Here is a 113722-nt window from a genome sequence, read left to right on the forward strand (position 1 = left end):
CCCGGCTGAAATGACCATGACGGCAAAAGCCGGCACGCCGATGGCCGAGATCGAGGCCGCGCTCTCCGAAAACCGCCAGATGCTGGCTTTCGAGCCGATAGACCACCGGGGGATCATGGGGACGCCAGGCGAGCCCACCATTGGTGGCGTGTTCGCCACCAATGCGTCTGGCCCGCGCCGGATCACGGCCGGAGCGGCGCGCGACCATCTGCTCGGCATCCGCTTCGTCAATGGTGCGGGCGAGATCATCAGATCGGGCGGCAAGGTGATGAAGAACGTCACCGGGCTCGATCTCGTCAAGCTGCTCTGCGGCGCGCATGGTACGCTGGGGCTGTTGACCGAGGTTACCTTCAAGGTTTTGCCCCTGCCGCCGGCTGCGGCGACGCTCGCTCTTTCCGGATTGGACGACGCGGAAGCGTCCAAGGTGATGGCCAGCGCCATGGCGCTGCCGGTGGAAGTTTGCGGCGCTGCGCATCTTCCGGAAAGTGTCCGGTCCCGCTTCCTCGACGGCGCTTTGCCGGATGGCCCGGCAACGGTCCTGCGCATCGAGGGCCTTGCCGCCTCGGTCGATGTCCGCAGCGAAAAACTCCGTGCCGCCTTTGCCGCGAACGGTCGCATCACGACGCTCGATCATGATGCGACGACGCGGCTCTGGCGCGAGATCCGCGACATCAGGCCCTATGCCGACGCAACGGAGAAGCCGCTCTGGCGCGTCTCGGTCGCGCCGTCTGCCGGACACCGGCTTGTCGCTGCGCTGCGCCTGGAGGCGGGCGTCGATGCCTTCTACGATTGGCAGGGCGGTCTTGTCTGGCTGCGCATGGAGGCGGACCCGGAGGCCGATCTCATTCGTCGCTATATCAAGCATCTTGGTGGAGGCCACGCAACACTGATGCGGGCGCCCGAAACTCTGCGCCCCCTCACGCCGGCCTTTGAACCGCAGGCTCCGGCCATCGCCGCCCTTTCGGAGCGGGTGCGGCAAAAATTCGATGCGAAGCGGATTTTCAATCCGGGGAAGATGGGATGAGCATGCCGGACGTTACCCCCCTCTGTTACGTCGTGACATTTCCCCCTCAAGGGGAGAGATCGGCCGCAAGCTTTGTGCCGAGGGGGAAAAGAATGATCTCCCCCCTTGAGGGGGAGATGTCCCAAAGGGACAGAGGGGGGGAACGCGCCGCAATCTCCCAAGGTCCCTTCTGATGCAAACCAATTTCACCCCCGCCCAGCTTGCCGATCCGCATGTCGCCCAATCCGAGGCGATCTTGCGCAAATGCGTGCATTGCGGCTTCTGCACCGCGACCTGTCCCACCTATGTGACGCTCGGTAACGAACTCGACAGTCCGCGCGGCCGAATTTATCTCATCAAGGACATGCTGGAAAACGGCCGGGCGGCGGACAAGGAGGTCGTCACCCATATCGATCGCTGTCTCTCCTGCCTTGCCTGCACGACAACCTGTCCCTCCGGCGTCGATTATATGCATCTGATCGATCATGCCCGGGTCCATATCGAAAACACCTATACGCGGCCGCTGAAGGACCGGCTGGTGCGCGCCGTCTTGGCAGCCGTCCTGCCGTATCCCGGCCGGTTCCGTCTGGCGCTTAAGGCAGCGCAGCTCGGCCGTCCGCTCGCCGGGCTGATGAAGCGGGTGCCTTTCCTGAAGACATTCGGCGTGATGCTGGATCTGGCGCCGCGCCGTCTGCCGGTCCCGTCCGCCGCGTCAGCGGCAGGCACGCGCGAGGCTCAGGCAGAGAAGCGCGGCCGCGTTGCCCTTCTCACCGGCTGCGCCCAGCCCGTGCTGAACCCCGGGATCAACGAGGCGACGATCCGGCTTCTGACGCGGCTCGGCGTCGAGGTCGTCATGCCGCAAGGCGAGGGCTGCTGCGGCGCGCTGGTTCACCATATGGGGCGGGAAGAACACGCCCTTGCCGCCGCCCGCCGCAATGTCGATGTCTGGATCGAGGCGGCCGACGAGGGCGGGCTGGATGCGATCGTCATCACCGCGTCGGGCTGCGGCACGACGATCAAGGACTATGGCCACATGCTGCGGCTCGATCCCGAATATGCGGACAAGGCGGCGCGCGTCTCGGCACTGGCAAAGGACATCACCGAGTATTTGTCCGGCCTGGACCTGCCCCGGCAGGAAGCCAAGGGCCTTACGGTTGCCTACCACTCGGCCTGCTCGATGCAGCACGGCCAGAAGATCACGCTTGCGCCGAAGCTGCTTTTAAAAGGGGCCGGTTTCACTGTTCGCGATCCGGCTGAAGGACATTTGTGCTGCGGCTCGGCCGGCACCTACAACATCCTGCAGCCGGAGATTTCGGCGACGCTGAAAGCCCGCAAGGTGAAGAACATCGAGGCGACGAAAGCCGACATCATCGCCACCGGCAATATCGGCTGCATCACCCAGATCGCGACCGGGACTGCAATCCCAATCCTGCACACCGTCGAACTGCTGGACTGGGCCTATGGCGGAGACCGTCCGGCTGCATTATCCTCGTTGCGGAGCGCGTCTATCAACGGGGGGTGACGACATGAAACGGTTCCTGCTTGCCGCCGGGCTTTGTGTTGTCTGGAGTTCCAGCGCTTTCGCAACCGGCGGATTTTCCTGCTCGATCGACGATGAAGTCCTGAAGCTTGATGTCGAAAGCAGCTTCAGCCACGGCCTCGGCGAGGCGCTACTCAACCCGTCAGGCACGGTGGAAATCCGTGACCCCTTCGCGAGTGAGAGGTTGCGTCGCATTGCCATCGATAAAAGCCGTTTGCCGCATCACTGGCTCTACGGCAAGGAACTGAAACTCAGGATTTACGCGGAAACCGAGGAGGGCCCCTTTTCGTCCCTCGATCTGGCGATCGAAACGGTGAGCGAGGGGGACGAGGAAACGGGCTACAGCGGGACCTATCGCATGGTCCTTTACCGTGCCGAACCGTTGCCGGGATCGACGGAGCAGCAGATCGAAAAAACCGGACGCGCCAGTTGCTCCGCCGGGTAAATCACACATCGGCCCGCGCATGTCCGTCACGGGGGCCGATGCCGTTGAATAGAACTCAGCCGCCAAAAATCGTGCGGAAGATATCGACGCCGCGGTCGTCGTAAGAGATGTCGCCCTGCTTGTTGCCGGGGCCGATGACGACGACCTTGGTGCCGATCGAGGCGCGCTCGTAGAGATGCTCGACATCCTTGTTCATCATGCGGATACAGCCGGACGACATGTTCTGGCCGATCGTCCAGGGCTGGTTGGTGCCGTGTATGCGGAAGATCGTGTCGCGGCCGCCCTTGAAGAGATACATGGCGCGCGCCCCGAGCGGATTGTCGATGCCGCCTTCCTGCACGGCCGGCAGAATATGGCCCTTCTTGGCTTCACGGACGCGCATTTCAGCCGGCGGCGTCCAGCTTGGCCATTCCGCCTTGCGGCCGACCTTTACCACGCCCGACCAGCCGAAGCCTTCACGGCCGACGCCGATGCCGTAGCGGGTCGCCCGGTTCGGGCCATCGATATAATAGAGAAACCGGTTGTTGGTATCGACGATGATCGTGCCCGGCGCTTCGTTCGTCTTGAACCGGACCTTGGTGCGCCAGTATTTTTGCGGCGGCTTTTTCTGCTGCGTCGAAGCCAGCGTTACATCGGAACGCGATACCGAATTTTCGGTTTTCCCCGGCATGAACGCCGATGCGCCGGTGGCGCCAAACAGAACAGCGGCCACCAATCCGGCCGCGGCCAAGCTCTTGAACGCATATTTGATCATGGAATCCCTCTCCAGTCTTCAGCTGCGAAACGCTATTCGATATCGCGCGCCGCGCAAGTGTCTGACAGACCGGATAGGGCAAATGTGATGCGATCGGCTGTTCCGGAGGGAACCCATGTTGCCGAAAGGCCACGAATACGACCTCCCGGCAGGTAAGTACTGACTTAGATCACGACGACCTTCGTGCCAATCTTCACGCGTTCGTACAGATCCGTCACGTCCTGGTTGCGCATGCGGATGCAGCCGGAGGAAACCGCGTAGCCAATGCTCCAGGGCGCGTTCGTGCCGTGGATGCGGTAGAGCGTCGAGCCGAGATACATCGCGCGTGCACCGAGCGGATTGCCCTCGCCGCCCTCCATGCTGACGGGCAGGTAATGACCCTTGGCGGCTTCCCGCGCCCGCATTTCCGAAGGCGGGGTCCAGGTCGGCCATTCGGCCTTGCGGGTGACCTTGTGAACGCCGGCCCATTCGAAGCCCGGCTTGCCGACGCCGACGCCATAGCGGCGGGCCTCGCCGTTGCCTGTCACCAGATAGAGGAAGCGGTTGTTGGTGTCGATGACGATCGTTCCCGCCTTCTCCTTGGTGTCGTAGGCGACCGTCTGCGGCAGGAACTGTGGCGCGATCTGCCGCTCCACCGGCTTTTGCGCCCGTGTCATGGCGACGGGTTGGGCCACGGCAACGCCGGAACGTCTGGCCTGGCCGAACAGATATTGTTTTCGGGTGGCGCGCTGCGTCTGGACTTTGACAGGACGCTGCTGCCGGTAGACGACCCGGTCCGGACGACCGCCGAGCTGGGTTACCCAGGGGGCGGTGAGATCGGGGCTGATCACAACCGGTGGCCGGTTCTGATAACGGTCCTGCGCCTGCGAAAGGCTGGTGAAGGCAAGCAACAGGGATGTGGCAAGGATAAGGGTTTTTTTCATCATCGGACGGACTCGCATACCTTTCGCCGGAACGGTGTCATAGCTCTGCCATCCACCCGGGCGAGCGGGTGGTCGTGGCGGTTTTCGAAGCCAAAAAGCTTGGCGGGATGAAAACGATGGTGGCACCGGGGGGAAAGAGAATGGTAAATGGCGCTTCATCAAACGGCATTCGAGCCGGTAAAGCTTTGGGTAGGGTTATCGTCGGCTTTAGGACTATGGTTGGCAAATGGTAAAATGGAAAACAGCGGGGACACCGGCGTGACGGCAAAGGGCATCATTACGGGCGCGGACGGGCTTGGCCGTTGCGCCTGGCATGGCAATCTTGAGGACTACCAGCGCTATCACGACGAGGAATGGGGCCTTCCGATGGCGGATGACATCCGGCTTTTCGAGAAGATTTGCCTTGAAGGCTTTCAGTCCGGCCTGTCCTGGCTGACGATCCTGAGAAAGCGCGAAGCCTTTCGCGCCGCCTTTGCGGGCTTCGATTTCGACGTGGTGGCAACCTTCGGCGACGACGATATTGCTCGCTGTCTTGCCGATGCCGGTATCGTCAGGCACCGCGGCAAGATCGTTTCCACCATCAACAATGCGAAACGGGCGCAGGAGATGAAAGCGGAATTCGGCTCGCTCGCCCGCTATTTCTGGAGCCACGAGCCCGGCGGCAATGAGCGGCCGCAGGTGGTGACTTACGAGACGATTGCCGCCAATCCGACGACTCCGACCTCCGTCATGATCTCCAAGGACCTGAAAAAACGCGGCTGGACCTTCGTCGGCCCGACCACGGTCTACGCCTTCATGCAGGCCATGGGCCTGGTCAACGACCATATGGAGGGCTGCGTCTGCCGGGAAAAGATCGAGGCAATGCGCGCCGCCTTCATCCGGCCTTGAAGCCTGCTAGTGAACCGGCGGGATCGGGGTTGGCCGGTTGTTGAAATAGAGAAGCGCGCCGCCGAAGATCACCAGCAGGGCGCCGATGACAAGCCATTCCCGGTTGTCGGACATCGCCATGCCCGAAATGATGTTGGCGCCTTGCAGCATCCACAGCCCGCCGAGCAGGATGACGACGATGCCGGCTATATTCTTGAAGATCTTCATGACGTCCTCCACGCACGAGCCGAAATTATGATCCGGTCGCGGCCTGTGGTCAACAAGGCTTGTCAGGCAGTCTTCATGAAGCGTCCGATGCAGACGCCGGAGGCAAGCCCCGGCGTCGCGTAAGGCTGAAAGATCAGCCGCCGTTTTCGGCAAGCCAAGCCTTCATGGTTTTAATTTCCGCCTCCTGAGCGGAAATGACCTCTTCGGCGAGCTTGCGAAGTTGGGCGTCCTTGCCGAACTCCAGCTCGATCTTCGCCATGTCGATAGCCCCCTGATGATGGGCGATCATGCCGCGCACGAAATCCATATCGGCATTGCCGGTATAGGCGATGTCCATGGCCCCGTGCATTTTGGCGTTGGCCGCGGCAAAGGCCTTGCTGGAGGGACCTCTATCGCCTTTCGGTTCGGCCGACATCGCGCCCTGGTTCATCGTGCCATGATCCATCGCGTCATGGTTCATTTCCTGGGCCGATGCGGGCAGGGTGAAGCTGGCGGCCAGAATTGCGGCGGCCGTGATCGTTCTCAGAGACATGATGTTCTCTCTTTCGTTTCAGATTGAATTGGTATGCAGACATTGTCCGCGTTCATCACGAAAGAACGGGTTTGGGCGGCGGAAACAGCGGCTTCAGCAGGGTTGCCTGCAGCGGCTTCTGCAGGCGCGGTAGGACGGCGAGGCGCAGTGGGCTGCCGGGGACCGGTGCTTCCATCGAGGTCTCGATGGCGAAACAGGCGGCACAGAGAGAGGGGTGCACGGCATGCGTCCTGCATTCCTTCGCGCGGCAGCCATCATCGTCGCTGGTTGCGCCCCGCGCATGGTCATGGCTCGCCGCGTGCATCGCGAGGCCCAGATCCTGCACCCGGGCAAGGGAAACCGTCCAGCCGCTGAGGATGGCGCAGAAGAGAGCAAGGGCGAAAACGGCGATGCGCATGGAATGAAGATAAGCAGCCACACGGCCGATGAAAAGACCGCCGTGCTGTTTCTCTCGCAAAGGCTGGCTGGCCACCGGCCGCCACCGCGCAAAGGCTTGCCGCCATGGCCCTGATCGGCTAGGGAAAGCCCCAATTCCCTGACATATCGACGCTGAAAGTGCGCATCCTCATGAACGATAAAAAGAAGAAGCCCCAGAAGCTCAAGGCCCGCCTGCCGCGCGGTTTCGTCGATCGTTCCGCAGCCGACATCCGCGCCGTCGATGAGATGACCGCCAAGATCCGCGAAGTCTACGAACGCTACGGCTTCGATCCCGTCGAGACGCCGCTGTTCGAATATACCGACGCGCTCGGCAAATTCCTGCCCGACAGCGACCGCCCCAACGAAGGCGTCTTTTCGCTGCAGGACGACGACGAGCAGTGGATGAGCGCCCGCTACGACCTGACAGCCCCACTTGCCCGCCATGTCGCCGAAAACTTCAACGATATCCAGCTGCCCTACCGCACCTATCGCGCCGGCTACGTCTTCCGCAACGAAAAACCCGGCCCCGGCCGCTTCCGCCAATTCATGCAGTTCGACGCCGACACGGTCGGCGCCGCCGGCGTCCAGGCCGACGCCGAAATGTGCATGATGATGGCGGATACGATGGAAGCGCTTGGTATCAAGCGCGGGGATTATGTGATCCGGGTGAACAACCGGAAGGTTCTGGATGGGGTGCTGGAGGCGATCGGGCTTGGCGGGGAGGAGAATGCTGGACGACGGCTGAGTGTTTTGAGAGCTATCGACAAGTTGGATAAGTTTGGTTTCGAAGGTGTTAGGAAGCTCCTAGGCAGAGGTAGAGAAGATGATTCTGGGGCTTTCACGAAGGGTGCAGAGCTAAGTGAGGATAAGATAGACCTGATCGCGAACTTTGTTCGTTCGGGTGATCGTTTCGAGCGACAGAAGAGAATTGCAGAGCTAGTTGCGGCAATGGAAAGCGGTACTGAAGAGCTAAAGTCCTTGATCAGTCAGTGGGCCGACGCGCCGGCTGAAATCGTTCGCGAGAAGTCCGGTCTAAGTGATGATCAAATTCGTGAACTCTTCGCGTACCTCGGAACAGGGCCAGGAATTGTCCAACCCGGCGTCGTTGATAGGCCGCGTTGGTCCGATGATCTGACCTTGCGCGCGACATTTCCGGATAAACAATATGATTTGAGAATCGACAATCTGAAAACCATTGAATTGATGCGAATTAGACTGCCTAAGAACTCAACGATTGAGGCCGGTCTTGATGAGCTTGCAAATATAGCAAGGCTTACCGAATCAGGCGGCTATGGCTCGGGAAGAATACTCATCGACCCCTCTGTTGTCCGAGGACTCGAATATTACACCGGCCCTGTATATGAGGCTGAACTTCAGTTCCCCGTCACCAACGAAAAAGGCGAGAAGGTCGTCTTCGGCTCGGTCGGCGGCGGCGGGCGTTATGATGGTCTGGTCTCCCGCTTCATGGGCCAGCCGGTTCCCGCCACGGGCTTTTCCATCGGCGTCTCCCGCCTGATGACGGCGTTGAAGAATCTCGGCAAGCTCGGCATGGACGAGGTCATCGCCCCGGTCGTCGTCTGCGTCATGGACCGCGATATCGACAGCCTCGGCAAGTACCAGCAGTTCACGCAGACCCTGCGGCACGCCGGCATTCGCGCCGAAATGTACCAGGGCAACAAGAAGAATTTCGGCGATCAGTTGAAATATGCCGATCGTCGCGGCGCGCCGCTGGCCATCATCCAGGGCGGCGACGAGCGCGGGCAGGGCGTCGTCCAGATCAAGGACCTGATCGAGGGCAAGCGCCTGTCGGGCGAGATCGAGGACAACGCGGCATGGCGCGAAGCGCGGGTCGCCCAGGTCTCCGTGCCGGAAGCCGACCTGGTGGCCAAGGTCCGCGAGATGCTGGACGCGCAGGACGAGGATCGGAAGCGGGCGAGGCGGGGCGTTTGAATTTGAGGCGCGCTTCCCCCCCTCTGTCAGCGGTGCTGACATCTCCCCCTCAAGGGGGGAGATCGTTCTTTTCCCTTGCCTGCTTGTTGGTGCGGCAGGCTATGATGACACGGCTGATCTCCCCCCTTGAGGGGGAGATGTCCCGGAGGGACAGAGGGGGGGAAGTCTCCGCATATTCCGAAGTGTGCCGTCCATGCCTCTGATCAACCTCCCACCCTTCGCCGCCGAACTTCTCGCCCACTTCGAGCGCCTGGGAACGCTGCGCGTCGATACCCCGGTCATCCAGCCGGCCGAGCCCTTTCTCGACATGGCCGGCGAGGATCTGCGCCGGCGGATCTTCATGACTGAGAGCGAGACGGGCAAGAGCCTTTGCCTGCGGCCGGAATTCACCATTCCCGTCTGCTTGCGCCATATCGAGACGGCGACCGGCACACCGCAGCGCTACTCCTATCTCGGTGAAGTATTCCGCCAGCGCCGCGAGGGGGCGAACGAATTCTATCAGGCCGGGATCGAGGATCTGGGCGAGACCGACGTGGCGAGCGCCGATGCGCGGGTCATTGGCGACGCCATCGCGATACTGACGGCACGGCTGCCGGGCCGGAGCCTCAAGGTGACGCTCGGCGACCAGTCGGTCTTCGAGGCGGTCGTCGCCGCCTGCGGCCTGCCCGCCGGCTGGCAGAAGCGCCTGATCCACGCCTTCGGCAATCCCCAACAGATCGATGCCCTGCTGACGCGGCTCTCTAACCCGCAGCCGGTGACGGGACTCGACCCCGAGATCGAAGCGCTGCTGACCTCCGGCAACGAGACGGCGCTGGTTGCCCATCTCGACGAGACGATGCAGGCGACGGGCTATTCCACGAATGCAAGCCGCAGCCCGAGGGAAATCGCAGCACGCCTGAAGGAAAAGCGGGCGCTGGAAAAGACCGCGCTGGATGGCAGGACCCTCGATATCCTCAAGCAATTCCTGTCGCTGAACGTGCCCCTGGCGCATGCCCCGGCCGCACTGTTCGCCTTTGCCGAAAAGTCCGGCCTCTCGCTTGACGGCGCCCTGTCGCGGTTCGACGCGCGGGTGGCGGCGCTTGCCAATGCTGGCGTCGAACCTTCGCTGCTCAGCTACCGCGCCGCCTTCGGCCGGCCGCTCGATTATTACACCGGCCTCGTTTTTGAAATCGTCATAGACGGCTCAGCCGCCGTTCTGGCCGGTGGCGGCCGCTTCGATCGGCTGATGACGCTGCTGGGCGCCCGGGAACGCATTCCCGCCGTCGGCTTTGCCCTCTGGCTCGACCGCATCGAACAGGCGCTGGCCTCTCAGGAAGGGCAGATTTCTCGATGACCATCACCATCGCACTGCCCTCCAAGGGCCGGATGAAGGAAGACGCGTCTGCGATCTTAAAAAAGGCAGGACTGAAGATCGTCGCCGTCGGCAATGAGCGCTCCTATCGGGGACGGGTCGAGGGCATGGACGATGTCGAGATCGCCTTCCTCTCGGCCTCGGAAATCTCCCGCGAAATTGGCAACGGCTCGATCGATTTCGGCGTCACCGGCGAGGACCTGATCCGCGAAGGTCTGGCCGAGGCCGATCAGCGCGTCGAATTCTGCGCCCGGCTCGGCTTCGGTCATGCCGACGTCGTCGTCGCGGTTCCGGAAATCTGGCTCGATGTCGAGACCATGGCCGATCTTGGCGACGTCGCCGCCGATTTTCGCGCCCGCCATGGGCGCCGGTTGGCAATCGCCACGAAATACTGGCGGCTGACCCAGCAGTTCTTCTCCTCCCAGCACGGCATCCAACTTTATCGCATCGTCGAAAGCCTTGGCGCAACGGAAGGGGCGCCGGCCTCCGGTTCTGCCGATATCATCGTCGACATTACCTCTACCGGCTCGACGTTGAAGGCCAACCACCTGAAGATCCTGTCGGACGGGATCATTCTGCGGTCGCAGGCCTGTCTCGTCCGTGCCCGCAAGGTGGAGCATGAGAACGATCCGGCAGTGACGCGCATTGTCGAGGCTATCAGCCGCGTCTGCTGATATCGGTGCCAAATGCGTGACGCCGCGTCAATGAAGCAACCGGTACGTCCGGCCGGCGCCAAGCCGGTAGGCGCCGCGCGACAGGAATGCCGTCAGGGCACACAACAGCCAGGCGAGGCCGAAGCCGATTGCAGCCCAGGTCATGCCGGGAAGGCTCACCGGAACCGCGGGAATGAAATCCCGCCAGGTGTTCTCCAGGATCGCCGGGTCCGCATCCTTTATCAGGATGAAGGGTTTGTAGATCGGAGAGGCGGCTTCCAGGGCCTGTTGCTGACCCTCCAGGTTTTGAAAGCGCGTCAGCGTCTGCCGCATCGAAACACCCTGATCCTTCAGGAACGGCTCGGCCGACGCCGCGTAAAGACCAAGGGCCGTCTCCCGGTCGATGGCGTTCCGGTTCGCCTCGCGATCGAAATTCTCCACGATGACGCGCAGTTCGTCCATCGCCCCGCCAATCCGCTGGCGGTATTGCTGGGTCAGTTCCGGCGCCTGCGACATGACGATCGCACCGAAAATGCCGCTGCCCAGAGTGATCAACCTGCTGATTGGCCCCATTGCCGTCCCCGCAAAAAACGTCCAGTGCAGGCTCTAACGGCCGGCAGGGGCGAAAAGTTCGATTTGTACAATCAACAGGCGTTGTGACCCGGTGTTAGCGAAAACGAAAAGTTCATTTGACCCTTCGCGCGGTCTGATATTTTTGTCCGGCGTTTCATATATAGGGCGTCCCACCCTCAGGAGTTCCCATGGCCGACCTCAGTGCATTCCCGATTACCACCCGCTGGCCCGCTCAAAATCCGGATATTATTCAGCTCTATTCGCTGCCGACGCCGAATGGCGTGAAGATTTCCATAGCCTTGGAAGAACTCGGCCTTGCCTATGAGCCGCATTTGGTTTCCTTCGGCACCAACGACCAGAAATCGCCGGAATTCGTGTCGCTGAACCCGAATGGCCGCATTCCGGCGATCATCGATCCCAACGGCCCGGATGGCAAGCCGATCGGCCTGTTCGAATCCGGCGCGATCCTCGTCTATCTCGCCGAAAAGACCGGCAAGCTCCTTCCGGCCGATGCCGCCGGGCGCTACGAGACACTGGCCTGGGTGATGTTCCAGATGGGCGGCGTGGGTCCGATGTTCGGCCAGTTCGGTCATTTCTTCAAATTCGCGGCCGACAAGGTTGCCAATAATTCCTATCCGATGGAACGCTACCGGGACGAGTCCAAGCGCCTGCTCGGCGTTCTGGAAGAACGACTGAACGGGCGCCAGTGGCTGATGGGCGACGACTATACAATTGCCGACATCGCCACCTATCCGTGGATAGAAGGCGCCCGCAAATTCTATGGTGGCGCCGAGGTGCTGGACTATTCGAGCTTCCCCAATGTCATGGCCTGGGTGGACAGGGCCCTTGCCCGCCCGGCGGTGCAGAAGGGCATGGACATTCCCAAGCGCGATTGATCCCCTCATGATCGCAGCCCGCCCGAGTTGACGACACTCTGGCGGGCGGCTACCTCTCGGCAAAACAGGTGTCGGGGGACAGTGAAATGGCAGGTAGACTTGTTGTCGCGGGCGGTGGTCAGGCCGCCTTTGCTGTGGTTTCGAAGCTGCGCGCCTTGAAGGACGACCGGCCGGTGACGATCGTGGCAGCCGAAGCAAGCCTGCCGTACCAGCGCCCGCCGCTGTCCAAGAAATACCTGCTGCGCGAGATGGATCTGGACCGGCTGCTGTATCGTCCGGCGAGCTGGTACACGGATAACGCGGTCGATGTGCGCCTGTCCACGCGCGTGACCGGCATCGACCGCGATGCCAGGTGCGTCGCGCTCAGCGATGGTTCAAGGCTTCCTTATGACGTGCTGGCGCTTGCCACCGGCTCGACCCCTCGGCGTCTGCCGGCCAGCATCGGTGGCGATCTCGGCGGCGTCTTCGTCGTCCGCGATTTTGCCGATGCCGATCTTCTGGCGGAAGAACTGCAGCCTGGCCGTCATGCTCTTATCATCGGCGGGGGTTATATCGGGCTTGAGGCCGCCGCGGTGGCGCGATCAAGCGGCCTCGATGTCACGGTTATCGAAATGGCGGACCGTATCCTGCAGCGGGTCGCATCCGCCGCAACGTCCGATATCGTGCGGTCGATTCACCAGGATCGCGGCGTCGATATCCGGGAAGGCACCGGCTTGATCCGGCTTCTTGGCACTGAAGGCCGTGTCACGGCGGCGGAATTGACGAACGGATCGACCATTCCCGTCGATCTGGTCATTGTCGGCATCGGTGTCACGTCGAACGACGCGATCGCCGCGCAAGCCGGCCTCGAAGTCGGCAATGGCATCGTGGTCGATGATTTTGGCCGCACCTCCGATCCCGACATCTACGCCATGGGCGATTGCGCGCTGCTGCCCTGGAAGGACATGCGCATCAGGCTCGAATCCGTGCAGAATGCCGTCGATCAGGCCGAGGCCGTTGCAGCGCTGCTGGCGGGAGGCACGGAGCCCTACAGGCCGAAACCCTGGTTCTGGTCGGACCAGTACGACGTCAAGCTGCAAATTGCCGGCTTCGGCCTCGGTCACGACGAGACCATTGTGCGCACAGGCCAGCGCGCAGGCAGCGTCTCCGTCTGGTATTTCGCAAGCGGCCGCTTCATCGCCGTCGATGCAATCAACGATGCCAAGGCCTATGTGACCGGAAAGAAACTGCTGGACCTCGGCCTGACGCCGGATCGCGCCGTTCTCGAAAATCAGGATGCGGACCTCAAGACGCTGTTGCCGTAAAGGCGACCGGTACAGGACGGAAGATCGCTTTTCTCCGGTTGTTCCCGTTAGCAAACAAAAAGGGCGGACCTCGCGGCCCGCCTCTTTCGTCCGGTTACCCGGAATGCTGTATAGTCGTCCTTCAGTAATAAGGCGGAAGCCTTATTACATCATGCCGCCCATTCCGCCCATTCCGCCCATGTCCGGCATGCCGCCGCCGCCGGCGGAGTCCTTCTTTGGGGCTTCGGCAATCATGGCTTCGGTCGTGATGAGCAGCGAAGCAACCGAAGCTGCGTTCTGCAGGGCCGTGCGAACGACCTTGACCGGATCGACGATACCCATGGCGATCATGTCGCCATATTCGCCGGTCTGGGCGTTGTAGCCGAAGTTGTCGGTGCCGCTTTCGAGGATCTTGCCGACGATGATCGAACCTTCATCGCCTGCGTTTTCAGCGATCTGGCGAACCAGCGACTGAAGCGACTTGCGGATGATGTTGATACCGGCGTTCTGATCGTCGTTGGCGCCCTTGATGTCGAGGACGACGGAAGCGCGCAGCAGGGCAGTACCACCGCCTGGAACAATACCTTCCTGAACGGCAGCGCGCGTTGCGTTGAGCGCGTCGTCGATGCGGTCCTTCTTTTCCTTGACTTCGATTTCAGTTGCACCGCCGACGCGGATGACGGCAACGCCGCCAGCGAGCTTGGCAAGACGTTCCTGCAGCTTCTCGCGATCGTAGTCGGACGTGGTTTCTTCGATCTGGCCCTTGATCTGGGCAACGCGGCCTTCGATCTCGTTCTTGGCGCCGGCGCCATCAACGATGGTGGTGTTTTCCTTGGAAATCGAAACCTTCTTCGCACGGCCGAGCATTTCGAGCGTGACGTTTTCCAGCTTGATGCCGATATCTTCGGAAATGACCTGGCCACCGGTGAGGACAGCGATGTCTTCGAGCATGGCCTTGCGGCGATCGCCGAAGCCCGGAGCCTTGACGGCAGCGATTTTCAGGCCGCCACGCAGCTTGTTGACGACGAGCGTTGCAAGAGCTTCGCCTTCGACGTCTTCCGAGATGATCAGGAGCGGCTTGCCGGTCTGAACGACGGCTTCCAGAACCGGAAGCATCGCCTGCAGGTTGGAAAGCTTCTTCTCATGGAGAAGGATGTAAGCATCTTCCAGTTCGGCAACCATCTTTTCAGGGTTGGTCACGAAGTAAGGGCTGAGGTAGCCGCGGTCGAACTGCATGCCTTCGACGACTTCGAGTTCGGTTTCGGCGGTCTTGGCTTCTTCAACCGTGATGACGCCTTCATTGCCGACCTTCTGCATCGCTTCAGCGATGTACTGGCCGATTTCCTTTTCGCCATTGGCGGAGATCGTGCCGACCTGGGCCACTTCTTCCGAAGTGTTGATCTTCTTTGCCTTGGCAACGAGGTCCTTGACGACGGCCGAAACAGCGAGGTCGATGCCGCGCTTCAGGTCCATCGGGTTCATGCCGGCTGCAACGGCCTTGCCGCCTTCGCGAACGATGGCCTGGGCGAGAACGGTAGCAGTGGTCGTGCCGTCACCGGCGATGTCGTTGGTCTTCGAAGCAACTTCGCGGACCATCTGTGCGCCCATGTTTTCGAACTTGTCTTCGAGTTCGATTTCCTTGGCGACGGAAACGCCGTCCTTGGTGATGCGCGGTGCGCCGAAGGACTTGTCGATGATGACGTTGCGACCCTTCGGGCCGAGCGTGACCTTGACTGCGTCTGCGAGGATGTCGACGCCGCGCAGCATCTTTTCGCGCGCGGTGCGGCCGAACTTAATTTCTTTGGCTGCCATGTTAAAAACTCCCGGGCTGATGCCCAATTGGTTTTCTGGAATTGAGGATGAAAGTCAGCGGCTCAAATCAGCCGATAACGCCCATGATGTCGGCTTCCTTCATGATCAGAAGGTCTTCGCCGTTGAGCTTGACTTCGGTGCCCGACCACTTGCCGAACAGGATGCGGTCGCCAGCCTTGACGTCGAGCGCAATGAGGGCGCCCTTGTCGTCACGTGTGCCGGTACCGACAGCGACGATTTCGCCTTCCTGCGGCTTTTCCTTTGCGGTGTCAGGAATGATGATGCCGCCCTTGGTCTTGGCTTCAGCCTCGATACGGCGAACGACGACGCGGTCGTGCAGGGGGCGGAAATTGGTGCTTGTCATTGTCTAATCCCTCGATCAAATGACTTACGGATCGTCAGATGCGACCCGATGGATGGATGTTAGCACTCATTGATCACGAGTGCTAGCGGCTTGGAGATAAGGGTGGAGCAAGCCCGAGTCAAGAACCGTGCCGTCAAAAATCTTTTGCGTAACGCGGGTACTGGAGAGGCATGCACATCGCGCGAGAACAAGACCTCAATAAGGCGCCGCCACACCCATCCCTTTCCGAGGCCACCCGCGTCTGGGCGCGGGTCGGGTGTCTGAGCTTCGGCGGACCGGCCGGGCAAATCGCGCTGATGCACCGCGAACTGGTGGATGAGAGGCGCTGGATTTCCGAGAGCCGTTTCCTGCATGCACTGAATTTCTGCATGCTGCTGCCGGGACCGGAGGCCCAGCAACTTGCCACCTATATCGGCTGGTTGCTGCACGGTGCCCGCGGCGGCATTGTCGCTGGCCTGTTGTTCATTCTGCCGGGATTCGTCGTTATTCTCGGCCTCTCCTGCACCTACGCGCTGTTCCAGCAGGCCGATTGGCTGGCGAGCCTGTTCTTCGGGTTGAAGGCAGCGGTGCTGGCAATTGTTATCGAGGCGGTCATCCGCGTCGGCCGTCGGGCGTTGAAGACAAGCTTTGCATGCCTCATTGCCGCTCTTGCGTTTGCCGCGCTGTTCTTCTTCGATCTGCCATTTCCGCTTGTCGTGCTTTCGGCCGGCATCGCCGGATACACGGCTGCACGTCTTGAGCCGCAAACCGGCGAAAAAGCCATGGCCGCCGCCGCGCGACAGGCGCTTTCCGACAGGCCGTCCGTCATCGACGGCAGCCTTCCGGATATTGCCTCGAGCTGGAACCGGACGTTCCGGGTTCTCGCCCTATGGCTGAGCCTGTGGATCGCCCCCTTTATCCTCATCGGCGGGGTGCTGGGCTTCGACAATGTTTATACCGCCATTGGCCTGTTCTTTTCCAAGATGGCGGTGGTGACTTTCGGCGGAGCCTATGCAGTGCTGGCCTATGTCGCCCAGCAGGCGGTCGATACCTACCACTGGCTGAAACCCGGCGAAATGCTCGATGGCCTTGCCCTTGCCGAAACGACACCCGGACCGCTTGTGCTCGTTCTCTCCTTTGTCGGATTCATGGCGGCCTTCCGTGCCCCTTCCGGCCTTGATCCGCTCCTGTCCGGCATGCTCGGTGCGACGCTGGCCACCTGGGTTACCTTTGTGCCCTGCTTCCTGTGGATTCTCCTCGGTGCGCCCTATGTCGAGACACTGCGCAACAACAGGGCGCTGTCGGGCGCGCTGGCGGCGATCTCGGCTGCGGTCACCGGGGTCATTCTCAATCTGGCCCTCTGGTTCGGGCTGCACGTTCTTTTTACGCAGGTGGATCGATATGCTGGCGGGCCGCTGTCGATGCCGCTTCCCGTCTGGCAGACCTTCCAGTGGACAGCTCTTTTCCTGTCAGTTCTGGCGTCCCTGTTGCTGCTTCTGTTCAAGCGCGGCGTCGTCACGACGCTTGCCGTCTGTGCCGGAGCCGGCTGGATGACGATGCACTTGTAGGCGCTTCGGCATTGTTCCGCCTCGAATCCTTGGGATTCGAGCCCATTTCCCCGATAAAGCCTTGTCTTTTCCGTGCTTGCCTGCGATGTCACCCCGATCATTTTCTCTGCGGGAAAGCCAGCATGGCCGTTCGGATCAACAGTTTTCGCGACATCGCCAGCCGCTACGATGTTGTCCTGTGCGATGTCTGGGGCGTGCTGCACAACGGTGTCGCGGCCTTCAAGGGTGCCTGCGAGGCTTTGACCGAGGCCCGCGCCAAGGGGCTCACCGTTGTTCTCATCACCAATTCCCCGCGACCGCATCCCGGCGTCATCACCCAGATCCGCGGTCTTGGCGTGCCGGATACGGCCTATGACCGCATCATCACTTCCGGCGACGTGACGCGGGCCCTGATCTCCGCCGGCCCCAGGAAGGTCTATTTCATCGGTGCAGACCGCGATCTGCCCCTGCTCGAAGGCCTCGGCGTCGGGATGGTATCGTCCGAGGATGCGGAGATTATCGTCTGCGCCGGGTTCTTCGACGACGAAACGGAGACTGCGGAAGATTACCGTGCGACCCTGTCCGGCCTGGCAAAGCGCAAGATCCCGTTCATCTGCGCCAACCCGGACCTGGTCGTTGAGCGCGGCCACCGGCTCATCCCCTGCGCTGGAGCCATCGCCAAGGTCTACGAGGAGCTGGGCGGCGAAACCCGCATTTCCGGAAAGCCGCATGTGCCGATGTATCGCGCCTCGTTGACGGAGGCGAAAGCCATTCGTGGCAAGCTCGACCTTAGCCGGGTGATCGCGATCGGCGACGGCATGCCGACGGACGTCAAGGGCGCGCAGGATTTCGGGCTGGATGTCCTTTATATCAGTGCCGGTATCCATGCCCTGGAATATATGACCGGCGAAAAGACCGATGAAACGAAGCTGGCGGCATTCCTGAAAAGCGAAGGCGCGACGCCGAAATGGTGGATGCCGCGCCTCGCATGACTGGATTGCACCATGAGCGCCGGGACAGAGTGACGGGTTTGACGACATGACGGTTTTTCATCGCAACGAGACCCGCCAGCCTCTGCCGGATGCCTTGCGGGGCGGCGTCATCGCCATCGGCAATTTCGACGGCGTGCATCGCGGCCACCAGTCGGTGCTGAGCCGGGCACTCGACGAGGCGCAGGCGCGTGGCGTTCCGGCCCTTGTCCTGACCTTCGAGCCCCATCCGCGCTCGGTGTTCCGTCCGGATCAACCTGTTTTTCGCCTCACGCCCGCGCCGCTCAAGGCGCGCCTTCTCGAAGGCATGGGCTTTTCCGCGGTCATCGAATATCCGTTCGACCGAACCTTTTCGGAGATTACCGCCAGCGACTTCATCCGCACGGTTCTGATGGAATGGCTGCATGCCAGCCATGTCGTCACCGGGTTCGATTTCCATTTCGGCAAGGGCAGGGAGGGTGGCCCGGCCTTTCTGATGGCGGCCGGCGGCGAAAACGGCTTCGGCGTGACGCTGGTCGACGCCTTCCGCGACGAGAATGCCTCGGTGATTTCCTCCAGCCATATCCGAGCGATGCTGGCTTCGGGGGATGTCGTCGGCGCAGCCGGCCTGCTTGGCTACCGCTATACGGTGGCGGCGGAGGTGATCGGCGGCAAGAAGCTGGGACGCACGCTGGGCTATCCCACGGCCAATATGCGGCTCCCGCCGGAGGTGGAACTGCGAAACGGAATTTACGCCGTGCGTTTCCGCAGGCCGGATGGCAGTCTTTACGATGCGGTCGCGAGTTTCGGTAAACGGCCGACGGTCACCAGCAATGGCGAGGCATTGCTCGAAACCTTCCTTTTCGATTTTTCCGGCGATCTCTATGGTGAGGTCTCTTCCGTTTCCTTCTTCGGCCACCTGCGCGATGAGTTGAAATTCGATGGGCTGGAATCGCTGGTGGTGCAGATGAAGCAGGATGACGCAGAGGCGCGCGCCCTGCTGGCCGGCGTGCGGCCGCTGGGTGAGATCGACCGGCAGATTGCGTTCTAGCAGCGTTCGGTTTACGCCGGTGCCAAGGCTGGCATCTGGTGTCGGCATATTCAAAAGAGATCAGGACAGAAAACCATGGCCAACCCACCGCGTCGCCCCATCAGTCCCATGGATGCGGCCGAAGCCCTGTTCAAACCGGTCAAGAAGCAGGCTGCCCCGGCACTCGAAAGACGCGCTCTGCCGGAGACAAAGGAACTCGTCTCCCTCAAGATCGACAGCGCCGTGATCGAATATTTCCAGAAAGACGGCCCCGGCTGGCAGGACCGCATCAACGACGCTTTGCGCGCGGCGATGATGGCTGACGGAGAGAGGTAGCGGACGCTGTCCCAGTCAGGCAGCCTCTTCCTTTTCACCGGAAAACGTCCTACACACGGGCCGCCATGACCCGATATCGTCGATTGATGATAGATCCGCGAATTATTGGCCCGGCCTTCTGAGCGCACCGATGCCGCCGGAAGGTCCGGGTTTTCGGCGTTGCCTGAAGCGCCATGCTATTCCTTCATAGAATTCCCGTTCGCATGCGCGGCCAGACGCGCCAGAGACGATTGCAGAAGCCATGACCGATACTGTTGAAAAGCTCGATTATTCCAAGACGCTCTACCTTCCCGAAACCGAATTTCCGATGCGCGCCGGACTGCCGCAGAAGGAGCCGGAAATGGCCAGGAAGTGGAAGGACATGGAGCTTTACAGACAACTCCGCGCCTCCGCATCTGGCCGTGAAAAGTTCGTGCTGCATGACGGCCCGCCCTATGCCAACGGCAACATCCATATCGGCCATGCGCTGAACAAGGTGCTGAAGGACGTCATCACGCGCTCGTTCCAGATGCGCGGATACGACGCCAATTACGTGCCCGGCTGGGATTGCCACGGCCTGCCGATCGAATGGAAGATCGAGGAAGCCTACCGCGCCAAGGGCAAGGACAAGAACGAGGTCCCGATCAACGAATTCCGCAGGGAATGCCGTGACTTTGCGCAAGGATGGATCGACATCCAGTCGGAAGAATTCCGCCGTCTCGGCATCGAGGGCGATTTCGAGCGTCCCTACACGACGATGAACTTCCACTCTGAGGCGCGCATTGCCGGTGAACTTTTGAAGATCGCCATGAGCGGCCAGCTCTATCGCGGCTCCAAGCCGATCATGTGGAGCGTGGTGGAGCGCACGGCGCTGGCGGAAGCCGAGGTGGAATATGCCGAGGTCGAGAGCGACACGATCTGGGTGAAGTTTCCGGTGAAAGCCGTAGAGGGGGCGGCAAAAGCAGAATGGCTTTCCGATACGGGTAAAGTTCCCGTCGTAAATTCGCTAAATGAACTTCAAGCAGCGGCCGTTGTCATTTGGACGACCACTCCTTGGACGATTCCTGGCAATCGTGCGATCTCCTTCTCTTCCCGCATTGAATATGGCCTCTACGAAGTTACCGAAGCGGTGAACGAATTTGGCCCCCAGCCGGGTGAAAGGTTGATCTTCGCGAAGCGTCTAGCGGAGGACTGCGCGACGAAGGCGAAGGTAAAGCTCAGCCTGATCAGTGATGTTTCAGGTAAAGAGCTTGCCGCCATCACCTGCGCCCACCCACTCGCCGCCCTCGGTTACGACTTTACCGTCCCCCTCCTCGACGGCGATCACGTCACCGACGATGCCGGCACCGGCTTTGTGCACACCGCCCCCTCCCACGGCCGGGACGACTTCGAGATCTGGATGGCGAACGCTCGTGCCCTAGAAGCCCGCGGAATCTCCTCCAAGATTCCGTTCCCCGTCGATGACGCCGGCTTCTACACCGAGGACGCGCCTGGCTTTGGCCCGTCGGCGGAGGGCGGCGCCGCGCGCGTGCTCGACGACAACGGTAAGAAGGGCGACGCCAACAAGCGCGTGATGGATGCGCTGATCGCCGCCGGCAACCTGTTTGCCCGTGGTCGCATCAAGCACGAGTACCCGCATTCCTGGCGCTCCAAGAAGCCGGTCATCTTCCGCAATACGCCGCAATGGTTCGTCTATATGGACAAGGAACTGGGCGACGGCACGACGCTGCGCTCTCGCGCCCTATCGGCCATCGACGACACGCGTTTCGTGCCCGCTGCCGGGCAGAACCGCCTGCGGGCGATGATCGAGCAGCGTCCGGACTGGGTGCTGTCGCGCCAGCGTGCCTGGGGGGTGCCGATCTGCGTCTTCGCCGATGCCGAGGGAAATGTTTTGAAGGATGATGAGGTCAACGCCCGCATCCTCGAAGCCTTCGAGAAGGAAGGGGCGGACGCCTGGTTCGCCGCTGGTGCCAAAGAGCGGTTCCTCGGCAATGCGCATGACGCCGAAAAATGGCAGATGGTCACCGACATTCTCGACGTCTGGTTCGATTCAGGCTCCACCCATGTGTTCACGCTGGAGGATCGTCCCGACCTGAAATGGCCGGCCGACGTCTATCTGGAAGGCTCGGACCAGCATCGCGGCTGGTTCCATTCCTCGCTTCTGGAAAGCTGCGCCACCCGCGGCCGCGCGCCCTACAACGCCGTCGTCACCCATGGTTTCATCATGGATGAGAAGGGCGAGAAGATGTCGAAGTCGAAGGGCAACGTCACCGCCCCGCAGACAATCATGAACGACGCCGGCGCCGATATCCTGCGCCTGTGGGTGATGTCGTCGGACTATGCGGAAGACCTGCGCGTCGGCAAGACGATCATCCAGACCAATATCGACGCCTACAGAAAGATCCGCAACACGATCCGCTGGATGCTCGGCACGCTCGCCCACGACAAGGGTGACGACATCGCCTATGCCGACCTGCCGGAACTCGAAAAGCTGATGCTGCACAGGCTGTTCGAACTCGACCAGCTGCTGCGCAAGGCCTATGACGACTTCGACTTCAAGCGGATCACCCGCGCCTTGACGGATTTCGCCAATGTCGAGTTGTCGGCCTTCTATTTCGATATCCGCAAGGACACGCTGTATTGCGACGCGCCGTCGAGCCTGAAGCGCCGTTCGGCCTTGTTCGTCATCCGCAAGCTGTTCGACAGCCTCGTGCTCTGGTTCGCGCCGATGATGCCGTTCACCACGGAAGAGGCCTGGCTGTCGCGCGATCCGTCCGCGACATCCGTGCATCTGGAGCAGTTCCCGGAGATCCCGGCGGAATGGTCGAACGGGGCGCTGGCCGACAAATGGAAGAAGGTCCGCACCGTCCGCCGCGCCGTCACAGGCGCGCTTGAACTCGAACGCAAGGACAAGCGCATCGGCTCGTCGCTGGAGGCTGCCCCCGTCGTGCATATCGCTGACGCCGATCTGCTGGCCTCCCTGGAGGGTCTGGACCTTGCCGAAATCTCCATCACGTCGGATATCACGGTGGTGGCGGGAGAGGGGCCGGCGGATGCTTTCCGCCTGGAGGACGGCACGAAGGTGGCCGTCGAACAGAAGCTGGCAGAGGGCGTCAAATGCGCCCGCTCTTGGCGGATCACGACCGATGTCGGCTCCGATCCGGCGTTTCCGGATGTCTCGGCCCGCGATGCGGCAGCGCTTCGCGAACTCGGCTTTGCTTCTTAAGGGATTGTTTACCGGGTGAATTGCTCTTTTGCCGCTCATCCGGTAAAACCTGCCTGAAAATCGGCGGATTTATCCGCCAAGGCGCAGCAATGCCGCCTAGACATATCCATTATGCCGGCGCCGCTGGAAGGGTTTTCATGGGAATGACGCGCGAGTTTCGAGTATATGCCAGTGTGTTTGGCGTCGTGGCGGCAAGCCTTGCCCTGTCCGGCTGCATCGGCGGCCCGACTTATGGGACGGACAAGACTGCTGGCGAACATCTGATGGACGATCTCGGCAGCACGGTCGCCATTGGAGAGGGAAAACCCAAGAGCACCGTGAAATATCAGCCGCGTCCCGGACTGGTCCTGCCGCCATCGACGGAAAGCGCGCAACTGGTCCAGCCGCAGCAGAACCTGGCGACCAAGGAGAACCCGCAATGGGTCGAAAGCCCTGAGGAAACCCGCCAGCGCCTGCGTGACGAAGCCGATGCCAATGCCGACCGCCCGGGCTATGTGTCGCCGCTCGCCAAGGCAAGTGCGAACGGCCGACGCCTGACAGCCAAGGAGCAGACGGAAGCCTATCGCGAGGCCCGCAGACTGCAGATGGGCGCCTATTCGGACAAGCGCCGCACGCTCAGCGATCCGCCTCTCGAATACCGCAAGATGCCGGAAGAGGCGGTTGCCGATCTTGGCGAGCCGGAGCAGCAGAAGGCCCGCCGCCGCAAGAAGGAAGCGGCCGTCGCCGGTTCCGGCAAGAAGTGGTGGGATATTTTCTGATCCGCAATGTTCAGCATCCGTCCAGCCACCTCTGAAGACGCGTCCACGATCCTGCGTTTCATCACCGAACTGGCCGTCTATGAAAAGGCGGGCCACGAGGTCGAGGCCACGGTTGAGGCTGTCACTCAATCCCTGTTCGGCGCAGACACCGTGTCGCAGGCGGTCATCTGCGAGCGCGACGGCATGCCCGTCGGTTTTGCCGTCTGGTTTTTCAGCTATTCCACCTGGCTTGCCCGCAACGGGCTCTATCTCGAAGATCTCTACGTCACGCCCGAACAGCGCGGCACTGGCGCCGGCCGCCTGATGCTGCGGCATCTGGCAAGGATTGCCGTGGACAAGGGATGCCAGCGTTTCGAATGGAGCGTGCTCGACTGGAACGAGCCCGCCATCAAAGCGTATGAGGCGATCGGCGCCGAGCCGATGAACGAGTGGACACGCTACCGTCTGTCGGGTGCGGCCTTGACGCGCTTCGCGGCGGGCTGACCTTTATCCGGGCGCTTTTGCGCAAAGAACGCCCTCAAAATCTCTGTCGCCGGCCGGGCGGACATGCCGGAATAGACCTCCGGGGCGTGATGGCATGTCGGCTGGCTGTAAAAGCGCACGCCATTGTCGACGCCTCCGCCCTTTTCATCTTCGGCGCCGTAGTAGAGCCGCCGCAGCCGGGCAAAGGAAATTGCCGCCGCACAGAGCGTGCAGGGTTCCAGCGTCACGTAGAGATCAGCGCCTGTCAGCCGCTCGCTGCCAATCGCAACCGCCGCCTCGCGAATAACCAGAATCTCGGCATGGGCCGTGACGTCGGATAGTTCCCGCGTCCGGTTTCCGGCAGCCGAAATCACCTCGCCATCGAGCACCAGCACAGCGCCGACGGGCACTTCGCCCCGCTCCGCCGCCAGCCGCGCCTGGGAAAGCGCCAAATCCATGAAACTGCCCGTCGGCGCCATCGTCGAAACCCGCGATATTTTCTCTTAACCCGAGGGCTTCGACCTGATAGGACAGCCCAAAAGGCAGGCAACACAAATGACATTCAAAGACAAGCCCCAGCGCCCCGGTGGAAAGCCGGAAGGCCGCGACAAGAAGCCCTATACCGGCGCCCGCAAGACGGCAGCCGCATCGGGGCCTGAAAAGACGGAAGCGGAAAAGCCGCGCCGGCCGAAAACGGATGATGCGGTCAACGTCGAAGCGGACGTGCCGCAGCGCATTTCGAAGATTTTGGCGCGCGCCGGCATCGCTTCGCGGCGCGACATCGAGCGCATGATCATGGAAGGCCGCGTCAGCCTCAATGGCAAGGTGCTGGAAACCCCCGTCGTTAACGCGACCTTGTCCGACAAGATCGAAGTGGACGGCGAGCCGATCCGCGGCATAGAGCGCACGCGGCTCTGGCTCTACCACAAGCCCTCCGGGCTGGTGACGACCAATTCCGACCCGGAAGGCCGCCCCACCGTTTTCGACAACCTGCCGGAGGAGTTGCCACGCGTCCTGTCGATCGGCCGTCTCGACATCAATACCGAAGGCCTGCTGCTGCTGACAAACGACGGCGGGCTTGCCCGTGTGCTTGAGTTGCCGTCCACCGGCTGGCTGCGCCGCTACCGCGTGCGCGCCCATGGCACGATCGATCAGGCAGCACTCGACAAGCTGAAGGACGGCATCGCCGTCGATGGCGTGCTTTACGGTTCCATTGAGGCGACTCTGGACAAGGTTCAGGGCTCCAATGTCTGGATTACCATGGGGCTTCGCGAAGGCAAGAACCGCGAGATCAAGAACGTCATGGGCGCTCTCGGCCTCGACGTGAACCGGCTGATCCGCATTTCCTATGGTCCGTTCCAGCTCGGCGAACTGCCGGAGGGCCAGGCCCAGGAAATCCGCGTACGAACCCTGCGCGACCAGCTCGGCCCCCGGCTGATCGAAGATGCAAAGGCCAATTTCGATGCGCCGATCTTCGATGCCGCCCCGGCCGAGGAAGAAAAGCCGCAGAAGACCGAGTGGGCCGCCGGCAAGCCGGAAGCCCGGGAACGTGGTGCCTTCAAAGAGAAGGCCGGCGACAAGCGCGAGCGGGCGCTGTCGCGCCTCGACACCCGGCGCGACGACAAGAGCAGCTCTCGTCCGGATCGCAAGGAGCGCGGCGGACGCGATGCGCCGGTTCAGAGATTCGACGACCAGCCGAAGCGCGAGCCGGGTTTCCGCGCCCGCCGGACCAATGTCTGGATGGCGCCCGGCGCCCGGCCTCTGGCCGAAAAGAAGCCCAGGGATGCACAAGCCGCCGATGCGACGGATAAGCCCGTGCGCCGCGAGCGTCCGGAAGGCGCGCCGACGACCAAGCGCTACGGCAAGACCAAGGATGGTCTGCCGATGAAATCAAACCGGAAATTCGATCCAGATCGCAAGAAGGCGTCTGTTTATGATCGCCCCGATCGCGGCCCGCGTGTGATCGTCACCCGTGATGATGACGACAAGGACTGGATCCGCGCAACGGAGGAGCCGAGCCGTGATGAAGGCCGTGGTGGCGACCGCAAGCGCGGCGACGATCGTGGCGCACGCAGTTTCGGTGACCGCGCTCCCCGCGGCGACCGTCCCCAAGGTGCTCGTCCTCAGGGTGCCGGTCCTCAGGGTGATCGACCGCCACGCCGCGAGGGCGGCGCCAAGCCGTTCGGCGATCGCAAACCGCGTGCCGAAGGTGCACGGTCGTTTTCGGACAGGCCGAAAACAGACCGTCCCAGAACCGACCGCCCGCAGGGGGACCGTCCGCCGGGCGACCGGCCACGCAAACCCTTCGGCGAGGCGTCTTTCGCGCGCGCGGACGGCGATCGCAAACCGCGTGATTTCGGCGATCGACCGCCGCGGAGCGACCGCCCGCAGAGCGACCGTCCTGCCGGCGATAAACCGCGGGGCAAATCCTTTGGCGGCAAGCCGGGCGGGGCAAAGCCATTCGGCACCAAAACGGGCGGTCCTCCTCGTGGCGGAAAGCCAGGCGGTGGCAAGCCTGCAGGCGGGCGCCCGACAGGCGGCGGCAAACCGCGCGGACGCGGGAACTAGGGCTCGATGCGGATCGTCGGTGGCGAGTTTCGCGGGCGTGGGCTTGCGGCGCCCAGATCGAACGACATCCGGCCGACAACCGACCGGACGCGCGAAAGCCTGTTCAACATTCTGGGTCATGCCTATGCGGAGGCTCTTGAGGGCACCCGCGTACTCGATCTCTTTGCAGGCACCGGCGCCGTTGGGCTGGAGGCTTTGTCGCGCGGGTGCCGCCAGGCGCTGTTCGTCGAGATGGGAACCGAGGGCAGGGGCCTCCTGCGAACCAATATCGAGACTCTCGGCCTGACCGGCCGGGCGCGCGTCTTCCGTCGCGACGCCACGGATCTGGGGCCCGCCGGCACGGTGGAACCTTTCCATCTTTTGTTTGCCGATCCGCCCTATGGCAACGGACTGGGCGAAAAGGCCCTGAGTTCGGCCGCGGCCGGCGGTTGGTTGATGCCGGGTGCTCTGGCCATCCTCGAAGAACGGGCGGATGTCCACCCTGTCGTGCAAACCGGTTTCGAGCCGATCGACGACCGCCTCTTCGGCGACACCCGCATGCACTTCTACCGATACGGCGCCGCATGACCGCGGAAAGGCGCAAGGCATGACGCAAGCTCCTGAAATCTTGAAAGGATCTGCTGATCCGACGGTTGCCATTGCTTTTGGCGGCGGCGGCGCGCGGGGCCTTGCGCATATCCATGTCATCGAAGCTTTGGACGAACTCGGAATCCGCCCTGTCGCCATAGCCGGCTCCTCGATCGGCGCGATCATGGGCGCTGCCATGGCGTCCGGGCTGAGCGGCGCCGACATCCGCGAGCACACGCTATCGACGGTCGGGCGGCGCAAGGAAATTTTCAACCGCCTCTGGCGCCTGCGTCCGGCCAGTTTTCGGCAGGCCGTGGCAAGCGGTTTTCGCGTCGGCCAGTTCAATCTCGAACGTATCCTGCCGGCCTTCCTTCCCGAAGCCATCGCCACGGATTTCAGTGCGCTCCAGATCCCCTTGAAAGTTCTGGTCACCGACTATTATGGTCAAGCCGAGCATGTCTGCGAAAGCGGCGACCTGCATGCGGCGCTTGCGGCATCCGCCGCCATCCCGGCGATGTTCATGCCCGTCCGGATCGATGGCCGGGTGATGATTGACGGCGGCATTTATAATCCACTGCCCTTCGATCATCTGGCCGGGCTTGCCGATATCGTGGTCGCCGTCGATGTCGTCGGCGGCCCCGATGGCGATGGCGAGACCATGCCGAGCCGGATCGACAGCCTGTTTGGCGCCAGCCAGCTGATGATGCAGTCTATCATCGCCATGAAGATGAAAGCGCACCCCCCGGATATCCTCCTGCGTCCCGAGGTCAACCGCTACCGTGTCATGGATTTTCTGAAGGCCCAGGACGTGCTGGCCGCGACCTCCGCCGTCAAGGATCAGTTCAAGATGGCGCTCGAACAGGCCATTGCTGCCAAGCGCAACAGCTAGAAAGCCTTAGTCCACTGTTGCGAGAAGGCCGCTGTCCGGTTGCGGTCTCTTCGGTCCGGTCGCGACCGACAGCATTTCCTCGTCCGGTCCCAGCGTTGCCGACAAGTCCCGCTTCGGCTTGATCAACGGTTCCGGCTTGACCGGATGCGAATGCAGCATGTCGCGTCCCGCGCTTAGTCCTTCGGCAGCCTGAACCGCAAGCCGTGCCTCGTCGCGGCGGCGGATATCCTCGGTAATCGCATGGGCCTGATTATCGGCTACCCCCAGCCCCTCCAGCGTCCTCCGGCCGAAAACAAGACCGGATTCGAAGGTCTCGCGCAGTTCGTAGTCTACCCCGCGGGCACGAAGGGACAGGGTGTGAATGCGGTCATAGGCACGGGCGTAGATCCGGGCATTGGGATATTCCGCCTGAACCAGATCGATGATGCGATCGGTGATCTCGGCCTTGTGCGTGCAGATCGCAACGATCTTCGCCTTTTCTATGCCTGCCGCCCGCAACACATCGAGCCGCGTGCCGTCGCCGAAATAGATCCGGAATCCGAAGGCCGCAGCCTGCCGGACACGCTCGGCGGAATGGTCGATGATGGTCACGTCGCGGCCACCCGCCAAAAGGATCTGTGAGGCGATCTGGCCGAAACGGGAAAAGCCGATCATCAGCACATCCGAGCCGGCGCCCTCGAAATCCTCCTCCAGCTCTTCCCTTGCCTCTTCCTGTTCCCGCATCAGAAACCGCGCCATGGCCGCCGCTGCCGGCGTCAGCGCCATGGACAGCGTGACGATCACGATCAGCAGCGACGCCCAGGCTTGCGAAAAGACCCCGGCGGTCGCGGCTGCGCTGAACAGCACGAAACCGAACTCTCCGCCCTGCGGCAGAAGCAGGCCGATGCGCACCGCGTCGTTGTGCGGTGAGCCGCTGATGCGGCAGATCGCAAAGAGAACCACCGCCTTGACGATCATCAGCAACGGAACGGCAATCAGGATGAGGAGATAGTTTTCAACGATGACGCCGATATCAAGCGACAGCCCGACGGCCATGAAGAACAGCGCGAGCAGCAGGCCGCGAAACGGTTCGATATCGGCCTCCAGTTCGTGGCGGTAGCTGGACTCAGCCAGCAACACCCCAGCCAGGAATGAGCCCATCGCCATCGACAACCCGGCAAGCTGCATCATGGTTGCCGCGCCCAGCACCACCAGAAGTGCGGCGGCGATCATCACTTCGCGTGCCCCGGTTCGCGCCAGAATCTGGAACAGCGGATTGAGCAGGTAGCGTCCCGCGACCACCATGATCAGGATCGCCCCGACTGCGATGGCAAAATCCTGGAGCGGCGGGCTGGTGTCTTCAGGAGCCTGCAGGGCAAGAAGCGGTATCAGGGCAAGCAGCGGCACGATCGCCAGATCCTGCAGGAGCAGGATCGAAAAGGCGCGCTGTCCGTGCCGGCTGTTGGTGTCGCCCTTTTCGTCGAGGATCTGCAGCGCGAAGGCTGTGGATGACAGCGCCAGTCCGAAGCCCGTGATGATGCTGCCGGCCCAGTCGAGCAGTCCCGCCTCATAGACGATGAAGGAAATCGAAAAGCCGGTCAGAAGAACCTGCGCCGTGCCGAGGCCGAAAATATCGCGCCGCATCTGCCAGAGGCGCGATGGCTTCAGTTCCAGCCCGATCACGAACAGCAGAAAGACCACGCCAAGTTCGGCAAAGCCGAGGATCTGCTCGCCCTCGCTGATCTGGTGAAGCAGGGGGCCGATGATGATGCCGGCGGCGAGATAACCGAGAACGGTGCCGAGCCCGAGCTTTTTGAAGATGGGCGCGGCCACGACCGCCCCGCCCAGCAAGAGCAGCGCCTGTGAGGTAAAGGCTTGCGTCGTCGACATGGTGTTTCTTTCCAAACGCGGGACCAGAGGCGCAAAGACGCCGTTTGGCGAAGAGATTTCCAAAGGATCGGCTTTTCGCCGGGGCCGGGGGCACAGAATCACGTTATGCCCTTGATGCCTGTCTCACTGCACAATAAATGGGACAGGAATGAAAGGCTAAATCATGTCCGATATTATCGATTCCGGCGTCCTTCAGACGCGCGCGGCTGAACTTGTGGATATGGCGCGCAAAGCTGGTGCGGACGAGGCGGATGCGGTGATTGTCCGGGGCAGGTCGCGCTCGGTCTCCGTCCGGCTCGGCAAGGTCGAGGCGACGGAAGCATCCGAAAGCGATGATTTCTCGCTGCGCGTCTTCGTTGGCCGCCGCGTGGCAAGCGTTTCCGCCAATCCCGGTTTCGATCTGAAGGTTCTGGCGGAACGTGCGGTCGCGATGGCAAAGGCGTCCCCCGAAGATCCTTTTGCAAGTCTCGCAGATCCGGACCGCCTGGCCCGATCCTATCCCGATCTCGATCTGTTCGATCCGGCGGAGGTTTCGACGGAGGATCTGGCCGCCGCCGCGCTTGAGGCCGAGGAGGCGGCGCTGGCGGTCGCCGGCGTCACCAATTCCAGCGGCGCGGGTGCATCTGCGGGCATGGGCGGTCTTGTTCTCGTCACCTCGCATGGCTTTTCCGGCGCCTATATGGGAACGCGCTTCGGACGTTCGGTCAGCGCCATTGCCGGCGACGGCACCAAGATGGAGCGCGACTACGACTACGACAGCCGTCTGTTCCTCTCCCATCTGAAATCGGCGGCCGAAATCGGTCGCACTGCCGGCGAAAGAGCGATCGCCCGCCTTGGCCCACGCCAGGTACCGACGCAGAAAAACGTTACGGTGGTCTTTGATCCACGCATGGCGCGCGGGTTTGCCGGCCATATCGCAGGAGCGATCAACGGAGCCTCGGTTGCCCGCAAGACGAGCTTCCTGCGCGATATGATGGGCCAGCAGGTGATGAAGAGCGGTATTCTGGTGACCGACGACCCGCTCATCGTGGGCGGTTCGTCCTCCCGCCCCTTCGATGGCGAAGGCGTAAGCGGCGAGAAACTGTCGGTGATCGAGGACGGTGTTTTGCAGCACTGGTTCCTGTCGACGTCTACGGGGCGGGAGCTTGGCCTCGACACCAACGGACGCGGCGTGCGCGGCGGCCCTTCCGTCACGCCATCCTCGACCAATTTCGCGATCGAGCCCGGAGATATCGCGCCCGAGGATCTCATTCGCAGCGTCGGGACCGGCTTCTACGTCACGGAGCTGATCGGCCAGGGTGTCAATATGCTGACCGGCGAATACAGCCGCGGGGCCTCGGGATTCTGGATCGAGAACGGCGAACTGAGCTTCCCTGTCTCCGAGGTTACTATCGCCTCCAACCTGAAGCAGATGTTCATGGCCTTGACGCTCGCCAACGACATCGACCGGAAATTTGGCGTCGCGGCGCCGACGCTTGCCATCGAAGGCATGACGCTTGCCGGCACGTAGGCCGGATAATTGCCAGTACGCGGCATAGGCCGCGGGAAACGGAAAGACTGAGATGAACGTCCTTCGCTCATCGCCGGACCCGTGGGCCGGCGACCTCGACCTTATAACCGAAGCCGCAAAGGCCGCCGGGGAAAAGGCTTTGAGCTATTTTCGGAAGGATCCCGACGTCCGGTGGAAGAACGGCGGCCACTCGCCGGTCAGCGAGGCCGATTACGCTGCCAACGATATCCTGAAAGAGAGACTTCTGACCGCCCGGCCGGGTTATGGCTGGCTGTCGGAAGAAACCGACGACGACGAGGCGCGGCTTGGCTGCGACACGCTTTTCGTCGTCGATCCGATCGACGGCACCCGTGCGTTCATCGGCGGCAAGGATATCTGGTGCGTCAGTGTCGCGGTGGTGCATCTCGGCCGACCGGTTGCCGGCGTCTTGTTCGCTCCGGCCCTCGACGAGCTTTTTCAGGCGACGTTGAACGGCAGGGCGTTGAAGAACGGCGCTCCTATCGGTGTGAAGGCGCAAGAACATGCCGTTCTGCGGATCGCCCTGGCGGAAGACACCGTCAAGCTGCTTGAGACGGGCTATCGCGCCACCGTGTCGCGGATCGCGCATGTGCCCTCCCTGGCCTACCGGATCGCCATGATCGCCGATGGCCGCATCGACGGCACCATCGTCAAGAAAAACTCGCACGACTGGGATCTGGCCGCTGCCGATCTTATCCTGGAACGGGCTGGTGGCATATTGTCCGGACTGGACGGCAAGCCGCTTTCCTATAATCGCCCCAATGTTCGCCATACAGTCCTTTGCGCCGCGGCAATGCCGGCTTTGCCCGCCCTCATCGCCGCGTCCAAGGGGCTGGATAACCATTGACCTTTCAGGTCGGATGCCGCAAACCACAGGAAAACACGGCAAGACAATGGGAAAGACGAATGGCGCAGACACAGGAAACCAAACAGCGGCTCCATCTGGTGTTCGGGGGCGAATTGACGACCTTGACCGGCGTGCAGTTCCGCGACCTGGCCAAACTGGACATCGTGGGCATTTTTCCCGACTACGAGACTGCCCTGATCGCCTGGAAATCGAAGGCCCAGCTGACCGTGGACAATGCGCATATGCGGTATTTCATCGTTCACATGCATCGGCTGCTCGAACCCGAACAGGCCTGATGTTGCGGATCGCGGCGCTGTCGGTCAAACCGGCAAGATCAGGAAAAGCCTGCGATATGCCGCCTGAAAGCGATCGCGGAGATTGCGTTCCATGAACCGAATGCTTGCGCGGGTGGCTTTGTCCGGCTATCGCTGGATCGGCACCGCCATCTATCCCCTGGTCTGGTCCTACCTTGCGGCACGCGCCGCCAAGGGCAAGGAAGATTCGGGCCGCCGGCAGGAGCGTTACGGCCATGCCAGCAAACCAAGGCCGCAGGGGCCGCTGGTCTGGTTTCATGCAGCAAGCGTGGGCGAGACCATTGCGGTCGTTCCCCTCATCAAGGAAGTGGCGCGGCGCGGCATTGCGGTCGTCCTGACCACGGGCACGACCACCTCTGCGCGATTGGCCGCCGACAGGTTGGGGTCTGGCATCATCCACCAGTATGTTCCGCTCGATTTCAAGCCGGCCGTTGCCCGTTTCCTCGACTACTGGGAACCTGATCTCGCGATCATCGCCGAATCCGAGATCTGGCCGATGACAATTGTCGAACTCGGCGAGCGCCACATTCCGCAGGTTCTCGTCAACGGGCGGCTTTCCGACCGCACGTTCAGCCGCTGGAAGAAGCGTCCCTGGCTCGCCGATGCGCTGTTCGAGAATCTGGCTCTGGTTATCGCCCAGTCGGACCTCGATGCGGAGCGCTTTCGCACGCTCGGTGCGCTTCCGGTGATGGTATCGGGCAATCTCAAGGTCGATACCGACGCGCCGCCACACGACGGACAGGTTCTCAAGCAGTACCGCCAGCAGATTCAGGGTCGCAAGACATGGGCGGCAATCTCGACCTTCGAAGGCGAAGAAAACGCGGCGGGGGTCGTTCATCGTGCCCTGAAGGAGCGGACGGGCCTGCTGACGATCATCGTGCCCCGCCATCCCGAGCGATGCGATGCCATCGAGGCCATGTTGAACGCCAAGGGGCTGACTGTGGCGCGCCGCACCCGCAACGACCCGATCACGCCGGAAACCGATATATTCCTGGGTGACACGATCGGAGAGATGGGTCTCTACCTGCGCCTGACGGAGGTTGCTTTCGTCGGCCGTTCGCTGTTTGCCGATGGTGGGCAGAATCCACTGGAGCCGGCCATGCTCGGCTGCGCCATTCTGTCCGGCGGCAATGTTCAGAATTTTCGCGAGACCTACCAGACGCTTGCCAAGAACGGCAGCGCCAAGATCATCCGCGATGTCGAAATGCTGGCCAAGGGTGTCAATTATCTGCTCGTCAACGACGAGATGCGTCGCAAGATGATCGATGCCGGTCTTGAAACCGTGCATGAAATGCGTGGTGCGCTATCGGCGACGATCCGGGGCCTTGAGCCCTATATCAATCCGCTGACGGTCAAGGCCCGGCTGCAGCCGCGCCGGGAAAACTGAACCTTGCCGCGGAACGCCCCATGACGCAGAAAACCATATCCGGCATCCTGTTCGACAAGGATGGGACGCTGCTGGACTATGTAAAAAGCTGGGTGCCGGTAAACTACGAACTCGCCCGGATTGCGGCGGATGGCGATGCCGGTCTTGCCCGTCGCCTGCTTCTCGCGGGTGGCATGGACCCCGACACCGGCCATGTGCTGCCCGACAGCCTGCTTGCGGCCGGAAATACGGTTGAGATTGCGACCGGCATGGTGGAAGCGGGCGCCTGCTACACGGTTGCGGACCTGACTGCCAGGTTCGACGGCCTGTTTGCCACCTCCGCCGAATATGCCGTGCCGGTCACCGACCTTGCCGCGTTCTTCGCCCGGCTGCACGCCAAGGGCTACCGGCTGGGTGTCGCCTCGAGCGACAATGAGCGCTCGATCCGCGAGACCGCCAAACGCTTCGGCTTCGATATTTATCTGGATTATGTCGCCGGTTACGACAGCGGCTTCGGCACCAAGCCGCATCCGGGCATGGTCATGGGTTTTTGCGCAGCGACCGGCCTTCAGCCCCATCAGATCGCCGTCGTCGGCGACAACAATCACGATCTTCACATGGGACGTAACGCCGGGGCCGGATTGACGGTTGCGGTGCTGACAGGCACCGGGTCGCCTCAATCGCTGGCCGCCGCCTCCGATCACTGCCTCAACGACATTACCGAATTGGAAACCGTGCTCGCCTGAGCCTGGTTTCCATTTGGCATCACCGGAACAGCTGCATCAGCAGCGACGGTGAATTGTTGGCGATGTTGAGCGCCTGCACCGCCAATTGAACTTGAGACTGTATGGCTTTCAGCCGGGTGGAGGCCTCGCTCATGTCGGCGTCCACCAACCGGCCGACGCCTCTGGTTATCGTCGCCGACAGCGTCTTGTTGAAATCCGTCTGTATGTCGATGCGCATCGCGAGCGAGCCGAGGGTTGCGCCCCTGTCAGTCAGTGTCGTGTGCATCTGCTCGTAGCGCGCCAGCAACAAATCCGTCGCATAACCGACCAGATCGTCCGGAACCTCGCCCATATGCGACGCGCTGAACATGTCGTCGAAATGGCCTCCATGGTTGAAATTCACCTGGGTGCGGCCGTTGAAGGCAGGCAGCCACGCATCAACCTTGCCCGGGTCCTGATGGGCCACGCCGTTTGTCATCCCGTCGGCCTGCGGATTGTCCACCAGACCATTCTGGGCGGAAATACTTCCATCGGCATTCTTGTAGTTCGCCGGGCCAAACAGATTGAGATTGCTGTCGCCATGGATATTGATGATCCCGACATGGCCTTTGGAATAGCTTGCCACGATGCCGCCGAAGACGAGGCCGGCGTCCGGCGGATCCATCTCGATATAACTTAGAGTGCGGCCGTTGCCGTCCGTATAGCTTTTTTCGGTATAGTTCAGCGTTCCCGGCGCAAGCAGGTTGCGTCCGTTGAACGAGGCCGATTGCGCTGTGCTGAGAAATTGTTTCTCAAGCTCGTAGACCTCCTGGCTGACCTTGTACCGGTCGATCCCGGGATCCTTCATCAGAACGATCTTGGCCTTGATCTCGGAGGTGATGTCGATCAGATCCTCCATGGCGCGATAGGAAACATCGATCAGTGCTGCACCCAGCTCAAGCGCGTCGATGACGGTGCTGGTCGCCTTGTTGGTGTTGCGCATGTCTGTCGCGATCGACCAATAGGCTGCGTTGTCGGCGGCCTCCGAGATCCGCATGCCGGTGGTGACGATGTTCTGGTATTTGGCATGGGTGGTGTCGTTATGGCGCAGAACCGCCAGGGCCGCCGTAGCTGCCGAGTTAAAGCTCATGTTTGTCATTTCAAATCCGCTACAAAAAACAAAAAACGGAGAGACCGGTTGGTTAACCCAGAGTGGCGGAGAACGGTTAATTCGAGGTGTATTTCGTGGGCAATCATTCATCACCATAGGTGCTTCGTCTTTTCCAAAGGCAGGGTGATGGCTTGCAATTCCCGGAAATCTGCCGCTTTGTGTCGCCTGCCGTGAGAGCCAAGAAGGACTCTGCACGGCTGCCCCCTTGACGGCGGGGCTTTGTTTGTGCGGAGAATTGGAAGAACTGAATGGTTTCTGAAGCACCGCCGTTCTGGTGGACCAATACCGATTGGCGCGCCTATGGCCTCTGGCCGTTGTCGTGGATCTATGGCCGCATTTCGGGTCCGCGCATGGATCGCGCGCGGCGGGCATCGGTGGATCTGCCTGTTATCTGCGTCGGGAATTTTACCGTTGGCGGCGCTGGAAAAACGCCGACGGCGATCGCTCTTGCGCGTGCCGCCCGCAGACGCGGCCTGAAGCCGGGCTTTCTGAGCCGCGGCTATGGCGGATCACTCGATGTCACGACGGTGGTCGAGCCGGAACATCATCGTGCGCGGGATGTCGGCGACGAACCGCTGCTGCTCGCCCGCGAGGGGATGACCGTCATCTGCCGGAAGCGGGTGGAGGGCGCCCGCAGACTGGCATCCGAAGGCGTCGATCTGATCATCATGGATGACGGTTTCCAGAGCGCGAGATTGACCTTCGATTTCTCCCTCCTGGTCATCGACAGCCGTCGCGGCATCGGAAACGGCTTTGTCATCCCGGCAGGTCCGGTGAGGGCGCCGCTCGCGCACCAGTTGCGTCATGCCTCGGCGCTTCTGAAGCTTGGCAACGAAGATCGCGCCGATGAGTTGGTCCGGCGCGCGGCGCGTGCCGGAAAGCCGATCTATGAAGCCGATGTGGTACGCCTCGACAGCGGCGATCTGAAAGACGTTCCGGTCATCGCCTGGGCCGGCATTGCCGATCCGGAAAAATTCTTCCGCACCGTGCGCCAGATGGGGGCGAACCTTGCTGAAATGCGCAGCTTTCCCGATCACCATCATTTTTCCGAGGAGGAGATTGCCGATCTCCTCGATCGCGCCGCCGCAAACGGCTACCGGCTGGTGACGACGGCCAAGGACATCGTCCGCCTCGAGCCCGGCCACGGCAGGGCGGCTGAACTGATCGAAAAAAGCCGCGTGATCGAGATCGAAATCCGCTTCGACGACCCGTCATCACCTGACAAGATCATCGACGCGGCATTGAAATCCGCCCGCACGCGCAATCTGGCAAAGCGAAATCCGGAAAAGTCCAGGAAATAGACGGCTACGTCTTCTGACCGGGAAGAATTCCCGCGTGCTTGTCGGCCTGAAGGGAAGCCTCCGCATCGCTGTAAGGCTCCTGCCGCGCAACGCTCCAATAGCGCAACTCGTCGATCGGGATGTTCTTGCCGGTGACGGCGCACACGACATAGGCGCCCGGCAGAAGAATCTGGAAGTCGCCGTCGAGATAGCGGATCTTGGCTTCCCTGCTGCCGCTGCCTTCAAACCGGTTCATCATCGGTCGTCGTCCTCGCATCAATCTTCCGTCCGCTGCAGGTCTCAAGGCCTGCCCCCTTATGCTCTAACGCGGGCCAGTCCGGATTTCCAGCGGAATTGCCACCTGCACGTCAACTGCGCCCGAACAGTCGTTCGATGTCGGCGAGCTTGATCTCGATATAGGTCGGACGGCCATGATTGCACTGGCCGGAACCGGGGGTCGCCTCCATCCGCCGCAGCAACGCGTTCATCTCTTCCGACCGCAGCCGCCGGCCGGAGCGCACCGAACCGTGGCAGGCCATGGTCGCGGCCAGATAATCCAGTCTTGCGGCCAGGCCGCCTGCCGTATCCCATTCCGCCAGTTCGTCCGCAAGCTGGCGCACGAGACCTGCCGCGTCGATCTCGCCGAGCATTGCCGGCGTCTCGCGGATGGCGATGGCGCCGGGACCGAACCGTTCGATACCGAGGCCCAGGCGCGAGAAGTCGGCGGCATGAGAAATGAGCCGATCGCAGTCATCTTCGGGCATATCGACGATGTCCGGGATCAGCAGCGCCTGCGCCGGAATCGGCTGCGCATTCAGCCCTTTGCGCAACGCCTCGAAGACCAGCCGCTCATGGGCCGCGTGCTGGTCGACGATGACCAGCCCGTCCTGCGTCTGGGCGACGATATAATTCTCGTGAAGCTGCGCCCGCGCGGCACCCAGCGGATGCACCACTTCGGCGGCAACCTCGTTTTGTCCCTCCGATGCGAATGCCGATGCACGGGCGGAAGGCGCCGCCGTCGCTGCGAACGATGCCTGCTGCGTTTCCCCGAAGCCGCTGTGCGTGTTCTCCATCGGACGATAAGGGGAGGTGGCTGCCGTCCATGGAGCCTGGGGAGCCGGCCGGGGACGGAACGCATGCATCATGCCGCTCGCCCCCGTCGTCGATGCGCGGTCGCCGCCGGCCGCCAAGGCCTGCCGTATGGCGCCGATGATGAGCCCGCGGATCAGGCCGGGATCGCGAAAACGAACATCTGATTTGGCCGGATGCACATTGACGTCGACCACATCAGGATCGACCGTCAACGACAGCACCGCCACCGGATACCGCCCCTGGGGAATCGTTTCGGCATAGGCGGCACGCAGGGCCGACCAGATAAGCTTGTCCTGCACCGGCCGGCCGTTGACGAAGGCATATTGCTGCAGCGAGTTGCCGCGGTTGAAGGTCGGGACGCCGGCAAAGCCCGTGAGCTGCGCCCCCTCGCGCTCGGCGTCGATCTCGATCGCATTGTCGCGGAAGTCGCGGCCGAGCACCTGGGCGATGCGGGCGAGCCGGTCGTCGCCGGTCGACGGAAATTCGAGCGTCGTCCTGTCGGAGCCCGACAGCAGGAAACGCACGCCCGGGAAGGCGATCGCCATGCGCCGCACCACATCGGAAATGGCCGAGGCTTCGGCTCTCTCCGTCTTCATGAAATTGAGACGGGCCGGTGTGGCAAAGAAAAGATCGCGCACCTCGACCACTGTCCCCTGATTGACGGCAGCAGGCTTCACCGGCTGCAGCGTGCCGCCGAAAACACCGATTTCGGCGCCGTGGCTTGCCCCGGCAGCGCGGCTGGAAATTGTCAGGCGCGCAACCGATCCGATGGAGGGAAGAGCTTCGCCGCGAAATCCAAGCGTCCTTATATCGAGGAGATCCTTGTCGAGCTTGGAGGTGCAGTGCCGGCGGACGGCCAGTTCGAGATCGTCCGGCCCCATGCCGCAGCCATTGTCGATCACCCTCAGCAGCGTCTTGCCGCCGCCGGCCGTGGCAATGTCTATCCTTGTGGCACCTGCGTCGAGAGCATTTTCGATCAATTCCTTGGCGGCACTGGCCGGCCGCTCGATGACCTCGCCCGCGGCGATCTGGTTGATCAGGGTTTCTGAAAGCTGTTTGATGGACATCACCCATTGTCGGGGATTCCAAGGCTCATGAAAAGGCCTGGCGCGCTCTATCCCCGGCTGTGTTGCCCGGTCCGGCCGGGAACAAAGTCGATCCGGCCTTAATCAGCCTTTAATCTAAAGCTGCGACGTTCTCAAAGAGCCCGAATGAACACGGGCTCGTCATTTTGGACCCCCGACGCGAAGCTGGCCGCGCGGGGTGTGAAGCCGGATGCCGCCCCTTTGCGGGTGCAATCGCCCAGCATGTTTCCCGTCCACGAAGCCACCGATATGAGGGCTGTGCAATGAACGATGTAGCGTCTCTCGACGCGAACATCCAGAAATCGGTGATCGAGGCGGCGACGGACGCTCTCGGATTGGCTCTTCTTGTCTGTGACAAGAACGACGAGATCATTTATGCGAGCCGGCCGATCCTGCAGTTCTATCCAATTCCCGCACAGTTCATCCGACCCGGCACACGGCTGAGGGACTTTCTTGGCGCCATTTTCGATTCGGGTGTACGCAGCGGCACAGCGCCGGAGACCAGTCGCCGCCATGCCAACCGGGACGACTGGATCTCGGAACATATCTCCCATCATTGGCGCGAGCGTTTCGACATCGTGGAGCGCATCGGCCGCCAGCGCTTCATCAGCGTGCGCAAGCGGCGTCTGACCAATGGTCTCGGCATCGTTTCCATTACCGATATTTCGGAGCAGAAAAAGCGGGACGAGCAGATCCAGCAGGATCTCGAACGCGTCGAACTGACCGAAGGCATCCTTGACGGTCTTCCCAACGCAATCTGCGTCAAGGACCGCAACCTCAACTATGTCGCCGTGAACAAGGCATTTTGCGCGATCCACGGCATGTCGGCAGAGACGATTCTCGGGCGTTCCGTATGGGATCTTGTCGAATCGGACCTGGCGGAGCGGCTGGAACGGTCAGACAGGGCGACGCTCGAAACGGGGGAAATTCATACGCTGCCGGAGCAGATCGTCAAGGCTGACGGCGAGGACCTTTGGGTCGTGACCTGCAAGTTCCGCATTGGCGACCCCGGCAAATATCTGCTCGTCACCTGCATGAACGACGTGACCGATCTGGTCGCCGGGTTCGAAGACACGGAAGAACTGGCGCCGGCTTTGTCTGCCATGGCGATCAAGGATTACGATGTCTTCCAGCCGGCGCAAAATTGTTATGACCCCTTCCGGGCCATCGACATGCAGCACCTCGTCGAGCCCGGCGCGATCGTCGAACCGCAGTCTTCGATAAAATACCGGGTGCTTGTCATGACGGCAGCGCCGATTTTCGAGCAGAAGCTGGTGTCCCAACTGCGCCGATGGGGGCTCGACGCATGCGCGGTCCATGACAGGGTGGAACTCGCCGCATTTCTCAGAGCCTGTGCCGAACATGGAATCAGGATCGCGACTTTCCTCATCGATGGCAGCATGCCCGGAGCGCAGGATGTTCTGGCCTGCTGGACGGCATCGCCGTCGATGGCAGTTCCGAAAGACTGGAAGGCGGCCGAGTGGCGTCCTGTCGTCCTGTCGCTTTGTCAGCAGCCCGGACATGAAATCGATGACGGTCCAGCGGCCTGGGACATTATCGTGCCCGACGTGGAGACCGATGACATCCCCGTACCCGCTGTCGAGGTCATTGTCGCCGAAGACAACGAGATCAACCAGTTTGTCTTCGCCCAGATCCTCGAAGGCCTCGGGATCAGTTACCGGATCGCGGTGAATGGCGAGGAGGCCGTCCGGCTTTGGCGCGAGCATCGGCCGAACCTTGTGCTGATGGATGTCTCCATGCCTGTTATGAACGGGTTCGATGCAGCACGGGCCATAAGGGCGGCGGAAAAGTCGTTGCCGCGCCAGACCCCTATTATAGCGGTTACCGCACAGGCGCTGGATATCGACATCGAACAGAGCAGGGCTGCGGGCATGAACGAGCATATAACCAAGCCGATCAGTCCGGACATGATCGAAGCGGTTTACCGGAAGTTCGTTCCCTTGAAGGCGCAGCGAAAGACCGGTTGACGGCCTCGGGTTGTATTTCTGTCAATCCCCTAGATTTGGGGAGGTCCATGATTGGATGTGGCCCCGAATTGCTTTCGAAATCTTAACCCTCTCCATTCATCTTCAATCCTGACAATGCCTTCGGGCCCATGCCGGGAATGCGATATGAATTCTGCTGAACAATCGTCTCAACGCGTGAGTGAGATCGATCTTCATGCAATGGCCTATACCGACCCCTTGACCGGGCTCGGCAATTCATACCGGCTGCGCGATAAAGTGCGGGAGATCGCCGATGCCCGCGCCAGTGACCCGGCACCTTTTACCATCGGCCTTGCCAATCTCGACGGGTTCAAGCCGATCAACGATCTTTTCGGCCCCGATGCCGGCGACAAGATCCTGTGCCAGGTCGCCAACCGGCTGCTTGCCTGCGTTCCCGATGGTGCGACCGTCATCCGCGCCGGCGGCGACGAATTCGGCTTCGTGCTGCCGTTGGTGTTCGAGCGCAAGGCCGCCGAAAAAGTCGGTGCGATGCTGAGGGAGGTGCTTTCGGCGCCTTTCGATCTCGGTGGCCGCAACGTCCGCCTCTCGGCTTCCTTCGGTTTTGCCATCTATCCCTTTGCCGGCGATGAGTTCGAGGATCTTCTAAAGAGCGCAGACACCGCCCTTTATCGCTCCAAGCGCCGCGGCCGGGGCCAGATCACCGTCTATTCACGGGAAATCGCCCAGGAAATGAAGCGCGCGACGCAACTGGAGCAGGCGCTGCGCAATGCCATCATCGGCGACGAGGTGGACGTTCATTTTCAGCCCATCGTCAGCCTGAGAAACGACACGGTCGTCGGCTTCGAGGCGCTGGCGCGCTGGTGCGATCCCGATCTGGGCTACGTCTCTCCCTCAATTTTCGTACCGCTCGCGGAGGAGCGCGGCTTTATCGACGCGCTCTCCGAAACGCTCCTGCGCAAGGCCGCGAAAACCGCGCTGACCTGGCCGAAGGAACTCTTCCTGTCATTCAACCTGTCCTCGGCACAGCTGATGGATCCTTCGACCAGTTCCAACATTTTGTCGATCATCGATCGCGCCGGCCTCGATCCGCGCCGGCTTGAGCTGGAAATCACCGAGACGGCCGTCATGGCGGATGCTGACGTCGCCCAGAAGATCATCGGCGAGTTGCGTTCGCATGGCGTGCGGATTTCCCTTGATGACTTCGGTACCGGCCAGTCCAGCCTTGGGCGGCTTCGCGATTTTACCTTCGACAAGGTCAAGATCGACCGCGCCTTCGTCTCCCGTATTTCATCCGACCGGTCGTCGGAGCATATCGTCAAGGCGATCATCGCCATGTGCGACGGTCTCGATCTCGAAGTGGTTGCCGAGGGCATCGAGGAATTCTCCGAATCCCTCAAGCTCAAGGAACTGGGCTGCGGCATGGGGCAGGGCTATTTTTACGGCAAGCCGGCTGATGCCGTTGCAACCCTGCGCTATCTTGCAGACAAATACCGCGAGCCGCCGCCCGCCCTATCGGTCGCCATCTAGCGCGCTACCCTGGGCGAGAAGCCAGTCCCGGACCCGCCGGGCCTGCTGATTGAGTTCCCGGGAACGCGGCCAGACCACATAGAAGGCGAGATCGGTTTTCAGGACATGGTTGCCGACCGGCACCAGCGCGCCCGAGCGGACCTGCTGCTCGATCAGATGGTTCCATCCAAGCGCGATGCCTTCGCCGGCAAGCACCGCCTGGATGACCAGCACATAATCGTTCAAGGTCAGTCGTCGCGATCGGGCAGGGTAGGCAAGGCCGGCGCTGGCGAACCATTCCTGCCAGCTATAGGCGCGCCTGACCGGCTCCTCCAGATGGATCAGCGGATGCCGCAGCAGATCGCCCGGCGTCTGCGGCAGGCCATTGGCCTCGACATAGGCGGCGGATGCGACGGCGCTGATCACCTCCGGCGCCAGAAGTGCCGTATGGTAGCGCGGCCAGTGGGCGGGGTCGCCGCCGCCGCGCACGCCGAGCGGGATGGGTTCGTCTTCCAGGTCGAGATCGCGGACGCTGGTCTGGATCCTGAGGTCGATCTCCGGCAGGTCCTCCCGCAGTCTGGTCAAACGCGGCAGCATCCACATGGAGGCAAAGGCCGTGGAAGCAGCCAGCGTCACATTGCCCTCCCTCCGCTTTGCCCGGATGTCTTCCGCCGACCTGCGGATTCGTGACAGGCCCAGCGACACATCGGCATGGAATTTCTCGCCCGCTTCCGTGAGTTCCACAGCGCGGTGAACGCGGTTGAACAGAAGCACGCCGAGCTGTTCCTCAAGGGCGCGGATCGCATAGGAGACCGCAGCCTGGGTCATCCCTAGTTCGCCCGCCGCGCGGGTGAAATTCTGATGCCGCCCCGCCGCCTCGAAGACGATCAGACTGGAGGCGGAAGGGAGGAGGCGGCGCAGGGTATCCATAAATTCAGCTTATCGCATGTCTCGATTTTTTCCAGCGTTACACCGGGCTTTTTCAACTCTAGCCTTTGATGCTCACGAGGAGCGCAGCAAATGGAAACGGTAGCTGTTGAAGGCAAGGAACCGGCAAGGCGCAGCCGCCCGGGACGCCCGGCCCGGCGCGACGCTTCGGCAAAGATCAAGGGCGTGCCCTATATAGCCCGCAACATTCCGACCTATGATATTCTCGGCGAGGAAAGTCTCCAGAAAATCGAGCGCGTCGCGGATCGGATCTTGAGCGAAATCGGCATCGAGTTTCGCGACGATCCGGCATCGCTCGATCTCTGGAAGAGCGCCGGCGCCACGGTGGAGGGCGTGCGCGTGCGCTTCGCGCCCGGTATGCTCAACGAACTGGTCGCGACGGCGCCAGCGCAATTCACGCAACATGCCCGCAATCCCGACCGGAACGTCGAAATCGGCGGCAGAAACGTCGTCTTCGCTCCGGCCTATGGTTCGCCCTTCGTCATGGATCTCGACAAAGGCCGGCGCTACGGCACGCTTGAGGATTTCCGCAATTTCATCAAGCTGGCGCAATCAAGCCCTTGGCTGCATCACTCGGGCGGAACGATCTGCGAGCCGGTCGATGTGCCGGTCAACAAACGCCATCTCGACATGGTTTACAGCCACATCAAATATTCCGATCGCCCCTTCATGGGCTCGATCACGGCAGAGGATCGGGCGGAAGATTCCATCGATATGGCCCGCATCCTGTTCGGCCGCGAATTCGTCGACAGCCACTGCGTCATTCTCGGCAATGTCAACGTCAACTCGCCGCTGGTCTGGGACGGCACGATGACGAAGGCTTTGCGCGCCTATTCGCGAGCCAATCAGGCGGCCGTTATCGTGCCCTTTATTCTGGGCGGCGCCATGGGGCCGGTGACCAACGCCGGCGCGATCGCCCAGTCCTACGCCGAGACCCTGGCTGGCTGTGCTTTGACGCAGCTTGAGCGCAAGGGTGCGCCGGTGATTTTCGGCAATTTCCTGTCTTCCATGTCGCTGCGATCGGGCTCGCCGACCTTTGGCACGCCGGAGCCAGCCATCGGCTCCATGGTCATCGGTCAACTGGCCCGCCGGCTGAAACTGCCCTTGCGTTGCGCCGGGAATTTCTCCAACGCCAAGCTGCCGGATGCGCAGGCCATGCAGGAGGGGGTCATGTCGATGCTGTCGGCGGTCCATTGCGGTGCCAACTTCATCCTGCATTCGGCAGGCTTTCTGGATGGGCTGCTCGCCATGTCCTACGAGAAATTCGTCATGGATGCGGATTTCTGCGGCGCGCTGCATTCCTATCTCGCCGGTGTCGTGGTCGATGACAACACGCTCGCCATGGATGCTTTCCTGCAGGTCGGACCCGGCAGCCATTTTCTCGGCTGCGATCATACGATGCGCAATTACCAATCGGCCTTCTGGGATTCCAGCCTCTCCGACAACGAGCCCTTCGAAAAATGGAGCGAGGAGGGCGGCTCGACCGATATGGCCGCGCGCGCCAACAGACAGTGGAAAAAGACGCTGGCCGACTACGAAGCGCCGCCTCTGGACGTGGCAATCGACGACGCTCTGACGGACTATGTCGATAGGCGCAAGACCGAAATGGCGGATGCTTGGTATTGAACCGCCGCAACCCATCCGGAACACCGCATGACCCCTTCCAAAGACCCCCTGCTGCAGCCCTACCAGCTGAAGCATCTGACGCTGAAAAACCGGATCATGTCCACGGCCCATGAACCGGCCTATTCGGAAGACGGCATGCCGAAGGACCGGTATCGGTTGTACCATGTCGAGAAGGCCAAGGGCGGCATTGCCCTGACCATGACGGCGGGCTCGGCCATCGTTTCGCAGGATTCGCCACCCGCTTTCGGCAATCTCTACGCCTATTCCGACGAGATCGTTCCATGGCTGAAGAAGATCGCCGACGACTGTCACGAGCACGGCGCCGCCGTGATGATCCAGCTCACCCATCTCGGGCGCCGCACCGGCTGGAACAAGGGCGACTGGCTGCCCGTTCTGTCGGCATCCCCTGTGCGGGAAGCGGCCCATCGCGCTTTCCCCAAGGAGATCGAGGACTGGGATATCGAGCGGATCGTCGGAGACTATGCCGCAGCTGCGCAGCGCATGCAGGCGGCAGGGCTCGATGGCATCGAGATCGAGGCCTATGGGCACCTCATCGACGGTTTCTGGTCTCCGGCGACCAACCATCGCGACGACGAATATGGCGGCTCCCTTGAAAACCGGCTGCGGTTTTTCAATCTGGTGGTGGATACCGTGCGCAAGGCCGTCGGGCCGGATTTCATCGTCGGCACCCGCATGGTCGCCGACGAACAATGGGATATCGGACTATCCAGGAACGATGGTGTGGAGATCGCCCGCCGCATCGCCGCCTCCGGCAAGATCGACTTTCTCAACATCATCCGCGGCCATATCGATCACGATGCGCATCTGAACGATGTCATCCCCATTCAGGGGATGGCTGCGTCGCCGCATCTGGATTTTGCCGGGGAGATCCGCAGCATCACCAAGTTCCCGGTTTTCCATGCGGCCCGCATCGCCGATGTGGCAACGGCGCGCCATGCCGTCGCGGAAGGCAAGCTGGACATGGTCGGCATGACGCGTGCCCATATTGCCGATCCACATATCGTCCGCAAAATCATGGAGGGTCGTGAAAGCCAGATTCGCCCCTGTGTGGGCGCAACCTATTGTCTCGACCGGATTTATGAGGGCGGCGGTGCGCTGTGCATCCACAATGCCGCGACGGGCCGGGAAGCGGTCATCCCCCATGTGATTTCAAGATCCACCGGGCGGCGGCGTAAGGCCGTGGTCGTCGGCGCCGGTCCGGCCGGGCTGGAGGCGGCCCGCGTGCTTGCCGAGCGCGGTCATGCGGTGGAGGTGCTCGAGGCGACGGGCGAGGCGGGCGGTCAGGTGGTGCTGGCCGCGCGCAATCCGCGCCGCCGCGAAATGATCGGCATTATCGACTGGCGCCTTACGGAACTGGAACGCCTGCAAGTTCCGATCAACTACAATGTCTTTGCAGAACCAGGCGACATCCTTGAACGGCAGCCGGATCTCGTGGTCGTCGCAACCGGGGGCATCGCTCAAAATCCCGCGCTGGAATCGGGCGACGATCTGGTGGTGTCGAGCTGGGACATCATTGCCGGCGCGATCAGGCCCGAAGGCCCTGTTCTACTCTACGATGACAATGGTGCGCATACCGGCATGAGTGCTGCCGAGATGATAGCCGCGCAGGGCGTCGAGCTGGAAATCGTTTCTCCCGAGCGCATGTTCGCGCCGGAGATCGGCGGCATGAATCACGTTCCCTATGCCAAGGCCTTTGCCGAGCACAATGTGCGTGTCACGATCAACACGCGGCTGAAATCCGTCCGGCGCGAGGGCAATGGGCTGGTCGCGGTTCTGGGTTCGGATTATTCGGCATCGTCACACAGTGAGCGTCGCGTCGCCCAGGTGGTGGTAGAGCATGGCACGATGGCCATGGCGGACTTGTATTTCGATCTCAAACCCCTGTCGCGAAACCTGGGCGCGGTCGATTACAAGGCCCTGATCCGCCAGGAGCACCCGATCGGTCTAAAGAATCCTGACGGCGCATTCGATCTGGTTCGCATCGGCGATGCGGTCGCAAGCCGCAATATTCATGCCGGGATCTATGACGGCTTACGTTACGGGCTGTTGTTCTAACGATAAATGGCAGCGCCTGCGCGCTGCCATTTCGTAAAGGCATGAAGTGCCTAATTACTGCTGTGTAGCAGGCTGTTCGGCGGGCTTCATATCGGTTGCCGGCGTCGTGGATGACGTGGTCGAGCCATCGACCGGCGTGTTGGCATTGGTTTCCGCGACCTGCTGAGCCTTTGTCTTGAACTCAGGGGCGGCCTTCAGCGTATCAGCGGTCTCCTGCGTCGTGAGCTTCAGGTCGTCCGAGTCCGGCACTTCGCTGACCGTAATCGTGTCGAGCGGAACCGCGACGTTCTTCTCGCCGATTCCCAGGAAGCCACCGACGCCGACAACAGCAGCCTCGACGGAGCCGTCCTTGGTGAAAAGCACGTCATTAATTTCCCCGATGCTTTCATCGGCGGCGTTATAGACCGGCTGGCCAATATAGGTGTTTGCCGAAAGCTGATCGGCAGCCTGTTCGGTCAGATAGCCGGAGCCGGCTGCAGGGGTTGCCTGTGCGGCCTGATCGACCGGCTTACTGGCATCTGCCGGGGTTTCTGCCGCCATTGGCGTTTCGATCGCCTGCGGCTGTGCAGCCGGCTGTGTGGTTTCCTGCGCGAAGCTCATGGGGGCGAAGACCGTTACACCGGCAAAGAGTGCGCTGGCGGCGACGGATGCTACGAGTTTCTTGGTCATGTTAAACCTTCCTTTCGTTCAGTCGATCAAAGCGCGGGGCGTCTCACCGCCGCACTGGTGATGCTGAAAGAACGCCAAAAGGCAAAAGTGGTTCCGTTAAAAATTTATGCGCTTCAACGGAACTTATCGTCGAGTTTTATAACCTTGCGGTCGAACACAATGTCGAACGACAGCCCGGTATTGCCCGACTTCAGCTGAGAGTTGAACTGGATCAAAGGAGATAAGCGGCGTCGAAGCGCCCTTTCACGGCAATGCCCAGTTCGAAGGTCTGCCCGGCATTCGGGTCCGCCTTTCTAGCCGCCCCATCCATTCCCTGAAACGCTGTGGTGACGAGCAGCCTGTCAGCTGCTGGGCCGATGAAGGCGGGGCAGCTCGATTGTGTCGCCGGAACCGCAAAACGATGAATTTTGACACCGTCCGGCTGGTAGACATCGATGGCGCCTTCACCCCAGCGGGCATTCCAGATCAGGCCCTCCGCGTCGCAGACCGAGCCGTCCACGCCGCCGGGTGAGCCGCTTTCGTCCGCAAACAGCACGGCTTCACCGTTGGGCAAGCCCGTCGCCGCATCGAGCGGCACCCGCATGATGTGGTTGAGATCGGTATCGACGAAATAGCCGGTTGCCCCATCGGGCGAGAAGCAGATGCTGTTGGGAATGGTCATATCGGCGAAAATCCGGGTCACCGTTCCCCGTGCCACATGATAGATCGCGCCGGACTTCGCTTCCGCCGAGCGCCCCATGGTGCCGATCCACAGGCTGCCGGAGGGATGCGTCCGTCCGTCGTTCGAACGGTTCCCGGGTTTGTCCTCGATGCTGGCATAGGCGCTCAGCGTCCCGGTCGCGGTCTCGCGGATGAACAGACCCTGATCGGAGGCAATGAGTTGCCGGCCGCCATCGATCACGGCAAGAACGCTGCCCATAAAGGGAAGCGGATGAACGGTCTTGCGGCCGCTCTCCAGATGCAGTTCGTGAAGCTCGCGCCCGATAATGTTGAACCACCAGGCCGTGCCTGTCGCTGCATCGAAGGTCGGGCCTTCGCCAAGTTCAAGAGGGGTTGCACAGAGCGTCCTGCCATTGAAGGCTATCGTGTCGGTCATCCTCAGGCTCCGTAGACGGCGTCATAGGCGGAAATCGTGATCCGCGCGCGCTTGCCCACCTCGGCGGCATCCATGCCCGCCTTGTACAGGCTGGAACCCAGGCCGAAGCTTCTGATGCCGATCTTGGCATAATCGCCGAAATTCGTGTCGGACACGCCGCCGACGGCTGCGATCTCCAGGTCCGGCGGAAGAATGGCGCGGATCGCCGAAATGCCGGAAGGGCCAAGCACGCTGGCGGGAAAGAACTTCAGCCCGGTCGCTCCTGCTTTGGCTGCCAGAAGCGCCTCGGTCGGCGTCAGCACGCCCGGCATCGTCACCATTCCCTTGGCGGCCGCAAGCGAAATCACCTCCGGATCGACGTTCGGGCTAACCATCAGCTTGCCGCCGACGCTGTCGAGTTGTTCGACCTGGGCGGTGGTCAGCACGGTGCCGGCGCCAATCAGGCATCCGTCCGGCGCCATCTTTACCGCGGTCTCGATCGAGCGGAACGGATCGGGAGAGTTCAGCGGGATTTCGATGGCCGTGAAGCCGGCCTCGATCAGGGTGCCGACGACGGCTTGCGTCTCTTCGGGCTTCAGCCCGCGCAGGATGGCAATCAGCGGGTATTTCATTGTCGGGAAGGGGATGCGCATGATGTTTCTTTCTTCAGGCGGGCCAGATGGCATTTGCGGCGGCGGCAAGTCCGTGGCGAACCGCATCGTCGGCATCGATGATGGCGGGGTTGAGGTCGAGAGCGGACAATGCGTCCCGATAGAGTTCGGTAAGCCCACCGGACACGATCACGCTCACGCTGTCTCCGGTGGGTCTGGCGGCTGCCAGCGCGCCGGCGATCTCAAGGCCGAGCATGGTGCCGGAAAGTTTGGCTTTGGCGGCCTTGGCCGACAAGCCGTGCAGCAATTGGCCGCTGCGCACGGTAAACAAAAGATTTGTGGCCAGCGCCGGATGTTTTGCCGCCTGCGCAACAGCCTCCAGAAATGCGGCATCGGTGCTGTCGAAGTGTCCGCCTTCGGCGACCGCGTGACTGAGGATGGAGTGCTTGGCGATGACGTCGAAAAGCTCTCCCGTCATGAAGGTCGAGAAGCCTTCGACGGTGCCATCGGTGATACGCACCCATTTGCTGTGCGTGCCCGGCATGCAAACCAGATGGCTGCCGCCGCCGAGCTCTGCCATGGCGCCCAGCAATTGGGTTTCCTCGCCGCGCATGACGTCGGGCGCGGCCTCGTTCCGTTGGGCAAGGCCGGGGAGTATGCGGATATCGCGGTGGTCGTCCTTGACCGGGATGGCAGCCTTGACGATGCCGGCGAGCGGTGCCGGCGTGTCGAGATATCCGGCCTCCGCCCATCCCTGTTTCGCACCGGCCATGCCGCAGATGATGACAGGCAGGTGCGATGGCGCGGAAATGGCCGCCAGATGCGCCTCCAGCACCGTCGAAAAACCGGTTTTGCCAGCTGCAATCATTCCCTCGGCGCTACGACGCTCGGCCAGAACCTTGCCGCTCTCGCCGATGATCCAGAGCCGAAAGCTCGATGTTCCCCAGTCCACCGCCGCATAGGATGCTGCCGTCATTAAAATACGCCTCCGTCGATAATCATGGTCTGGGCCGTCATGCGTGCCGAGCAACCGGAGGCGAGATAGAGACACGGCCCCACCAGATCCTCCGCCACGAGCACCTGTTTCAGGCATTGTTTTTCAATCATGGCCGCGATGGTGGCATCGTCGATCCAGAGCTTCTTCTGTCGTTCGGTCACCACCATGCCCGGCAGCACCGCGTTGACGCGGATATTGTCGGGCCCAAGCCGGCCGGCGAGCGATTTGGTCAGACCGATGATGCCCGCTTTCGCCGTCGCGTAGGCCGGGATGTCGCCCATATTCATCATAAAGGCGATCGAAGAAAAATTGATGATGGATCCACCGCCCGAACGTCGCATATGCGGGACGGCCGCCTGGGCGACGAAAAACATATGCCGCAGATTGACGGCCTGGTTTTCGTCCCAGCTTTCCCCGGTGACCTCTTCGAGCGGCTGCCGATCGTCGCGGGCTGCATTGTTGATCAGCACCGAAAGCGACCCCAGCGCCTCGGCGGCGCGATCGACCGTCAAGGCCGTATCGGACACATTCCGGAGATCGGCTTTGAGAAAATACGGAACATGTGCAACCTCCGGCGTTAGCCGGTCCACCAGCGCCCGGCTTTCCACCTCGGCAATGTCGATGAAGGCAACCTTGGCACCCTGGCGTGCAAAACCCTCCACCAGCGCGGCGCCGATCCCGGAGCCGCCGCCGGTTATAAGCACGCCACAGCCTTCAAGGTCGTAGAACTGGGCGGCTGCCATGGCCATGAACTGCACTCCCAATACGCACACCTGGCCGGGGCGTCAGCTCTTTTGTTCCATTATTTGGAACCATGTATTATTATGTGGAATTATTGCGCGGCCCTTGGTAGCTTGTCAAGGCACAGAGATAGCCGGTGAGACGGGATGCCATATGAATCAGGAGATTACGACCGCCGCTCAAAGGAACGGTCAGTCCGTCACCGGGACGCTCGGTAAGGCACTTTCCGTTCTGGAACTGGTTGTGACGTCGCCGGTCCCCGTGCGCTTCAGCGATATTCTCCCGCTTTCGGGCCAGCCGCGCGGCACGCTGCACCGCCAGTTGTCCCATCTGGTCGAAGAAGGGCTTCTGATCCAGGGAAACGATCTATGTTACGAACCCGGTCTGAGGCTTCTGAAATTCGCCTGCCGCGCCTGGTCCGGCAACCAGTTCCGGGCCGTGGCAGCCTCCCATCTGCGGCGGCTGCATGAACAAACCGGGGAAACGGTCCATCTTGGCGTTCTCTGCGGCGTCGAAATCATTTATGTCGACAAGGTGGAAAGCCGCCAGACCGTGGGGATGCAGTCCCAGATTGGCAATGCGTCTCCCTTATATTGTACCGGGCTTGGCAAGGCCGCCTTATCTGTATTGCCGCAAGGCAAACTTGCCGAAACGCTTGGTCAGATCTCGTTCCACCGTTTCACGCCCAATACGCATCTGTCCGCTGTCGCATTGCAACAGGACCTGGACGAGGTGCGCAAGCGTGGCTATGCCTTTGACCGGGAGGAGCATGAGGCGGAAATCCGTTGCGTCGCAGCGCCGGTTTACGATGCCGACCTCGGTCTCATCGGCGGTATATCGGTGTCCGGCCCTGCCTATCGATTGACAATGGAGCAACTTGAGGCCTGGGCGGAGCCGGTGCGCCGCGCGGCGCGCACGATCTGTGAAGAGATAACGGTCCGTCTGGGGCCGGGGCGCTCGTTACGATGACTTTATGGTTAATTAGGGAAACCGACTGGACGCGGGCAGCAAGCGGGGTTAGCTTGAGAAGATCGGATTCTGTCCTTGCCGATGCGGGCACGCCTAGTCAGGATGATGTCGACGGTTTACTCATACGGTGTCATGCCGATGAAAGAAAAGGCTTTTTCGTGGCCGGCTGATTGGACGCTTGAGTGGATAATATGAACATGGGCGATTTAAGCGGGCCTGGCCTGTCATATTCTCTTTCTTCCGACCTTTGGGTCGCGGGAAGCATGACGCGTGACTCCGATGTGCGAAAGGCGTTCGAGGATATCGCAAAGTCCTATGGTTTCCATGGCTTTCTCGTGATGCTCGTACCCTCAAGAGCCGCGCGGCGCCTTTCGGAGTGCGTGGTTATGACCAATTGGCCGAAGGGTTTCCTGGAAAGCTATGATGCCGCAAGCCTTATGTCGGGAAGTCCCGTGATCGAACGGCTGCGCCGCAGCACGATTCCCTTTACCTATGATACGGCGTTCGATGCGCGCAGACGCTCCGACGGCAAGGCGAGCGCGGTTCTCAGTCTTTTCGAGAGCGTCCGTCTGGCGCGTGGCGTTTACATCCCGGTCCACGATGTCCACGGAACCTGTGGTGCAGTTTCGTTCGGCGGCGAGCGAGAGGTTGCCAGCAGTGTGGAAATCAAGGAACTGACCTTTTTGGCTTCCGTCCTTTTCAGTCGCCTCGGTGAAATTCGCGGCGGGAATCGCGCGCCGCCGGGTGGTCTGTCGCGACGGGAAATCGAATGCCTGCATTGGGCTGCTGCCGGAAAGACGACGACGGAAATGGCGCAGATTCTTAAGCTTTCGGAATATACCGTCAATCACTACCTGAGCCGTGCCACCCGCAAGCTTGATTCTGTCAATCGCGTGCAGACCGTCGCCAAGGCGATCAGGGCCGGACTGATAAATTGACCGGACTTATGAAGTGAAAAGGCAGATGCATACGCTTAGGGGAGCGGCCGGGATGAATGGGTCTCCAAGCCGATCCGGCGGACCAGATATGCTTTTTATTTACGGCGCTCGGCTGCCCGGCGGGAATTGTGAATGCGTGACGCTCTGATGCTGAATTCCCTGGAAAGAGAGCCGTCGCGCGGCGGCGATTTTGCGACCGATATTGCAGCGCTGGAAACGCAATTCGATGCCATCCGGTATATGAAGCGAACGACGCGGATCTTTGGTTTCGAATTGTTTCTGATTTGCACCATTCCGGCCTTCGGTGCCGAAAAACTTGCCGCCTCGTCGATCCTGTCCAACATGCCGGCCGATCTGATGAGCAGATATGACGCGGCGTCCATCCTGAAATACTCGACGGGAATTCGAAAGCTGAGGGACACGACGACGCCGTTCCAGATGACGGTGGACGAATGGGAAAAGGAGCCCGCCCGCTCGCCGCAGACGGATGACTACATTGCCCTGTTGCGGCAACACGGGATTTTCCAGGCCAATTACTTCCCCGTCCACGACGCCGACGGAAGCCGCGCCACGGTTATATGGATGGGAGGCCGCAGCGAAATTCCCATGAGCGCGATGATGGAACTGCAGATGATTGCAATCCATATCTACAACCGGCTCACCGAAATCGGTTCGGTCTGGAAGCAGCCGGGCGTCGCTCTTTCCGAGCGGGAAATACAATGCTTGAGCTGGACCGCTGCCGGAAAGACAAGTTCCGAAATTGCAGGCATTCTCGGTTTGTCGGAGCACACCGTAAACCATTACCTCAACCATGTCAGCAAGAAGCTCGATGCGGTCAACCGGACCCAGGCCGTGGTGAAAGCCATGAAGATGGGCTACATTGCGTAGAGGCCGCACGGCTGGTGGTTCGTCAGTCACGACAAAGCCAGTGTCGGAAAAACCGCCATTCGGCCAAAAGAATTCACGCATGTGCACAATAAATCATCTTCGCTGACGCGATGCTGCAAAAGCCAACGACGAAACTGGCTTTTCCGCGGGTTTTTCAAACTGGCACGCTTCCTGCATTGATAAACGCAGGTCCAGAGGGGACTGTAAGAATAAACTGCGCCCTTGAAGGTCGCGATGGACAAGGCCGTCTTCTGCCAGAGTGATCCCGGATGTACGGACACTTTGGCAGAAGGCGGCCTTTGCCTTTCCAGTCATTTTCTCAGCTGTCCTCATTGGCGAAACCTTCACGCTCTATTATCTAGACAACCAAGCGTATGTTCGTGACCTTTGGCTCCGGCTGCGCAGCCGGATTTATAGCCTCAATGGGCGTCGGGCGGATAACAGCAGCGAACGGCGGTGCCGGCGAGGAGTGAGCGATCGTGGCAGATATCACCAAGGAGCATGTGCTCGACAGATTGCGGAGTGTCCGCGGTCCTGACATGGACGGAAATATCGTCGACATGGGCCTTGTCTCCGACGTGTTCATCTCCGACTCCAAAGTTTATTTTTCGATCACGGTGCCGGCCGAGCGGGCTCGCGAACTCGATCCGCTTCGTGCCGCCGCCGAGCGTGTCGTCAAGGAAATACCCGGCGTCAAGGGTGCGATGGTCGCCCTGACGGCGGACAAGAAAGCGGCCTCCGCATCTGCGCCTGTCAGGCGGCCTGCCGTTTCGTCTTCGGCCTCCGCCGGACATTCGCATGCCGGACATTCACACGTCGGGCATGCGCATGCAGCGCCCGCCCAGCGTCCTGCGGCTCCTGCAAAGGCCGGCATTCCCGGCGTCGGCGCGATTATCGCCGTCGCTTCGGGCAAGGGCGGGGTCGGGAAATCGACCACATCGGTCAATCTGGCGCTCGCCCTCAAGGCCAATGGCCTGCGGGTTGGCATCCTCGATGCGGATATTTACGGTCCTTCCATGCCGCGTCTCCTGAAGATTTCCGGGCGGCCGCAGCAGATCGAGGGGCGCATAATCCGGCCGATGGAAAATTATGGTCTGAAAGTCATGTCCATGGGCTTTCTGGTGGACGAGGAAGTCGCGATGATCTGGCGCGGCCCGATGATCCAGTCGGCGCTCTTGCAAATGCTCCGCGAGGTCGCCTGGGGCGATCTGGATGTGCTGGTCGTGGATATGCCGCCCGGTACCGGTGATGCACAGTTGACCATGGCGCAGCAGGTGCCGCTGGCCGGGGCGGTTATCGTCTCGACCCCGCAGGATCTGGCGCTGATCGATGCCCGCAAGGGCCTTGCCATGTTCCGAAAGGTCGAGGTGCCGGTGCTCGGCATCGTTGAAAACATGAGTTATTTCATCGCTCCCGATACAGGCGCCCGTTATGACATTTTCGGCCATGGCGGCGCGCGCAAGGAGGCCGAGCGCATTGGCGTTCCCTTCCTCGGCGAGGTGCCGCTGACCATGGGCATCCGCGAAACCTCCGATGCCGGTACCCCTGTTGTCGCGTGCGAGCCGGACAGCGAAATCACCCGCGTCTACCGCGATATCGCCCGAAAGGTCTGGGATCAGGTTTCCGCACAGAAAGCCGACACGTCGCGCGCGATGCCCGCTATCGTCTTCGAATGAGCGGTGCTGGAGCCACACGGCTACTCACGTCTTTGGCAGTATTGTGACGCGTTTTCACTTTATCGATTGATTTTGACCGGACCATGTTCCATATGCCTGCCGCATCCGCGGGGTCGCTGGCGGTGCGGCCATCCGGGACGCCCGGAAATGTGGCCCGGTCGAGTTCTGTCGTAGACGACGAAAGTGCCCCCCATGGATCTGCCCCGCGCAGCTTTGATATCAATCGGCATGTTCGGGCCGGTCGGCCTTCGCGCGCCATGGACTTCCGGCAACCGCCTGGCGGCAACAGGCAGATCGCTGTCGGTCACCTCGGGACGGGTGGAATGATCACTGCATATCGCGATACAGGAGAAGCCGTCACGTTGCGTGTGGGCGAGCCTCTCTCGTCCTTGCCTCCTGGTATTGTCTGGATCGACATGCTGCGGCCCGACAAGGCAGAAGACCTTATGGTCGAGCAACTGCTCGGCATCGAGGTCCCGACGCGGGAAGACCTCAAGGACATCGAGCCCTCCAGTCGTTTGTATACGTCAAAAAATGCTGTCTTCATGACCGCATCGCTTGTCTGCAAGGCCGAGACCAGCCTGCCCAATCTGACGGATGTGGCGTTCGTGCTCACGCAGGGGTTGCTGATCACCGTCCGCTACGAAGAGCCAAGGGCATTCGAACTCTTCAGGGCGGCGATGCATCGCATTCCGGGGGGGTGCGGAAGCGGGACAATCTTGGCGGTGCGTCTCTTCGAAACCATTATCGATCGCACTGCGGAAATTCTTGAGATCGCCGTTGCACGGATCGACGCATTGTCTATTCAGGTTTTCGGCGACCGCACTGTCGGCAAGCGCCGGCCGCCGCACTATCTCGAAGAAAAGCTGATGGATGTCGCATCCCACCATCGTCTGGTGGCAAAAACACGGGACAGTCTTGCCTCGCTGTCTCGCGTGCTGACATTTATCTACACGGTCCCCTCCGTTCAGCAGAACAAGGAGACTGTCGAGCTTTGCCGGGCCATTTCGCGCGACATCCAGTCGCTGTCGGAGCATGCCTCGTTCATTTCCGGCAACATCACCTTCCTCCTGGATGCCTCGCTCGGCCTGATCAATGTCGAGCAGAACGCCATCATCAAGATTTTCTCGATCGCGTCGGTGGTCTTTCTGCCGCCGACACTGGTAGCATCGTTGTACGGCATGAATTTCGAGTTCATGCCGGAACTGCACTGGACATACGGCTATCCGATGGCGATCGTCGCCATGGCGCTCTCTGCCGTTATCCCGTTCTATTTCTTTCGCTGGAAAGGCTGGCTGTAACAGCCCGGAGATCCCTATGTCCCATTCGGCAGGCACGCCTGGAAGCGGCGACACCGGCGTTCGCAAACTGGCGGTTCTAGCGCTCGGCTCGATCGGCGTCGTCTACGGCGATATCGGCACAAGCCCGCTTTACGCCTTTCGCGAAGCGCTGCGTCCCGTCGCTGCGGACGGTGTCAGCCGACTCGAAATCATCGGTCTGATCTCGCTGATGATCTGGAGCCTGACGATCATCGTCACCTTCAAATATGTGCTGTTTCTCCTGCGCGCCGACAACAACGGCGAGGGGGGCACACTGTCGCTTCTCGCATTGTTGATGAAGTTTGCCGGCAGCCGCGCCAGCCGCCTGTTTTTTCTGGGCATCATCGGTGCGGCCCTGTTCATAGGCGATGCTATTATCGCTCCGGCCTTGTCGGTGCTGTCGGCGGTCGAGGGCCTGAAACTGGTGACGCCGGAACTCTCGCCCTATGTCGTGCCGATTTCCGTCGTCATTCTGCTTGCGCTCTTCGCCGTCCAGTCGCGCGGCACCGAGGCCGTGTCGAAGTTCTTCGGGCCGGTCATGGCCACATGGTTCATCGTGCTCGCCGTCGCCGGCGCCAGCCATATTCGCGATGATTTCGGCATTCTTGCAGCCTTCAACCCCTATTACGCGGTCTACTTCCTGTTCCATGCCGGTTACGTCGGCATCGTCGTGCTGGGTGCCGTCTTTTTGACGGTGACAGGTGCTGAGGCACTGTACGCCGATCTCGGCCATTTCGGCCGCAGGCCCATCCAGTGGGCGTGGATCTGTCTGGTTTTTCCGGCCCTGGCACTGAATTATCTGGGGCAGGGCGCTCTCGTCTTGAAACATCCGGAAGCCATGTCCGATCCTTTTTTCCTGATGTTTCCCGAGTGGCTGCTGCTGCCGATCGTCATTCTCGCAACCTGCGCGACGATCATTGCCGCCCAGGCGGTGATCACCGGCGCCTTCTCGCTGACCCGTCAGGCGATTCATCTGGGCTTCCTGCCGCGCATGGCGATCTTCCATACGTCCGAAACCCAGACCGGCCAGATTTACCTGCCCAATGTCAATATGCTCCTGATGTTCGGCGTCATGCTGCTGGTCTTCGTATTCGGATCCTCGGAATCGCTGGCCACAGCCTATGGCATCTCCGTCTCCGGCGCTCTTCTTGTCGATACGATGCTGGCCTATGAGTTTGTTCGTGCGCGCTGGAAATGGAAGCTGTGGACGGCACTCGTCGTGCTCCTGCCTCTCTTTCTCCTGGAGACCGTCTTCTTCGGCGCCAATATGCTGAAAATCCATGATGGCGGTTATGTGCCCGTGACGATCGCAGTGGGCATCGTCATCATCATGTGGACCTGGAAACGCGGTACCAAAATCCTGCACGACAAGACGCGCCACACTGATATTCCGCTTGCCTCCTTCATCAAGTCGATTGAACGCAAGAGCGAGCATGCGCCGGTTTCCGTTCCTGGAACGGCAATCTTTCTCACCAGCGATCCGCAATCGACCCCGGCGGCCTTGCTCCACAACATCAAGCACAACCATGTTCTGCACGCGCAGAACTTCATTCTGACGATCCGGACGGCCGGTATTCCGATCGTTCCGAAAGATCGTCGCGTCAGCGCCAGCAGTATTTCCGAACGCTTCAGCCTGCTTGAAATGCATTTCGGCTACATGGAAACCCAGAATGTCTCGCAGGCTCTCGGTCTGTTCCGCAAGACCGGGCTGAAGTTCGACATCATGTCGACCTCCTTCTACCTCGGCCGGCGCAAACTGGTTCCGGACGCCCAGTCTGGCATGCCCTATTGGCAGGACAGGCTGTTTATCGCACTTGCCAATGCCGCGATCGATCCTTCCGACTATTTCCGCCTGCCCACCAACCGCGTCGTCGAACTCGGTTCGCACGTTATTATTTGAGAAATCGGGTCTGGCGAGCCGTGCCAACGGCAGCATCGTCTCTGCGTGCAGCAAGCGTTTCCGTGGCAAGACCCCGTCCGAAGCAACGGCGTTAACCAAGCATCAAGGTTAATGCTTCATTGTCGGGATATGTTGAAGCGGTTAACGCGCCAGGTGCCGGGGCGCCGCTTTCCTGATTCACTTCCGCGGGGATTGCTGTCCGGATTATTTTTCCGGGTGAGAACCTGCGTCTGCCAGTGCGTGGAGTACGGTTGATGCGTATGCGTAGAATACCCAGTCTGAAGCCCAGCCTTATCGCCTCGCAGTGGGCGGCGCCCTTGATGCTGAGTATCGGTCTCTCAACCGGTTTTCCGACCGTCTCGGCCCATGCGGATCTCGCGACCTTCATTTCGGGCCTCAATCGCGGCGGCGAGAACTGGCGCATGCATATGACACCGTCGCCAGCCGGATCCCTGCACGCGGTCGATATGGTCTTCAAAGATCAGGCCGTAGCGGGTGCGCTTGCCGGCGGGGCGGGGCTGACGATGCCGGATGGTGGCAAGGTTTCCCTGACGTCGGCCGACAGGCAGGCCGATCCCCTGACGGATGAGGAGCGCGTCAACCGCAGGGGCAAGAAGGGGCGTGTCATGGCGGTCGCGCCGGTCACGCCGCCCAGGGACTTTACCGCTGGCTCCATTCTGCAGCGCACGAGTTCGCTGACAGATCCGCTGTTCGACAATGAAGAGCGCATGGCCTTCACGAAATCGAAGATCAAGGGCAAGGAAATTGAAATCGCCATGGCTTTCTACGCCAAGAAGGCGCCGAGGCAGGATCCGTCCATCTCGCCCATGGTCGCCAGCCTCGTGACCAACAGCACCGCCGACATACTGGCAACCGCCTATGCGCCTGTGGAACCCGACTATGCCCGCCAGTCTCCCTTCGACTCGATCCTGAAGAAGGACGTCGCCGGCGGCCGCTTCATTCCGAGCATTGCCCCCGACGATCACGCCTGGGCGGCAAACCCGCTGCCGGCCGACGTCTTCTCCGAAGCGGAGCAGAAGTGCCTGACGGCCGGCATCTATTTCGAATCGCGCGGCGAATCGGCAAAGGGGCAGGCAGCCGTTGCCCAGGTTATCCTCAACCGCGTCCGCAATCCGTCCTATCCGGACACGGTCTGCAAAGTCGTTTATCAGAATAAGGGCTGGTACAACCGTTGCCAGTTCTCGTTTGCCTGCGACCGCATTCCCGACATCGTCTGGTCGCGTTCGGCCTGGCAGACGGCCAAGGAAATCGGTCTCGCCGTCACCGCCGGCAAGATCTGGCTGCCGGAAGTGGGGTCGTCCACCCATTATCACGCAACCTACGTGAAGGCCCATTGGGGTCCGACGATGAAGCGGGTCGCACAGATCGGCAAGCACATCTTCTACCGCACCTATGGCGGCGGCTGGAGCTGAGGCCAGCGGATTACACCGTTTCCGGCAGGGCGTCGCATCGTCCTGACGCAGCGTGTCTCACCGATTCCCTCCGATTTCGCGGCAGGTCATTCCGAATTCCAATAAGCATCTGTATTTATTGAGCAATATTGTCGTTCGACAAGGCTATTCAGTGCCTTGACTATTAGCCCCCTGAAAACTATGTTGCGGCCGACTTCAGAACGGGCGGAACGGTGGCTTTAAATCCGGCCTTTGTGTGACCAGACTTGTGGTCTATGACCATGACAGGAAGCAAGAAGGAGGGCGCCCCGTGACGGACAACCGGAATGATGGTCTGGAAGACCGGCTGAAACGCCTGGGTTCGGAACTGTCCGATATGCGCAAGGAAGACCCGCGATACGCGGCGGACGAGGCGCGGGCGGCGGAGAACCGGAAGGGCTATCGGGTTGCCGTGAAGCTCTCGAGCGAGTTCGTGGCAGCGATCATCGTCGGTGCACTTCTGGGCTATCTTTTGGACCATTTTGCAGGTACAGGCCCGTGGGGAATGATCGTGCTTCTCCTGCTCGGCTTCTGTGCCGGTGTGCTGAACGTCCTGCGTTCGGCGGGCATGGTGGCGGCGCCCCATCCGGCGGATCGCGTTGGCCGGACCGGCAACGACAAGAATGATGCTGCCTGAGGGCGCGTCGCAGACATAAATATCCGCCTCTCCAGGCGGCTTGAAACGAGAGAGAGCAGCTGTGGCAGGCGACAAGGTAGATCCGGTACACCAGTTTGTGGTCAACAAGATCGTCTCGATCGAAATTGGCGGAATTGATTTCTCCTTTACCAACGCTTCGCTGTTCATGATGGCGACAATGGCCGTCGCCGCCGGCTTCCTCTACTTCACGACGTCGACGCGCAGCCTGGTTCCAGGCCGCATGCAGTCCGTATCTGAAATCTCCTATGAATTCATCGCCTCGATGTTGCGCGAAGGCGCCGGCTCCCACGGCATGAAATTCTTCCCGATGGTATTCTCGCTGTTCATGTTCATCCTGACGGCGAACATGCTCGGCATGGTTCCCTACTTCTTTACAGTGACCAGTCAGCTCGTTGTCACCTTCGCTCTCGCGTTGTTCGTGATCGGCACGGTCCTCGTTTACGGTTTTTACAAGCACGGCCTTGGCTTCCTCAATGTGTTCGTGCCCTCTGGCGTACCCGGCATCCTTCTGCCGCTCGTTGTTGCTATCGAAGTGATCTCCTTCCTGTCCCGCCCGATCAGTCTTTCGGTTCGTCTCTTTGCGAACATGCTGGCCGGCCACATCACGCTGAAAGTGTTCGCAGGCTTCGTTGCCTCGCTTGGAACCATGGGCGCGCTGGGGATCGGGGGAGCCATCCTTCCGCTGATCATGACCGTTGCCCTGACGGGCCTCGAATTCCTCGTCGCCTTCCTCCAGGCCTATGTCTTTGCGGTGCTCACATGCATGTACCTCAACGACGCAGTGCATCCCGGTGGTCACTGAGGAATAAAGTCGTGGGCCTTCCCGGTCTTGGCCGGTAAAGGCGCAAATACAGCCGCAACAACCATTTCAAGGAGATTATCATGGAAGCGGAAGCAGCAAAGTACATCGGCGCAGGTCTCGCTTGCCTCGGCATGGCCGGCACGGCTCTCGGTCTCGGCAACATCTTCGGCAGCTACCTGTCGGGCGCGCTGCGCAATCCTTCGGCAGCCGACAGCCAGTTCGGTCGCCTCGTATTCGGCTTCGCCGTTACGGAAGCTCTGGGCATCTTCTCGCTGCTCGTAGCTCTTCTGCTCCTTTTCGCCGTCTAAGACCGGCTTGAAGGCAGGGCCGCGACATCAAGCCGCGGCCCTAATCTTTCCTGAGTGCACCTGGAGGTGAGCATGTTCGTGACTTCGGCATACGCCCAGTCAACCACCACCGAAGGCGCAGAGACCCACGACGCCGCTGCCGGCGAGGTCCACACCGAAACCGGTGTAGCCAACGAAGGCGGACATGGCTCGGGAGTGTTCCCGCCCTTCGATACTTCGACATTCGCATCGCAGCTTTTGTGGCTGGCGATCAGCTTCGGCCTTTTCTATTACTTGATGTCGAAGATCGTGATGCCGCGTATCGACAGCATTCTTGAGACACGCCGTGGAACGATTTCCCGCGATCTCGACGCTGCAGCCAAGTCCAAGGCAGAGGCGGATGCTGCCATTGCAGCCTATGAACAGGAACTGGCCGCCGCCCGGGCAAAGGGCAACGCGATCGCCTCCGAGGCGCGCGAAGCCGCCAGGGCCAAGGCTGCAATCGAGCGCACCGCGGTCGAAACCAGCCTGAACGAAAAGATTTCCGCCGCCGAGGCGCGCATTGCCGAGGTCAAGAAGACGGCAATGGCCGATGTCGGCTCCATTGCCGAAGAGACGGCCAGCCTCCTCGTCGAAAAGCTGATCGGCGGCACGGCAACGCAATCCGAGATCGCAGCCGCGGTCCAGGCATCAGTGAAGTAAGGAGCGCATCATGGATCTCACTTCACTGGCTACATTCTGGGCGTTCGTCGGTCTGGTGCTTTTTCTGGCACTGATCGTCTACCTCAAGGTTCCCGGCATGCTCGCCAAATCGCTCGACGAGCGGGCAGCGCGCATCACCAATGAACTGGCCGAAGCCAAACGCCTGCGTGCCGAAGCGCAAGCCCTGCTTGTCGAATATCAGGGCAAGCGCAAGGAAGCAGAAGCCGAGGCCGCCAATATCGTTGCAGCAGCCGAGCGCGAAGCGCAGGCCCTGACCGAGGAAGCCAGGCAGAAGACCGACGAATTCGTCGCTCGCCGCACGGCGCTTTCGGAACAGAAGATTAAGCAGGCCGAGACAGACGCTATTAATTCGGTCCGCGCGACCGCTGTCGATATCGCGGTTGCCGCCGCCGAGCGCGTCATCGCCGACAAATCGGATGCCTCCACCCAAGCGGCCCTGTTTGCCAAGGCAATCACCGAAGTCAAAACCCGTCTGAACTGACTGGCTGTTTTGCTTCGCTCAAAACAAGGAAAGGCTGGCTCGCGCCAGCCTTTTTCGTATGGACTGACAGCACGCTGCCTTTCGATGAAACCAGCATGGTTCATCGCGTCATGAATGGACATTCGGAGTCGGAGTTCCGCTGGGCTACGCCAACCCACGCTCTGCTGGACAGTCTGGAATTCAAACCGCAGCCTCTCAGGAATCTGATCTGCATCCAGAATGCCGGGATCGTGTACCTCGTGCACCGCGAGGCATCATAGGCAGCTTCAGTTGTTGTTTGCTGCCGAAGGCGCGATTGTCAGGCATGCCTGTTCGAATTCCCGCATCGTTTCCGGCGTGTTGTCTTCGGGCAGCACGGCATCGGCTGCCATGTCTGTCGCATCATCTCCGTGCTGCCCGTCATAGACATAGGACTGGATATAATAGGCAAGCTCGCCCTTCCAGACCTTGCGGCCATCAATATCCTTGCAGGTATAGGCCGTCTGAAGGTCGAGCTGTATCGCATCCGCCATCGGTTCGGACGCGGATGCGTCCGATATAATTGTGGCAGCCATGAAAATCAGACCAAGGAGCATGTACCGATCCTTTCAGGAGAATCGTGGGCGTATCGAGTGTCAGCATCTATAACGCTTCCATTGTACGGATTGTTACCGCAGGCACGCCCGCTCGAAGAAAAATACGTGCTGTGTCTTCACGGTTGGCCCCTGACGAATTGTCGCGTCAGGCAGGCTCACCTTCGTCCAGGCAGTCCACGTCATCCCGCCGCAGTGGCCGGAAGCTCATACGGTGCAAAGGGCAGGGGCCGTGACGGTCGATTGCGCTGCGATGGCGCGCGGTCGCATAGCCGGCATGCGCAGCAAAGCCGTAAGCCGGGAAAACAGGGTCGGCGCGGGTCATCATCCGGTCGCGCGCAACCTTTGCCACAATCGATGCGGCAGCGATTGAGAAGGACCGGGCATCGCCTTTGATCACCGCCCTGCCGCGGCAGGCAAGTCCTGGCGGAATGTCGCGGCCATCTGCGAGAACCAGCGCCGGAGCGAGCGCAAGGCCGGCAACGGCACGGCGCATAGCATCCAGGCTCGCCTTGCGGATGTCGGTTCCGTCGATCCGGCCAGCCGCCGACGACGCGATCGACACGATTGCTGAACCCAGGATCAGATCAAACAGTTCTTCCCGCCGGACAACCGACAATTGCTTGCTGTCGTTCAGACCCATCGGAATATTATCAGGATCGAGAATAACGGCAGCAGCCACGACCGGCCCGGCAAGCGGGCCGCGTCCGGCCTCATCGGTGCCTGCCACCGGCCAGAGGCCCTCGCGCCGCGCACCGGTCTCGAAGCTGAAATCGGGGCCTTCGACGGTCTCGAAAAGAAAGGGGGAATCGGGCTGTGCGCTTCGGGTCATGCGGCAGACCTTGCACATAAGCCCGATTCCCTGCAAGCCCTCCGGCAGTGAGGCGGCTGCGGGAGGAACACCGATCCGGCTTCCGGGCGGAAAGCCGATCGATATAGCGTCGCCCCTCAAGGGAACGGATGTCTGCAAGCCGTCACAACAGCGAAAGCTGAACGCCAACCCCAAGCGGCGGAACGAAGAGATCGCAATTCAACGGCGATCGCGATAGATTGAGGTCCAGCCGCTTCGCGGCAAGCTCGAAGCGCCGGCCGATCTGCCAGGCATAGGGGCCACCGCCTTTCATGCGCTTGCCAAACTCGGCGTCGTAATCCTTTCCGCCCCGCATGGAGCGCACCAAGGACATGACGTGCCGGTACCGATCGGGATAGTTCCGCAGCAGCCAGTCGCGAAACAGTGGGCTCACCTCCAGCGGCAGGCGCAAAAGCACGTAGCTTGTCTGCGTCGCACCTGCCGTCTTGCCGGAATCCAGCACCCGCTCGATCTCGTGGTCGTTCAAGGCCGGGATGACCGGTGCCATCATGATCGTCGCCGGAATGCCGGCATCCGACAGCGCCTTGATGGCCTCCAGCCGCTTCGTGGGCGTCGATGCCCGAGGCTCCATTAACCGCGCCAGCTTGCCGTCCAGCGTCGTTACTGACAGGCCGACTTTGGCGAGGCCTTTTTCAGCCATGGGTGCGAGAATGTCGATATCGCGCATCACCATCGCAGACTTGGTGACGATCATCACCGGGTGGTTGCAGGCTTTCAGCACCTCGAGGACCTGCCGCATGATGCGCCATTCCTTTTCGATCGGCTGATAGGGATCGGTATTGGTGCCGATCGCAATCGGACGCACCTTGTATCCCGGTTTGGCAAGCTCGCGCTCCAGGAGTTTTGCCGCATCCGGCTTCGCATAGAGCTTGGTCTCGAAATCCAGGCCCGGCGAAAGGCCCATGAAGGCGTGGGTCGGCCGGGCAAAGCAGTAGATGCAGCCATGTTCGCATCCGCGATAGGGATTGACCGAGCGGTCGAACGGAATATCGGGGGAATCATTGCGGCTGATGATCGTCCTGGGTTTTTCGATTTGCGTCTCGGTCTTCAAAGCCGGTAATTCGCCCAGCGAGTCCCAGCCGTCGTCTTCAAGTACGCGCGATGTCGGCTCGTAACGCCCGGACGTGTTCAGAGCGGCAGCGCGTCCCCGCCTGCGGTCGATCTCGATCCGCAGTCCCGAACCGGCAACCATCGCTTCGGCCATATCTGCCGTGTTGGCGGGCGCCAAAGCACCCTGCCTGATATGAGACAGCTCGTTCATGGGTTCTCCGGGATCAGCGACTGGACGCCGATCCATTGTCCTCTGCCATGTTTTCTAGCGCGGAAAGTGGAACATTGCAAGAACAAACTGCTTTGCTCGCTGTCACGGGTGCCGCGGCAGCTTCGTGATTCATGATGAATCGAAAGTTAACCGTCAGAAGGCGCGCATTTATGGAAATTCATGCCGCGATGCGGTATGGACGGCAATGCTTACAGTCATCATGGAAACGCACGATAACGAAGCGGAACTGGTACAGACGTTGTCGGCGCTCGTTTCGGGCGCCGTGGACGGCCTGGTGAGCGATGTCATTATTCTCGATCATGGTTCCTGCGACGGCTGCAGCCAGGTTGCGGATGCGGCCGGCGCACGCTTCTGCACAAGCTGGGACCTTGGGGAGATCCTTCGCTCCGCCAGAGGCGAGTGGATGCTTCTGCTGGAAACCGGAGCGCGACCGTGCGGCCGTTGGATCGACGACATTGCCGACTATATGTCTTCGGGCAGAACAGCCGCCCGCTTTTCGCCGTCGCGGCTGCATCGCCGTCCTTTTCTGAAACGATTGACGGCGCGTCGGGCGCCGCTTGAACTCGGCTATCTCCTGCCGAAGGTCGAGGCAGTAGCTCGTGCCCGTGCGGGTATGCGGCTCAATGACCTCGTGGCGATACAGGGTGTGCGGCGGCTGTCGAGCGAGCTGGTGCCGGCCTGGGTCGCTTTGGGTCATCGAGCGACTGACGACCGCTGACAAAATCATCGGTCCGGGCAACGAAAAGGGCAGGTTCTTGCGAACCTGCCCGACCGTGATGAAATCAGTTCTTTGAAAATCAACCGATAAAAATGCCTTGCCGCGCGAATGAACGCGTCGTCGTATACTTGCCGGCGTTCCGGAGCAAACTTTGGAAAATATCCGTCCGCCCGAAACGATCCCGTGAGCCCAACCCTGTCCCCGTTGCCGATGACAATGGTTCTACAGGTGTCGTCTCACCCACGCTGTTACGGATGGAACAGGAGAAATATTCGGGCGACGGCCTATCTGCGCTTCAGATGTTCGTCGAGCCGCGGCATGATCTCGATGAAGTTGCAGGGCATGTGCCGGTAGTCGAGCTGCTGCTTGAGAATTCCGTCCCAGGCGTCGCAGCAGGCGCCGGGCGATCCCGGCAGGACGAAAATGAAGGTTGAATTGGCGAGGCCGGCGGTTGCGCGGGACTGGATGGTGGAGGTGCCGATCTTGTCGTAGGAAATGCGGTGAAATACCGCGGAAAACCCGTCCATCCGTTTTTCGAACAGCGGCTCCACAGCCTCCGGCGTCACGTCCCGCCCTGTAAAGCCCGTGCCGCCTGTGGTGATCACCACGTCGATCGCCGCGTCCAGCGTCCAGGCCCGCACCTGCGCTGCAATCTGCGCAATATCGTCCGGCACGATGGCGCGTGCGGCGAGCCGATGCCCGGCCTCGTCGATACGGGCTGTGAGTGTGTCGCCGGACCGGTCATCCGCCAGCGTTCGGGTATCGGACACGGTGAGAACGGCGATGCTGACCGGAATGAAGGGGCGCGTTTCATCCATGCCGGCCATCGCCGTACTCCTCTCCGCCTATGCTGGTGCAGGCCAGAACATACCAGTTCGGATGTTGCGATGAAAGGTTTGCCGCTGCCCTGTCTCTTTCGGTGATCGTATCGAAAAGACCGAAGCATGTCGCCCCCGATCCCGACATCCGCACGAACAATGCATCTTCTTTCGCCAGCGCGGCAGATACCGCCCCGATCTCGGGCTCAATGCTGCGGGCCGGCGGCTCCAGATCGTTGCGCGTGCTCCTCAGATAATCGATCCAGTCGCGGTGCAATAGGGTCGGCGCGTGAGGCGGCTTCCGCCCCTCTGTCATTTCGGGACATCTCCCCCCTTGAGGGGGAGATTGTTCATTTTCCTTGCGGATTTCGAGGCCGCTGGCAATCTCCCCCCTTGAGGGGGAGATGTCGGCGTCGCCGACAGAGGGGGGGACGTCGCCACGGTTTCGAGGACCATGGACAGCATGATCCGGAAACCTTGCCGCGCCTGCCATGAGCAACGGAGGATTGGTTTTGTTCGTCAGCAACCGGAAAATCGTCGGCGTCGAAACGCATTTCAGCGGATTGACGATAAGCACCGGAAAGGCCGGCAATCCTGCGACGGGCACGATCTCGTCGCCGATGCCTTTGGCGATCAGTGGCCGGCCGTCGAGACACATCGGCACGTCGGCGCCCAGTTTCAGGGCAATCCTGTGCAGTGTCTCATGGTCGATGGAGGCGTCCCACAGCCGCAGAAGTCCTCGCAGCGTTGTCGCAGCGTCCGCCGAGCCGCCGCCAATGCCCGAGGCGATTGGCAGGTTCTTTTCAAGGCGGAGATGAACCGGCTCTGTCTTGATGCCCTGATCGGCCAGATAGACCCGCAAGAGGTCGCGCGCCTTCAACACCAGATTTCCGGAAGCGCCGTCTCCTTTTAGCGGGAGATGGTCGGCAAATGCACCGGAAACGGTAAATCGGTCGATATCCGACACGGAAAGGCCGATGCGGTCTCCGGCATCGGCAAATGTCACCAGGCTTTCCAGCAGATGGTAGCCATCCGTTCGTTGCCCCACCACATGCAGGGCAAGATTGATTTTGGCTGGCGCAAGGCGCGTCAGCGTAAAGCCCGGAATGCCGCCGTCACCGGTCATGGAAGCGGCGGGATCAGGATTTCTTGCCTGTTGCCGCCGGATCAGCCTTTTTCGGCAGGGTCTCGGCAGCAGCCGGCACCTTTGCCTCGACGGGCGGCAGGCCATTTTCGATCTTGTCCTTGATCTTCGGAATATCCGCCTCCTCCGGCTTCAGCGCCAGCGTCTGGTTCCACTGAAATACCGCTTCCAGCTTGCGCCCCACGCGCCAGTAGGCGTCGCCCAGATGGTCGTTGATCGTCGGGTCGCCGGCCATCAACTCGGCAGCGCGTTCCAGTTCAACCACGGCGTCATCGAAGCGGTTCAGCCGGAAATAGGCCCAGCCGAGAGAATCGACAATGTAGCCGTCGTCCGGCTTCAGCTCGACCGCCCTCTTGATCATGTCGAGGCCTTCCTCGAGATTGATGTTCATATCGACCCAGGAATAGCCAAGATAGTTGAGAACCTGTGGCTGCTCGGGATTCAGTTCCAAGGCTTTTTTGAAGCTCGGCTCGGCCTTGTCCCAGATCTTCTGGCGTTCGTAGGCGATGCCACGCTGGAAGAAGATCGTCCAGTCGCCGCGCTGCGGAACAGGGCCGATCGCCTCCACGGCGCGGTCGTAGGTAATGCCCATTTCCTTGTAGTCCTTGGCGTCCGAGAGCACGCTGCCATAGGCCAGATAGCTGCGCATGTCCTTGGGATCGAGGTCGATCAATTCCTTCAGATGCTTCTTGGCTTCCTCCACCTTGCCGACGGAGGCAAGGCTGAGGCCAAGCTGCATTTCGGACAGGCGGCGCATTGGCGAATTCTCAGGCACGCTCTGGTAGAGCGCGATCGCCCGTTCCGGCTTCTTGCGGCTTTCGGCAATGCCGCCCAGCATCACGAGAATATCGGCGCTTTCCGGATCAAGAGCCCGCGCCGTCTGGAGGTAGAGCGTAACGATGTCCTCTGCACCCTCGCGATTGAGTGCTGCCCCGATCGAAAACAACACGGCCGACGCGCCCTGTGCAGCACTTCGCACCTGCTGTTCCTGCGGCTTGCCCTCTTCGATGCTCGTGCGCAGTGCCTTCAGCGGCGCATAATTGCTGACAAGCCGCTCGCCGACCGAAAGCGCGTCGAGCGCCTTACGCTTGTTGCCGTCAAGGGCTTCGAGCCGCGCAAGCGCGATGACCGCGCGCATGAAGGTGTCCGGGGCCGCGGCTCCGCCCTCCCGATCGACGACGGCATCGTTCAGCTTCGAGCGCGCCGTTGCCTTGTCGCCCGCAGCAAGCGCGATAGCGCCCTGGTTGTAGGATTTGAAGATCCTGAACCACTCCGGACCTTCCATTGCATTGATTTCGGCAATCGCTTCCTTCGGCTTGCCGTCGCCCGCCTTAGCCCAGCCGAGCAAAAGCCCGTTCATCAAACGGTCGAGGTCGTTCGGGCCTTCATATTTCAGGATTTTCTGGGCATTGCGGTATTCACGCTTGCGAATGGCTTCGACGGCCCGGACGATCGTCGTGATACGCTCGACCGACGAATCCTCCTTCAGATCCTGAGCCAACGCCACGCCTTCCTCGAACTCGCCGTTCATCAGAAGCGTAATCATCAGGCGCTGCTTGACATCGACATTGTCGGGATCGAATTCGAGTGCCACCCTGTACAGCCTGGTCGCCGTCTCGAGATCGTTGTCAACATCGGCCGTGCGGGCAGCGAGAAACGCGCCGGAAAAGCTGTTGACCAGGTTCGTGTCGAAAGGCTTTGTCTCCGCAACGGTCGGCGCCTTGTCTTCGGCAAGGCTTTGCGGTGCGGCCGACAGGGATGCTACTGCCAGGAACGCTGCACCGCTGAGCAGGCGAAGAAGGTATTTTTGCCGCATGACAAGCCTTTCGTGACGGGCCGCACCCCTTGGCGCCGGCGCCGGATTCGCAGGGAATCAGTTCATAATCCTTAGCGCATAACCTGCGTCACCGGAATCGGTTGACGCGAAGCTCATACGCAAAACACAATCTGTCGTCCGGCAGCCCAGGACCGCCCTGTCTGCATGACGCCACAGAATGGCTTTTTTGGCGCAATGCGGCAATAAAATCCTGTCGGTCAGCTGACGCGATCGATGCAAAAGTCGATCACTTCCAGGAGAGCGGCCTTCCAGGGCGATTGCGGCAGCGGCGCCAGCGCGTCGCGGGCGATCGTGCCATAGTGCTGGGCGCGCGCGATCGTATCCGTCAGCCCGCCATAGCGATTGATGAGACCAAGCGCCTTTTCCAGATTTTGGTCGTCGCTTTTGCCGCCTTCGATGGCCTCGCGCCAGAAGCCGCGGTCCTCGGCCGTGCCACGGCGATAGGAGAGGATGACCGGCAAGGTAATCTTGCCTTCGCGAAAATCATCTCCGACATTTTTGCCGAGATCGGCGGCCTTGCCGCCATAGTCCAGCACGTCGTCCACCAGCTGGAAGGCAAGGCCGAGATTCATGCCGTAGGATTTCAGCGCGTTGCGGTTCGCCTTGTCGGTCCTGGCGACAATCGGGCCGACTTCGGCGGCCGCGGCAAACAGCGCCGCCGTCTTGGCGCGAATGACCGAGAGATAATCGTCCTCCGTGGTTTCCATGTTCTTGGCGACGGAAAGCTGCAGCACTTCGCCCTCGGCGATCACCGATGCCGCGGTTGACAGGACATCCAGCGCATCCAGCGATCCGACATCGACCATCATCCTGAAGGCCTGGCCCAGCAGGAAATCGCCGACGAGCACGCTAGCCTGATTGCCCCAGATCATCCGCGCCGTCGATTTGCCGCGCCTCAGATCGCTCTCGTCCACGACGTCGTCGTGCAGGAGCGTCGCCGTGTGCATGAACTCGACCGAGGTCGCAAGCTTCACATGCGCATCGCCGGTGAAGCCGAACATCGCGGCCGATGCGAGCGTCAGCATCGGCCGCAGCCGCTTGCCGCCGGACGAAATCAGGTGGTTTGCCACTTCGGGAATCATCTGGACGTCCGAACCAGCCTTGGACAGGATCAACTGGTTGACACGTTCCATGTCCGCCCTGGTCAGATCGACGAGAGGCTTGACGGAAGCCTGTTTGTTTTTGCTGTCTTCCAGCGGTATTACTACGCCCAACACAAGGGACTCCTGTTCAAATTCCGCTTCGGACAATAGAAAGAGGGACTTGTGGCGGCAAGAGGCGAATTGTCCCGCTTGCCCGATTAAGGCAGGAAAACGATACCGAATGAAGGAATTGATCCGCACCAACGACGCCGTTCTCATCTCCTTTGCGGAAAGTCTGATGAAGGAAGCCGGTATCGGCTGTTTCATCGCCGATCAGGGCATGAGCATCCTCGAAGGCTCTCTCGGCCTCCTGCCACGCCGTTTCATGGTGGCGGATGATGAGGCGGACGAGGCGCGGCAGATCCTCGTGGATGCCGGGCTGGGCGCGGAATTGCGGGAGGTTTGACGGCTGATGCATCGATCGTGGCTGGCTTACCCCGAACGCGGAATTTCCCCCTCATGACGACGGAAACCATCGACAGCTTCCATCGCGGCCAATTCCATGTGATCCAGCCGCTGGGGCAGGGCCATCGGTCCGGCATGGACGCCATGCTGCTCGCTTCGCTTGTTGCGGCCGACCGGCCTTGCCGGATAGCCGATCTCGGCGCCGGTGCCGGTGCTGCCGGCATGGCTGTTGCCTCGCGGCTTGAGGGCGCGGAGGTGGTTCTCGTCGAGCGCTCGCCGCTGATGGCCGAATTCGCCCGCCAGAGCCTCGCGCTGACGCAAAACGAACGTTTCGCAGCCCGCCTCAGCGTGCTGGAAGCTGACGTGGCGCTGACGGGCGCGCAGCGCCGGGCGGCTGGCCTTGCCGACGATCATTTCGATCATGTCATCATGAATCCGCCTTTCAACGATGCCTCGGATCGCACGACGCCCGACGCGCTGAAGGCCGAGGCGCATGCCATGACGGAGGATCTGTTCGAGGTGTGGATCCGCACCGCAGGCGCAATCGTGAAGCCCGGCGGGCAATTGTCGCTCATTGCCCGGCCCGAGTCCATCGCCCGGATCGTCGGTGCCTGCGGCCGTCGCTTCGGCGGCATCGAGATCACGTCGCTGCACCCGCGGGCCGGTGAAAATGCGGTGCGCATCCTCGTCACCGCCATCAAGCAAAGCCGGGCGCGGCTGGCGTTTCGCGCGCCTCTGATCATGCACCGCGACGGCACGCACAAGTTCACCGATTCCGTCGACGACCTCAACAACGGCCGCACAACCTATCGCCGTTGCCGCTGATTTTCGCTCCGCGCCATTGCGTTTGGTTCGCCGATACATACATGCCATCTCGATAAGCCGATAAATACCAAGGAAAATCAGATGGCCGGATGGTTCATGAAGCTGCTGCCGAAGCGCTTTCGCAGGCAAGGGGTGGTGATCCCCGTCGTACGGCTGCACGGCACGATTATGGCTGGCGGTAGCCAGTTCCGCCCGCCGCTCAACATCGCCTCGGTCGCGCCGGTGCTTGAAAAAGCATTTTCCATCAAGGACGCGCCGGCCGTGGCAATCTCCATCAATTCGCCGGGCGGCTCGCCGGTGCAGTCGCGCCTGATCTTTCAGCGCATCCGCGATCTCGCCGAAGAAAAGAAGAAGCGCGTGATTATTTTCGTCGAGGATGTCGCAGCGTCCGGCGGTTACATGATCGCGCTGGCGGGTGACGAGATCATCGCTGACCCGACCTCCATCGTCGGCTCGATCGGCGTGGTCTCCGGTGGCTTCGGCTTCCCCGAGCTTTTGAAGAAGATCGGCGTGGAGCGGCGCGTCTATACGGCCGGGTCCAACAAGGTAATTCTCGACCCGTTCCAACCGGAGAAAGAGCAGGACGTCGAATATCTGAAAAGCCTGCAGCTCGAAATCCACGACATCTTCATCGCTATGGTCAAGGCGCGTCGCGGTCACCTGCTCGCCGACCATCCGGATATCTTTTCCGGCCTGTTCTGGACCGGCAAACGCGGAAAGGAACTGGGGCTGGTCGATAGTCTCGGCGATATGCGCGGTGAACTGAAGAAGCGCTTTGGCGAAAAGACGCGGCTGCAACTGGTCTCCGGTTCGCGCGGGCTCTTCGGCCGGCGCCAGCCCGGCGCAGCGTTCGCCGGCATCGTCGCCGAACGCTTTGCCGCGTCCACAGTTGCCGGACTTGCGGACGTGGCCGAAGAAAGAGCATTATGGGGTCGCTTCGGCCTTTGAGGCCAAAAGACGGGGAAAGCCATGCCGCAACTCATCCTGCTGCTCATCGTCGCAGCCATTGCCTGGTACGGCTATCGCAAGTTCGTGTCCGAGGCCGAAAAGCTCACCCGCCGCCAACAGGAGGTCCGTCGCCAGAAGGAAACGGGCACCCAGGGCACGCTGATCAAGGATCCGGCAACGGGTGAATACAGGTTAAAGAAGCCCGAATAATTTATGAGTATTTTATAATATTGTAATTAAATCATATATTTGCCGTCTTATTTCTGGTTGTAAATTTATCCTCCGTCTCTAAGTTTGCCGCATCTGACGGAAACGAGGGAGACCTTCATGGCCTATGTGTTTGGTACCAGCCAAAGCGATATCATCGACTATGGCAGCGGTGTAACCGATGGCAATGACAATATTAGCGGATACGGCGAGGATGACGTGATCTTTGGCCGTGACGGCAATGATGTCATCTATGGGGATTTCGAAAGTGACGGCAATGTTTATGGCAATGACACGATTTACGGAGGTGCCGGCAACGACGTGATGTTCGGTGGCAACGGCATAGACACGCTCTATGGCGAGGCCGGCGACGATGCCTTCGGCATGCGCAACAATGGTTTCATCGATGATGTTTCCGGTGGCAGCGGCATCGACTCGATTTCATTTTTCGCCTTTGACAACGGCGTAAACATCGATCTGAGCAAGCAAAGCTATTTCATCCTCGGCGGCACAGAAGGAACCCGGACTGTTTCCGGCGTCGAGAATGTGTCTGGAACGGATGAAAATGACCGTATCGTCGGTGATGCCGGTGACAATGTTCTGAAAGGGATGATCGGCGACGACAAGCTGTATGGCGGTGCTGGAAATGATATTCTCGAGGGCAGCAGCGGCCGTGATTTCGTCTCCGGCGGTTCCGGGAACGACATTCTCAGAATAACGGGTGGCGGTGCGGCGATGGATGACGTCTCTGGCGGTTCCGGCATCGACACTCTCGATTTCTCCGCTTTGTTCGCGCTTGGCGCTTCCGTCGACATGGAAGCGAAGACCTACAATACGCCTTCATTGGCAGGCTCGCAGGAGCGGACGTTTGACAGCATCGAGAGGGTCGTGGGTTCGGCGTTGGACGACGTGATTCGCGGCGACGGTGCTAACAACGATATTCGTGGCAATGCCGATAACGATCAGTTGTGGGGCAGGTCCGGCAACGACTCCTTGAAGGGCGACGAGGGCAACGACACGCTCAACGGCGGCACCGGCGCCGACAGGCTTCTGGGCGGCAGCGGGAGTGATACCGCATCCTATGCCGAGGCATCCTCCGGCGTCAGGGCAAATCTGTCCAGTCCTTCCGGCAATCTCGCCGATGCCAAGGGCGACACCTATTCCAGCATTGAGAACCTGACCGGATCTTCCCACGCCGACACGCTGAGCGGCAATGCGTTAGCAAACATAATTTCGGGCGGCGATGGCGCGGACCGCCTCATCGGGGGCGGCGGCAATGACAGGATTTCCGGTGATGCCGGAAATGACGTGATCTACGGCGGGTCTGGGGTCGACACGCTCAGTGGCGGCGCGGGCAGCGACAGGTTCCAGTTTGACGCGACACCGGGCCGCGATATCATCACCGATTTCGAGAAGGGGGATGACAGAATGGATCTGTCGGTCATCGACGCATCGACGGCATCCGGCAACAACGCGTTCAGTTTCATCGGAACCAGGGCGTTCAGTGGCACGGCCGGTGAATTGCGCTATCTGCAGAAGGATGGCGATACCTACGTTCTCGCCGATACGAATGGCGACGGAGCCAGCGATTTCACGCTTGGGCTGAACGGGTCGATGCCCTTGTCCGTCAGCGATTTCATCCTGTAGGAACGTCCTGCTCGGGGAATGGGCGGCCTGCTTGTATAGGCCGCCCCTTGACCCCTTCCGTGCGCCATGGCACCAGACAGCCAGCCAATTCAACCTGGACCATTGCCATGACGACCGCCGCCCTGCCGGATCATATGAACCCGAAGCGTTCCTTCCAGGCGCTGATCCTGACCCTGCATGCCTATTGGGCGGACAAGGGCTGCGCGGTGCTGCAGCCCTACGACATGGAAGTCGGTGCCGGCACTTTCCATCCGGCAACGACCCTTCGGGCGCTTGGGCCGAAACCCTGGCGGGCCGCCTATGTCCAGCCGTCGCGCCGCCCAACGGACGGGCGTTATGGGGAAAACCCGAACAGGCTGCAGCATTATTATCAGTATCAGGTGATCCTCAAGCCCAATCCATCCAATCTGCAGGAGCTTTACCTTGGCTCGCTGGCGGCCATCGGGCTTGATCCGCTGCTGCACGACATCCGCTTCGTCGAGGACGACTGGGAAAGCCCGACGCTCGGCGCCTGGGGCCTTGGCTGGGAATGCTGGTGCGATGGCATGGAAGTCTCGCAGTTCACCTATTTTCAGCAGGTCTGCGGCATCGAGTGCTCGCCGGTGTCAGGCGAACTGACCTATGGCCTTGAGCGCCTCGCTATGTACGTCCAGGGCGTCGACAACGTCTACGATCTGAACTTCAACGGCCGCGACGGCGACGAGAAGATCAGCTATGGCGATGTCTTCCTGCAGGCCGAGCAGGAATATTCCCGCTATAATTTCGAATACGCCAACACCGCCATGCTGCATCAGCATTTCATCGATGCGGAAAAGGAGTGCCTGGCGCTGCTCGTCGCCGGCGCGCCCGGCGGCGGGGACAGTCAGATCCTGCACAAATGCGTTTTCCCGGCCTATGACCAGTGCATCAAGGCAAGCCATGTCTTCAACCTTCTGGATGCCCGCGGCGTCATTTCGGTGACGGAGCGCCAGAGCTACATCCTGCGCGTCCGCACGCTCGCCAAGGCCTGCGGAGAAGCCTTTTTGTTGACGGACGCGGGCGGTATCAAACTGGCGGACAAGGCGGCCTGACGCTCAGCCGCTTTTCCAACTTGCGTTCGCAAGACGCTACCCTAACACCATGCCCGGACCAACCGGCGTGGAAAGCGGATGGTGGAAGCGGGCGCAGGCTGTTCTTTCGGTGCGTTCAGTCGCGGCGCAGACGCGGGCGGTTCATGCGGACCGGAACCATGGTCTGCCGGCGCCGGCTTTGCTTGTCCGCGCGGATCGCTGCCATATGGCTCAGGCTGATGAGAACGAGTGCTGACAGGGTGATCATGGAGAGGATGGTCATGGGTCAAGGGTCGCACTTCTCTGATGATTCGGCGACGCCTCTGTCCGAGGCTTCGCTTCCAGTTTCGGAGGTGCCGTCATGGCGGTGGCTACGGACAAACTCGCCGCAGGACGCGAAACATCGGTCAACTATACGTGCCTGACGTTCAGCCGCAATCGCGAGTTCTAGCGAGGATTTCTGTCTCGGTGACGCGGGCGGAAGTGTGGCGCGGGCAGACAGCCGATCTTCATGCTGCGGCTCAGATCACATCGCTGGCGTCGACGCCGATCTGCCAGACCGGCTTCAGGGTTGGGTAGGCGCCGGTCGGCAACTGTCCGGCATAGATCTGGAGCGCCCGGCGGACGCCGGCCGGCTTTTCCATTGTTGCGCTGCTCGCATAGGCGAAGAACAAGGCCGAGAAGGCGATGACGTTGATGATGTTTGCGAGCGTTTTCATGATGGCGTTCTTCAGGGCTTGGCGTTGATCCGATGGGTGGATCATCTGCCGAACGACGCCATCGTGCGGTTCCCGGTGGAACAGGCCCTGCACGATTGCGATGAGAAAACGGCGTAAGCGGACGGCGGCGAGAATTGTCTTTCAACCCGGCCCGCCGATGCTTAAGTTGCTGAAAACCCGCCTTTCGGAAAGGAAGCCTCCATGATCGGTCTTGGCATTGCCGTGGTCGTCGTCCTCTACCTGGTCTTTCTCTACAACAGCCTCGTCAAGGCGCGGCAGGTGAAAGAGGAGGCATGGTCGGGCATCGATGTTCAGCTGAAGCGCCGCGCCGATCTCATTCCGAACCTCATCGAGACGGTCAAAGGCTATGCCGCCCATGAGAAGGGCACGCTTGAGGAGATCGTCGAACGGCGGAGCAAGGCTCAAGCGGTACCGCAGGGCGACGTCGCAGGCCGGGCTGCGGCCGAAGGATTGCTCAGCCAGTCGCTCGGCAAGCTTTTCGCTCTTGCCGAAGCCTATCCCGACCTCAAGGCCAACCAGAACTTTTCCGAACTGCAGCAATCGCTGGGGGACATCGAAAACGAAGTGCAGATGGCCCGCCGCTACTACAACGGCGCTGCGCGCGATCTCAACGTCAAGATCGAAAGCGTACCGTCGAATTTCATCGCCGGTCCCTTCGGATTTACCAAGGCGGCCTATTTCGAAATCGCCGACGACGCCGACCGGGCGGTCCCCGTGGTGAAGTTTTGACCTATCCGGAAATCCATCGTAGACGGCGTTTCAACAGAGACGAAGGGCGGGCCGCACAGACGGTGGGGCAGCGCCGGCAGCAAGAGACATGCGCATGAAAACCACAGACCAGAAACTCACCATCGTTCCGCCGGGCCATCCGCTTCAGGGTCGGGTGAGCCCCCCGGGGTCGAAATCCATCACCAACCGGGCATTGCTGCTGGCCGGCCTTGCAAAGGGCACGAGCCGCTTGACCGGTGCGCTGAAGAGCGACGACACCCGCTACATGGCTGATGCGCTGAGTGCCATGGGTGTTGCCGTTTCGGAGCCGGACGATACTACGTTCGTCGTCACCGGCAACGGCAAGCTCCTGCCTCCGGAAAAGCCGCTTTTCCTCGGCAATGCCGGCACGGCAACGCGGTTCCTGACCGCCGCTGCGGCATTGGTGAATGGCACGGTGGTGGTCGATGGCGACGACCATATGCGCAAGCGTCCGATCGCGCCGCTGGTGACAGCGTTGCGTGACCTGGGTGTCACCGTCGAGGCTCCCACGGGTTGCCCGCCTGTGACTGTTTCCGGCACCGGCGATTTCGGAACCGGCCGCGTGATTATCGACGCCGGACTGTCCAGCCAATATGTCTCGGCCCTCCTGATGGCGGCTGCCGGCGGCACACGGCCGGTCAATATAGAGCTTGCGGGCGACGAGATCGGCGCGCGCGGGTATATCGATCTCACCGTGGCGGCCATGCGTGCCTTCGGTGCCGAGGTGACGGAGGTCAGCCCCTCCATTTGGCAGGTCGGCCCCACAGGCTATCACGCCACGGATTATGTCATCGAGCCCGATGCCTCGGCCGCGACCTATCTCTGGGCGGCGCAGGTGCTGACCGGCGGCCGCATCGACTTCGGTGTCGCGGCAGCGGCCTTCTCGCAGCCGGATGCGAAGTCCTATGCGGTCATCGCCAGTTTCCCGCATATGCCTGCCGTCATTGACGGATCGCAGATGCAGGATGCGGTGCCGACGCTGGCCGTTCTCGCTGCGTTCAACGAGACGCCTGTGCGCTTCACCGGCATCGAAAATCTGCGCGTCAAGGAATGCGACCGGGTGCGGGCGTTGTCCGCCGGCCTGTCGAACATCCGCCCCGGCCTCGGCATCGAGGAGGGCGACGATCTGCTGGTCGCCTCCGATCCGGCGCTGGCCGGGCAGACGCTGGCCGCCGAAATCGATACCTTTGCGGACCACCGCATCGCCATGAGCTTCGCGTTGGCCGGGCTGAAGATCGGGGGCATCACCATCCTCGACCCCGGCTGCGTCGCAAAAACCTATCCGCGTTACTGGGACGAGCTTGCCGCGCTGGGCGTCGAATTGACCGGTGACAGGCCCTGACCACAGGATTGACCGTGCCCGCCTGCGTATAACCCGCCCGACTGGAGGATGTGCATGAGAGTGCTGGTTGCGATCTTTGGCCTTTTCCTGCTGCTTTCGATGCAGGCGGCGCCGGCGCAGGCCATCGAGATGTTCAGGTCCTACCGTTCGGATATACAGGTCGCCAAAAGCGGCGTGCTGGCGGTCACCGAGACGATCCGCGCCAATGTCGAAGGAAACCGTATCAAGCGCGGAATCTACCGCGATTTGCCGCTGACCTTCACGGATGCGAGCGGCAAAACTGCAAGAGCGGATTTCAAGCTGGTCTCGGTGGAGCGCGACGGGGCGGCGGAGCCTTACCGGACGGAAAGCATCCCCGGCGGCATCCGCATCTATACCGGCGAAGCCGATATCTTCCTCCCGCATGGCGAACACGTCTTCGCTATCACCTATGAGACGTCGCGCCAGATCCGTTTCTTTGCCGAGCATGACGAACTCTACTGGAATGTCACCGGCACGGAATGGGTTTTCCCCATCGATGAGGCCTCTGCCGTCTTGACACTGCCGCAAGGCGTGCGGCCTCGGGCGCTCGATGTCTTTACCGGCGCCTACGGATCAACGCAGAAGAACGCCCGCGCCGTAGAAGAAGGCGACCGGATAAGCTTTACCACCACAAGACCTCTTGCAGCCGGCGAGGGGCTGACCATTGCCGTCAAGATGCCGAAGGGCAGCATCGATCCGCCCTCTGCCTCGCAGGAAAATGTCTGGTGGCTGAAGGACAATCTGCACTGGATCCTCGCCATTGCCGGGCTCGTGATCACCACGCTCTATTACGCCCGCATGTGGCTGCGGGTCGGCCGCGATCCGGCTCGCGGTGTCATGGTGCCGCGATGGGACGCCCCGGACGGCATCTCCCCGGCGCTGGCGAACTATATCGACAACAGAGGCTTTTCCGGGCAGGGCTGGACGGCGCTGTCTGCGGCGGCACTCAATCTGGCAGTCGAAGGCTACGTCACTCTGGAAGACTTGCAATCGTCGCTGGTGATCTCGCGCACGCAAAAGCCGCAACCCGCATCCCTTCAGGCCGGCGAAGCTGCCATTCTCGCCGCCGTCGAGCGCAATGGCGGAAAACTGGCCATCGACAAGGCTAATGGATCGAAAGTGCAGACGCTCGGCTCGGCATTCCGCAGTGCCATGGAAAAGGAACATCGCGGCAAATACTACAAGGCGAATACGTCTTACGTGGTCGGCGGAGTGCTTCTGTCTGCCGCCTTCCTCGGGGCTATCCTCACATTCGGCCGGCTCGGCGACAATGTCGTGCTGATCATCCTGCCCGTCGTCGCGGCCGTCTTCGTCGCCATCTTTTCCATTGTTTTCGGCCGGCTCTTTAAAGGCCCAAAAACCCTTGGTGCGCGGATAGCCGCGATCCTGGTCGTCGGGATAGTGGGCTTTTTCCTGGTGTCGGGCCTGCTGACCGTCCTTGCCGTCACCATCTATCAGGCTGTCGAGACCCATGAAATGCCGCTGCTGATCGGCATCGGCGGCATCGTCCTCGTCAATCTCCTGTTTCTTTATCTGATGGGCGCGCCGACGCCGATCGGATCGAAGATGATGGACGGCATCGACGGCCTTCGCCAATATCTGACGCTTGCCGAACAGGAGCGGATGAACATGGCGGGCGTCCCCGCCATGTCGCCGCAGCATTTCGAAAAGCTCCTGCCTTACGCGGTCGCGCTGGGCGTCGAAAAGCCCTGGTCGGAGACATTCGACCGCTGGCTGATTGCCGCAGCGGCAGGTGCTGCCGCCTACCAGCCTGCCTGGTACCATGGCCAATCCTTCGGCTCCGGATCCTTCGGCGATCGCATGGGCGGCTTTGCCGGCTCCATGGCTGGCACCATGACCGCCTCGCTTCCACCGCCGCCCAAAAGTTCATCCTCCGGCTTCTCCTCCGGCGGCGGTTTTTCCGGCGGCGGCGGCGGGGGAGGCGGCGGAGGCGGGTGGTAGCCTTCACCACCCTGGTCACTTCCGTATCATGCGGTGATACTTGACGGCGGCAAGGATATGTATCATCATTTGATACTTATGGAGACGCTCGATGATCCGTTCGTTCAAGGACAAGCTGTCTCGATCCATTGCCGATGGCACGGTGAAGAAGGGTTTTCCGGCGGATCTGGTTCGCAAGGCGCAGCAACTGCTGATCTTCCTGAACGCGGCTGCCGACATAAGGGATCTGCGATCGCCGCCGGGAAACCGTCTGGAGAAGCTGTCGGGAGACCGCGACGGGCAATATTCGATCCGCATTAACCAGCAATGGCGCATCTGCTTCGACTGGTCGGAGGGCGGCGCAGACGACGTTGAAATCGTGGACTATCACTGACAAGGAAACTCGGATGAGCATGATCAATCTGCCCGCGATCCATCCGGGCGAAATCCTGAAGGAACTCTATCTCGATCCATTGGAGATGAGCGCCGGGGCACTGGCAAAGAAACTGAATGTTCCAAGAACCCGCATTGAACGGATCGTCACCGAGAAAAACGGCATAACCTCCGACACCGCCTTGCGCCTTGCCAGGTTTTTCGGAACGACACCCGAATTCTGGATGAACATGCAGGTGAGCTACGATCTCAAGATCGAGGCCGAGCGCAGCAGCGCCGCGATCGCACGCATCCCTGTCCGCGATGCTGCCTGAACAGCGAGTTTTCCACCATTGAACGGATGACTTTTGCTGCCGGGCTTGCTAAGCCCGCCGCAGTCCCTGATCCCACAGAAAAGCATTCTTCCATGCCCGATCTTCTGCTTGAACTCCGCTCCGAGGAAATCCCGGCTCGCCTGCAGCGCAAGGCCGCTGGTGACCTGAAGAAGCTTCTGACCGATGCGCTGGTGGAAGCGGGGCTGACCTATGAGGGCGCGCGGGAATACTGGACGCCGCGCCGGCTGACGCTGGACATTCGCGGCCTGAACGCCCGGTCCGCCGATATACGCGAGGACCGCAAGGGACCGCGCACCGACGCCAACGAAAAGGCGATCGAAGGCTTTTTGCGCGGGGCGGGGCTGGCATCCATCGATCAGGCGCATGTCCACAGCGATCCGAAGAAGGGCGATTTCTACGTCGCCCATATCGTCAAGCCCGGCCGCCCCGCCGAGGAGATCATCGCCGAGGTGATGCCCGGCATCATCCGGAATTTTCCATGGCCGAAACCCATGCGCTGGGGCGCTTCCTCGGCAAAGCCCGGCGCGCTCTGGTGGGTGCGGCCGCTGCAGTCGATCATCTGCCTGTTCGGGCCTGAAAACGAGGAAACCCAGGTCATCCCGTTCGAAGTCGACGGTATCTTCGCTTCCAACGTCACCTACGGCCATCGCTTTCATGCTCCGGATGCGATCACCGTGCGCCGCTTTGCCGATTATGCCGACAAGTTGGAAAAGGCCAAGGTCGTGCTCGATGCCGAGCGCCGCAAGGATATCATTCTCCACGACGCCCGCGACATCGCCTTTGCCAACGGACTGGAACTGGTCGAGGACGAGGCGCTGCTGGAGGAAGTCTCGGGATTGGTCGAATGGCCGCAGGTGCTGATGGGCGCCTTCGAGGAGGCCTATCTCGAAATCCCCTCGGAAATCATCCGGCTGACCATCAAGACCAACCAGAAATGCTTCGTCACGCGCCCGATGGGTGAAGAAAACCTCTCCAACAAATTCATCCTCGTCGCCAATATCGAGGCGAAGGACGGCGGTGCGGACATCATCCACGGCAACGGCAAGGTGGTGCGCGCCCGCCTCTCCGACGCACGGCATTTCTGGACCCGCGACCAGGGCAACCTGCCGGATCTCGAAACGCTGGAGGCATCGGCACAAAAATTCGATCTCGATCTGACAAAACCGCTCGACCAGCGCATGGCGAAGCTCGACGCGCTGAATGTGACGTTCCATGCCAAGCTGGGCACGCAGGGCGAGCGCGTGCAGCGCATTCGCGCTCTGGCCGCCGAACTTGCCAAGGCGACCGGCGCGGACCCGAAACTGGTCGATCGTGCCGTTGTGCTCGCCAAAGCCGATCTGCGCACCGAGGCCGTCGGCGAATTTCCCGAGCTTCAGGGCCTGATGGGCCGCAAATATGCGCTGCTTCAGGGCGAAGACCCTTCCGTCGCCGCCGCCATCGAGGATCACTGGAAACCGCAGGGCCCGTCCGACCGCCTGCCGGCCGACGCTGTTGGTTTGACGGTGGCGCTGGCTGACAAGCTGGATACGCTGGTGGGCTTCTGGGCCATCGACGAGAAGCCGACGGGTTCGAAGGATCCCTATGCGCTGCGCCGTGCGGCGTTGGGCGTGGTGCGGATTTTGCTGGAACGAGGTATTAGGCTTCCTCTTTCCGAGGCGATTCAAAGTGCGGCAGTGGAAGTGGAAGATCATATCCGCAACATTGAACATGATAAGCATTTTGAAGCTGCCATACGGCTTGAAGGTGCTGGTATTGATGACATCACTGATCGCGTGATGGATGTAACATATCAGTCCCGTCTCGATATCCAGCCTATTGTCACCGACCTCCTCTCCTTTTTCCATGACCGCCTCAAAGTTTACCTGCGTGACCTCGGCGCACGCCATGACCTGATCGACGCCGTTCTGGCTGCGTCCCCCTCATCCGGCCTTTCAGGCCACCTTCTCCCCGTGGGGGAGAAGAGGGAGCAAGGGGCGGCGGCAGAGACCTGGTCTCCCCAGCGGGGAGAAGGTGGCGCGTATGCGCCGGATGAGGGGGGCGAAGCCACGACCGCGAATGACGACCTCCTGATGGTCGCCCGCCGCGTCGAAGCCCTCACGGCCTTTATCACCTCCGAAGAAGGCCTCAACCTGCTCGCCGGCACCAAGCGCGCCACGCAGCTTTTGGCCGCCGAGGAAAAGAAGGGAACGCGGATCGCCGCAACCGTCGATTCGTCCCTCTTGACGCTTGAGGCCGAAAAGGCACTGCACGCGGCTGTCACCTTGGCCTCCGCAGAGGCCCGCTCCGCCATCGCAGGCGAAGACTTCCGCTCCGCCATGGAAGCCCTGTCCAGGCTGCGCGGCCCGGTCGATCGGTTCTTCGCCGATGTCCTCGTCAACGACGACGACCCGGCCATCCGCGCCAATCGCCTCGCTCTTCTTGCACAAATCCGCGCGGCCACGGGAACGGTTGCGGACTTCTCGAAGATTTCGGGCTGAGGAGCGGCGGATGGGGGCCAAAATCCTCGTCAGTGCCTGTCTCATGGGCCATGCCGTCCGGTATGACGGACAGGCCAAGCCGCTTCACCATCCGGTCCTTGATCGCTGGCAGGCGGAGGGGCGGGTGGTGGCGATCTGTCCGGAGCTGTCTGCCGGGATGCCGGTGCCGCGCCTGCCGGCAGAAATCGAACGCGGTTCCGGCAGGGCAGTGCTTCAGGGAGGCGCCCGGGTTGTGGAGAGCAACGGCCATGATGTGACGGATGCGTTTCGCCGCGCAGCGGAAAATGCGCTCGCCCTGGCGCTCGAAACCGGTTGTCGCTATGCGTTGCTGATCGACGGCAGCCCGTCCTGCGGGTCCGGCTTCATCTATGACGGAAGCTTTTCCGGCCGGCGCCGGGACGGCGAGGGCGTCACAACCGCCTTGCTCAGGGCAAACGGCATCAGCGTCTTCTGTGGTTCCGAGATCGAAGCACTTGCCGCTGTTGCCGGTTGATCAGCCCCGGAGACAGCCCACAAAAAATTACGCCCCTGCTTCTCTTCAGGGGCGTAATTCTCGCCTTGGAAGGCGAATGCCTGATCAGCCTTTTTGAGGTGGCTGGCGAGGCAGGGACTGGGAACGACAGACTTATTTTAACCGAAGTTCGAAGGATTGAAGATCAACTTCTTGTGAATGACTGTCTTTCGGCGTGATCCCGGCCATACCGGCCACAGAAGGGCCGTTAAGCGAACCGGTCGTCGCCACATCGTCGATGACGGGAAGCGTCGTCGTTGCCTCGGCCTCCAACGGCGTGGTTGTCGCCGCACCGGCCGCCAGAGTGTTCGGGGCGGCTTTCGATCTGGCTGCTTCCACGGCTTCCGGCGAGGCTTTGCTGATGAAGACCACCGGCGAGCCGCCAAGCCAGGCCTCGGTGCGCACCAGCTTCATTTCACCGTTGATTTCCTTGAATTCCACGCGATCCGTCCCGGCAGGCACCTCTGGAACGACATAGCCGGTCTTCTTGCGAACAACCGGCGGCGGGCAATGGCTGCAGGACAGTTGCTCGATGCTGCCGTTTCCGAGTGTGCCGGATGCGACGATCTCAATGGACGACGCGGCTGCGGGCGCGGCGGCAGCCAGACTTGCGAGTGTCAAAAGCAGGATCCGCATCGGCATTCTCCTCGATTGTGGAATGCGAGGAAAATAGCCGGTCTGCGTTACGGTCCCGTCAGGAGAATTGGTAAAAATTGAATGAAAGCGCAGGCTTTAGGAAGGTCATGCCGTCTCGCGCTGCACGGCCTGCCAGCCGATGTCACGGCGGCAAAAGCCGTTGTCCCATTCCACCCTGTCGAGTGCCGCATAGGCCGCATCCTTGGCGGCGCCGACGGTCGGACCTGTGGCAGTCACGTTCAGCACGCGACCGCCGGTCGCGACCAGTTGGCCATCCTTCAGCGCCGTGCCGGCATGAAAAATCTTGTGGCCGGCGTCCTCGCCCGGCAGGGACAGAATCGGTGTATTCTTCGTGTAGGGGCCGGGATAGCCCTTCGATGCCATCACCACGGTCAGCGCCGCATCGTCCCGCCATGTCGCCGTGGCATTGGCCAGTCCGCCGGTCGCCGACGCGTAGAGAAGCGGCAGCAGATCGCTCTCCAGCCGCATCATCAGAACCTGGCATTCCGGATCGCCGAAACGGACATTGTATTCGATGAGCTCCGGCCCCTTGGCGGTGATCATCAGGCCCGCGAACAGCACGCCCTTGAACGGATAGCCGCTCTCGGCCATGCCCCGGATCGTCGGCTCGATGATTTCGCGCATGGTGCGCTCGACCATGTCCTTGGTCATGACAGGAGCCGGGGAATAGGCGCCCATGCCGCCGGTGTTCGGTCCCGTATCGCCATCGCCGACGCGCTTGTGGTCCTGGGCCGAGGCAAGCGCCAACGCGGCCTCTCCGTCGCAAAGGCAAAAGAAGCTCGCTTCCTCGCCATCGAGATAGGCCTCAACCACGACCTCGGCGCCCGCATCGCCAAATGCGCCGGAAAAGCAGCTATCGATGGCGTCCAGGGCCTCATCCAGCGTCATTGCCACCGTCACGCCCTTGCCGGCAGCCAGTCCGTCCGCCTTGACGACGATGGGTGCGCCCTGATCGCGGACATAGGCCTTGGCCGGCTCGGCCGATGTAAAGCGCCGGTAGGCGCCCGTGGGAATGCCGTACCGGGAGCAGATGTCCTTGGTGAAACCCTTGGAGCCCTCAAGCCGGGCTGCTGCGGCCGAGGGGCCGAAGACGGCAATTCCTGCGTCGTCCAGCATGTCCGCAAGCCCGGCCACCAGCGGCGCTTCCGGGCCGATCACCACGAAATCCACGGCCTGCTGCCGGCAATAGGACAGAACTGCCTCATTGTCGGCGGTATCGATGGCGGCGATCGTCGCATGCTCGGCAATGCCGGGATTGCCCGGCGCGGCATGGAGCGCCGTCAGAAGCGGCGATTGCGCGAGCTTCCATGCCAGTGCATGTTCGCGTCCGCCCGAACCGATCAACAGAACTTTCATTGCCAACTCCCGCAACCGCATGTCGTGGTGCGGTTAGGACGCAGGCAGGCCAAGGTCAAGGCAAAACTGGAAAATACCCTGATTTGCAGTGCCTACAGGAGCCGGGACGAGCCCGCACGCCGGCGTCCGTCCTGTTCGAAGCCATCCATGTCGCCAGCCATCTCGGCGGTGCGTTTCAGAGCCCATATGGACAGGTCATGCAAACCCAGCGGCTTGCTGATCAGATAGCCCTGGAACTGGTCGCAGCCTGCCGCTTCGAGCATGGTAAGCTTCTCCTCGGTATCGACGCCCTCGCCGATAACGCCCATGTTTTGGGCGTGACAGAGCGCGATCATTGCCTTGAGAGCGGGCAGGGATTTCGTATGGGCGAGATTATCCACCAGCGCCCTGTCGAGCTTGATCGTGTCGGCAGTATATTCGATGATCTGACGGACAGACGTGTACCCGGCGCCGAAATCGTCGATCGAGATACGAAATCCCTTGGCACGCAGGCTTTCTATGTTGTGATGCAGCTGATCGCCGAGCTTTACGGCGTAGGTTTCTGTCAGCTCGATCTCGACGGTATCCGGGTCCAGGCAATAACGCTCGGCGCAGGCCACGAAATAATCACTGATCGATTTCGAATAGAGTTCAGCAGAGGAGATATTGATGGCGAGGATGGTACCAGGCCCGAACAGGGCCTTCAGGCGCTGATGCTGGGACATTGCGCGGTTGATGACCCACCAGTCGATCTTCGTGAACAGACCCGAACTCTCGGCAATCGGCACGAACTCGTCCGGCGTGACATTGCCAAGCACGGGTGAAACCCAGCGCAACAGCGCTTCACAGCCGGTGACGGTGCCGCGTCGATCGACGATCGGCATGTAAACGAGATGAAACTGTTCGTCGGGCTCAACCAGGCGCAATTCGTCCTGGATCTGCCTGACGCGGTCGCGCTTGTCCTGAAGAGCGCGCGAAAACCGTGCCGAGCGGTTCTTGCCGTTCGTCTTGGCCTGGTACATGGCCGCGTCGGCGTTGGAAATCAGTTCGGCAAGGTTTGTGGCGTCCAACGGACACAGGGCGACGCCGATGCTGACGGTGACCGGATAGGACTTGCCGCGCACCTCGAAGCCACTGGAAAACAGAGCGAGGATCGCGGCGCTGACTTCCCGCACCGTGCCATCGCCCGGCGTCGATTGCACGAGGACGGCAAATTCGTCGCCCGAGAGGCGCGCCAGAACGGCCGGCGGCAGCTGCCGGCTGGCGGTAATGCCCGCTATCGTCGCCTGAAGTCTCGTGGCCAGCACCTTCAGCAATTCGTCGCCGACATAATGGCCGTATTTGTCGTTGACGAATTTGAAGTTGTCGATGTCCAGGAACAGCAGGCTGCAATGGCCGCCCTCTGCCGTGATGGTATCGACGACGCCGGCAGCCAGCGCGTTGAAGTGGCCGCGATTGCTGATGCCGGTCAGCGTATCCGTCCAGGACGTATGCTGTACAAGCCGCAAGGCCTGCTGCGACTGATCATGCAATTGCTTGATGTTGCCCGTCAGGCGGCCGATCTCTCCTTCCGAGTCCGTTTGCGCGATGTCGGCGTTCTTGCCGTTCATAACCGCCGTGACCTGCAGGTCGAGCGCGGCAATGGGGTTGGTGATGAATCGGCTGATCAGAGCTATGATCAGGCCGATCGACGCAAAGCTCATGGCCAGCGCCCCCAGACACAGAAGAAGCTTCAGACGGATTGCCTTTTCCGATCTGTGCGACGCCGGCACCTCGAGATTGGCAAAGAGCGACGGCGCCAGCCGAACGGACGCGCCGAGATCGTCGGGGAGAAATTGTCGTGTCGTGTTGCTGAGCGTAATCGCCGTGCCGTATTCGCCGCTTAACTTCTCTTGCAGTCTGAGAAATTGCTTGGGCTCGACTGCCACCTGGATAAGGAGGGCGTTTTTCTTGGCGCTTGGCAAGGGGCGGCTGAAGGTGACGGGATCGATGAATTCGGAATAGACGATGACCGGCCGCGTCTGCCGATCGTAGAGATAGGTCCAGTCGCGCACCTGGCTTCCAGCGGACAAGCGGCGCGCCAGCGCAAGTTGCGCCTCCCCGATCTCGGCAAAGGGATCCTCGCTGTTTTCAAAATAATATCCTGTTGTCGCGTCAGGTTTCAGGATGGCAAAGGATGTGAACTTTTTTGGATCCTCGGACAGCGAACCGATATTTTGCTGCAGCCGCAGGGACAGCGCGTTGCTCCGGTAGGCCTCGTTGGCTTCGGAGACAAACAGTCGAACCGCATTGCCTTCCAGAAGAGTGTAGAGGAACGCGCGGCTCTGGGTGAGTTCGTTGCGGAACAGGGCGGCGAGATGGTCGAACTGCTGCGACAGCCGGGCCTGTTCCAGCGCCAGAGCCGACTGTCTCTGCGCGATGTAGACGGAGAGGGCGGCGAGCATATAGCCAGCCAGCACGACGGGGAAGATCAGGAAAAAAGCGCGTCTGCCAAGTGTCACTGGAAATTTGCCATGGAGCTGATGATGCGTCGCCGCACCTGGATGGACTGGACCGACAGTTCCTTTTGATATTGGCTCTTGGCGAGGATTTCAGCAGCCGGATAGATCTCGCGGTCCTCGCGCATTGCTGTGGGGATGAGCTTGCGCGCGGCCTCGCTGGACACGGGCATGCTCAGCGCGATAGCGTTCGAAGCGGCATTTTCCGGTGAGCCGATAAAATCCAGAAGGTTCAAGGCGATGTCCTTGCGTGGCGAGGCTGCCGTGACAGCCAGGCAGTCGAGCCATGACAAGGTGCCCTCTCTCGGCACGGAATAGCGCCAGACGCCGGGTGTGCCGGCCTTTTCGTTCAGGACATGCTGATCGCCGCTATAGCCGATCGCCATGTGGATTTCCTTGCCGAATTCAGCGTTCTGGATCGAGGTAATGACATAATCATAGGTGAGCACGAAGGGCGCCTGACTGCGCATCATCTCGAACGCCGCCTTCAGCGTTGCGTGATCATTGGAATTGATCGATTTGCCGAGAAGGATCAGCGGCGCAACAAAAGCCTCGTTGTGATCGTCATACATCGCGATGTGTTTTTTCAGCGAGTCCGCCGGCGACATCAGCGCGGTCCATGAGGTGGGTGCGGGGCTGACCACATCCGATCGATAGAGAATGCCCATCGTTCCCCAGAGATAGGGTATGCCGTAACCGGCGCAGCGGGAAGCCCACTCCTGCCTGTAATCCTTCAGCGAGGGGGTGCGCGCCATGGTGAGCGGTTCGAGGATGCCGCGCTTGCCGAAGAGCCCCGCGCCGTTTTCACCGACCACGACAAGATCGATGTTGCTGTTCGGATCGGAGAGAACCTCGTCGCGCGCATCGCCGCTGTCGTAGAAGATCTGATTGACGGTCACTCCGGTACTCGCCGACCAGCGATCGAGGATCGTCTGGTCGATATAGGATTCCCAGATCAGGAGATTTAGCGTTTCCGCTCGCGCCTGCGCGGCGTCGGCAAGAATGCCGAGCGCCAGAAAAGCGGAAAGGAGCATTTCGCGCATAGAATTTCCCCGATGGTCACGAGGAACCTTAGCGGGCAATACTTGATGATTGCTTACGCGAGGCAGTCGGGGGCGGGAGTGTGCCGGCGCTTATTCCCTGTGGCTCGGAAGCCGCGGCAGGAAAACTGTAAGCAGGCCGAGCAGCGGCATATAGGAGCAGATCGTGTAGACGAAGGCTATTCCCCGATGATCCGCGACGACCCCGAGAACCGCGGCCCCAATGCCGCCGAATCCGAAGGCAAAACCGAAGAACATGCCGGCTATGAGGCCGACCCGCCCGGGAACCAGTTCCTGCGCGAAGACCACGATCGCCGAAAAGGCGGAGGAAAAGATAAAGCCGATGATCACGACCAGCGTCGCCGTCCAGAATAGGTTCGCATAGGGCAGGAGAAGGGCAAAGGGAATAACGCCGAGGATGGAGAACCAGATGACGAAACGCGCGCCGTAGCGATCCCCGATGGGGCCGCCTAAAATCACGCCGGCCGCGGATGCCCCGAGAAACAGGAACAGCAGCAATTGCGCGTCCTGAACCCCGACACCGAACTTCTCGATGGTGAAGAAGGTGAAATAGCTGGAAAGACTGGCGAGATAGGCATTTTTCGTGGCCGTCAGGATGACGAGCACGATCAGCGTCCAGACGACCTGATTGCGCGGTAGCGGCAAGGTGCGGCTGACAGGCTTGCGGCCGGCCGTGCTGCGGCGGTGACGCATGTACCAGACGCTGACCCACGACAGAACCATGAAACCGGTCAGCGCGATGATCGAAAACCAGCTCAGACTGGCCTGACCCTGCGGAATGACGATGAAGGCAGCCAGCAGCGGCCCGATCGCCGTTCCGGTATTGCCGCCGACCTGAAACAGCGACTGCGCCAAACCGTGCCGCCCTCCGGATGCCAGCCGGGCGACGCGGGAGGCCTCCGGGTGGAAGATGGCGGAACCGATGCCGATAAGGCACGCGCCGATGATGAGCATATAGAAATGGCCGGCATGGGCGAGGGTGATCAGACCGGCGCAGGTCGAAAGCATGGCCGCCGGCAGGGAGAACGGCATGGGCCACCGGTCGGTGACCACGCCCACGGCCGGTTGCAACAACGAGGCCGTCACTTGGAAGGCGAACGTCAAAAGTCCGATCTGCACGAAGTCGAGCGTGTAGTTTTCCTTCAGGAGCGGATAGAGCGAGGTGAGCAGCGACTGCATGATGTCGTTCAGCATATGGCAGAAGCTTACGGCCACGATGGCCGAGAATGCGGTTTTATCAGCGCTGACGCCTGAACTCGGTGATATCGTTGCCATGCTCGTTTCCTGCCTGCCGGACTTGCGCCGCTTGCGCCATATGTCTCTACATTGCTTGAGTCTGGCCTGCTTTTGTGCTGTGGTCTCATTCTTTCGAGAGTGGGCCAAATGCGAGTAATTGACCTCACACAGAGGGACAGCCAGCAGAACGACCAGCATTTTGAAAGTCTTTCCTGGATTGAAACTGCGGAAGAACCGGTCCTGGCGCTCGGCGGCCTCTATCCGGCCGGTTTTCGCGGTCATCTCCACAGTCACAGCAAGACCCAACTCTGGTGTGCCCGCAGCGGCGTTGTGCTGGTCAGCACTGCAGGCGGGCGCTGGATGATTCCGCCCGGACACGGACTGCTCATTCCCGCGGGTCTCGAACATTACAGCGAGATGATCAGTGAGGTGCGTATGCACTCCATCTATGTCGATCCGTTGATCATCGGGTCGCATGCGCCGCGCGTGCTCGAGGTCACCACGCTCGCCGCCAGCCTGATCGAGGAACTGGTGCAGTCGGACGAAGACCTGCCGGCCCCGCGGCGCAAACGGTTGATCATGGACCTGCTGCTCGACGAAATCGAGCGGCTGCCGGAACGGCCGCTCGGCCTGCCGTTTCCGGGCGAGGCGCGGCTTGCGCGCCTCTGCCGCCATTTCCTGAAATCGCCCGACGCCAATGCCGGGATCGACGATTGGGCGCGCGCGCTCGGCATGAGCCGCCGCTCCTTCACCCGGCTGTTTCGCCAGGAAACCGGCGTCAGCTTCGTTACCTGGCGCCAGCAGGCCTGTATTTTCGCATCCCTGCCGCGGCTTGCCGCCGGCGAACTTGTCACGAATGTCGCGCTCGATGCCGGTTATGAAAACATTCCGGCCTTCACGACCATGTTCCGCCGCATGCTCGGCAGCACCCCCAGCACCTACCTGAAAACCCGCACCGTCTGAGTGAGATTGGCCGGCATCAATGGTTTGGCAAAGAAAGCGTCAAGCGGGCTGGTTAACGATCTGGTAGTGACACACCTCCTATAACTGCGTTTAGCGCGCTTTCGATGTTCGCTCCGGCTCGGTTCGGCTGCCGGAGCATGCCCGCCCATTCGGAGTACCCCATGTCCCGTTCATCAGCGTTTTTCCTCGCCGCCGGCCTGTTTGCCGGTCTGTCATCCTCCGTCCAGGCTCAGGATGGCGGTCAATTCTGGTCCGGCGACTGGTATCTGAAAGTCGGGGCCACGGGCTTCATCGGTCCGAAATATGATGGCTCTTCCGACCGCCTGTTCCAGGCTGCACCCTTGATCTCGCTCGGGCGGGCCGGCAGCACGGTGCGATTTTCCTCGCGCAACGACAACCCGGCCTTTGCGTTCGTCGACAAGGGCGCCTTCCGGGCCGGCGTCGTCGGCAAGCTGATCTTCGATCGCGACGAGGATACTTCATCCGATCTGAAAGGCCTCGATCCCGTGCGTTTCGGCGGGGAACTTGGCGGCTTTGCGGAAGTCTACCCGACGGATTGGCTGCGGATCCGCGCCGAACTGCGCCAGGGCATTCGCAGCCATCACGGTATTGTCGCAGACGTCGCCGCGGACGGATTTGTCGATGTCACCGACACGGTCCGGGTCTCGGCCGGTCCAAGGCTGTCGGCGGCGACCAGCGACTATTTCGACGCCTATTACGGTGTCGATGGCTCCGAAGCGGCAAAATCCGGTTATTCGACCTATTCGCCCTCCGGCGGCCTGAGCTCGGTGGGAGCCGGCACGGCCATCACCTGGCAGGCGACCGAGAAGCTGGAGACCAGCGCCTTTGCCGAATACAAGCGGCTGATGGGGCCGGCGGCCGATTCGAGCATTGTGAGGGAAGGCGGCAGCCGCAATCAGTTCATGGTCGGTCTCTCGGCGACCTACAGGTTCGATTTTACCCTGGATTGATTGCGATCGGGCGCTCATCCGCTCTGATCGCTTGACCGTGTGCCCCGGCGTTTGCGAAGACGGGCCATGAGCACCAAATCTGCCGATTCCGGGCGCGTCCACGATGCGCCGTCCAACAACTGGGTTTACCGCGTCCTGCCCAGGCCGCTCTGGCCCTATGCCCAGCTTGCCCGCTGGGACAGGCCGATCGGCTGGCAATTGCTGATGTGGCCGTGCTTCTGGTCGGCGGGACTGGCGGCCAATGCCGCGGCCAGCCTTGGAACCTTCGCCTTTGGCCCCTTCGTCTTTCATCTGATCCTGTTCTTTATCGGCTCGGTCGCCATGCGCGGCGCGGGCTGCACCTATAATGACATTATCGATCACGACATCGATATGGCGGTGGCGCGTACCCGCTCGCGCCCCTTGCCCTCCGGTCGCGTCAGCCGCCGACAGGCAAAAATCTTCATGGTACTGCAGGCACTGGTAGGGCTTGTCGTCCTCCTCCAGTTCAACACCTTCTCCATCCTGCTCGGCGTCTTCTCGCTCGTCTTCGTGGCGATCTATCCCTTCGCCAAGCGCTTCACCGACTGGCCGCAGTTTTTTCTCGGCCTGGCCTTTTCCTGGGGCGCCCTGATGGGTTGGGCGGCGCAGTTCGGTGAAATATCGGCCGCCGCAGCGATCCTTTATGCCGCCGCCATCGCCTGGACGGTCGGCTACGACACGATCTATGCCTACCAGGACAAGGAAGACGACGAATTGATCGGGGTTCGATCGACGGCACGCCGTTTCGGCGAGAGGCCGCGCCCCTGGTTGCTGGCGCTCTACGGCCTGACCGTCGTTTTGCTGTTCGTTTCCTTTGCCGCAGCCGGAGCCGGGCTCCTTGCCTATGCCGCGCTGCTGGTCGCGGCGGTGCTCTTGTTTTACCAGATCCTTGTGCTCGACATCCACGATGCCGCGCAATGCCTTGCCCTGTTCCGGTTCAACAATCTCGTCGGGCTCATCCTGTTTGCCGGGCTGATTGCCTCGCTCCTCGTTCGGCTCGTCTAAATCTCCTGCGCCATACGCAAAAGACCGGCTGCAGGGAGAGCCGGCCTTTCACGCTGGAGTAACGTCGATGACGGGTGTCAGCTGCGCGCGATGATCTCGCGACCGTCGATCTTCATCTTGACACCGAGACTGCCGGTCGCGCGGCGCATCAGGAAGCGCGGACGGCGTTCGTTGAAAAGCGAATGGCGACGCCGCGGCTTGGTGTCGCCGGTGCGCACCTCGCCGAGATGCTCCTCCAGCGGCCGTGCAACGCCGTCGGCTTCCACCATCAGCATCGGTGTCCGGTAGGCTTCCGCCCAGGCGCGCCAGTCGGCTGCGATGTCGGAAAGGTCATGTGCCACGAGCAGGGGAATGCAGAGTTCGGGATCGTCGTGGTGAAGCTCCAGCGTCACGGTCACCCCGCCGTTTCCATGGTCGATGGCCCGGGCAGCCACGCCCTTGAAGGCACGGGCGGGAAGCGCGATCGACAGCGGCAGTCCGCTCGACGGTAAAATTTTGCGCAACACTGCGCCGCGCTCGTCCAGACTGATGCTGACCGTGCTCGATTGTCCCTGCAGGCTGTAGCTCGCGTGCTGGGGAAAGCGTTTCGGGTCCAGTCGCAGCGTCGTATCGACCCAGGCCGGTTGTTGAAGTGTCTTCAGCATGTCAATCGCCCTTGTTTTACCTGAGAGCCGGTTCCCGGTCTTCTCTTTGGGACTTTTTCGTCCTCTATGGCTGAAGCATAGGCGGGGGGCGTTTGAGACCGCTTAAAAATCGCAGTTAAAAAACTTTGCATTTCCCGATGGTTAGCAAAAGCCAACGCGGCAGGGTTTCCAAAGACTGAAGAAAGCCAGCCGCATTTTGCCTATCGGGCAAGAGCCGATGACAGCGCTGGAAAGCCACGCACAAGTCAGGCAGGCGATGGTGCTTTCCGGATATGGCCGCGCGATGCGGCGTCTTGCCTGCGCGGACGAACAGTCCGGCGGGCGTTTCAGGCGATCGGCAGAGCGGCTATGGTTTCGACCTTCATCGACTACAACCTCATTACCCGCGACATGAAGACGAGCATCCAGCGGACCTCCGAACAGGTGCTGGTTGCCCGCGAAACCGAGTATTACAAGGCCAATATCGGCAATGTCACGTCAGTCGATGAATTCCTCGATGATTACCGGCTCTATTCCTATGCGATGAAGGCGCACGGGCTGGAAGAGATGACCTATGCCAAGGCCTTCATGCGCAAGGTCATGGAAAGTGATCTGAGCGACGAAAACAGCTACGCCAACATGCTGACCGACGAGCGCTACCGCAATTTCGCGATGGCGTTCAGTTTTTCCCAAGCGACCGAAGTGGTCCAAAGTGATGCACAGGAAGACGCCCTGATCGGGCTCTACAATGAAAGCATCGCCAACCAGGATGACGCAGTCCGCGCCGACTCGGTCTATTTTAACGCAGTGATCGACACTGTGAAGACCGTTGACCAGCTATGGCAGAACGAGAAGCTTAAGGACTACGTGCTGACGGCCTTCGGCTATAATCCGGACTATATGTCCTACAGCCATTTCAAGGGCGTGGTGACGAGCGATGTCAACGATCCCAACAGCTATGTGAACACCGCGGACGCCGCCTATAAACAGGGCTATCAGGACAAGATCGATGCGGTGACGGCGAACGCGACGGCAGCAGAGCTGGCAGATCCGAACAGCGCGCCGAGCAAGCTGATCACCCAGTTTCAAACTGCGATTGCCAATGCACCGGATTACAGGGCTCTGGCTGCCGCTTTCAATTTTCAGGATGACGGCACGTTGCTTGCGGGCGATCTGCCGATGTCGGATCCTGCCAAGGCATCGACCAACGAGGCCTACGTCTTCGCGCAGCCGCGGCTCTCGTCGTCTGCAGCCCAGGTCAACAAGCTGTTTTACGAATCGACCATCGACAGCGTCACCAAGGTCGGCGATATCCTCGGGAATTCGCGCCTTTTTGCCTATATCCGCATTTCCTACGGTTTGCCGGCCAGCCTGCTGAATTCGACGATGGAAAACATCCTCACCAGCGACCTGAACGATCCCAACAGCTACGCCAATACACAGGGCGGCACCGAATACAACGCGATCTACAAGGAACTGGCGGCGGCCTTCAACTTCCAGACCGACGGGACGCTTGCGGCCGGCGACAAAGCCCAGACGGCCGATCAGAAGACCCTGACGTCAGCCTATTGGATGGCCCGCTATAATGACGCCGACGAAGCTGCCGACGAGGCGCTGATCAACTCCTACAAGACGCTCATCGGCATCGTCGCCGATGTCGACGATCTGCTGGCCGACCGGAAGATCATGAACCTGGCCCTGACCGCCGTCGGCCTGCAGAACGTGGGCGATACCGCGCGAACGTTGAGGAAGGTCCTGACCAGCGACCTCACCGACCCCGCCAGCTATGTCTATACGCTGAAAGACGAACGCTACGTCAAGCTGGCCAAGGCCTTCAATTTCAACGGCGACGGCACGCTCGGTGTGCCGCTGCTTGCCCAGTCCCAGACCGAAATTCTCAATACGGCGAAATCATATGTCGTTGAAAAGAGCCGTTTCGGCACGGATGAGGACAGGACAAAGGCGACGGACGAATCGAAATATTACAGTGCCGAGATCGAAAAGATCGAAACGCTGAACGATCTTCTGGGCAACCGGCGCATGGTCGATTTCATCCTTGTCGCAGCGGGGCTCGATCCCGAAGAGATCACCACGGACTACGTCCGCCAGATGTTCGAATCCGATCCGGCCGATCCGAACAGCTTCATCAATACCGAGCCTGAAACCAGTCTCTATAAAGAACTTGTCGCGTCCTTCAACTTTGATCGTGACGGCAATCTCGCCAAGCCCGATCCCGGCATCCAGACGAAGCGCGGCCTGCTGGAGACCGAAGGCCTCTACTACAACCAGACCCTGGAAGAGCAGAAGGGCGAGGACAATGCCGGCGTGCGCCTGGCGCTCTATTTCCGCCGCATGGCCGGCGATGTGACCACGGCTTACGACCTTCTGGCCGACAGCGCCCTTCTGCAGGTCATCCAGACGACGTTCAGCATCCCCCAGGAAATGTCGAGCGCCGATGTGGATATCCAGTACGACTACATCAACCGCGTGCTCGATATCGAGGATCTGCACGACCCGGAAAAGCTGGAAAAGCTTCTGGTCCGCTTCACCGCGCTTTACGATGTAGAAAACAACGTCGACGCGTCGCCTGCCGAACTGATCATGGCGGGCAGCGGCCGGGGCGGCATCAGCGCCGAGACGCTTATGAGCCTTACCCAGCTTCGCTCAGGCGGTTTTTGATCGCCAGGCCAAGGAATAATACTTGTTGTCTCGCTAAAAAAGCGTTCTATGTTTTTTATTATCAATATTTCAGAGGCAGGCTAGGACATGGCAACCTTCAATTTCGCTGCCAGCGGTTACGCGATCGATTTTTCAACGACGTCGACCAATCTGCTGTTCCAGTATGATTTCGCGAGCGCAAGCTCCACCAAGCTTAAACTCTATGACAACAGCAGCAATTATACCTCATTTGGCGGAACCGGCTTCAAATATGTTGTCAAATCCGGCTTCGTAACCGATGTCACAGCGGGTAAGGTCCAGTCGCTTGATGTCGTCATCAAAGGCGTGACCACGGTCAAGATCACAGGACTCGATGTCTCCGCTGCCAGGCTTTACGACGCCGCCGCCGCCGAAGATGACGCACTGTTCGTCAACCTGTTGCTGGCCGGCAATGACACGATCAACGGGACCAGCTCGGCGGATATCATCAACTCCGGCACCGGCGACGATGTCATCAAAGGCAATGGCGGTAACGACAAGATCCGCGGTGCTGCCGGGGCCGACGATCTCTATGGCGGAACCGGGAAAGACTTCTTTGTCTTCAAATCCGTCAAGGATTCGACCTCTTCGGTGGGCGGGCGCGATACAATCTTCGATTTCAACGGCAGCGGTGGCGATCGCATCAAGCTGAACGACATCGACGCCAATACCAAGCTGTCGCACGATCAGGCCTTCAGCTTTATCGGAACGAAGGCGTTTTCCGGCCATGCCGGCGAGTTGCGCTATGAAAAGAAAGCCTCCGACACCTATGTCTATGCCGATGTGAACGGCGACAAAAAGGTGGATTTCGCCATCCACTTCGATGACGCCATCACGCTCCAGAAGGACTTTTTCATCCTTTGAATGTGCCGGGATCGGTCTGCAGCACCTTGCCGGGATTCATGATGCCGGCCGGGTCGAAGGCGTGCTTGATGCGCTGCATCAGGTCGATCTCGATGGGCGAGCGCACCTGCGCCAATTCGTCCCGCTTCAATTGGCCAATGCCATGCTCGGCCGAGATCGAGCCGTTATAGGCAAGCACGATGCCGTGGACGATCGCATTGATCTCGCGCCAGCGGCCGATGAACGCTTGGATGTCGGCCCCAACCGGCTGGGAGATGTTGTAGTGAATATTGCCGTCGCCCATATGGCCGAAGGCGCAGATGCGGGCGCCGGGGATGGCCTTCATGACAGCCGCATCCGCCTGCGCCATGAAGGCGGGAATGCTGGACACCGGCACGGAAACGTCGTGCTTGATCGATCCGCCTTCCGGCTTCTGCGCCGGCGACATGCTTTCGCGCATATGCCACAGGCTCCGGCGCTGCGCTTCGCTTGCGGCAAGCACCGCGTTTTCCACCAAGCCCGTCGAGATCGCGTTTTCCAGCAACTGGTTCATCATCCGCTCCGCCGTCTCCGCGGAGTCCGAGGTGGAGATGTCGATCAGGACATACCAGGCATGGACAGTCTGAAGCGGATCGCGAACGCCCGGAATATGCCGTGCCGTGAATTCGACGCCGAGCCGTGGCATCAGTTCGAAGCCGGTCAGCGCTGGCCCACAAAGGCTGGCTGCCTTGTCGAACATGTCAAGCGCGTCCTCGACGCTTCTTAACCCGGCAAAGGCGACCTGATGGCCGAGCGGTTGCGGAAACAGCTTCAGCACGGCGCCGGTGATGACGCCAAGCGTGCCTTCGGCTCCGATGAACAGGTCGCGCAGGTCGTAGCCCGTATTGTCCTTTTTCAGCCGCCGCAGTCCGTCCCAGATTTCACCCGTCGGAAGAACGACTTCGAGGCCAAGGCAAAGCTGGCGCATATTGCCATAGGCGAGAACCGCCGTGCCACCGGCATTGGTGGAAAGATTGCCGCCGATCCGGCAGGAGCCTTCCGAACCGAGCGATAGCGGAAACAGGCGATCATGCGCTTCTGCAGCCTTCTGGATATCCGCCAGAATACATCCGGCATCGGCGACGATGACATTGCCAACTGGATCCATGTCGCGAATACGGTTCAGCCGTTGCAGCGACAGCACGATATCGGCAGCGCCGGTGCGCGGAATCTGTCCGGCCACGTGGCCGGTATTGCCCCCTTGCGGCACGATGGCGGCACCGGTCTCCGTTGCGAGTTTCAGGATTTGCGACACCTCTTCCACGGTGCCGGGTTTCAGAACCAGCGGCGTCGTGCCTTTGTAGAGCCCGCGGGATTCGACCAGATAGGGAGCGAGATCGCCCGGCTCCGTCAGGGCGTTCGCCGCACCGACGATGGTGGTGAAGCGGGCGATCAGATCGGGTGAGGGGAGGGTGTTCATCATAGGAGCGGTCCCTTGTGGGTCGCCGGGTTGCTCTTTGCTCCCCTCTTCTCCCCATCGGGGAGAAGGTGGCGCGAAGCGCCGGATGAGGGGGCCCGAAGGCCAGTTCTGTTTGGTTCCGGCCGCGCCGAAGTCCCCCTCATCACCTCGCTTGCGCTCGGCACTTCTCCCCGCTGGGGAGAAGAGGGAGATCGACGCGCGCCCCTGCAACCAACAAGCCATTGTGCTGACCGCAAAGGGAGGACCGTTTGGCGAAGACCAGAGGGATATATCCCAAGACAATTCATCCTTGAGTACCCTCCCTCGGCGCCGCCGCCCGTTCGATGCGGTCGATGATCGCCTCTCCTAATCCATTGGACGGAATAGGGCCGAAGGCGATGGTCGTGGCGCCCGAGGCGTCAGCTTGTTTCATGTAGGCAAAGAGATTGGCCGCCGCCTCCCGCAAATCGCCGGAGCGGCTGAGATCGAGCACCAGCACGGCCTTCTCTTCGCCCGGCAAGACCTTGCCGCCGAAGCGGATGACGGCTTCGCCGGCCGTGACATCCGATGCATTCAGCCGGACTGCCGCTCCCGGCGCATAATGCGAGGCGAGCATGCCCGGCGCCTCGATCGCAGCCCCCGCCGTCTGCGGTCGCTGCACCGTCTTTCCTGTCACTCTTTCAATGTCGGCGACATCCAGCCCGCCCGGCCGCAGCAGCCTGATCTCGTCGCCCTCCACCTTGATGATGGTGGACTCCAGGCCGATCCCGGCTGGTCCGTCGTCGAGGATGAGTGCGACCTTGCCGCCAAGATCGTCCGCGACATGCGCGGCTGTCGTTGGGCTGATCCTGCCGGAAGTGTTGGCGCTCGGTGCGGCAAGCGGCTTGCCGTATCTCTCGATAACCCGGCGGGAAAACCCGTCCGGCATGCGGATCCCCAGTGTATCGAGGCCGGCGGATGCCAGCGGATGCACGCCGCTCTCTGGCTTCATCGGCAGGATCAGCGTCAGCGGCCCTGGCCAGAAAGCCTCGGCAAGCGCCAGTGAAATCGGATCGAAAACAACATGGCGGCGCGCCATGTCGAGATCGCAGACATGGCAGATCAGCGGGTTGAAGCGCGGTCGCCCCTTCATTTCGTAAATACGGGTGATTGCATCGGGATTGGTGGCGTCCGCCGCCAGGCCATAAACCGTTTCCGTCGGGATCGCCACGGGCAGGCCCATGCCCAGTGTGTCGCAGGCCCCCGTCAGGGCGCGCTCCGGTTCCGTCCGTGTATCGATGATCAGGGTCATGCAGCTTCCAAAGTCGCGGCTACGCGCTCTTCGGTCTCTTTACAGGGCATTGCCGAGCCTTGCCAAGCCATTTTGGCCGCGCCGGCAAGCAAGGAGATTGCCAACCGATGTCCGGCGCCGGTCAGAGGCTGTTGATGATCCGGCGAAGCTGCTCGTTGCGCGCGCCGAGCAGCAGCACGTTCTTCAAGGCTTCCTTCGGCTCGGCGGTGCGAAACAGAAGCCCGTTCTCGTGGACCGACCTGTTCAGGATCAGCTTGCCCGCGTCGCGATCCATCTCGGTCGCAACGGCGAAATACATCCGGGAATAGCCGATCTTGACGCTGTCGAAGAACTGCTCGTCGTCGCCGATCTCCGAGAAGAAATTGGCGATGTAGAAGGACCAGCGGACATCGTTGAACTGGGCGAATTTCGTGCGCGCCGTCGTGACGTGGCAATAGCCCAGATGTGGCCGGCCCTGAAGAGTGCGATGGAAGACCACCTTGGGAAAGCGGATCGAGGCATGGAAGGCGTTGATCCGTTCATGGGTGACGGTCGCTGCCGCCTGCAGCTTGCGCCCTGTGCGTTCGGCCACTTCCTGATGTGTGAGATAGCGCTTTTCGTCCGCGTGCCATTCCGGCCGGTGCCGATTGATACGCCCGGTGCGCAGGAATTCTGTATGAACCGCGATTTTCGGCGGCGGAGCCGTTTTCGCAACTGCAGCGGCGTCGAAATATCTCAAGTTTGACATCGGCCTGAACCCGGATTTTGCTGGGTATGCGGGGATCATATACCACGGCGTCATAATCCCCATAAAACTACATGCTTAGGGTTAATGGGACCTTTCCATAGGTAGCCGGGCATGATGGTGCGAGGCTTTCGCCGGAGCCGGAAGAACAGGCCCCGGCCATGTCGCAAAATGACCCGAGTTTTGCAGAACCGGCACGCCGTCGCCGCTAAAACGGGCATCTGCCTAAATAACGAAAAATATCGTTGTTTCTGCTTAGAAAATGACCAGCGATCACAGCCGCAACCGCTCTATTTTCTTGTCGCCTTTCTGGAATCGGATGTCGCTTTCCAACGGCTGTTTTGACGCGGCGCAGGATTAGATGGCAATACTCAAGGTGCTGCCTTTACAGGGAGGGCGGAGAATTGGGAAGCCGGTCGAAATCCGGCGCTGCCCCCGCAACGGTGGTGGAGCGAAACCCGGCAAAAAAGTCACTGGAGAGATCCGGGAAGGCGCCGGGAAGGTCTGACAAGACAGCTCCAGAGCCCGGAAACCAGCCTTGTTTGTGAAAAGATGTCTTGGTTGCGGCGGGCAGCCGGAGAGTGAACCAGTTTATCCACGCGTTCTCCCGGCGCGGCGGCGGTTCCTTTCCTTGGCTCGCGGACCACAAGTGGCGAGCACAAGGAAACGACGATGGATCTGCGCAGCGAAGTCCTCCGCAAATTGAAGAACCGCAAGGACGGGCATAGCCTGGAGCAGGCCTTCTACACCGATCCCGATCTTTACAAGCTCGATATGGAGCAGATCTGGTACAAGGACTGGCTTTTCATCGGTCATGACTGCGAAGTGCCCAGGGCCGGTAACTATTTCACCGTGCAGGTGGGCGCCTATCCGGTCGTCGTCGTGCGGGACCGCCAGGGCGTGGTGCGCGCCCTGCATAATTCCTGCCGGCATCGCGGGTCGCGGGTCTGCGCCGGGCAGAAAGGGTCTTCCGCCAAGCTCGTCTGTCCCTATCACCAATGGACCTACGAACTCGATGGCAAGCTCATTTATGCGCGCCAGATGGGCGAGGATTTCGACAAGGGCCAGCACGGCCTGAAGCCCATCCACTGCGAAACCATTGGCGGCTATATCTTCATCTGCCTTGCAGACGAGGCGGCGGATTTTCAGCCGATGCGCGACATGGTCCTGTCCTATCTCGCTCCGCACAATCTGAAGGATACGAAGGTCGCCTTCGAAAGCACCATCATCGAGAAGGGCAACTGGAAACTCGTCTGGGAAAACAACCGCGAGTGCTATCATTGCGCGGCCAACCATCCCGAGCTCTGCCGCACCTATCCGGAAGCGCCGACCGCAACCGGCGTGCAGGGCGCCAAGGACGATCCCGTCATCGCAGCCCATTGGGCAAAGTGCGAAGCGGAAGGTCTGCCGAGCGAATTCAGGATGTCGGCCACCGGCCAGTTCCGCGTTGCCCGCATGCCACTGATCCAGGAAGCCGAGAGCTACACCATGTCCGGCCGTCGTGCCGTCCAGCGCCAACTGTCGGACGATGTCAGCCAGAGCCATATCGGCACCTTGCTGATGTTCCATTATCCCAGCACCTGGAACCATGTTCTGGCCGACCATGCCATCACGTTCCGCGTGCTGCCGCTCGGGCCTGAGCTGACTCAGGTTACGACCAAGTGGCTCGTCCACAAGGATGCGGTCGAAGGCGTTGACTACAACCTCGATGAACTCACCCATGTCTGGACCGAAACCAACGATCAGGACCGCCAGATCGTCGAGGAGAACGCTTTCGGCATTCGCTCGCCAGCCTATCAACCCGGTCCCTATTCGCCGGACCATGAAGGCGGCGTGATGCAGTTTGTCGAATGGTACACGCGCTTCATGGCTGATCGCCTTAAGGGCAGTTCGGTCGCCACTCCTCTGGTCCGGGTTGCCTGATATGACGATTGCCTCAACTTTCCGGCATTTCGACGAGTTGCAGCCGTTCAACGACCGGCAGCAGCTTCTGGAATGCATTTCCGTCACCCATGAAGCCCCTGATGTCATGACCTTCGGCTTCAAGGCTGATCGGGACAGCTGGTTCCGCTACTTGCCCGGTCAGTTCGTCACGCTGGAGCTACCGGTAAAGCCCGATGATCCGGTCATGCGCACCTATACCCTGTCATCAACGCCCTCACGGCCCTTTACCATTGCCGTTACCGTCAAGGCGCAGGCATCGAGCATCGGCACCCGCTGGATGTTCGAAAACCTGAAGCCCGGCATGAGGCTGAAGGCTTTCGGCCCGCTCGGCGATTTCTCCTTCGTCCGGCATCCCGGCGAGAAATACCTGTTTATTTCGGCCGGTTCCGGAATCACGCCGATGATGTCGATGACCCGCTGGATGGCCGATTGCGCCCCCCAGACGGACGTCACATTCCTGTCCTGCGCACGCCAGCCGGACGATCTGCTGTTTCGTGCCGAGCTCGAAAATCTTGCTGCGCAGATGCCGCGCCTCAATCTTGGTTTCATCGTTGAAACCCACGCCCCGCGCCATGGCTGGCACGGCCTGCGCGGTCGCATCGAGACGTCCAAGCTGGCCTTGCTTGCACCTGATTTCCGCGAGCGCACCATCTTCTGTTGCGGGCCGGAGCCTTTTATGCGCGGCGTCAAGTCCATGCTCGAGGGCGTCGGTTTCGATATGGGGCGCTATCACGAAGAGAGCTTCCAGCCTGCGGCGGCACCGGCGGCAGAAGAGCTTGCCATTCGGGCAGGGGCCGGCGACATCGATCTTCAGGCCGTCTCCACGGTCACCTTCACCATGGCTGGCAAGGAGGCCAAATGCCAGCCGGGCCAGACCATCCTGCAGACGGCGCGGTCAGCCGGGGTGCGCATCGGCGCTGCCTGTGAAGGTGGGCTTTGCGGCACCTGTCGGGTGATGAAAATTTCGGGCGACGTCGAGATGAGCCACAATGGCGGCATCCTCGACGATGAGATCGAGGAAGGTTACATCCTCGCCTGCTGTTCTCGCCCCCTTGGAGATGTCCAGATCGAGGCGTAGTCCATTTTCAAGAGCCATTCCGGCGCTCCTCGCTGCCGGAATGGCGGCCCGCCCTGACCGAGGCGGGACCGTCAGCGGACGGAAATTCTTAGTAAGGGACGCGCAGGCCGCCACCGCCGCTTGAAGCGGAAAGATCGGGCTGCGGATAGGCGCCCTGATACTGCGCATAAGTCGTGTTGCCCGCTCCGGTGCTCGCACATCCGGAAAGAGCGATCAGTGTGACCGCGGCTACTGCCATCAAAGACCCAAGGCGCATGTTTTTCTCCAATCAAGTTCGTCGGCTAGCCGACAGATTTCAAGCGGACACTGACCCAAATCCGGGGCGATGGCAAGGCGAGGCGAGGCGGGATAACGCAACAGGTCGCTCGCACTCAACTACGGTCCAGTTGAATTTTTTCAAGGGCCACCGGAAGCGCGTCCGGGAACACAGGGATTTTTTTCGACTCTGTCCGGAACGACTCTTGAAGACAAAAATCCGCGACCGATATCCTTTCCACACGTGCGAACTGGCGGTCGAAAATGGAGGAAAAACGAGATGACAATTCGCGATATCCCCTGGACGCATCCCTTGAAAGTCCGGCTGCAGAACGGCCTTGAGCGAACCTTCTGCAGTGTGCACGAAGCTCTTGATTTCCTTGAAAACGAATGGCCCCTGAAAAGAGGCGAGCGGTATGACCGGGCCGTCACCGCCTGCCGACGGGCGCTGAACCGGATGACACCGGCCGCAGTAGCGCGTGAGGCATTCATTGCCGCTTGCCTCGAAGCTGGCATGCCAGCCGTCGTCGCCGCTCCGCTACCTTATGCACGCACGGCCAGCGGACCGGCCGGAGCGGTGGCCTGATCCATCGCTTCGAATGCCGGCCATGCAGATACTGTCGCTGCTCGAAACGGCCTGATATCGGTCAGAAAAGAAAATCGCCCGCGTCGAGTGCCGCGAGCGTCACGTTCTTCAACAGAATGCTGTCGCCGTTCAGTCCGTTGATGAAAACGTCACTGCCGCTGCGGGTCATATGATTGCTAACCAGATCGGCATAGCTGGTGATGCTGTCGAGGCCGCTGAGGTCGAGGCGGTCGTGGATCGATCCCGTCGCCGCAAAATCGGTTATGATGTCCTTGCCATCGCCCTTGTTGAACACAAACTGGTCGGCGCCGGCTCCGCCGGTCAGGATATCGGCACCGGCATGGCCCCAGATCATGTCATTGCCCGAAAGGCCGTTGATCGAGTTGGCCGCACTGTTGCCGTGAAGCTGGTTGGCCAGTCCGTTACCAGCGGCATTGATGGCGGCGGCGCCTGTCAATGTGAGGTTTTCGAAATTGGCTCCGAGCGAGAGCGAAACCGACGATTTGACAAGATCGGTGCCGCCATTGGCGAGCTCCGACAGCTTTATGGAAGAATCGCTTACCAGGTAAATATCGTTGCCGCTGCCACCACTGACCGTGCCGTTGACCTTGCCGCCGGTGCCGTCGAAATAATCATTGCCGCCCCCGAGCTGGATCGAGCCCGTGATCGTGCCGCTGTTGAAGACGGACTGGACGCCGCTGCCGCCGAGGAAGGCCATGGATTTTGCAGAAATCAGGCCCTTGTTGTGGAGGCTCGACCCCGAGGCGTCGGTGAAATCGATGACGACCGCTCCTGCCGTCGTCCCGGTGATGGTGCCGTGATTGGTCACGGCCGCGCCGACACCCGACAGCTTGATGCCGCCACCTGCCGTTATCGTCTTGTTGTTGGTGATGATGGCCTCGTCGGCAGAAACGACGATCGCATAGCCGGAGGCCGTAATCAGCCCGTCATTGGTCAGGATCGCTTCGTCTCCGGTGATCGCGACTGCCGCCGACCCGCTGCTGATCGTACCGCTGTTGGTGACGATGGCCTCGCCACCGGCTGCCTTGATCGCATAGTCCGTGGCTGACTGCGCCTTGCCGTCATTGGTGATGATGGCGGCTGATCCGGAGGACAGGATCGCCGTGCCCTTGGCCGTCACCGTTCCATGGTTGGTGATCAGTGCTGAAGCGCCCGTCGAATACAAAGCCGTCGACGTTTCCGAACTCAGTTCGCCATTGTTGGTCACCGACACGTTTCCGCCACTGGCACGGACGGCGACCATCTTTGCCGACGTGGTGCCGTGATTGATGATGCTGGTGTTTGTCCCGGAACTGACGATGGCAGATCCCTCGGACGAATCGATCAGGCCGGAGTTAACGATCCGTGTGGCATTGCCCGACGCCGCAATGGTCGTCAGACGGGCTTCGATCGTGCCGGCATTGATGATGTCGAGACCGCCGCTGAGGACCAGCCCCTCTTCGCCGCCGGATACCCTGCCGGAACTGCTGACGACAAACTGGCTTGTCCGGTCGACGAGGCCAGTCTGGCCGAAGCGGAAAACCGCTCCTGTCGTGGATGTGACGATGCCGTTGATATAAAAGTCGCGGTTGGTGGCGCTGCCGGTCGCAACGATGCTGTTTGCCGACGCAGCGAATGTCACACCCTTGTTAAGGATGAACTCGCTGTTCGATCCGAGGACCGAGACCGGGGTCGACCGGTTGCTGCTGATTACAATTTTCGTTGCCATCGGCTCGTCTTTGCTGGGAAACGGTTTTGTCCGGCGTCGCGACGACCTTTCGGCCGGGCTGCTTGACGCTGCGTGGGAACATCAGGAAGCTATCTTATGATTGGCCACCAATAGCAAGGACATATGGGATACAGCCAGCAGCAATCGTCCGACATCCTTGCCAAAAGATTGCGGTCGCGGCTCAAGTATCGTTAGCGGGCGGCGATTTCGCTGGTTTTGCGGTCAATCGATCCCGTCAGGGTGAGATCGATGCCGATCCCCGTTCCCGCCGAGGCGCTGCCCCTCCCGTTGGCGATCAGCAAGGGTTTCGGGAAGGGTTTTTCGGGAACGAGTTCGCCCTTCGCCCAGATGCTCTTCAGTGTTTCGGCGTCCATCGCTGCAACATTGACGTCGATATCCCTCAACGTTCCGGCAACGCGATAAGGGCAGCGCCGCTTTCCGCAATTGGAAGCCGAGGAGAATTGCCACAACGTGTAGCTGTCCCAGTTGCCCATTGGAAAGACACCCTTGATGCCGGGCTTGTAGCGGGCATACCAGAGCGGCAGCCGCGATAGCACGGGAAAGCGGTCGCGGTTCGCCGCAATATATTTTGCCGTGGCGTGGTTGGTGTAAAGGGTCGGAAAACGGCCGGTTCTTGCCTTGATATGTCCTGCAAAGATCCCGGCATCGTCCAGGGACATATATTTTTCCGCGTCGATGCCTTCAATGTCGAGCACCATCATTTCGTCGTCGCGCGGTTCGGCATAGTCGAGAAAATGATTGGCCTGATCGATCGGATTTCCCGGCCGGGCGAGGTGATAGGCCCCCCAGAGCAGGCCGTTGGCACGGGCGATCAGGCGGCGGGTCTGGTAGAGTTCGCGGCTGACGGCATATTTGCGCCACATCGTCTTGCAGTGGGCGACAGTATCGCCGCGGTGCCCGGCCGTGCAGGAAAAGCTTTCCGGCAGTCCATCCGATGATTTCGAAATGAAGCCGGCGATCCGCTTGTCCTCAAGCATTTTCTCCCAGTCGATGATGTTCAGTTCGTAGGCGTCGATGACGAGCGCATTCGCCGGCGTTGTCCAGGGCGTGAGATCGCGCGCCATGCTCGCGGCCGGAAGCAGCGCGGCGCCGAGAAGGACGGCGAAGCGGAAAAACATGCCCAGGCTGCTGATCGAGCGCTTTTCCATCGCCAGAGCCTGCGGAAACAGGGTTAACAGGCCGTTAATTTCGCAATCATGAGGCCGGGAAGTGTCAATTATCATCGGCAATGCCGACCGAAATGGAACTAAAGCGCCAGCGTGACGTTCCAACAGCAAGACAATCGCGTCGAATAAGAATGATCGGAGACATCTATGGGTATGTTCAAGTTAAAGCTGGCATCATTTGCCTTGTCGGCGGCGATGCTCGCCACGTCCTTCACGCCCTCGCAGGCTTTCACGCCAATTCAGGTTCCCGTGCAGGCTGAACGCGCAGGCGACGTAAAGGTCGTGCAGTACCGCAGCGACCGCGAGGACTGGCGCAAACGTCGCAACTTCGATCGACGCGACCGTAGCGATCGTAGAGACCGGCGCGAGTATCGCCGTAATCTGCGCGAGGCTCGAGCCTACCACAACGGTCATCGAGGTTATCGCAGCTACCGTCCGGGATACCGTCAGCATAACGGAGCATGGTTCCCGCTTGCAGCCTTTGCGACGGGCGCAATCATCGGCGGAGCCGTCGCGCAGCAGCCGCGTGCGGCATATGGCGGAAGCCATGTCGAATGGTGTGCGAACCGCTATCGCAGCTACCGCGCTTACGACAATACGTATCAGCCGAATTACGGTTCGCGCCGCCAGTGCAACTCGCCCTATTGATGGATTGAATCATTCGCGCAAATCGGGCCGGGGACATTTGTCTCCGGCTTTTTCGTTTCTTACGGCTAGAGAATGCCGATCTTCTTCAAGATCGTCCACGCTAAGCCCATCGACATCAGGATAAACAGGCCTGCGATCAGCGTTCCGTGAATGCCATCGGCGAAGGGCAGGTTGCTGGTGTTCATTCCAAAAAAACCGGTGACCAGCGTCGGCGGCAAGAGAAAGGCCGTCATCAGCGAGAGGATATACAGGTGGCGGTTGGTCTCTGAGGAGAGCTTGCTGTCGATTTCTTCATGCAGCAACCGCGCGCGCTCCTGAAGGGCGAAGACGTCGCGATCGACAGCTTCAAGCCTGTCCGACAGCCGTTCGGCAATATCGATGAAACCGGGCGGCACTTCGTCTTCCTCCGACGTTCCAGCCCGCCTCAAAAGCGCCAGCAGAGTGCGCAGGTGCCGATGAAGCCGCACCGCGGTCCGTCTCAAAGGGGCCAGCCGAGGCTGGTGGTTGTGGCCCGCCTCGCCATAGACATCGTCCTCGATGACGTTCAGATCTTCCGTCAGTTCCAGCACCAGACTGATCAGCGTGCGCTGAAATTCCACGACCATCATCTCGAACAGGTCGATTGGCCTTGCGCAACGGGCGGATTTTTCCACGGCTGCCTTGACCCGGTCGATGCTGCGCAACGGGTGCAGCCGCGTGGTGATGATGATCCGGTCGGTGACGGCGAAGTGCAGCCAGCCGATGGTTTTGGTTTCCGTATCGAAAGTGCGCTCGAAATCGACCAGCGTTCCATAGACCATATCGTCCGAAACGGTCACGGCCGCCTGGGTGTCGTGGCTGGTCAGGGTCGCCAGCACACTTGGCGGCAGGTCCACTATGCGCTCGATCAGTGCCGGCGTGCGGGCATCGCTCAGCGCCAGATGCAGCCAAAGCCAGCCATCACCCTCGACAAGCGCGCCGATGGACGAGTCGGCGGCGATGCGAACGCAGTGGCTCTCTCCGGGCAGGAAGCGGTAAGCCCAGACAAGGCCCGGTATTTCGGAAGAAATGAGGTTCATGGAGCCTGATCGCGGATAAGCCAAGCTTCGCCTTATGCGCGTTTCATGACAGTTTCGTTACAGTGGCATTGTCCTGCAGCAATCATCGGAACCACACGAATATTGACGTTTACGTAAAAATCAATATTTTTGACGTTATAATAGCGCTGCCGCCACTGGGTAGCAACGAAGTCGCGTGCAGGGGAGGAGACCATATGTACAGGGCGCCGGTCGAGGAAATTCTGTTCACACTCAAATATGTGGCCGGTCTTGGCGCAGATCTTGCCGAAGGCGTCTTCGGCGATCTGGACGAGGATCTCGTCGATGCCATTCTGGGCGAGGCTGGACGCTTCGCCACGGAGGAGGTTGCACCGCTCGCCGAAATCGGCGACCGCCAGGGTTCGACGCTTGTCGATGGTGCGGTGAGGACGCCGGACGGCTGGAGCGATCTCTACCGGAACTGGGCCGCCGGCGGCTGGAACAGCCTGACGGCGCCGGAGGAATTTGGTGGGCAGGGGCTGCCGCATATGCTGCATATCGCTGCCATGGAATTCTGGAACGCTGGCTCCATGGCCTTCGCACTGGCGCCGATGCTCACCATGGGCGCTGTTGAAGCCCTCGAAAAGCATGGTTCCGACACGCTCAAATCCGTGTTTCTCGCGAAAATGATCTCCGGCGAATGGACCGGGACGATGAACCTCACCGAGCCGCATGCGGGCTCTGATCTCGGCGTCCTGAAAACCCGCGCGGAACGTCGGCAGGACGGCACCTACCGGATTTTCGGCCAGAAGATTTTCATCACCTGGGGCGAGCACGACGTCACCGACAACATCGTGCATCTGGTGCTGGCCCGCCTGTCCGGCGCACCCGAAGGCACGCGCGGGATTTCGCTGTTCCTGGTGCCGAAGTTCCTCGTCAACGAGGACGGGTCGTTCGGAGCCCGCAACGACCTGTTCTGCCACTCCATCGAGCACAAGCTCGGCATCCATGGCTCGCCCACCTGCACCATGGTCTATGGCGACGGCAGGTTTGGGAGCGAGAACGGGGCTGTCGGTTATCTCGTCGGCGAGGAGAACAGGGGGCTGAACTGCATGTTCACGATGATGAACAATGCGCGCCTCGCCGTTGGCATCCAGGGCGTCGCCATGGCCGATGCGGCGACGCAGCACGCCCTCGCCTATGCGCGAGACCGCACCCAGGGCAAGGCGCCGGGATGGACGGGGGCCGGCATGAGCCCGATCATCGAGCACCCGGATATTGCCGGTACGCTGTTGACGATGAAGGCCCTCACCCAGGGCGCCCGCGCCATCGCCTTTGCCTGTGCGCGGGCCGTCGACCGGGCGCATGTGGCTGATGGCGAGACTGCGCGATACTGGCAGGATCGCGCGAGCCTGCTCACCCCGATCGCCAAATCCTTCGGCACCGATACCGGCGTCGATGTCGCCTCCATGGGTATCCAGATCCATGGCGGCATGGGATATATCGAGGAGACGGGGGCCGCCCGTTATCTGCGTGACGCGCGCATCGCGCCGATCTACGAGGGCACCAACGGCATACAGGCAATCGACCTCGTGACCCGCAAGCTCCCCCTTTCGGATGGCGGTCATGTGCGCGGCCTCATCGCCGAATTGAAGGATGTCGCCGATGAGGTGAAATCGTCGAACCTGGAAGAGTTCGGTGACACCGCAGGGTGGCTGAAACGGTCCATCGGCGATCTCGAACAGACGACCGAATGGCTGCTCGCGCGCCTGTCGGAAAAGAACACTGCCGAAGCCCTTGCCGGTGCGACGGCCTATCAAAAACTGTTCGGACTGACCTTGACCGGTATTTACCTCGCCAGGGGTGGACTGGCGGACGCCGGTGATGGCCGCAGGGCCATGCGGATCGCGCTTGCCCGCTATGCTGCGGAAAATCTGCTGGCCGAAACCGCCGCCTTGAAAAACAGGATAATCGGCGGTGCGGCAAGTCTCGCTGCCGCGCGCATCGCACTGGCCTGATTTGCCGCCCGAAAACGGAGACCATCATGACCGACGACGTCCTCATCCAGCGCCCGGACGCTTATCCCGGCGTTCAGGTCATCCGCTTCAACCGGCCGGCCAAGAAGAATGCCATCACCCGGGCCATGTATGCCAAGATGGCCGGCGCGCTGACGATTGCCGGCACGGACGACACTGTGCGGGCGATCGCCTTTCTCGGGACGGACGGCTGTTTCTCCGCAGGCAACGACATGAATGACTTCATGGCCTTTGCCATGGGCGGAACCATGGGTGGGGAGGTCATCGCCTTCCTGCGGGCCTTGGCCGCGTCTGCAAAGCCGATCGTCTCCGGCGTCGATGGGCTGGCGATCGGCATCGGCACGACCATTCATCTCCACTGCGATATGACGATCGCGTCGCCGCGCTCGCTGTTCAGGACGCCGTTCGTCGATCTGGCGCTCGTGCCCGAGGCCGCATCCA

107 protein-coding genes and 1 riboswitch (2 of these 108 running past the window's edge) are annotated in these 113722 nt (G+C 61.0%); of the genes, 66 read left to right on the top strand and 41 right to left on the bottom strand.

Features of this window, described 5'->3' with window-relative positions:
* From PY308_RS05820 to PY308_RS05830, 3 genes are all read left to right on the top strand, one after another.
* Positions 1–1024, top strand: the 3' portion of a protein-coding gene (locus PY308_RS05820) for an FAD-binding protein (RefSeq protein ID WP_275789171.1). The gene continues 179 nt to the left of window position 1, outside the view; the window shows 1024 of its 1203 coding nt (coding positions 180–1203); its start codon lies off the left edge, out of view; the stop codon is at positions 1022–1024.
* 172 nt (positions 1025–1196) lie between these two features.
* Entirely contained in the window at positions 1197–2525 is a 1329-nt protein-coding gene (glcF, locus tag PY308_RS05825; RefSeq protein ID WP_275789173.1) for a glycolate oxidase subunit GlcF, read from the top strand.
* Positions 2526–2529: 4 nt separating this feature from the next.
* On the top strand, positions 2530–2988 hold the full coding sequence (locus tag PY308_RS05830) for a hypothetical protein (RefSeq protein ID WP_275789174.1): 459 nt from the start codon (positions 2530–2532) through the stop codon (positions 2986–2988).
* 55 nt (positions 2989–3043) lie between these two features.
* On the opposite strand, the gene PY308_RS05835 is transcribed toward PY308_RS05830, so the two are convergent.
* Both PY308_RS05835 and PY308_RS05840 read right to left on the bottom strand, forming a co-directional pair.
* Positions 3044–3739: a L,D-transpeptidase gene (locus PY308_RS05835; RefSeq protein WP_434064242.1), complete on the bottom strand. Its 696-nt coding sequence runs from the start codon at positions 3737–3739 to the stop codon at positions 3044–3046.
* Between the two features lie 167 nt (positions 3740–3906).
* Positions 3907–4668: a L,D-transpeptidase gene (locus tag PY308_RS05840; RefSeq protein ID WP_275789177.1), complete on the bottom strand. Its 762-nt coding sequence runs from the start codon at positions 4666–4668 to the stop codon at positions 3907–3909.
* A gap of 255 nt (positions 4669–4923) precedes the next feature.
* On the opposite strand from PY308_RS05840, the gene PY308_RS05845 reads away from it, so the two are divergent.
* Complete coding sequence (locus PY308_RS05845; protein WP_275791029.1) at positions 4924–5553, top strand: DNA-3-methyladenine glycosylase I; 630 nt, start codon at positions 4924–4926, stop codon at positions 5551–5553.
* 6 nt (positions 5554–5559) lie between these two features.
* On the opposite strand, the gene PY308_RS05850 is transcribed toward PY308_RS05845, so the two are convergent.
* From PY308_RS05850 to PY308_RS05860, 3 genes are all read right to left on the bottom strand, one after another.
* Entirely contained in the window at positions 5560–5760 is a 201-nt protein-coding gene (locus tag PY308_RS05850; protein WP_275789179.1) for a hypothetical protein, read from the bottom strand.
* 133 nt (positions 5761–5893) lie between these two features.
* A complete protein-coding gene (copM, locus tag PY308_RS05855) occupies positions 5894–6292 on the bottom strand; it encodes a CopM family metallochaperone (protein WP_275789180.1) in 399 nt (132 codons plus the stop codon).
* A 55-nt stretch (positions 6293–6347) separates the two neighbouring features.
* Positions 6348–6764 (bottom strand): hypothetical protein, encoded by a 417-nt coding sequence (locus PY308_RS05860; protein WP_275789182.1) that lies wholly within the window; start codon positions 6762–6764, stop codon positions 6348–6350.
* Positions 6765–6859: 95 nt separating this feature from the next.
* Here PY308_RS05860 and PY308_RS05865 point away from each other — a divergent pair, with 95 nt between their 5' ends.
* The 3 genes from PY308_RS05865 (at position 6860) to hisG (ending at position 10684) form a co-directional block, all read left to right on the top strand.
* On the top strand, positions 6860–8659 hold the full coding sequence (locus PY308_RS05865) for a histidine--tRNA ligase (RefSeq protein ID WP_275789184.1): 1800 nt from the start codon (positions 6860–6862) through the stop codon (positions 8657–8659).
* Between the two features lie 193 nt (positions 8660–8852).
* Positions 8853–9992, top strand: coding sequence for an ATP phosphoribosyltransferase regulatory subunit (locus PY308_RS05870; RefSeq protein ID WP_275789186.1), 1140 nt, complete (start codon positions 8853–8855; stop codon positions 9990–9992).
* On the top strand, positions 9989–10684 hold the full coding sequence (hisG, locus tag PY308_RS05875; RefSeq protein ID WP_275789187.1) for an ATP phosphoribosyltransferase: 696 nt from the start codon (positions 9989–9991) through the stop codon (positions 10682–10684). Before PY308_RS05870 ends, hisG begins: the two co-directional genes overlap by 4 nt.
* 27 nt (positions 10685–10711) lie before the next feature.
* Here the strand turns inward: hisG and PY308_RS05880 are convergent, their stop codons facing one another.
* Positions 10712–11236: a DUF2937 family protein gene (locus PY308_RS05880; protein WP_275789189.1), complete on the bottom strand. Its 525-nt coding sequence runs from the start codon at positions 11234–11236 to the stop codon at positions 10712–10714.
* A gap of 188 nt (positions 11237–11424) precedes the next feature.
* Here PY308_RS05880 and PY308_RS05885 point away from each other — a divergent pair, with 188 nt between their 5' ends.
* Together PY308_RS05885 and PY308_RS05890 are read left to right on the top strand one after the other, a co-directional pair.
* A complete protein-coding gene (locus PY308_RS05885; protein ID WP_275789191.1) occupies positions 11425–12132 on the top strand; it encodes a glutathione binding-like protein in 708 nt (235 codons plus the stop codon).
* 86 nt (positions 12133–12218) lie between these two features.
* A complete protein-coding gene (locus tag PY308_RS05890) occupies positions 12219–13436 on the top strand; it encodes an NAD(P)/FAD-dependent oxidoreductase (protein ID WP_275789192.1) in 1218 nt (405 codons plus the stop codon).
* Between the two features lie 144 nt (positions 13437–13580).
* Here PY308_RS05890 and groL read toward each other — a convergent pair whose 3' ends face one another.
* Positions 13581–15227, bottom strand: a complete 1647-nt coding sequence (gene groL, locus PY308_RS05895; RefSeq protein WP_275789193.1) for a chaperonin GroEL — start codon at positions 15225–15227, stop codon at positions 13581–13583.
* A gap of 67 nt (positions 15228–15294) precedes the next feature.
* Positions 15295–15591, bottom strand: coding sequence for a co-chaperone GroES (gene groES, locus PY308_RS05900; protein ID WP_275789194.1), 297 nt, complete (start codon positions 15589–15591; stop codon positions 15295–15297).
* A 170-nt stretch (positions 15592–15761) separates the two neighbouring features.
* Between groES and chrA the strand changes: the two genes are divergently transcribed.
* The 7 genes from chrA (at position 15762) to PY308_RS05935 (ending at position 23897) form a co-directional block, all read left to right on the top strand.
* Positions 15762–17138 carry a chromate efflux transporter gene (gene chrA / locus PY308_RS05905; RefSeq protein WP_275789196.1) on the top strand — a complete coding sequence of 459 codons (1377 nt, stop codon included), beginning with the start codon at positions 15762–15764 and terminating at the stop codon, positions 17136–17138.
* A gap of 122 nt (positions 17139–17260) precedes the next feature.
* Positions 17261–18109, top strand: a complete 849-nt coding sequence (locus tag PY308_RS05910; RefSeq protein ID WP_275789198.1) for a TIGR01459 family HAD-type hydrolase — start codon at positions 17261–17263, stop codon at positions 18107–18109.
* 46 nt (positions 18110–18155) lie between these two features.
* Complete coding sequence (locus PY308_RS05915) at positions 18156–19136, top strand: bifunctional riboflavin kinase/FAD synthetase (RefSeq protein WP_275789200.1); 981 nt, start codon at positions 18156–18158, stop codon at positions 19134–19136.
* 75 nt (positions 19137–19211) lie between these two features.
* Positions 19212–19451: a BrnA antitoxin family protein gene (locus PY308_RS05920; RefSeq protein ID WP_275789202.1), complete on the top strand. Its 240-nt coding sequence runs from the start codon at positions 19212–19214 to the stop codon at positions 19449–19451.
* Positions 19452–19692: 241 nt separating this feature from the next.
* On the top strand, positions 19693–22656 hold the full coding sequence (ileS, locus tag PY308_RS05925; RefSeq protein WP_275789204.1) for an isoleucine--tRNA ligase: 2964 nt from the start codon (positions 19693–19695) through the stop codon (positions 22654–22656).
* A gap of 137 nt (positions 22657–22793) precedes the next feature.
* Positions 22794–23414 carry a hypothetical protein gene (locus tag PY308_RS05930; protein ID WP_275789205.1) on the top strand — a complete coding sequence of 207 codons (621 nt, stop codon included), beginning with the start codon at positions 22794–22796 and terminating at the stop codon, positions 23412–23414.
* 6 nt (positions 23415–23420) lie between these two features.
* The gene (locus tag PY308_RS05935; protein ID WP_275789207.1) at positions 23421–23897 is read left to right on the top strand and encodes a GNAT family N-acetyltransferase; all 477 of its coding nucleotides are present in this window, start codon (positions 23421–23423) and stop codon (positions 23895–23897) included.
* On the opposite strand, the gene PY308_RS05940 is transcribed toward PY308_RS05935, so the two are convergent.
* Entirely contained in the window at positions 23852–24355 is a 504-nt protein-coding gene (locus PY308_RS05940) for a nucleoside deaminase (protein ID WP_275789208.1), read from the bottom strand. The genes PY308_RS05935 and PY308_RS05940 overlap by 46 nt on opposite strands.
* A 76-nt stretch (positions 24356–24431) precedes the next feature.
* On the opposite strand from PY308_RS05940, the gene PY308_RS05945 reads away from it, so the two are divergent.
* Genes PY308_RS05945 through PY308_RS05955 form a run of 3 tightly spaced genes read left to right on the top strand, consistent with a single transcriptional unit; the run spans position 24432 to position 27900 of the window.
* Positions 24432–26444 carry a pseudouridine synthase gene (locus PY308_RS05945; RefSeq protein WP_275789209.1) on the top strand — a complete coding sequence of 671 codons (2013 nt, stop codon included), beginning with the start codon at positions 24432–24434 and terminating at the stop codon, positions 26442–26444.
* A gap of 6 nt (positions 26445–26450) precedes the next feature.
* On the top strand, positions 26451–27011 hold the full coding sequence (rsmD, locus tag PY308_RS05950) for a 16S rRNA (guanine(966)-N(2))-methyltransferase RsmD (RefSeq protein WP_275789211.1): 561 nt from the start codon (positions 26451–26453) through the stop codon (positions 27009–27011).
* A 19-nt stretch (positions 27012–27030) separates the two neighbouring features.
* Positions 27031–27900, top strand: a complete 870-nt coding sequence (locus PY308_RS05955; RefSeq protein ID WP_275789213.1) for a patatin-like phospholipase family protein — start codon at positions 27031–27033, stop codon at positions 27898–27900.
* Between the two features lie 6 nt (positions 27901–27906).
* On the opposite strand, the gene PY308_RS05960 is transcribed toward PY308_RS05955, so the two are convergent.
* Positions 27907–29769 (bottom strand): monovalent cation:proton antiporter-2 (CPA2) family protein, encoded by a 1863-nt coding sequence (locus PY308_RS05960; protein WP_275789214.1) that lies wholly within the window; start codon positions 29767–29769, stop codon positions 27907–27909.
* A gap of 163 nt (positions 29770–29932) precedes the next feature.
* Here PY308_RS05960 and PY308_RS05965 point away from each other — a divergent pair, with 163 nt between their 5' ends.
* The 5 genes from PY308_RS05965 (at position 29933) to PY308_RS05985 (ending at position 34570) form a co-directional block, all read left to right on the top strand.
* Positions 29933–31279 (top strand): TldD/PmbA family protein, encoded by a 1347-nt coding sequence (locus tag PY308_RS05965; protein ID WP_275789215.1) that lies wholly within the window; start codon positions 29933–29935, stop codon positions 31277–31279.
* Between the two features lie 52 nt (positions 31280–31331).
* Positions 31332–32144: a 3'(2'),5'-bisphosphate nucleotidase CysQ gene (locus PY308_RS05970; protein ID WP_275789216.1), complete on the top strand. Its 813-nt coding sequence runs from the start codon at positions 31332–31334 to the stop codon at positions 32142–32144.
* A 59-nt stretch (positions 32145–32203) separates the two neighbouring features.
* The gene (locus tag PY308_RS05975; RefSeq protein WP_275789218.1) at positions 32204–32440 is read left to right on the top strand and encodes a DUF4170 domain-containing protein; all 237 of its coding nucleotides are present in this window, start codon (positions 32204–32206) and stop codon (positions 32438–32440) included.
* Between the two features lie 91 nt (positions 32441–32531).
* Positions 32532–33845, top strand: a complete 1314-nt coding sequence (gene waaA / locus PY308_RS05980; RefSeq protein ID WP_275789220.1) for a lipid IV(A) 3-deoxy-D-manno-octulosonic acid transferase — start codon at positions 32532–32534, stop codon at positions 33843–33845.
* A gap of 20 nt (positions 33846–33865) precedes the next feature.
* Positions 33866–34570, top strand: coding sequence for an HAD family hydrolase (locus PY308_RS05985; RefSeq protein WP_275789222.1), 705 nt, complete (start codon positions 33866–33868; stop codon positions 34568–34570).
* A gap of 19 nt (positions 34571–34589) precedes the next feature.
* On the opposite strand, the gene PY308_RS05990 is transcribed toward PY308_RS05985, so the two are convergent.
* Positions 34590–35678 (bottom strand): flagellin N-terminal helical domain-containing protein, encoded by a 1089-nt coding sequence (locus PY308_RS05990; protein ID WP_275789224.1) that lies wholly within the window; start codon positions 35676–35678, stop codon positions 34590–34592.
* A 269-nt stretch (positions 35679–35947) separates the two neighbouring features.
* Here PY308_RS05990 and lpxK point away from each other — a divergent pair, with 269 nt between their 5' ends.
* Positions 35948–37000 carry a tetraacyldisaccharide 4'-kinase gene (gene lpxK, locus PY308_RS05995; RefSeq protein WP_275789226.1) on the top strand — a complete coding sequence of 351 codons (1053 nt, stop codon included), beginning with the start codon at positions 35948–35950 and terminating at the stop codon, positions 36998–37000.
* Positions 37001–37004: 4 nt separating this feature from the next.
* Here lpxK and PY308_RS06000 read toward each other — a convergent pair whose 3' ends face one another.
* On the bottom strand, positions 37005–37235 hold the full coding sequence (locus PY308_RS06000) for a DUF2093 domain-containing protein (protein ID WP_275791030.1): 231 nt from the start codon (positions 37233–37235) through the stop codon (positions 37005–37007).
* 112 nt (positions 37236–37347) lie between these two features.
* A complete protein-coding gene (gene mutL, locus PY308_RS06005) occupies positions 37348–39138 on the bottom strand; it encodes a DNA mismatch repair endonuclease MutL (protein ID WP_275789228.1) in 1791 nt (596 codons plus the stop codon).
* A 281-nt stretch (positions 39139–39419) separates the two neighbouring features.
* Here mutL and PY308_RS06010 point away from each other — a divergent pair, with 281 nt between their 5' ends.
* Positions 39420–41144 (top strand): response regulator, encoded by a 1725-nt coding sequence (locus tag PY308_RS06010; protein ID WP_275789229.1) that lies wholly within the window; start codon positions 39420–39422, stop codon positions 41142–41144.
* A gap of 144 nt (positions 41145–41288) precedes the next feature.
* A complete protein-coding gene (locus PY308_RS06015) occupies positions 41289–42650 on the top strand; it encodes a putative bifunctional diguanylate cyclase/phosphodiesterase (RefSeq protein ID WP_275789231.1) in 1362 nt (453 codons plus the stop codon).
* Here the strand turns inward: PY308_RS06015 and PY308_RS06020 are convergent.
* Complete coding sequence (locus tag PY308_RS06020; protein WP_275789233.1) at positions 42633–43559, bottom strand: LysR substrate-binding domain-containing protein; 927 nt, start codon at positions 43557–43559, stop codon at positions 42633–42635. The genes PY308_RS06015 and PY308_RS06020 overlap by 18 nt on opposite strands.
* A gap of 90 nt (positions 43560–43649) precedes the next feature.
* Between PY308_RS06020 and PY308_RS06025 the strand changes: the two genes are divergently transcribed.
* The gene (locus tag PY308_RS06025) at positions 43650–45203 is read left to right on the top strand and encodes a trimethylamine methyltransferase family protein (RefSeq protein ID WP_275789235.1); all 1554 of its coding nucleotides are present in this window, start codon (positions 43650–43652) and stop codon (positions 45201–45203) included.
* Between the two features lie 27 nt (positions 45204–45230).
* Positions 45231–47279, top strand: coding sequence for an NADH:flavin oxidoreductase (locus tag PY308_RS06030; RefSeq protein ID WP_275789237.1), 2049 nt, complete (start codon positions 45231–45233; stop codon positions 47277–47279).
* Between the two features lie 54 nt (positions 47280–47333).
* On the opposite strand, the gene PY308_RS06035 is transcribed toward PY308_RS06030, so the two are convergent.
* The 5 genes from PY308_RS06035 to PY308_RS06055 form a co-directional block, all read right to left on the bottom strand.
* A complete protein-coding gene (locus PY308_RS06035; RefSeq protein WP_275789239.1) occupies positions 47334–47948 on the bottom strand; it encodes a PRC-barrel domain-containing protein in 615 nt (204 codons plus the stop codon).
* 211 nt (positions 47949–48159) lie between these two features.
* A complete protein-coding gene (locus PY308_RS06040; RefSeq protein WP_275789241.1) occupies positions 48160–49044 on the bottom strand; it encodes an SMP-30/gluconolactonase/LRE family protein in 885 nt (294 codons plus the stop codon).
* A 2-nt stretch (positions 49045–49046) separates the two neighbouring features.
* The gene (locus PY308_RS06045; protein WP_275791031.1) at positions 49047–49679 is read right to left on the bottom strand and encodes a 2-dehydro-3-deoxy-6-phosphogalactonate aldolase; all 633 of its coding nucleotides are present in this window, start codon (positions 49677–49679) and stop codon (positions 49047–49049) included.
* A 10-nt stretch (positions 49680–49689) separates the two neighbouring features.
* Positions 49690–50610, bottom strand: coding sequence for a 2-dehydro-3-deoxygalactonokinase (locus PY308_RS06050; protein WP_275789242.1), 921 nt, complete (start codon positions 50608–50610; stop codon positions 49690–49692).
* Positions 50610–51380 carry an SDR family NAD(P)-dependent oxidoreductase gene (locus tag PY308_RS06055; RefSeq protein ID WP_275789244.1) on the bottom strand — a complete coding sequence of 257 codons (771 nt, stop codon included), beginning with the start codon at positions 51378–51380 and terminating at the stop codon, positions 50610–50612. Before PY308_RS06055 ends, PY308_RS06050 begins: the two co-directional genes overlap by 1 nt.
* Positions 51381–51525: 145 nt before the next feature.
* On the opposite strand from PY308_RS06055, the gene PY308_RS06060 reads away from it, so the two are divergent.
* From PY308_RS06060 to PY308_RS06115, 12 genes are all read left to right on the top strand, one after another.
* On the top strand, positions 51526–52341 hold the full coding sequence (locus PY308_RS06060) for an IclR family transcriptional regulator (protein ID WP_275789246.1): 816 nt from the start codon (positions 51526–51528) through the stop codon (positions 52339–52341).
* A gap of 197 nt (positions 52342–52538) precedes the next feature.
* Positions 52539–53279, top strand: coding sequence for a helix-turn-helix transcriptional regulator (locus PY308_RS06065; protein ID WP_434064203.1), 741 nt, complete (start codon positions 52539–52541; stop codon positions 53277–53279).
* A gap of 132 nt (positions 53280–53411) precedes the next feature.
* Positions 53412–54167 (top strand): LuxR family transcriptional regulator, encoded by a 756-nt coding sequence (locus tag PY308_RS06070; RefSeq protein ID WP_275789250.1) that lies wholly within the window; start codon positions 53412–53414, stop codon positions 54165–54167.
* A 479-nt stretch (positions 54168–54646) separates the two neighbouring features.
* Positions 54647–55843 (top strand): iron-sulfur cluster carrier protein ApbC, encoded by a 1197-nt coding sequence (gene apbC / locus PY308_RS06075; protein ID WP_275789252.1) that lies wholly within the window; start codon positions 54647–54649, stop codon positions 55841–55843.
* A gap of 323 nt (positions 55844–56166) precedes the next feature.
* Positions 56167–57144 carry a magnesium transporter CorA family protein gene (locus PY308_RS06080; RefSeq protein ID WP_275789254.1) on the top strand — a complete coding sequence of 326 codons (978 nt, stop codon included), beginning with the start codon at positions 56167–56169 and terminating at the stop codon, positions 57142–57144.
* Between the two features lie 16 nt (positions 57145–57160).
* On the top strand, positions 57161–59062 hold the full coding sequence (locus PY308_RS06085; RefSeq protein ID WP_275789256.1) for a potassium transporter Kup: 1902 nt from the start codon (positions 57161–57163) through the stop codon (positions 59060–59062).
* A 260-nt stretch (positions 59063–59322) separates the two neighbouring features.
* A complete protein-coding gene (locus tag PY308_RS06090; RefSeq protein WP_275791032.1) occupies positions 59323–60495 on the top strand; it encodes a cell wall hydrolase in 1173 nt (390 codons plus the stop codon).
* 289 nt (positions 60496–60784) lie between these two features.
* The gene (locus PY308_RS06095) at positions 60785–61150 is read left to right on the top strand and encodes an AtpZ/AtpI family protein (RefSeq protein ID WP_275789257.1); all 366 of its coding nucleotides are present in this window, start codon (positions 60785–60787) and stop codon (positions 61148–61150) included.
* Positions 61151–61211: 61 nt separating this feature from the next.
* Positions 61212–61973 carry a F0F1 ATP synthase subunit A gene (locus PY308_RS06100; protein ID WP_275789259.1) on the top strand — a complete coding sequence of 254 codons (762 nt, stop codon included), beginning with the start codon at positions 61212–61214 and terminating at the stop codon, positions 61971–61973.
* An 80-nt stretch (positions 61974–62053) separates the two neighbouring features.
* Complete coding sequence (locus PY308_RS06105) at positions 62054–62281, top strand: F0F1 ATP synthase subunit C (RefSeq protein WP_056332699.1); 228 nt, start codon at positions 62054–62056, stop codon at positions 62279–62281.
* Between the two features lie 72 nt (positions 62282–62353).
* Positions 62354–62962 (top strand): F0F1 ATP synthase subunit B, encoded by a 609-nt coding sequence (locus PY308_RS06110; RefSeq protein ID WP_275789264.1) that lies wholly within the window; start codon positions 62354–62356, stop codon positions 62960–62962.
* Positions 62963–62972: 10 nt separating this feature from the next.
* Positions 62973–63464 carry a F0F1 ATP synthase subunit B gene (locus tag PY308_RS06115; RefSeq protein ID WP_275789266.1) on the top strand — a complete coding sequence of 164 codons (492 nt, stop codon included), beginning with the start codon at positions 62973–62975 and terminating at the stop codon, positions 63462–63464.
* A gap of 266 nt (positions 63465–63730) precedes the next feature.
* Here the strand turns inward: PY308_RS06115 and PY308_RS06120 are convergent, their stop codons facing one another.
* The 3 genes from PY308_RS06120 to PY308_RS06130 form a co-directional block, all read right to left on the bottom strand.
* Complete coding sequence (locus PY308_RS06120; RefSeq protein WP_275789268.1) at positions 63731–64039, bottom strand: hypothetical protein; 309 nt, start codon at positions 64037–64039, stop codon at positions 63731–63733.
* A 145-nt stretch (positions 64040–64184) separates the two neighbouring features.
* The gene (gene rnhB, locus PY308_RS06125) at positions 64185–64868 is read right to left on the bottom strand and encodes a ribonuclease HII (RefSeq protein WP_275789269.1); all 684 of its coding nucleotides are present in this window, start codon (positions 64866–64868) and stop codon (positions 64185–64187) included.
* Between the two features lie 142 nt (positions 64869–65010).
* Positions 65011–66168 carry a PA0069 family radical SAM protein gene (locus PY308_RS06130; RefSeq protein WP_275789271.1) on the bottom strand — a complete coding sequence of 386 codons (1158 nt, stop codon included), beginning with the start codon at positions 66166–66168 and terminating at the stop codon, positions 65011–65013.
* Between the two features lie 205 nt (positions 66169–66373).
* Here PY308_RS06130 and PY308_RS06135 point away from each other — a divergent pair, with 205 nt between their 5' ends.
* Positions 66374–66907 carry a glycosyltransferase family protein gene (locus PY308_RS06135; protein ID WP_275789272.1) on the top strand — a complete coding sequence of 178 codons (534 nt, stop codon included), beginning with the start codon at positions 66374–66376 and terminating at the stop codon, positions 66905–66907.
* A gap of 284 nt (positions 66908–67191) precedes the next feature.
* On the opposite strand, the gene moaB is transcribed toward PY308_RS06135, so the two are convergent.
* The 4 genes from moaB to PY308_RS06160 all read right to left on the bottom strand — a co-directional run bounded on the left by moaB (position 67192) and on the right by PY308_RS06160 (position 71920).
* On the bottom strand, positions 67192–67734 hold the full coding sequence (moaB, locus tag PY308_RS06140) for a molybdenum cofactor biosynthesis protein B (RefSeq protein WP_275789273.1): 543 nt from the start codon (positions 67732–67734) through the stop codon (positions 67192–67194).
* The gene (locus PY308_RS23065; protein WP_434064204.1) at positions 67718–68851 is read right to left on the bottom strand and encodes a 4-(cytidine 5'-diphospho)-2-C-methyl-D-erythritol kinase; all 1134 of its coding nucleotides are present in this window, start codon (positions 68849–68851) and stop codon (positions 67718–67720) included. Before PY308_RS23065 ends, moaB begins: the two co-directional genes overlap by 17 nt.
* Before the next feature lie 13 nt (positions 68852–68864).
* Positions 68865–70685 (bottom strand): tetratricopeptide repeat protein, encoded by a 1821-nt coding sequence (locus tag PY308_RS06155; RefSeq protein WP_275789275.1) that lies wholly within the window; start codon positions 70683–70685, stop codon positions 68865–68867.
* A 218-nt stretch (positions 70686–70903) separates the two neighbouring features.
* Positions 70904–71920: a polyprenyl synthetase family protein gene (locus PY308_RS06160; RefSeq protein ID WP_275791034.1), complete on the bottom strand. Its 1017-nt coding sequence runs from the start codon at positions 71918–71920 to the stop codon at positions 70904–70906.
* Between the two features lie 109 nt (positions 71921–72029).
* Between PY308_RS06160 and PY308_RS06165 the strand changes: the two genes are divergently transcribed.
* The 6 genes from PY308_RS06165 to PY308_RS06190 all read left to right on the top strand — a co-directional run bounded on the left by PY308_RS06165 (position 72030) and on the right by PY308_RS06190 (position 76950).
* Positions 72030–72254: a putative signal transducing protein gene (locus PY308_RS06165; protein ID WP_275789276.1), complete on the top strand. Its 225-nt coding sequence runs from the start codon at positions 72030–72032 to the stop codon at positions 72252–72254.
* A 53-nt stretch (positions 72255–72307) separates the two neighbouring features.
* A complete protein-coding gene (locus PY308_RS06170) occupies positions 72308–73078 on the top strand; it encodes a tRNA1(Val) (adenine(37)-N6)-methyltransferase (protein WP_275789277.1) in 771 nt (256 codons plus the stop codon).
* Between the two features lie 81 nt (positions 73079–73159).
* Positions 73160–74026, top strand: coding sequence for a S49 family peptidase (locus tag PY308_RS06175; protein WP_275789278.1), 867 nt, complete (start codon positions 73160–73162; stop codon positions 74024–74026).
* A 21-nt stretch (positions 74027–74047) separates the two neighbouring features.
* Positions 74048–74236, top strand: a complete 189-nt coding sequence (locus tag PY308_RS06180; protein WP_275789279.1) for a hypothetical protein — start codon at positions 74048–74050, stop codon at positions 74234–74236.
* Between the two features lie 117 nt (positions 74237–74353).
* A complete protein-coding gene (locus PY308_RS06185; protein WP_275789280.1) occupies positions 74354–75880 on the top strand; it encodes a calcium-binding protein in 1527 nt (508 codons plus the stop codon).
* 107 nt (positions 75881–75987) lie between these two features.
* Positions 75988–76950, top strand: a complete 963-nt coding sequence (locus tag PY308_RS06190; RefSeq protein WP_275789281.1) for a glycine--tRNA ligase subunit alpha — start codon at positions 75988–75990, stop codon at positions 76948–76950.
* Positions 76951–77065: 115 nt separating this feature from the next.
* Here the strand turns inward: PY308_RS06190 and PY308_RS06195 are convergent, their stop codons facing one another.
* Together PY308_RS06195 and PY308_RS06200 are read right to left on the bottom strand one after the other, a co-directional pair.
* A complete protein-coding gene (locus PY308_RS06195; RefSeq protein WP_275789282.1) occupies positions 77066–77212 on the bottom strand; it encodes a hypothetical protein in 147 nt (48 codons plus the stop codon).
* A gap of 238 nt (positions 77213–77450) precedes the next feature.
* Positions 77451–77648 carry a hypothetical protein gene (locus tag PY308_RS06200; RefSeq protein WP_275789283.1) on the bottom strand — a complete coding sequence of 66 codons (198 nt, stop codon included), beginning with the start codon at positions 77646–77648 and terminating at the stop codon, positions 77451–77453.
* A gap of 201 nt (positions 77649–77849) precedes the next feature.
* Between PY308_RS06200 and PY308_RS06205 the strand changes: the two genes are divergently transcribed.
* From PY308_RS06205 to PY308_RS06235, 7 genes are all read left to right on the top strand, one after another.
* A complete protein-coding gene (locus PY308_RS06205; protein ID WP_275789285.1) occupies positions 77850–78398 on the top strand; it encodes a LemA family protein in 549 nt (182 codons plus the stop codon).
* An 88-nt stretch (positions 78399–78486) separates the two neighbouring features.
* A complete protein-coding gene (locus tag PY308_RS06210) occupies positions 78487–79761 on the top strand; it encodes a 3-phosphoshikimate 1-carboxyvinyltransferase (RefSeq protein WP_434064205.1) in 1275 nt (424 codons plus the stop codon).
* Positions 79762–79815: 54 nt separating this feature from the next.
* Positions 79816–81744: a DUF2207 domain-containing protein gene (locus PY308_RS06215; RefSeq protein WP_434064206.1), complete on the top strand. Its 1929-nt coding sequence runs from the start codon at positions 79816–79818 to the stop codon at positions 81742–81744.
* A gap of 91 nt (positions 81745–81835) precedes the next feature.
* Positions 81836–82117 carry a type II toxin-antitoxin system RelE/ParE family toxin gene (locus PY308_RS06220; RefSeq protein WP_275789287.1) on the top strand — a complete coding sequence of 94 codons (282 nt, stop codon included), beginning with the start codon at positions 81836–81838 and terminating at the stop codon, positions 82115–82117.
* Positions 82118–82130: 13 nt separating this feature from the next.
* Positions 82131–82430: a HigA family addiction module antitoxin gene (locus PY308_RS06225; RefSeq protein ID WP_275789288.1), complete on the top strand. Its 300-nt coding sequence runs from the start codon at positions 82131–82133 to the stop codon at positions 82428–82430.
* A 92-nt stretch (positions 82431–82522) separates the two neighbouring features.
* Positions 82523–84928, top strand: coding sequence for a glycine--tRNA ligase subunit beta (gene glyS / locus PY308_RS06230; protein ID WP_275789290.1), 2406 nt, complete (start codon positions 82523–82525; stop codon positions 84926–84928).
* A gap of 10 nt (positions 84929–84938) precedes the next feature.
* Positions 84939–85421, top strand: coding sequence for a 2-thiouracil desulfurase family protein (locus PY308_RS06235; RefSeq protein WP_275789292.1), 483 nt, complete (start codon positions 84939–84941; stop codon positions 85419–85421).
* Positions 85422–85553: 132 nt separating this feature from the next.
* Here the strand turns inward: PY308_RS06235 and PY308_RS06240 are convergent, their stop codons facing one another.
* From PY308_RS06240 to PY308_RS06260, 5 genes are all read right to left on the bottom strand, one after another.
* Positions 85554–86075 (bottom strand): plant virulence effector HPE1-like domain-containing protein, encoded by a 522-nt coding sequence (locus PY308_RS06240; RefSeq protein ID WP_275789294.1) that lies wholly within the window; start codon positions 86073–86075, stop codon positions 85554–85556.
* 105 nt (positions 86076–86180) lie between these two features.
* The gene (purD, locus tag PY308_RS06245) at positions 86181–87452 is read right to left on the bottom strand and encodes a phosphoribosylamine--glycine ligase (protein WP_275789296.1); all 1272 of its coding nucleotides are present in this window, start codon (positions 87450–87452) and stop codon (positions 86181–86183) included.
* Between the two features lie 92 nt (positions 87453–87544).
* Positions 87545–89932 (bottom strand): putative bifunctional diguanylate cyclase/phosphodiesterase, encoded by a 2388-nt coding sequence (locus PY308_RS06250; RefSeq protein WP_275789297.1) that lies wholly within the window; start codon positions 89930–89932, stop codon positions 87545–87547.
* Positions 89929–90972 carry a polyamine ABC transporter substrate-binding protein gene (locus tag PY308_RS06255; protein ID WP_275789298.1) on the bottom strand — a complete coding sequence of 348 codons (1044 nt, stop codon included), beginning with the start codon at positions 90970–90972 and terminating at the stop codon, positions 89929–89931. Before PY308_RS06255 ends, PY308_RS06250 begins: the two co-directional genes overlap by 4 nt.
* 90 nt (positions 90973–91062) lie before the next feature.
* Positions 91063–92265 (bottom strand): MFS transporter, encoded by a 1203-nt coding sequence (locus PY308_RS06260; RefSeq protein WP_275789300.1) that lies wholly within the window; start codon positions 92263–92265, stop codon positions 91063–91065.
* A gap of 108 nt (positions 92266–92373) precedes the next feature.
* Here PY308_RS06260 and PY308_RS06265 point away from each other — a divergent pair, with 108 nt between their 5' ends.
* The 3 genes from PY308_RS06265 to ubiA all read left to right on the top strand — a co-directional run bounded on the left by PY308_RS06265 (position 92374) and on the right by ubiA (position 95186).
* Entirely contained in the window at positions 92374–93189 is an 816-nt protein-coding gene (locus PY308_RS06265) for an AraC family transcriptional regulator (RefSeq protein WP_275789301.1), read from the top strand.
* Between the two features lie 161 nt (positions 93190–93350).
* Entirely contained in the window at positions 93351–94160 is an 810-nt protein-coding gene (locus tag PY308_RS06270; protein ID WP_275789302.1) for a MipA/OmpV family protein, read from the top strand.
* A gap of 66 nt (positions 94161–94226) precedes the next feature.
* On the top strand, positions 94227–95186 hold the full coding sequence (ubiA, locus tag PY308_RS06275; RefSeq protein WP_275789305.1) for a 4-hydroxybenzoate octaprenyltransferase: 960 nt from the start codon (positions 94227–94229) through the stop codon (positions 95184–95186).
* A 77-nt stretch (positions 95187–95263) separates the two neighbouring features.
* Here the strand turns inward: ubiA and PY308_RS06280 are convergent, their stop codons facing one another.
* Positions 95264–95830 carry a DUF6101 family protein gene (locus tag PY308_RS06280; protein WP_275789307.1) on the bottom strand — a complete coding sequence of 189 codons (567 nt, stop codon included), beginning with the start codon at positions 95828–95830 and terminating at the stop codon, positions 95264–95266.
* A gap of 348 nt (positions 95831–96178) precedes the next feature.
* Between PY308_RS06280 and PY308_RS06285 the strand changes: the two genes are divergently transcribed.
* Positions 96179–98488: a DUF1217 domain-containing protein gene (locus PY308_RS06285; RefSeq protein ID WP_275789309.1), complete on the top strand. Its 2310-nt coding sequence runs from the start codon at positions 96179–96181 to the stop codon at positions 98486–98488.
* Positions 98489–98575: 87 nt separating this feature from the next.
* Positions 98576–99370, top strand: coding sequence for a M10 family metallopeptidase C-terminal domain-containing protein (locus tag PY308_RS06290; RefSeq protein WP_275789311.1), 795 nt, complete (start codon positions 98576–98578; stop codon positions 99368–99370).
* Here the strand turns inward: PY308_RS06290 and PY308_RS06295 are convergent.
* From PY308_RS06295 to PY308_RS06305, 3 genes are all read right to left on the bottom strand, one after another.
* Positions 99360–100811 carry an FAD-binding oxidoreductase gene (locus tag PY308_RS06295; RefSeq protein WP_275789312.1) on the bottom strand — a complete coding sequence of 484 codons (1452 nt, stop codon included), beginning with the start codon at positions 100809–100811 and terminating at the stop codon, positions 99360–99362. The two genes, PY308_RS06290 and PY308_RS06295, sit on opposite strands and share 11 nt — an antisense overlap.
* Positions 100812–101091: 280 nt before the next feature.
* A complete protein-coding gene (locus PY308_RS06300) occupies positions 101092–102078 on the bottom strand; it encodes an L-threonylcarbamoyladenylate synthase (RefSeq protein WP_275789314.1) in 987 nt (328 codons plus the stop codon).
* 121 nt (positions 102079–102199) lie between these two features.
* Positions 102200–102805, bottom strand: coding sequence for a DUF6656 family protein (locus PY308_RS06305; RefSeq protein WP_275789316.1), 606 nt, complete (start codon positions 102803–102805; stop codon positions 102200–102202).
* Positions 102806–103159: 354 nt separating this feature from the next.
* A riboswitch (cobalamin riboswitch) is annotated at positions 103160–103357 on the top strand.
* A gap of 117 nt (positions 103358–103474) precedes the next feature.
* Between PY308_RS06305 and PY308_RS06310 the strand changes: the two genes are divergently transcribed.
* Positions 103475–104725: an aromatic ring-hydroxylating oxygenase subunit alpha gene (locus PY308_RS06310; protein WP_275789317.1), complete on the top strand. Its 1251-nt coding sequence runs from the start codon at positions 103475–103477 to the stop codon at positions 104723–104725.
* Between the two features lies 1 nt (position 104726).
* Positions 104727–105824 carry an FAD-binding oxidoreductase gene (locus PY308_RS06315; protein ID WP_275789319.1) on the top strand — a complete coding sequence of 366 codons (1098 nt, stop codon included), beginning with the start codon at positions 104727–104729 and terminating at the stop codon, positions 105822–105824.
* Positions 105825–105912: 88 nt separating this feature from the next.
* Here PY308_RS06315 and PY308_RS06320 read toward each other — a convergent pair whose 3' ends face one another.
* The gene (locus PY308_RS06320; RefSeq protein ID WP_275789321.1) at positions 105913–106080 is read right to left on the bottom strand and encodes a hypothetical protein; all 168 of its coding nucleotides are present in this window, start codon (positions 106078–106080) and stop codon (positions 105913–105915) included.
* A 279-nt stretch (positions 106081–106359) separates the two neighbouring features.
* Here PY308_RS06320 and PY308_RS06325 point away from each other — a divergent pair, with 279 nt between their 5' ends.
* Complete coding sequence (locus tag PY308_RS06325) at positions 106360–106665, top strand: DUF982 domain-containing protein (RefSeq protein WP_275789323.1); 306 nt, start codon at positions 106360–106362, stop codon at positions 106663–106665.
* A 61-nt stretch (positions 106666–106726) separates the two neighbouring features.
* Here PY308_RS06325 and PY308_RS06330 read toward each other — a convergent pair whose 3' ends face one another.
* Together PY308_RS06330 and PY308_RS06335 are read right to left on the bottom strand one after the other, a co-directional pair.
* Positions 106727–108394 carry a beta strand repeat-containing protein gene (locus tag PY308_RS06330; protein ID WP_275789325.1) on the bottom strand — a complete coding sequence of 556 codons (1668 nt, stop codon included), beginning with the start codon at positions 108392–108394 and terminating at the stop codon, positions 106727–106729.
* Between the two features lie 191 nt (positions 108395–108585).
* Positions 108586–109563 (bottom strand): glycoside hydrolase family 25 protein, encoded by a 978-nt coding sequence (locus tag PY308_RS06335; protein ID WP_275791036.1) that lies wholly within the window; start codon positions 109561–109563, stop codon positions 108586–108588.
* A gap of 171 nt (positions 109564–109734) precedes the next feature.
* Here PY308_RS06335 and PY308_RS06340 point away from each other — a divergent pair, with 171 nt between their 5' ends.
* Complete coding sequence (locus tag PY308_RS06340) at positions 109735–110229, top strand: BA14K family protein (RefSeq protein ID WP_275791037.1); 495 nt, start codon at positions 109735–109737, stop codon at positions 110227–110229.
* A gap of 65 nt (positions 110230–110294) precedes the next feature.
* On the opposite strand, the gene PY308_RS06345 is transcribed toward PY308_RS06340, so the two are convergent.
* A complete protein-coding gene (locus PY308_RS06345; protein ID WP_275789326.1) occupies positions 110295–111287 on the bottom strand; it encodes a transporter in 993 nt (330 codons plus the stop codon).
* 194 nt (positions 111288–111481) lie between these two features.
* On the opposite strand from PY308_RS06345, the gene PY308_RS06350 reads away from it, so the two are divergent.
* Positions 111482–113263, top strand: a complete 1782-nt coding sequence (locus tag PY308_RS06350) for an acyl-CoA dehydrogenase family protein (protein WP_275789328.1) — start codon at positions 111482–111484, stop codon at positions 113261–113263.
* A gap of 26 nt (positions 113264–113289) precedes the next feature.
* Positions 113290–113722: the 5' portion of a crotonase/enoyl-CoA hydratase family protein gene (locus PY308_RS06355; protein WP_275789330.1), read on the top strand. Its footprint extends 320 nt past the window's final position; the window shows 433 of its 753 coding nt (coding positions 1–433); it begins with the start codon at positions 113290–113292; its stop codon lies off the right edge, out of view.

The sequence above is a fragment of the Pararhizobium gei genome, assembly GCF_029223885.1.
Lineage (GTDB): Bacteria > Pseudomonadota > Alphaproteobacteria > Rhizobiales > Rhizobiaceae > Pararhizobium > Pararhizobium gei.

Bases quoted from the DNA above. Each gene is read 5' to 3' on its own strand.
- PY308_RS06120 (WP_275789268.1), bottom strand. From the start codon at position 64,039: ATGCTCCTTGGTCTGATTTTCATGGCTGCCACAATTATATCGGACGCA.
- PY308_RS06040 (WP_275789241.1), bottom strand. From the start codon at position 49,044: ATGACCGACACGATAGCCTTCAATGGCAGGACGCTCTGTGCAACCCCT.
- PY308_RS06265 (WP_275789301.1), top strand. From the start codon at position 92,374: ATGCGAGTAATTGACCTCACACAGAGGGACAGCCAGCAGAACGACCAG.
- PY308_RS05880 (WP_275789189.1), bottom strand. From the start codon at position 11,236: ATGGGGCCAATCAGCAGGTTGATCACTCTGGGCAGCGGCATTTTCGGT.
- PY308_RS06010 (WP_275789229.1), top strand. From the start codon at position 39,420: ATGAACGATGTAGCGTCTCTCGACGCGAACATCCAGAAATCGGTGATC.
- PY308_RS06305 (WP_275789316.1), bottom strand. From the start codon at position 102,805: ATGTCAAACTTGAGATATTTCGACGCCGCTGCAGTTGCGAAAACGGCT.
- PY308_RS06110 (WP_275789264.1), top strand. From the start codon at position 62,354: ATGTTCGTGACTTCGGCATACGCCCAGTCAACCACCACCGAAGGCGCA.
- PY308_RS06200 (WP_275789283.1), bottom strand. From the start codon at position 77,648: ATGAAAACGCTCGCAAACATCATCAACGTCATCGCCTTCTCGGCCTTG.
- PY308_RS06255 (WP_275789298.1), bottom strand. From the start codon at position 90,972: ATGCGCGAAATGCTCCTTTCCGCTTTTCTGGCGCTCGGCATTCTTGCC.
- PY308_RS06025 (WP_275789235.1), top strand. From the start codon at position 43,650: ATGGAAACGGTAGCTGTTGAAGGCAAGGAACCGGCAAGGCGCAGCCGC.
- PY308_RS05990 (WP_275789224.1), bottom strand. From the start codon at position 35,678: ATGAGCTTTAACTCGGCAGCTACGGCGGCCCTGGCGGTTCTGCGCCAT.
- PY308_RS06130 (WP_275789271.1), bottom strand. From the start codon at position 66,168: ATGAACGAGCTGTCTCATATCAGGCAGGGTGCTTTGGCGCCCGCCAAC.
- mutL (WP_275789228.1), bottom strand. From the start codon at position 39,138: ATGTCCATCAAACAGCTTTCAGAAACCCTGATCAACCAGATCGCCGCG.
- PY308_RS06335 (WP_275791036.1), bottom strand. From the start codon at position 109,563: ATGGAAAAGCGCTCGATCAGCAGCCTGGGCATGTTTTTCCGCTTCGCC.
- PY308_RS06295 (WP_275789312.1), bottom strand. From the start codon at position 100,811: ATGATGAACACCCTCCCCTCACCCGATCTGATCGCCCGCTTCACCACC.
- PY308_RS06020 (WP_275789233.1), bottom strand. From the start codon at position 43,559: ATGGATACCCTGCGCCGCCTCCTCCCTTCCGCCTCCAGTCTGATCGTC.
- groES (WP_275789194.1), bottom strand. From the start codon at position 15,591: ATGACAAGCACCAATTTCCGCCCCCTGCACGACCGCGTCGTCGTTCGC.
- PY308_RS05840 (WP_275789177.1), bottom strand. From the start codon at position 4,668: ATGATGAAAAAAACCCTTATCCTTGCCACATCCCTGTTGCTTGCCTTC.
- moaB (WP_275789273.1), bottom strand. From the start codon at position 67,734: ATGGCCGGCATGGATGAAACGCGCCCCTTCATTCCGGTCAGCATCGCC.
- PY308_RS06345 (WP_275789326.1), bottom strand. From the start codon at position 111,287: ATGAACCTCATTTCTTCCGAAATACCGGGCCTTGTCTGGGCTTACCGC.
- copM (WP_275789180.1), bottom strand. From the start codon at position 6,292: ATGTCTCTGAGAACGATCACGGCCGCCGCAATTCTGGCCGCCAGCTTC.
- PY308_RS06085 (WP_275789256.1), top strand. From the start codon at position 57,161: ATGTCCCATTCGGCAGGCACGCCTGGAAGCGGCGACACCGGCGTTCGC.
- PY308_RS06015 (WP_275789231.1), top strand. From the start codon at position 41,289: ATGAATTCTGCTGAACAATCGTCTCAACGCGTGAGTGAGATCGATCTT.
- PY308_RS06080 (WP_275789254.1), top strand. From the start codon at position 56,167: ATGATCACTGCATATCGCGATACAGGAGAAGCCGTCACGTTGCGTGTG.
- PY308_RS06290 (WP_275789311.1), top strand. From the start codon at position 98,576: ATGGCAACCTTCAATTTCGCTGCCAGCGGTTACGCGATCGATTTTTCA.
- PY308_RS06315 (WP_275789319.1), top strand. From the start codon at position 104,727: ATGACGATTGCCTCAACTTTCCGGCATTTCGACGAGTTGCAGCCGTTC.
- PY308_RS06215 (WP_434064206.1), top strand. From the start codon at position 79,816: ATGAGAGTGCTGGTTGCGATCTTTGGCCTTTTCCTGCTGCTTTCGATG.
- PY308_RS06350 (WP_275789328.1), top strand. From the start codon at position 111,482: ATGTACAGGGCGCCGGTCGAGGAAATTCTGTTCACACTCAAATATGTG.
- PY308_RS05955 (WP_275789213.1), top strand. From the start codon at position 27,031: ATGACGCAAGCTCCTGAAATCTTGAAAGGATCTGCTGATCCGACGGTT.
- PY308_RS06270 (WP_275789302.1), top strand. From the start codon at position 93,351: ATGTCCCGTTCATCAGCGTTTTTCCTCGCCGCCGGCCTGTTTGCCGGT.
- glyS (WP_275789290.1), top strand. From the start codon at position 82,523: ATGCCCGATCTTCTGCTTGAACTCCGCTCCGAGGAAATCCCGGCTCGC.
- PY308_RS23065 (WP_434064204.1), bottom strand. From the start codon at position 68,851: ATGACCGGTGACGGCGGCATTCCGGGCTTTACGCTGACGCGCCTTGCG.
- PY308_RS05870 (WP_275789186.1), top strand. From the start codon at position 8,853: ATGCCTCTGATCAACCTCCCACCCTTCGCCGCCGAACTTCTCGCCCAC.
- PY308_RS05940 (WP_275789208.1), bottom strand. From the start codon at position 24,355: ATGGCGCCGACGGGCAGTTTCATGGATTTGGCGCTTTCCCAGGCGCGG.
- PY308_RS06000 (WP_275791030.1), bottom strand. From the start codon at position 37,235: ATGAACCGGTTTGAAGGCAGCGGCAGCAGGGAAGCCAAGATCCGCTAT.
- PY308_RS05915 (WP_275789200.1), top strand. From the start codon at position 18,156: ATGACGGTTTTTCATCGCAACGAGACCCGCCAGCCTCTGCCGGATGCC.
- PY308_RS06240 (WP_275789294.1), bottom strand. From the start codon at position 86,075: ATGCGGATCCTGCTTTTGACACTCGCAAGTCTGGCTGCCGCCGCGCCC.
- PY308_RS05935 (WP_275789207.1), top strand. From the start codon at position 23,421: ATGTTCAGCATCCGTCCAGCCACCTCTGAAGACGCGTCCACGATCCTG.
- PY308_RS05960 (WP_275789214.1), bottom strand. From the start codon at position 29,769: ATGTCGACGACGCAAGCCTTTACCTCACAGGCGCTGCTCTTGCTGGGC.
- PY308_RS06155 (WP_275789275.1), bottom strand. From the start codon at position 70,685: ATGCGGCAAAAATACCTTCTTCGCCTGCTCAGCGGTGCAGCGTTCCTG.
- PY308_RS06205 (WP_275789285.1), top strand. From the start codon at position 77,850: ATGATCGGTCTTGGCATTGCCGTGGTCGTCGTCCTCTACCTGGTCTTT.
- PY308_RS06175 (WP_275789278.1), top strand. From the start codon at position 73,160: ATGGCCGGATGGTTCATGAAGCTGCTGCCGAAGCGCTTTCGCAGGCAA.
- PY308_RS06235 (WP_275789292.1), top strand. From the start codon at position 84,939: ATGGGGGCCAAAATCCTCGTCAGTGCCTGTCTCATGGGCCATGCCGTC.
- PY308_RS06190 (WP_275789281.1), top strand. From the start codon at position 75,988: ATGACGACCGCCGCCCTGCCGGATCATATGAACCCGAAGCGTTCCTTC.
- PY308_RS05975 (WP_275789218.1), top strand. From the start codon at position 32,204: ATGGCGCAGACACAGGAAACCAAACAGCGGCTCCATCTGGTGTTCGGG.
- rnhB (WP_275789269.1), bottom strand. From the start codon at position 64,868: ATGACCCGAAGCGCACAGCCCGATTCCCCCTTTCTTTTCGAGACCGTC.
- chrA (WP_275789196.1), top strand. From the start codon at position 15,762: ATGCACATCGCGCGAGAACAAGACCTCAATAAGGCGCCGCCACACCCA.
- PY308_RS06210 (WP_434064205.1), top strand. From the start codon at position 78,487: ATGCGCATGAAAACCACAGACCAGAAACTCACCATCGTTCCGCCGGGC.
- PY308_RS06285 (WP_275789309.1), top strand. From the start codon at position 96,179: ATGGTTTCGACCTTCATCGACTACAACCTCATTACCCGCGACATGAAG.
- PY308_RS06135 (WP_275789272.1), top strand. From the start codon at position 66,374: ATGCTTACAGTCATCATGGAAACGCACGATAACGAAGCGGAACTGGTA.
- PY308_RS05930 (WP_275789205.1), top strand. From the start codon at position 22,794: ATGGGAATGACGCGCGAGTTTCGAGTATATGCCAGTGTGTTTGGCGTC.
- PY308_RS06170 (WP_275789277.1), top strand. From the start codon at position 72,308: ATGACGACGGAAACCATCGACAGCTTCCATCGCGGCCAATTCCATGTG.
- PY308_RS06225 (WP_275789288.1), top strand. From the start codon at position 82,131: ATGAGCATGATCAATCTGCCCGCGATCCATCCGGGCGAAATCCTGAAG.
- PY308_RS05865 (WP_275789184.1), top strand. From the start codon at position 6,860: ATGAACGATAAAAAGAAGAAGCCCCAGAAGCTCAAGGCCCGCCTGCCG.
- PY308_RS06055 (WP_275789244.1), bottom strand. From the start codon at position 51,380: ATGGCCATGGCAGCCGCCCAGTTCTACGACCTTGAAGGCTGTGGCGTG.
- PY308_RS05945 (WP_275789209.1), top strand. From the start codon at position 24,432: ATGACATTCAAAGACAAGCCCCAGCGCCCCGGTGGAAAGCCGGAAGGC.
- PY308_RS06060 (WP_275789246.1), top strand. From the start codon at position 51,526: ATGAATCAGGAGATTACGACCGCCGCTCAAAGGAACGGTCAGTCCGTC.
- PY308_RS05985 (WP_275789222.1), top strand. From the start codon at position 33,866: ATGACGCAGAAAACCATATCCGGCATCCTGTTCGACAAGGATGGGACG.
- PY308_RS06280 (WP_275789307.1), bottom strand. From the start codon at position 95,830: ATGCTGAAGACACTTCAACAACCGGCCTGGGTCGATACGACGCTGCGA.
- lpxK (WP_275789226.1), top strand. From the start codon at position 35,948: ATGGTTTCTGAAGCACCGCCGTTCTGGTGGACCAATACCGATTGGCGC.
- PY308_RS06330 (WP_275789325.1), bottom strand. From the start codon at position 108,394: ATGGCAACGAAAATTGTAATCAGCAGCAACCGGTCGACCCCGGTCTCG.
- PY308_RS05830 (WP_275789174.1), top strand. From the start codon at position 2,530: ATGAAACGGTTCCTGCTTGCCGCCGGGCTTTGTGTTGTCTGGAGTTCC.
- PY308_RS05850 (WP_275789179.1), bottom strand. From the start codon at position 5,760: ATGAAGATCTTCAAGAATATAGCCGGCATCGTCGTCATCCTGCTCGGC.
- PY308_RS06165 (WP_275789276.1), top strand. From the start codon at position 72,030: ATGAAGGAATTGATCCGCACCAACGACGCCGTTCTCATCTCCTTTGCG.
- PY308_RS06185 (WP_275789280.1), top strand. From the start codon at position 74,354: ATGGCCTATGTGTTTGGTACCAGCCAAAGCGATATCATCGACTATGGC.
- PY308_RS06050 (WP_275789242.1), bottom strand. From the start codon at position 50,610: ATGACGGCAGCATCCTATGCGGCGGTGGACTGGGGAACATCGAGCTTT.
- rsmD (WP_275789211.1), top strand. From the start codon at position 26,451: ATGCGGATCGTCGGTGGCGAGTTTCGCGGGCGTGGGCTTGCGGCGCCC.
- PY308_RS06195 (WP_275789282.1), bottom strand. From the start codon at position 77,212: ATGACCATCCTCTCCATGATCACCCTGTCAGCACTCGTTCTCATCAGC.
- PY308_RS06320 (WP_275789321.1), bottom strand. From the start codon at position 106,080: ATGCGCCTTGGGTCTTTGATGGCAGTAGCCGCGGTCACACTGATCGCT.
- PY308_RS06065 (WP_434064203.1), top strand. From the start codon at position 52,539: ATGGGCGATTTAAGCGGGCCTGGCCTGTCATATTCTCTTTCTTCCGAC.
- PY308_RS05970 (WP_275789216.1), top strand. From the start codon at position 31,332: ATGAACGTCCTTCGCTCATCGCCGGACCCGTGGGCCGGCGACCTCGAC.
- PY308_RS05910 (WP_275789198.1), top strand. From the start codon at position 17,261: ATGGCCGTTCGGATCAACAGTTTTCGCGACATCGCCAGCCGCTACGAT.
- PY308_RS06115 (WP_275789266.1), top strand. From the start codon at position 62,973: ATGGATCTCACTTCACTGGCTACATTCTGGGCGTTCGTCGGTCTGGTG.
- PY308_RS06035 (WP_275789239.1), bottom strand. From the start codon at position 47,948: ATGACCAAGAAACTCGTAGCATCCGTCGCCGCCAGCGCACTCTTTGCC.
- hisG (WP_275789187.1), top strand. From the start codon at position 9,989: ATGACCATCACCATCGCACTGCCCTCCAAGGGCCGGATGAAGGAAGAC.
- PY308_RS06220 (WP_275789287.1), top strand. From the start codon at position 81,836: ATGATCCGTTCGTTCAAGGACAAGCTGTCTCGATCCATTGCCGATGGC.
- PY308_RS06340 (WP_275791037.1), top strand. From the start codon at position 109,735: ATGTTCAAGTTAAAGCTGGCATCATTTGCCTTGTCGGCGGCGATGCTC.
- PY308_RS05965 (WP_275789215.1), top strand. From the start codon at position 29,933: ATGTCCGATATTATCGATTCCGGCGTCCTTCAGACGCGCGCGGCTGAA.
- glcF (WP_275789173.1), top strand. From the start codon at position 1,197: ATGCAAACCAATTTCACCCCCGCCCAGCTTGCCGATCCGCATGTCGCC.
- ubiA (WP_275789305.1), top strand. From the start codon at position 94,227: ATGAGCACCAAATCTGCCGATTCCGGGCGCGTCCACGATGCGCCGTCC.
- waaA (WP_275789220.1), top strand. From the start codon at position 32,532: ATGAACCGAATGCTTGCGCGGGTGGCTTTGTCCGGCTATCGCTGGATC.
- PY308_RS05885 (WP_275789191.1), top strand. From the start codon at position 11,425: ATGGCCGACCTCAGTGCATTCCCGATTACCACCCGCTGGCCCGCTCAA.
- PY308_RS05920 (WP_275789202.1), top strand. From the start codon at position 19,212: ATGGCCAACCCACCGCGTCGCCCCATCAGTCCCATGGATGCGGCCGAA.
- PY308_RS06070 (WP_275789250.1), top strand. From the start codon at position 53,412: ATGCGTGACGCTCTGATGCTGAATTCCCTGGAAAGAGAGCCGTCGCGC.
- PY308_RS06325 (WP_275789323.1), top strand. From the start codon at position 106,360: ATGACAATTCGCGATATCCCCTGGACGCATCCCTTGAAAGTCCGGCTG.
- ileS (WP_275789204.1), top strand. From the start codon at position 19,693: ATGACCGATACTGTTGAAAAGCTCGATTATTCCAAGACGCTCTACCTT.
- PY308_RS06300 (WP_275789314.1), bottom strand. From the start codon at position 102,078: ATGACCCTGATCATCGATACACGGACGGAACCGGAGCGCGCCCTGACG.
- PY308_RS05890 (WP_275789192.1), top strand. From the start codon at position 12,219: ATGGCAGGTAGACTTGTTGTCGCGGGCGGTGGTCAGGCCGCCTTTGCT.
- PY308_RS06105 (WP_056332699.1), top strand. From the start codon at position 62,054: ATGGAAGCGGAAGCAGCAAAGTACATCGGCGCAGGTCTCGCTTGCCTC.
- purD (WP_275789296.1), bottom strand. From the start codon at position 87,452: ATGAAAGTTCTGTTGATCGGTTCGGGCGGACGCGAACATGCACTGGCA.
- PY308_RS06310 (WP_275789317.1), top strand. From the start codon at position 103,475: ATGGATCTGCGCAGCGAAGTCCTCCGCAAATTGAAGAACCGCAAGGAC.
- PY308_RS06030 (WP_275789237.1), top strand. From the start codon at position 45,231: ATGACCCCTTCCAAAGACCCCCTGCTGCAGCCCTACCAGCTGAAGCAT.
- PY308_RS06260 (WP_275789300.1), bottom strand. From the start codon at position 92,265: ATGGCAACGATATCACCGAGTTCAGGCGTCAGCGCTGATAAAACCGCA.
- PY308_RS06180 (WP_275789279.1), top strand. From the start codon at position 74,048: ATGCCGCAACTCATCCTGCTGCTCATCGTCGCAGCCATTGCCTGGTAC.
- groL (WP_275789193.1), bottom strand. From the start codon at position 15,227: ATGGCAGCCAAAGAAATTAAGTTCGGCCGCACCGCGCGCGAAAAGATG.
- PY308_RS06090 (WP_275791032.1), top strand. From the start codon at position 59,323: ATGCGTAGAATACCCAGTCTGAAGCCCAGCCTTATCGCCTCGCAGTGG.